This window comes from Bradyrhizobium sp. DN3 (assembly GCF_041357655.1).
Classification (GTDB): Bacteria; Pseudomonadota; Alphaproteobacteria; order Rhizobiales; family Xanthobacteraceae; genus Bradyrhizobium.
The window spans coordinates 1-115,343 of sequence record NZ_JAULLN010000024.1 but is presented as its reverse complement, the minus strand read 5'-3'; the positions used below and the strand labels follow the sequence as shown (position 1 = coordinate 115,343).

Genomic DNA, 115,343 nt, shown 5'->3' with positions numbered 1-115,343 from the left:
GCGGATGGCCGATGATCTCGACCAGGCGACGAGCGAGCTTTTCAGCTGCTTGCGGCTGCGGTCCGCGCTGGAGTACGGCAAACTCGTCGCCGCCGAGCCGCGCGACGGTATCATGCTCGCCGACATTCTCCTTCAGTCGCGCCGCAACCCAGCGCAGCAGGCGATCGCCTGCGGCGTGGCCGAGGCGATCGTTGACGGTCTTAAAATTATCGAGGTCGAAGCACAGCACGGCCATCGCGCCGCCGGCGATCGCGACCTGGTTCAGCCCCTCGCTCATCTTCTCGCGGAACAGCGTGCGGTTGGGCAGGTCGGTCAGCGAATCGTGGCGCGCCATGTGCGCGACGCGGGCCTGGGCCTTGTGGCGCTCGGTGACGTCCTCATAGGTGACGACCCAGCCGCCAAGCTCCATCCGCTTGTGATTGAGCTTGATGATGCGGCCATCGTTCAAATGGCGGTGCAGCGTGTGCTCGCCCTCGCGCAGCCTCTCGACATAGTCGGCATAGAGCCGCGCGCCTGTGGTGTTCGGATGAATGCCCAGTTCGCAGCTATGCTCCATGATCTCGCGCATCGAGACGCCCGGTTTCACGATCTCGGGCGACAGCCCGTACATCTCGATATAGCGGCGGTTGCAGACGATGATGCGCAGGCTCGAATCGAGCATGCACAGCCCCTGGCTCATGTTGTTCAGTGCGGCGTCGAAACGTCGATACTGCTCGCTCAGCTCCTCAACCGCGCGTTCGCGTTCGGTGATGTCCTCGTAGGTGGCGGCGAAGCCGCCGTCTGGCTGCGCGCAGTAACGCACCGAGATCACGGAGCCATTGGACATGCGCCGTCGCATCGACGAGGAATCGCGGTTCGCGATTCTCGCGCTGGCGGCTTCCAGGAGCTGCTGCGGGCTGTATTCGGAAGCGAACGCGCCGTTCGCCATCGAACGCTCGATCAGCTCGGAAAGATGCGTGCCGGGCCGGGTCTCCTCGGGCGACAGCCGGTAGATCTTGCGGTAGTTCGTGTTGCAGACGCGGAGCCGCATGTCGCTGTCGTAGAAGGCGAGTCCGTGCGCCATGTTCTCCAGCGCTGCATCGAGGATGAAGTTCTGCTTCCTCAGCGTCTCCTCGTATTGCAGCCGCTCGGTGACGTCTTCGTGCACCGTCACCCAGCCGCCGTCGGGCAGGAAGCGGGAGACCGCCTGCACCATCCGCCCGTCATAGCGCATCACCAGCAGGGTTTTCGCCTTCCTGGCGCGCACGTCGTCCAGCCTGGTGTCATGGAATTCATCGGCCGACATGCCCGGCAGGTTGCCGCGCGAAAGCCAGTGGTCGATGGCCGCGCTGTGCGTGACGCCCGGCTTCATGATCTCGGGGTCGAGGTTGTAGAGCTTCAGGAAACGTTCGTTGCAGACGACGACGCGGCTGTCGGCATCGTACATGATGAGGCCGTGCGACATGTTTGCGAGCGCGTGCTGGCTGCGCTCCGTCTGCACGCGCAATTCCGCCTCGAGCCGTGCGAGACGAGTGACGTCGTCGCAGATCGTCATCCAGCCGCCGCCGGGAAGAGGCTTCAACTCGAGCGCCATGACGAGGCCGCTTGCAAGCCGCTGTTCGGTGCGGAACGGTTTGCCCGCTGCGATTTGCGCAATCCGCGCCGAATACAACGCATCAAGCTCGTCCTGGGGGAAGTTTCCGCGTGTCGCGCTGTGGGCAAGCACCTCGCGATAGCTCGTGCCCACCCGCACGATATCGGCCGACATGTCGAACAGCGTGAGATAGCGCTGATTGACCAGCACGATCCGGTTGTCGGCATCGTAGACGCAGACGCCCTGCTCCATGTGGTCGAGCGCAAGCTGGCCGAGCGCGATCAGGGCCGCGGGGGCCTGTTCGCGGTGTGCACCATGCTCATTGTCGCAGGTCGACGTCATGGGAGTCGCGGATCTCGGCGGGCAATAGACTTAACGCAACGTAATTCAGCTGCCGAGGGTAGCGAAGAGGCCGGAAAATTCCCTTAAGCGCAGTAGTTTACGGAGAGTGACTGGCGATGCGGAGACGCGTGTATCTCGGGGCCGGAATGCGCCCAACATTGCCCGTCGTCCCGGCGAAGGCCGGGACCCATAACCACAGCGAGAAGCTTGGCGGAGATCGGTAGTGAAGAGGTTTGGTACAAACACCGGCGCCTATCGATAGATCACGCGGTATGGGTCCCGGCCCCCCGTGCGCAATTGCGCACTAGGCCGGGACGATAATACGGGATAGATTAGCGCTACGGCCCGTACAGCACGAGCTCCGTATCGGTGAGATCGGCAAGCTGTGGCCGATGCGGGCCCTTGAAATATTTGCGGCCGCGGCGCTCTGTGTAGAGGCCGATGAGGCCGGGAAGCGGGCTGTTGCAATCGACGGCCACCGAGATTTTGCCGAACCGCAGCAGCAGCCGGCCGATCCGGCCGGCGCAGGCGGCATATTCGGCGATGTTGCGGCAGTAGATCAGTTTCATCGCGGGCGGCGCGATGAAGCCGCGGCGGATGCGCACCGGTTGCAGGATGAAGGGGAACGTTCCCTGCGGCGTGCGGCAGACCAGGCTGAGGCAATTGTAGCGTGCATGACGCGTCAAGAGCTCGGTCTCTGTGTCGGAAAGCCCTTCGATCGCCTTGGCGTGCTGCGAGATCACCTCGATCTTGCTCCAGCGCGGGGCGCGCGCCAGCGCGGGCACCGAGAAGAAGATGCCGCGGCAGTAATCACGAAAGCCCTGCGTCTCGATGATGGGCCAGGTCCACGGCGCCGGGCTGATGTTGAGGTAAGTGACGTCCTTGTGCCGCTGCGCAATCTTGGTCAGCAGCGGCGCGTAGTTGCGATAGGTGGGATCGACATACCAGCTCGACAAATTGCACTGGATGGCGGTCTCTTCGCCGTTTTTGCGCGCCGTGTAGATCAGCAGCAGCACGCCGACCGGCGTGCCGTCATCCTCGAGCATGTAGCCGAAGCGCGGATAGCCCTCCGGCACGGTCCGGAAAGCCTGCCGGCGCAGGCCCTGGATCCAATAGTCACGCGAGCGGCCGACGAAGCCGCGCGTCAGCAGGTCCGCGATGGCTTCGACATCGGACTCGGTGATTTCGCGGCATCGGACCTTGGTGTGGATCACGCTCGTCTTGCCCGTGGAAATGATCGGCCTCGTGAGTTCCGTTAGCGCCAGCCTTCGCCATGGGCCTCGGCCGCAACATGCGGCTGTAAGCCCAGGACGTCGCGCACCTTGGCCGGCCAAGCGGCGGTATCAGTGCCGTGGGTGTGGAACATGGCGACCGCGAGCCGGTCCATGCCGAAGGCAACGCAGCCGGTGTGGGCCGGCTCGCCATTGGCGTCCCTAATGCCCCAGGTCGTGCCGAAATGCTCGCGGTGATAGTTGAAGCTCATGCAGGCGGTCGGCTGCTCTTCGGAGCGCAGCGGGATCAGGAGCTCGAACTTCAGCTGCTGCTGTTTCTGGCTCACCGCCTTCATCTGGCCGACGCGGCCGAAGAAGGGATCGCTGGCATAGTCGACGCGGAAGGTGAGACCGAGGTCGCGCGCGATCGCCTGTGCGCGGACCATCCAGCGTTCGCGGAAATCGGCGACGTCATCGGGGCTGCCAATGCAGACATATTCGCGCATCCGGAACGATTGCAGCCGGTCGAGATGCTTCGACGGCTCGCGGCGGAAGCAGTCGGCGGCGACGTCGAAGCGCAGACCGCCCTTCGGCAATTGGCCGCGGCTCGCCGCGATCGGGTAGACGGGATAGCAGGCGGCCGGCGACAGCACGAGGTCGGCCGGCGAGAGCGATGAGGTCCAGTCGCCACCGGCATCGAAGCGGCTCACCGCGGCGTTGATCTCGCGTTCGGTGCCGTGCAGGCCGCAGACGCAGCCGAGCAGGTTCGGAAAGCTCTTGAGGTAGCCGGACTTCTCCAGCTGAGCCCGGCTCATCACCGGCGGAAAGCGCATCACCTCGGTTCCGGCCTCGCGATGGCCAGTGATCAGCGTGGCGAGCTTCTCGACGATGCCTTCATAGAGCGCGGTGCGAGCGTAGACCCCGTCCGAGCCCATGCGGTGGAACAGCTTGTCGGCGAGATGATCGAGCGGATCGATGATCTGCGGTGCGGTGTCGGGCGAATTGGGGAGGACGGCAATATTCATGGGTCGATATCCTGCTATCTCAAAATTGTTCTTGTTGGTTCAGTCGCCAAGGCACGTTAGTCACGAAGGCTCATTGGCACGCCGCTCATCAGCATCGATGTCGCGGCGTTGGCGAGGATACGGTCGTTGTTGATCATGATCGGCGACGACAGCACGTCGCGCAGGTGGCGGCCCATCGTGAATTCGCCGTCGTTGCGGTAGCCGGAAAGACCCGCGGTGCGCATCGCATGCATCACCGTCTCGACCGCGAGCTCGGAAGCCTGCACCTTCAAAAGCGTGATCGAGGACTGGAAGTCGAGCGAGCCGAGCGCGCGCTCGTCATGCTCGGCGCGGTCGAAAGCGTCGATATTGGCTGCTATCAGCGCGCGCAGCTTGGCGAGCGACATCTTGGCGGCGGTGAAATGCGCCGCGGCCGGCGGCATTTGTCCGCCGGAGCTGCGGGCCGCCTTGCGGATGAAGGCCTGCGCGCGGGTCACCGCGGCGGCGGCAATGCCGGCCCAAGCCGACGACCAGCACAAATGCGCGAACGGCGTCATGGTCTGGGCGTGGATCTTGTCGTAGGATTCCGGGAAGACGCGGTCGGCGGGGCAATCGACCTTCAGCTCGAAACCGGTCGAGCAGGTACCGCGCATGCCGAGCGTTTCCCAGCCCAGCGTCCGCTTCAGCGAATAATCGTCCTTGGCGAGCGCCAGCAGCACTTGGTCCGAGGCAGCAGCGTCAGTGGCGCGGCGGGCGATGGTGACGAGGCCGTCGGCCTCGGCGCCGTAGGAGATCACGGTGGCGTCGCGGACCAGCGACACGGTATCGCCGGCGTGATCGACGGCGGCGGCGCTGGCGCGGATGTTGCCGCCGTTCTGGCCTTCGGTGGTGGAGGAGGCGAGCAGCCACTGATCGCGGGCGACCCGGCGCATCATGGTTTCCATCCAGGGGATGCCGTGGCCGTGCCTGACGACGCAGGCGACCTTGGTCTGGTGCATTGCGTAGATCATCGCAGTGGAGGCGCACGCGCGCCCGAGCGTGTAGCAGACATCGGTGACGTCATAGATCGAAGCGCCGAAGCCGCCGAACTCGACCGGGATCATGACGCCGAGCAGCTTTTGCTCACGCGCGACCTCGAAAGCTTTGTGGGGGAAGCGGGCGTCGCGATCGACCCCGTCTGCATCGGCCGCTGCGGCAGCGGCGGTCCGGGCGGCACGCTCGATCAGGGAGGGACCCTGCTCGAGAAAGCTCGTCTGCGTTTCGTCGACAGTGAGGACTGCTTCACGCACGTTCATTCTCGTCCGCCTCCGGTTTGCCGTTCGAGATCGCCGCCATCATTCGCGATGCCGCCAGCGATCCTCCGACCATCTTTGCTTGTAAGACGAGGCTACGGATTTAATTCAAATTCGTCGATGAAATAGAGGGTAAACAAATCCCAATTCCGAACGAACAGTTAAGGTCCGGTTGTTTGCATCACCGGAATTTCCGCGGTCGCGTTAGTGATCTGGAAGAGGTCTGAATTTTAGTCAATCTGAGTCATCGTTTACTAAGAAAAGCGAAGTAACCCTCGCGCCCATTGCGGGATCGACTGGCCGTGCCCATCGTAGCCGGCAGTCCGGTCCGCCTCCGATAGACAGATGGGAATTTGCCGATGCAGGCCTTCGATACCGACGTGCGCGATCGCATCATCAAGCTGGTGAAGGGCATCCTCGAACAGAACTCGCTCACCGCGGACATCACGCCACAGGCGAAGCTCGTGGACGTTGGCCTGACTTCGATGGACATGGTCAATCTGATGCTCGGCGTCGAGGCCGAGTTCGACTTCACCATCCCGCAAGCCGAGATCACGCCGGAGAACTTCCAGTCCGTCGAAACGCTGGAGCGGATGGTCGCGACCCAGCTGCAGCCGGCAACGGCGGCTTAGTTAAACGCGCCAATCTCACAGCGTCGTCCCGGCGCAGGCCGGGACCCATACCGCGTGATCTATCGGTTGCGAACGGTCGTTGTACCGAGCGACGAGTCTTAGCCAAACTACTCCCTGGGGTTATGGGTCCCGGCCCCCGTGCGCAATTGCGCACTAGGCCGGGACGACTTCGAGTGTGAGGCGCGCTCCTCACAGTCCCTCCATCCCCTCTCCACCCCCCGTTTCAAATCCGCTGCAAAACTGGCATAGCTTAACCATGTCGCACGTGGCGGACGGGATGGAGCAGGCATGACGCAGGCGGTATTGGGCATCATCGGCGGCTCCGGCATCTATGATCTGCCGGGCCTGGAGGGCGCGCGCGAAGAGGTGATCAAGAGCCCCTGGGGAGAGCCGTCCGCGCCCGTGCGGCGCGGCACCATGGCGGGCCTGCCGGTCGTGTTCCTGCCGCGGCACGACAAGGGCCATCGGCTGTCGCCCTCCGACATCAACTATCGCGCCAATATCGACGTTCTGAAGCGGGCCGGCGTCACCGACCTGATCTCGCTGTCGGCCTGCGGTTCCTTTAGGGAGGAACTGCCGCCCGGCACCTTCGTTCTCATCGATCAGTTCGTCGATCGCACCCACAAGCGCGAGAGCTCGTTCTTCGGCAAGGGTTGCGTCGCGCATGTGTCGATGGCGCATCCGGTCTCGCCGCGGCTGCGCATTCACCTGGCCGCAGCCGCCGAGGCCGAGGGCATCGCAATCGCGCGGACCGGTACCTATGTCTGCATGGAAGGGCCGCAATTCTCTACCTATGCGGAAAGCATGACGTACAAGACGCTGGGCTACTCCGTGATCGGCATGACCAACATGCCCGAGGCGAAGCTCGCGCGTGAGGCGGAGCTCTGTTACGCCACCGTCGCGATGGTGACGGATTTCGATTGCTGGCATCCCGACCACGATGCGGTCACCGTGCAGGATATCATCCGTGTGCTGAACTCGAATGCCGACAAGGCGAAAGCGCTGGTGGCGCGGCTGGCGAGGGATTTTCCGCGCGAGCACGAGTCGTGCCCAATCGGTTCGGATCGTGCGCTCGACACTGCGCTGATCACGGCGCCCGAGGCGCGTGATCCCGAGCTTTTGAAGAAGCTCGATGCGGTGGCAGGGCGCATCCTGCGTGGTTGAGACGAAAGGCAGAATGCCATGAAGGTCGACGGCAAGCATTTTCGCAGCATCTGGCGTGAGCGTGACGGCTGGTCGGTCGGCGCGATCGACCAGCGCAGGCTGCCCCACGAGTTCGTCATTGCGAAGCTGACGTCATGCGAAGACGCGGCAGTCGCCATCCACGACATGCTGGTGCGCGGCGCGCCGCTGATCGGCGCCACCGCGGCTTATGGCATGGCGCTCGCGATGCGCGAGGACGCCTCCGACGCCGGCCTGAAGCGTGCCTATGAGACGCTCGTCGTGGCGCGGCCGACCGCGATCAATCTGAAATGGGCGCTAGACGAGATGCGCGCGGCACTGGCGCCGATCGATCCGGTCGAACGGGCGGAGGCGGCCTACGCGCGTGCCGACGAGATCGTCGAACAGGACGTCGAGATCAACCGCGGCATCGCCGGCAATGGCCTGAAGCTGATCGAGGCGATTGCAGCAAAGAAGCCCGGCGAGGTGGTCAATGTCCTGACTCATTGCAACGCCGGCTGGCTTGCGACGGTCGACTGGGGCACGGCGACGGCGCCGATCTATCTCGCGCATGAGCGCGGCATCAAGGTCCATGTTTGGGTCGACGAGACCCGTCCGCGCAACCAGGGCGCCTCGCTGACCGCCTGGGAACTGGGCCATCACGGCGTGCCGCACACGGTGATCCCGGACAATACTGGCGGCCATCTGATGCAGCACGGCATGGTCGATCTCGCCATCGTCGGCACCGACCGCGTCGCCGCCAATGGCGATGTCTGCAACAAGATCGGCACCTATCTGAAGGCGCTCGCCGCGCATGACAATAGTGTGCCGTTCTACGTTGCGCTGCCGTCGCCGACGATCGATTTCGCCGTTCATGATGGCATCCGCGACATCCCGATCGAGCAGCGCAGCGGCGTGGAGGTCACCGACATGACCGGCCGCACCGCCGACGGCCGGCTGGAGACGGTCCGCATCGTGCCGGAGGGTTCGCCGGTCGCGAATTATGCGTTCGATGTCACACCGGCGCGTCTCGTCACTGGCCTGATCACGGAGCGCGGCGTGCTGAAGGCGGATCGTGAATCGCTCGCGGCCGCCTTTCCCGAGCGGATCGCCGCCGCGGCGGAATAGTTCTATCCCGTAGGGTGGGCAAAGGCGCATCGCGCCGTGTCCACCATCTTCATTCCGCGCCGCGCGAGCTTGGTGGGCACGCTTTCGCTTTGCCCACCCTACGGCTGCGCTCGCAATGACGGAGAATGACGCGCTAGCTCAGCTTCAGCCCCGTCGCGGCCTCGAGCTCGGCGATGGCCTGGGCTCCGCTCGTCACCTTGATCGTGGTCATGCCCATCTCGCGCGCGGGTTTGAGATTGACGCCGAGATCGTCGAGATAGACGCAATTCTTCGGATCGACCTTCAGCGTCTCAACCATCAGCTTGTAGATGCGTGGATCGGGCTTGCGCAGGCCGATCTTGGCGGATTCGATGACGTGATCGAACAGCACCATCACCTCGGCGATGTAGAGGGAACGTCCCGTCATGCTGCCGATGGCGTTGGCCGGCAAATTGTTGGTGATGCAGCCGGTTCTGAATTGCGCCTTGATGCGCTTCAACGCCCCGACCATCTCGGGACGCAGATCGCCCTGGAGCAGCGGCAGCACGTCGCGGCCGCGCACCTCCGCGCCAAGTGCACGTGATTCCTCGGCGAACAAATGATCGAATGCGTCGATATCCACCTCGGCGCGCTCGAACCTGGCCCAGGCATTTTCCAGATGGTTGGCGGCGTTGGTTCGCCGGATGATGTCGATGGGCAGGCCGCGTTCGGTCTCGAACCGGGCGAACGCCTCGAACGGCGAGCTCGTCAACACGCCGCCAAAATCAAAGATCACAGCTTCGATCGTCAAGGTCCCGCCCTCGTCAATTCAGTGCCAAGATGGCTGACAAGACGGCTAGCACGCGCTATCGGCAAGGACCAGCCTGAAGCACACTCCGCCCCTGACCGAACCGACTGCCAAGACGTTCCCATGAAAACAATTACGACATTCACCACGGCCGCTCTGTTGCTCGCCACGCCCGCTCACGCGATCGTCGGCGGCGGCACGCCGCAGGCGGATGGTGTCGCGCGCGCCATTGTCACGATCGTCGGCTCGCGCGGCAATTTTTGCACCGGCAGCCTGATAGCACCGAGGCTGGTGCTGACGGTCGCTCACTGCGTGCAGCCCGGTGCGGACTACAAGATCGTCGATCGCGGCGCCGACGGCCAGCCGCAATTGCTGAACGTCCGCACCGTCGCGATCCATCCGAACTTCAACATGCAGGCGATGCAGGCGCATCGGGCGACCGCCGACGTGGCACTGTTGCAACTGGAAATTCCACCCAAGGGAAAATCGACGGTGCCAGTCGGTGCACCGAATATTCCGATCCGCGTCGGCAGCCGTTTTACCATCGCCGGCATCGGCGTCACGATTCGCGGCGATGGCAAGAGCGGCGGCATCACGCGTGTCGCTGCGCTTGTCGCCACCGGCCAGCCCGGGACGCTCCAGATCCGGTTGGTCGATCCCGTAACCAACGGTGTTCGCGATGGAATCGGCGCTTGTACCGGCGATTCCGGCGGCCCTGTGTTCGAGGACAAGCCGAATGGTGCCGTGCTCGTCGGCGTTGTCAGCTGGTCGACAGGGCCAAACGGGGCCGACGGTTGCGGCGGGTTGACCGGGGTCACGCCGCTCACGCTCTACCGGGACTGGATCTTGCAGACCGCACGGAGCTGGGGTGCGGCACTGTGATTTGACCGCGACCTGATCTATGTCATCTTGAAGCGGAAGCGCGGCGGGCGACACTGCCTGTCGCGGAGGAAACGCGCCGTCCGATCAAGGCCGGCCACAAAAACAAAGCAAGGCAATAAGCAACAATGAATGTCGCTGTTCGCGGTCACACCGCCACCAAGCAAGCTTCCGAACATTTCGACGTACTGATCGTCGGCGCCGGCATCTCCGGCATCGGCAGCGCCTATCATATCGAACAGCAGCTGCCGGGTACGAGCTACGTCATCCTCGAAACGCAGGCGACGTTCGGCGGCACCTGGAACACGCATCGCTATCCCGGCATCCGCTCGGACAGCGACCTCCACACCTTCGGCTACAGCTTCAAGCCCTGGGTCGGCCCGCCCATCGCGACCGCCGAGGAGATTCTCTCCTACATGAAAGAGGTGATCGACGACAACGATATCGCCCGCCACATCCGCTACAAGCACAAGATCAATTCCGCGAGCTGGTCGAGCGAGCAGAATCTCTGGACAATCGAGGCGACGACCACCGATACGGGCGAGGCAAAGACCTTTACCGCAAACTTCCTCTGGATGTGCCAGGGCTATTACCGCCATTCGGAGGGCTATACGCCGGAATGGAAGGGCATGGACCGCTTCAAGGGTCGCATCGTCCATCCGCAGACCTGGCCGGATGATATCGATCTCGCGGGCAAGAAGGTAGTTGTGATCGGCTCGGGCGCGACGGCGGCGACGCTGGTGCCGAACATCGCGGACAGTTGCGCGCATGTCACCATGCTGCAGCGCTCGCCGACCTATTTCCGCCTCGGCCGCAACGCCATCGAGATCGCGGAAGAGCTGCGCCGGCTTCAGGTTGACGAAACCTGGATCCATGAGATCGTGCGGCGCAAGATCCTGTTCGAACAGGATGCGTTCACAAAGCTCTGCGTGTCCAAGCCCGAGCAGGTCAAGAAGGAGCTGATCGGTCAGATCAGCGCGGTCCTCGGCCCCGACTACGACGTCGAGACGCATTTCACGCCAACCTACCGGCCGTGGCGGCAGCGCATCGCCTTCGTGCCGGACGCCGATCTGTTCAAAGGCATTGCGAGCGGCAAGGCCTCCGTCGTTACCGACGAGATCGAGTGCTTCGTCGAGAACGGCATTCAGCTCAAATCCGGCAAGCTGTTGGAGGCCGATATCATCGTCACCGCGACCGGCTTCAATCTCGCCGCCCTCGGCGACATCGCCTTCGAGATCGACGGCAAGCCGCTCGCCTTCGGCGACACCGTCACCTATCGCGGCATGATGTTCACGGGCGTGCCGAACATGGTCTGGGTGTTCGGCTATTTCCGCGCGAGCTGGACCCTGCGTGTCGACCTCGTCGCCGACTTCGTCTGCCGGCTGCTCGGTCATATGAAGGCCAAGGGCGCCAAGAAGGTCGAAGTGAGCTTGCGCCCCGAAGATCACAACATGCCGATCCTGCCCTGGATCGATCCGGAAAACTTCAACCCCGGCTACATGATGCGCAACATGGACCTGCTGCCGAAGCGCGGCGACAAGCCGGAATGGCAGCACAGCCAGGATTACTGGACCGAGAAGGACGATATCCCGAAGACGGATCTGGACGATGCGGCGTTTGTGTATGGGTGAGTCGTTAGTGCGCAGGTGAGGGACGACAGCGATCGCGCCCTAAACTCCGCCGTCGTCCCGGCCTAGTGCCGGGACGACACTGGTTGTTGGGTTAATGGCGTTGCGACTTACTCGATGTCGTCCTGGCGAAAGCCAGGACCTATTTCCCCAGGGAGGTGTTGTGGCACGAGCAGGTAACTATGAGTCTTCGTCAAACTTTTCCCTGTGGTTATGGGTCCTGGATCAGCGCTACGCTTTGCTGCACTTGTCCAGGACCACACCATTTATTGCGCAAGCGGCGCCTCAACTCATCCGCGATACGCTCACGAATTCCGCCGCGTCGCATTGGTCGCAATCGCTGCCGCGGCCGTCCGGTTCTCCACGCCGAGCTTGGCGTAGATCTGCTCCAGATGCTTGTCGACCGTGCGCGGGCTCAATCCCAAAATCTGCGCGATGTCGCGGTTGGTCTTGCCCTTGCTGAGCCAGGCCAGCACTTCGCCTTCACGGGTGGTGAGGCCGAGTTCGCTGGTGAATTCGGGCGGCGGCGCGGTGCCGGACTCCTTGGACAGCCGCAGCAGGAACTCGTTCGGCGCGGTTTCGCCCATGTAGTAGAACCGGAGTTGCGGATTGTCGGGCAAAGAGGCCGCCTGAGATTTCGAGCTGCCCTTGCTCCTGGCCTGATCCAGCCATTGCAGCATTGATGGCGGCAGGACGAAGTCGTCGGCCTGCGGGCCGTGGTGGTCGGACAGCAGCCTTTGCGCCTGCGGCGTTGCCCAGAGCACGTTGCCCTGCCGGTTGACCGCGAACAGGAAGCGCCCGGAGACGTCGAGTGCGGCGCGCGCGCTCTGTGTCAGCCGGGCATTGCCGAGATGGACGCGGATGCGCGCCAGCATCTCCTCGATCACGATCGGCTTGGTCACGTAGTCGACGCCGCCGGCCTCGAGCCCGCGAACGATGTGCTCGGTTTCGGCAAGCCCCGTCATGAAGATGACCGGGACATTGGCCAGATCCGCATCGCGCTTGAGACGGCGGCAGGTCTCGAAGCCGTCGATGCCGGGCATCACGGCGTCCAGCAGCACGATGTCGGGCGTGATCTGGTCGATGATGCGCATCGCGGCTGCGCCGTCGAGCGCCACCATCACCGTCATCCCGGCACCGTCGAGCGCATCGGTCAGCAGCCGCAGCGTCTCCGGAGAGTCATCGACAACGAGCGCGACGTCGCGCTTCCTCGAATCAATGTTCATGCGCATGCAACGTCTTCAATGTGGCCATGTACTGGTCGAGATCGAAGCGGTCGACCAGCGACCGCATCTGCGCGACGAAGTCGGCATGCTCCGGATGCTCGCTGCCGATCTCGTCCAGCTTCAATTGGATGCCCTTGACGTAGCCGATCTGGCCGAGCCCGATCAGCGCCTCGATGTGCCGCACCGGCGGCTTCGATCCGCTCTCGGGCCGCCAGAACGGTACTGCGATCTCGTCCGAGCCGTATTGCCATTCGATCTTGAGGAGCTGGCGAATCGTCTCCAGCAGCCGCGGGATGTCGATCGGCTTCATCAGATAGCCATCGTGGAAGGGCTGCGCCAGCGGCGTGCCGTGGGCCTCCAACGCACTCGCCGACACCATCAGGATACGCGCTTGGTGATGGCCGCTCGCACGCAAGGCCTCGGCCACGGCCCAGCCGTCCATGGCCGGCATGGAGATGTCGAGCAGGAACAGATCAGGCCGGCAATGCTGCGCCAACGCGAGGCACCCCGGGCCGTCGGGGGCGCTGAGCAGGATGAAGCCGAGCGGCGTCAGCACCTCGCGCAGGAGGTCGCGATGCACGGGGTCGTCGTCGGTGATGAGGATGGTCTTGCGCGCGCCGCGATAGCCCGAGACCGGCGCCTCTACCGGCGCGATACGCTGAGGATTGGTCACCTCCGACAGCAGGATCTTGACCTTGAACGTGCTGCCGGCGCCGACCGTGCTCATGACCTTGATGTCGCCGCCCATGACGCCGGCGAGCAGCCGGCTGATGGTGAGGCCCAGGCCAGTTCCGGTCTGTGGCTGCGAGACACCGAGCGCACCGCGCTCGAAGGGCGCGAAGATGCGCTCGAGATCGTCGCTTCGGATGCCGGGACCGGTATCGATCACCTCGAACTCGGCGACGGGGCTGCGATAGTGCACCACGAACTGCACGCTGCCGACCTGGGTGAACTTGATCGCATTGGAGAGCAAATTGATCAGCACCTGGCGCAGCCGCTTCTCGTCGGCATAGACGACGAGCGGCAGCGAGGCGGGCCTCCTGAACACGAAGTCGATACTCTTGGCGGCGGCTTGAAGGCGGAACATGCCGACGAGCTGGTCGAGAAATTCGCTGAGGCGCACCTCGTCGCGTGACAAATACAGCCGCCCCGCCTCGATCTTGGAGATATCCAGGATGCCGTCGATCAGGCCGGAGAGGTGATCGGCACTGCGGCGGACGACACGGACCTGGTCGCGCGGCTTGGTCGCGAGCGTTGCGTCCTGCTCCAGGAGCTGGGCGTAACCGCTGATGGCGTTCAGCGGCGAGCGCAATTCGTGGCTCAGGCCGACGACATAGCGGCTCTTGGCGAGGTTGGCGGATTCGGCGACTTCCTTGGCGCGCTGGAGCTCGGCATCGGTGCGCTTGTGCGCGTCGATCTCCTGGATCAGCAGCGCGGTCTGCCGTTTGGTTTCAGCTTCCGCGGCCCGGCGGCTCTGCTGTGCCAGCACGAACAGCCAGGCCACGACGCCGATGATGATGCTAAGCGAGAAGAACACCTTCCAGAGCACGTTGGAAACGAGCATGTTCTCGCCATATACGGTCGCCGAGGTCTGGAGATAGATCAGCCCCAGCACCAGCGCGACCAGACCCGCGGAGACCACGAACACGCCGATATAATGGCCGAACTGCGAATTGATGCGCCGATAGATCGGCTGCGGCAAGATCCTGCTCAGCGCGTCGGAGAACTGCACCTGAGCGCGCGCGTGCGGCTTGCAGAGATCGTGGCAGCGGGCATCGAGCGAGCAGCATAGCGAGCAGATCGGGCCGGCATAGGCCGGACAGGAGGTGGTGTCTTCCGGCTCGAAACTGTGCTCGCAGATACAGCACTGGATCGCCTCGATATTGGCCCAGCTCTTTTTGGGCTTACGCGCGATGTAGTATTTTCCGTCGGTAAGCCAGGCGATGACAGGCGCGGTGACGAAGGCGACGGCCAATGCGACGAACGCCGCGAGCGCCTTCATGACAGGGCCGAACAGGCCATAGAATGCCGCGATCGAGACGATGGTCGCGATCGTCATGGCGCCGACGCCGACCGGGTTGATGTCGTAGAGATGGGCGCGCTTGAACTCCATCTGCGGCGGGCGCAGGCCGAGCGGCTTGTTGATGACGAGATCGGCGACCAGCGCGCCGACCCAGGCGATCGCAACGTTCGAGTAGAGCGCCAGCGTCTGCTCCAGCGCCTTGTAGACGCCGATCTCCATCAAGAGCAGCGCCACCATGACATTGAACACCAGCCACACCACGCGGCCGGGATGACTGTGCGTCAATCGCGAGAAGAAGTTCGACCAGGCAATCGAGCCGGCATAGGCATTGGTCACGTTGATCTTGATCTGCGACAGGATCACGAACGTGCCGGTGAGCGCCAGCGCCATGTCCGGCTGCGACAGCACGTATCGGAATGCTTCGAGATACATGTGCGCTGGCTCGGCCGCCAGCTCGCTGGAGAGGCCGTGGCTCAGTGCAAAGAAGGCGAGAAACGAGCCCAGTAGCAATTTCAGCGCGCCGAAGATGATCCAGCCGGGACCTGCGATCAGCAGGGCGATCCACCATGAGGTGCGCGACGTGCGGCGGTCGCGCGGCAGAAACCGGAGGAAGTCGACCTGCTCGCCAATCTGCGCCACCAATGAAAACACCACGGAAGATGCGACGCCGAACAGCAACAGGTCGAAATGTCCGTTCGCATCGCCGTGCTCGCCGGCGAACTTGCGCCACTCCGCGAACGAATAGGGATTGGCCCAGGCGATCGCGGCAAAGGGCAGGATATGCAGGACGATCCAGATCGGCTGCGTCCAGAGCTGGAAACGGCTGATCAGGGTGATGCCATAGGTGACGAGCGGGATGATCGCGACCGCGCTGATGAGGTAGCCGATCGGGCGCGGAACGCCGAAGCACATCTCAAGCGCGGTGGCCAGAATCACCGCTTCGATGGCGAAGAAGATGAAGGTGAAAGAGGCGTAGATCAGCGAGGTGACGGTCGAGCCGATATAGCCGAAGCCGGCGCCGCGTGTGAGCAGGTCAATGTCGATGCCGCATTTGGCCGCGTAATAGGCAATCGGCACACCGCAGAAGAAGATGATGGCGGAGACGAAGAGGATCGCGGCGCTGGCGTTGGTGACGCCGTAGTTCAGCGTGATAGTACCGCCGATCGCTTCCAGCGCCAGAAAGGAGATCGCGCCGAGCGCCGTGTTGGCGACGCGAGCGGCGGACCAGCGGCGCGCGCTCTTCGCGGTGAAGCGCAGCGCGTAGTCTTCCAGCGTCTGGTTGGCGACCCATTGGTTGTACTGGCGCCTGACGCGGTCTATTCGCTGCCGCCCTGCCACGCTTTACCCCACTCCAGATACGGACCCGGAGCCCCTCGCAATTTCCGTACCAAAAGCCTACGTCGGCATTTTGCGGTGCAGTATACGCGATCTTGCGTATGCTTGAGCTGCACAAATTCGAGCCATCCTCACGACACCAACGCGTGTCCTCGAACAAAAGTGGGGTGCTCATGTCAGACGAAGCAAACAAGGGGCTGTTGTCGCCGCTCCGGCGTAAACTGTTGATGGGAATGGCGGCCGCGCCTGTTATCACGATGCTGCCACGGGCATCTTTTGCGCAGGCTCCGGCGACCTCGGCGGTCAACACCACGGGTCTTGCGGTCACCGACAGCGAGGTGACGGTCGGCATCCTGCACTCGGCGACCGGCACCATGGCCATCTCCGAGACCGGCTCGATCGAAGCCGAGAAGCTCGCCATCGAGCAGATCAATGCCGCCGGCGGCGTGCTCGGGCGCAAGATCAAGTTCATCCAGGAGGACGGCGCCTCGGACTGGCCGACCTTCGCCGAAAAGGCCAAGAAGCTGCTCGTCAACGACAAGGTCGCGGCCATCATGGGCTGCTGGACCTCGGCCTCACGCAAGGCGGTGCTGCCGGTCGTCGAGCAGTATAACGGCATGCTCTACTACCCGACCTTCTACGAAGGCCTCGAGCAGTCCAAGAACGTCATCTACACGGGCCAGGAGGCGACCCAGCAGATTCTCGCCGGCCTAAACTGGATCGCCAAGGAGAAGGGCGCGAAGTCGTTCTTCTTCATCGGCTCCGACTACATCTGGCCGCGCACCTCGAACAAGATCGCGCGCAAGCATGTAGAGAACGTGCTAAAGGGCAAGGTCGTCGGCGAAGAGTACTATGCGCTCGGCAGCACCCAGTTCAACTCGGTCATCAACAAGATCAAGCTCACCAAGCCCGACGTGATCTTCACCGACGTCGTCGGCGGCTCGAACGTCGCCTTCTACAAGCAGCTCAAGGCCGCCGGCATCGATCTCGCCAAGCAGCCGCTGCTGACGATCTCGGTGACCGAGGACGAGATCGACGGCATCGGCGGCGAGAACATTGCGGGCGCCTACGCCTGCATGAAGTACTTCCAGTCGCTCGACAATCCGAACAACAAGGCGTTCGTGCCTGCGTTCAAGAAGGCGTGGGGCGAGAAGACCGTGATCGGAGACGTCACCCAGGCTGCCTATCTCGGCCCGTGGCTGTGGAAGTTGACGGTCGAGAAGGCCGGCTCCTTCGACGTCGACAAGATCGCCGCGGCCTCGCCGGGCGTCGAGTTCAAGGGCGCGCCGGAAGGCTACGTGCGCATCCACGAAAACCATCACCTCTGGTCGAAGACCCGGGTGGGACGCGCCAAGCTCGATGGCCAGTTCGAGCTGATCTACGAGACCGCCGATCTCGTCGAGCCGGATCCGTTCCCGAAGGGTTACCAGTAAGGCCCGCGGCGTCGCTCGCGCTTCCCTCTAGACCAAGCCTCTCCCTGGCGTGGATCGCAAGTCCATGCCCAAGACCCCGCGTCGCGAATCTGCTCGCGACGCGGGACCCTTTCCCCGACGGAGGACATCGATGTTCGGCGACTACTCGCTTGGTGACCTTGGCTCCATCTTCGTCATGCAGGGCTTTGCGGGACTGATCCTGTTCTCGGTCTACGTCCTGATGGCGTTGGGACTGGCGATCATCTTCGGCCAGATGGGCGTCATCAACATGGCCCATGGCGAGTTCATGATCTTGGGGGCCTACGTCACCTGGATGACCTCAAGCTTCTTCCAGGCCTATTTGCCGAGCCTGTTCAGTGGCTACTTCTTCCTCGCGATGATCCTGGCTTTTGTCGCATCCGGCGCGCTGGGCATGCTGGTGGAATGGGTTCTGATCCGGCATCTCTACAAGCGTCCGCTCGACACATTGCTCGCGACCTGGGGCCTCAGCCTGATGCTGCAGCAGGCTTATCGCTCCGTGTTTGGCGCCCGCGAGGTCGGCGTCGAGCTGCCGCAATGGATGCTCGGGTCGCTGCACGTGACTGACAGCATCGAGGTGCCGATCAACGGCGTCTTCGTGATGTGTCTCACGGTGCTGATCACCATCGCAGTGGCCTACGTTCTTTATATGTCGCGCTGGGGCCGCCAGGTCCGTGCCGTGGTGCAGAACCGCATCATGGCCGGTGCAGTCGGCATCAACACCGAGAAGGTCGACCGCTACACGTTCGGGCTTGGTTGCGGCATTGCCGGCGTCGCCGGCAGCGCCTTCACAATGATCGGCTCGACCGGACCGACCTCGGGCCAGCTTTACATCGTGGACACCTTCCTCGTCGTCGTGTTCGGCGGCGCCGCCAGCCTGCTCGGCACCATCGCCTCGGCGTTCTCGATCTCGCAAACGCAATCGACGCTCGAATTCTTCATGTCGGGATCGATGGCCAAGGTGCTCACGCTGCTTGCTGTCGTCGGCATCCTGATGCTGCGACCGCAGGGTCTCTTCGCCCTCAAAGTCCGCAAATAGCGAGAAGCAGGCAAGTCATGATCATCAACTCACGCTTCTTCAATCGATCCGAACTCATGGGCTTCATTGTTCTGGCCGCAATGCTGTTCGTGATCCTGCCGCTCTCGCTGGACGTATTCCGCCTCAATCTGGTCGCGAAATACCTGACCTACGCCTTCGTCGCGCTCGGTCTCGTGCTGTGCTGGGGCTATGGCGGCATCTTAAGCCTGGGACAGGGCGTGTTCTTCGGTCTCGGCGGCTATTGCATGGCGATGTTCCTCAAGCTCGAGGCGTCCAGCGTCGAGAACACGAAAATCCAGTCGACGCCCGGCATCCCTGACTTCATGGACTGGAATCAGATCACGTCACTGCCGCTGTTCTGGCAGCCATTTCACAGCCTCACCTTCACCATCCTCGCCATCATCCTGGTCCCCGGTCTCTTCGCTCTGATCATCGGCACCGCCATGTTCAAGCGTCGCGTCGGCGGCACCTATTTCGCGATCATCACCCAGGCCGTCGCCGCCATCCTGACCATCCTGATCGTCGGGCAGCAGGGCTATACCGGCGGCATCAACGGCATGACCGACCTGCGCACGCTCAAGGGCTGGGACATCCGGCCCGACCATGCCAAGGTCATCCTGTACTTCGTCGAGGTGGTGCTGCTGTTCGCCTGCATCGGCATCGCGCAGTTCATCCGCCTGACCAAGCTCGGCCGCATCCTGGTCGCGATGCGCGAGCAGGAGGACCGCGTCCGCTTCTCCGGCTACAGCGTCGCCAACTTCAAGATCTTTGCCTTCTGCATGGCCGCGGTCTTCGCCGCGATCGGCGGCGCCATGTTCGCGCTCAATGTCGGTTTCATGTCGCCGTCCTTCGTCGGCATCGTGCCGTCGATCGAGATGGTGATCTACACCGCGGTCGGCGGCCGGATGTCGATCTTCGGCGCGATATGGGGCGCTATCCTGGTGAATTTCGCCAAGACCAGCCTGTCGGAATCCTTCCCGCAACTCTGGCTGTTCGGCCTCGGTGCGTTGTTCATCGCCGTCGTGCTCGCCTTCCCGAACGGTCTTTCCGGGCTCTGGGCCGATTACGTTCAACCGCGCATTGATCGTCTGTTCGCCTCGCGCAAGTCGAAGTCGGGCTGGAACGGCAACTCGGTCGCCGGCGGCGCACCGGCAGAGTGAGGAGGCCATCATGCTCATTGGACATCACGATGCCGATGCCACGCGGGCAGTGAGGAGATAGATCATGCTCATTGGACATCAGCCCAAGGAATTCCTGCTCGCGGTCTCCGGACTGACCGTCTCGTTCGACGGGTTCAAGGCGGTCAACGATCTCTCCTTCTACGTCGAGGAGAACGAGATCCGCGTCATCATCGGTCCCAACGGCGCCGGCAAGACCACGGTGCTCGATCTGATCTGCGGCAAGACCAAGGCGACCTCGGGCTTCATTCAGTTTCGTGGCAAGGAGCTCACGAAAATGAAGGAGAACGAGATCGTGCAGACCGGCGTCGGTCGCAAATTCCAGACGCCGTCGGTGTTCGAGGATCTCACCGTTTTTGAGAACCTCGAGATCTCGTTTCCGCGCGGTCGCACCGTGTTCGGCTCGCTGACCTTTCAGCGTGACCAGCCGGTCAAGGAGCGGGTCGAGGAGGTCGCGGAGATGATCTTCCTCAAGGACAAGCTCGACACCTATGCCGACGAACTCAGCCACGGCCAGAAGCAATGGCTCGAGATCGGCATGCTGCTGATCCAGGACCCTGACCTCCTGATGCTCGACGAGCCCGTCGCCGGCATGAGCGTGTCCGAACGCGCCAAGACTGCCGAGCTGCTCAACCGCATCATCAAGAACCGCTCGGTTCTGGTGATTGAGCACGACATGAAGTTCGTCGAGGACATCGCGCACAAGGTCACCGTGCTGCACCAGGGTCAGATCCTCTCGGAGGGGACCATGGAGAAGGTGAAGAACGATCCGAAGGTCATCGAAGTCTATCTGGGGCACTGAGATGGCGAAAACCAGCGAGTCCGCAGCGGCATTGGCGGTGCACCTCTCCCCTTGTGGGAGAGGTCGGATCGCGGAAGCGATCCGGGTGAGGGGTATCTCTCCGCGCATCAAACTGCCTCTCGAATCCGCTGATGCATACCCCTCATCCGTCGCGGGCTTCGCCCGCGCCACCTTCTCCCACAAAGGGAGAAGGAAGGCATACCGAGCTTAGGAGCCAACGATGCTGGCAATCTCAGACCTTCACGTCGCCTACGGCCAGAGCGAGGTGCTGCACGGGCTCAACGTCAAGGTCGCGCCCAACGAGATCGTGGCGATCATGGGCCGCAACGGCATGGGCAAGACCACGCTGATGAAGTCGTTGATGGGTATCCTGCCGGCGAAAAGCGGTTCGGTGACCATGGACGGTGCCGAGCTCGGCGGCCTCAAGAGCTACGAGCGCGTCGCCAAGGGCCTCGCCTATGTGCCGCAGGGCCGCATGATCTTCTCCACCATGACGGTGAAGGAGAACATCGAGACCGGGCTCGTCGTCTCCGGCGGCGCGGAGGTGCCCGGCGACATCTACGAACTCTTTCCGGTGCTGCTGGAGATGAAAGGCCGCCGCGGCGGCAATCTGTCCGGCGGCCAGCAGCAGCAGCTCGCAATCGCCCGCGCGCTCGCGACCAAGCCGAAAGTTCTGCTGCTGGATGAGCCCACCGAAGGCATCCAGCCGTCGATCATCAAGGACATGGCACGCACCCTCAAGCGGATCCGCGACGAGAAGGGGCTCTCGATCGTCGTGTCCGAGCAGGTCCTGAGCTTCGCGCTCGATATCGCCGATCGGGTGCTGGTGATCGAGAACGGCGAGATCGTGCGCGATGATCCGCGCGACGCCGTCGATGCCGCGCAGGTCTCGAAATATCTGTCCGTCTAACCAACCGTGTAAAAGGGGAGCTTCTCGATGCCAGAGACACTGATCAAGGTCGACCTCACCAAGTCGGCCTATGAAAACGACATGGTGCACAACCGCTGGCACCCCGACATCCCGATCGTGGCCTGGGTCAATCCCGGCGACGATTTCATCATCGAGACCTATGACTGGACCGGCGGCTTCATTAAGAACAATGATTCCGCGGACGACGTGCGCGACATCGATCTGTCGATCGTGCACTTCCTCTCCGGACCGATCGGCGTCAAAGGCGCCGAGCCTGGCGACCTGCTGGTGGTTGACTTACTCGATGTCGGTCCGCTCAAGGAGAGCATGTGGGGCTTCAACGGCTTCTTCTCCAAGCAGAATGGCGGCGGCTTCCTCACCGACCATTTCCCGCTGGCGCAGAAGTCGATCTGGGACATCAAGGGCCTCTACACCTCGTCGCGCCACGTGCCCGGCGTGAACTTCGCCGGCCTCATTCATCCCGGCCTGATCGGCTGTCTGCCCGATCCGAAGATGCTGGATATGTGGAACAAGCGCGAGGCCGAGCTGATCTCGACCAACCCGACCCGTGTGCCCGGCCTCGCCAATCCGCCATTTGCGTCGACCGCTCATGGCGGCCGCGCCAAGGGCGACGTGAAGGCCAAGATCGGTGCGGAAGGCGCGCGCACCGTGCCGCCGCGCGAGCATGGCGGCAATTGCGACATCAAGGATCTCTCGCGCGGCTCGAAGATCTACTTCCCGGTCTACGTGCCCGGGGCCGGTCTCTCGATGGGCGATCTGCACTTCAGCCAGGGCGACGGCGAGATCACCTTCTGCGGCGCCATCGAGATGGCCGGTTGGCTGCATCTGAAGGTCGAGGTGATCAAGGACGGCATGGCGAAATACGGCATCAAGAACCCGATCTTCAAGCCGTCGCCGATCACGCCGAACTACAAGGACTATCTCATTTTCGAAGGCATCTCGGTCGATGAAGCCGGCAAGCAGCATTATCTCGACGTCCACATCGCCTACCGCCAGGCCTGCCTCAACGCGATCGAGTACCTGAAGAAGTTCGGTTACTCCGGCGCGCAGGCCTATTCGATCCTCGGCACCGCGCCGTGCCAGGGCCACATCTCCGGCGTGGTCGACGTGCCCAACGCCTGCGCCACGCTGTGGCTGCCGACGGAGATCTTCGACTTCGACGTGATGCCGTCGGCGGTGGGCCCAATCAAGCATATCACAGGCGATATCCAGATGCCGATCTCGCCGGACAAATGACGCCGCGCTCCCTCTCCCCGTGCTTACGGGGAGAGGGTCGGGGTGAGGGGCTGTCTCCGCATGAGCGGTAGCAGTGAGCTGTGTTGAACACGCATTAGGGATGATGCGATGCCGGTCTACGAATATCTCTGTGATGACTGCGGTCCGTTCAAGGATTTGCGCCCGATGGCGGAATGCGACGATCCGCAAAACTGTCCGCATTGCGAGACGCCGGCGCCGCGCGTGATCCTGACCGCGCCGAATTTCTTCTGCATGCCGGCGGAGAAGCGCAAGGCGCATGCCGTCAACGAGCGCAGCGCGCATGCGCCGCAGACGCTGGCGCAATACAAGGCTACGCATGGTCCCGGCTGCGGCTGCTGCTCCACGGGTAAGACCACGTCAGACAAGAAAAAGCCAGCGCGTCTGATGACCAAGACCAAGAGCGGCGCCAAGGGCTTTCCCACCGCACGGCCCTGGATGATCAGCCACTAACTCACGCGCCAATCTCCAACAGAGCAGAGGACCAATTCAAATGCTTCACGGTGATATTTCCAGCAGCAACGACACCGTCGGCGTCGCAGTGGTCAACTACAAGATGCCCCGCCTGCACACCAAGGCGGAGGTGCTCGACAATGCCCGCAAGATCGCCGACATGATCGTCGGCATGAAGCTCGGTCTGCCCGGCATGGACCTCGTGATCTTCCCCGAATACTCCACCCAGGGCATCATGTACGACTCCAAGGAGATGTATGAGACTGCCTCCGTGGTGCCCGGTGAGGAGACCGCGATCTTCGCCGCAGCCTGCCGCAAGGCCAAGGTCTGGGGCGTGTTCTCACTGACCGGCGAGCGCCACGAGGAGCATCCGCACAAGGCGCCCTACAACACCTTGATCCTGATGAACGACAAGGGCGAGATCGTGCAGAAATATCGCAAGATCATGCCGTGGGTGCCGATCGAGGGCTGGTACCCCGGCAATTGCACCTATGTCTCCGACGGCCCGAAGGGCCTGAAGGTCAGCCTGATCATCTGCGACGACGGCAACTATCCGGAGATCTGGCGCGACTGCGCCATGAAGGGCGCCGAACTGATCGTGCGTTGCCAGGGCTACATGTATCCAGCCAAGGAGCAGCAGGTCATGATCTCCAAGGCGATGGCCTGGGCCAACAATGTCTATGTCGCGGTCGCCAACGCGGCCGGCTTCGACGGTGTGTATTCCTATTTCGGTCATTCCGCGATCATCGGCTTTGACGGGCGTACACTCGGCGAGTGCGGCGAGGAGGAATACGGCATCCAGTATGCCCAGCTCTCGAAACATTTGATCCGCGATGCGCGCCGCAACGGTCAATCGCAGAACCATCTCTACAAGCTGGTCCACCGCGGCTACACCGGCATGATCAACTCCGGCGACAGCCCACGCGGCGTTGCGGCCTGTCCTTATGATTTCTACAAGAATTGGATCGCCGATCCCGAAGGCACGCGCGACATGGTCGAGGCGATGACACGCTCGACGCCGGGGACCGAGGAGTGCCCGATCGACGGCATCCCGAATGAAGCTGCGGCGTCCAACTACTAGCCGTTGGCGGCATACAGGTTGAGCGGAGCTTGACGCCGGGATGATCAGCCATTGATGTGAATGGCCATCCATATGCGTCGACGTTCTGACATGTCTGCGCATGCGCGGAATGGGAATAGCGCCCGGCAAAACCGTGGCGCGGTTGCCACATGGACCGTTGAATCGGCCCAAGTTGCGATCCCGTTGGCGGATTCTCGATGCCCCTTAGTTCTACCGGCCATCCTCATGGCCTAAGTTCCACGCGGCGCCGCTGGGGAGCGCCGCGGGTGCGGGGAAGAGCGTGGGGGCTTGGTTGCCATCGAGTGGGCAGGGTTGCTCGCGCCGGAGCACCATTCGCGCGGTGTTCTGGGTGAGCCTTGCCTTGGGCGCGACTGTCGCGACGAGCCCCGCCGGCGCCCAGCAATTCTTCAACGGATCGCAGACCACGCCGAACGGTGCCGTCAATGGCGGCGGCGGCGTCTGGGACGCAACCACCACCAATTGGACGGACTCGTCCGGTTCGATCAGCACCGCTTACGATCCGTTGTCATCGGCTGGCACCGTGTTCGGCAGCGGCGGTCCCTCGACGCCGGCAACAGGCGGCACGGTGACGGTCACGCCAGGCGGCGTGCAACTCACGACCCAAGTGGTCTTCGACCTCACCGCCGACGGTTCGATCTATACGATTAAGGGTGGCGACCTCAGGCTGGCCCCTGGCGGCACCACGTTCTTCACCAACGATGTCACCGGTTCCGGCGATCCCTCGGCCGCGATCGCGTCTCGCATCACCGGCAGCGGCGGCATCTCCGTGCAGGGACCCGGCTTCCTGGCGTTGCTCGGCGCCAACACCTATACCGGCGGCACTTTCATATGCAACTGCGGCTCATTGCAGCTTGGCGACGCGACTCATACGGCCAGCATTGTCGGCGCCGTCACCAACGAGGGTCTCTTCAAAATCGTCAACGCCGACATGTCGAGCGTCACATCGCTCGTGAACGACTTCTCGGGCCTGACGACGTTCCGCAACGCGACCTCCGCCAGCTCGATGGTGATCAGCAACAGCGGCCAAGTGTATTTCGGCGATCCGGCCGGGGGCGGGACCGACACCGCGACGGCTGGGCGGGCGACCATCGTCAATGATGGCGGCCTGACCGGCTTCTTTGCCCGGAGCAATGCAGGCACGGCCAGCATCACCAACCAGAATGGCGGCGGCGCGGCGTTCCTCGAACAGTCCTCGGCCGGCTCGGCGACCATCGTGAACAATGATCTCAGCGGGACCGTGTTTGGTACGCTGAGTGGATCCGACACCGCGACCGCGGGCAACGCCACGATCACCAACGAGTCCGGCGGCCGAACCAATTTCAGCGCGTTCACCACGGCCGGCAATGCCACCATCGTCACAAAGGACGGCGGCAAGACCGAGTTCTTCGACAACTCCACCGGTGGCAACGCGCGCTTCATCACCACCGGGACAGGCATTGTCGATTTCGGGGTCAGCGTTGGCCCGAACAGCGACGGCCGCATCACGGCTGGTTCGATCGAAGGCAGCGGCTTTTACTACATCGGTGGCGGCAACACCCTCGTCGTCGGAGGCAACAACCGCTCGACCGAGGTCAGCGGTGTCATCGGCGATTTCGATCCTTGTGGTTGCGGTCCCGCCGGCCCGGGTTCGCTGGAGAAGGTCGGCAGCGGAACGCTGATCCTCTCCGGCACGAATACCTACACCGGGACCACCACGGTGAATGGCGGCATCCTGCGGGTCGATGGCGATATCTCCCAATCGAGCCTAACGACAGTGAATGCGGGCGGTGCGCTGTTCGGCGCAGGAATCGTCGGCAACACCACAATCGCTGCCGGTGGCATCTATGCGCCTGGTGATGGTGGCCCGGGCTCGCGCATGCTGGTTCTGGGTGACCTCGCTTTCCAGTCCGGTGCGGTTTACCTCGTGCAGACCGGCAGCGGAGCCAGTGCGAGCTTTGCCAATGCTCTCGGCAACGTCACCCTGAATGGCACCGTTGGCGTCTCGCTGCATGCCGGCAGCACTGTAGTGCCGCAGTATAAGATCATGCAGTTCTCCGGCGGTGCCACCGGCAACTTTGCCGGGGTCGCCGCTCCCGGCGGCCTGATTGGCACAACGACGATCGATCCCGCTGGCGTCGTCTATCTCAATTTCACACTGGACTATGGCGCGAAGTACGCTCTCAACGTCAACCAGAAGAACGTCGCCACGACGCTTCAGAATTTCTTCAACAGCAATGGCTTCCTGCAAGCCGAATTCGCGGGTCTCGGCCCCAATGGCTTGACGCAGGCCTCCGGCGAGCCGGCGACGGGATCGCAGCAGACGACATTCAACGCGATGAACCTGTTCCTCGGTCTGCTGACCGATGTCTACGGCTCGGGACGCAGTGGCACTCCAGGTGCGACGCAATATGTCGATGACGCGAGCGCAAATGCTCATGCCGCGGCCGGCAAGACCCTGCGTGACAGGAGCGCGCGCGACGCGTTCGCGTCGATCTACCGCAAGGCACCGGTCGCGACTTTCGAGCAGCGCTGGGACGTGTGGGCGGCCGGCTACGGCGGCTCGCAGACCACCGACGGCAACGCCGGCCTCGGCTCAAACAACACCACCAGCAGCGTCTACGGCACGGCCGTCGGTCTCGACTACCGTTTCGCGCCGTCGACCGTCGCCGGATTCGCGCTTGCCGGCGGCGGCACCAGCTTCGGCGTCAACGGCCTCGGCTGGGGCCGCTCCGATCTGTTCCAGGCCGGTGCCTTCGTTCGTCACACCTCCGGACCGGCCTATATCACGGCTGCGCTGGCCTATGGCTGGCAGGATGTCATCACCAATCGCGTCGGTACCGCCGCCGGGGTCGACCAGCTGCGCGCCCAGTTCAATGCCAACGCGTTTTCGGGCCGCGTCGAGGGTGGCTATCGCCATGCGATGTCATGGATCGGCCTCACGCCTTATGCGGCGCTCCAGGCCACCATGTTCAGCCTTCCGAGCTATTCAGAGTTCGCTGTGGTCGGCAGCAACCTCTTCGCTCTCAACTATGCCGCCAAGGACGTGACCAGCACCCGCACCGAGCTCGGCCTGCGCGCGGACAAATCCTTTGCCGCAGCCGGCGGTTTGATGACCCTGCGCGGCCGCGTCGCCTGGGCGCATGATTACAATCCGGATCGCACCATCGGCGCGGTGTTCCAGACGCTGCCGGGAACGACGTTTGTCGTGAACGGCGCCGCACAGGCGCGCGATTCCGCGTTGACCACGGCGTCGGTACAGATGAACTGGATGAACGGTTGGTCCGCGTCGGCGACCTTCGAGGGCGAGTTCTCGAACGTCACCCGCTCCTACGCCGGCAAGGGCATCGTCCGTTACGCGTGGTAGGTTCTGCCTATAGGCCACGGTGGGACTGCCATCCTCCCCTGGAGGGGGAGGATCGGTTCGCATGTAGCGGAGCGCAATGCGAACCGAGGTGGGGTGACAGTCTCTCCGTATTTTTCACTGCCCGAGTTGAGAGATCACCCCACCCCGCTCGCGCTGCGCGCGATCGACCCTCCCCCTCCAGGGGAGGGTAAGCATCACCGCTGCTGCTCTGGTCTGCGCGGCGGTCGCGGCGCCACGGGCGTTCCCGCCATCTTGTTGGCGGTCTCGCTGATATCGAGCAGCGAGCGGCGGATGTCCTCGAGGTACCCCGCCGATTTCTTCTTCATGGTGTCGGCGAGCTCGTGCAGCCCCTGTATCTTCTCGAACAGCTCGTCGGCCTTGCCATTGACGAAGCCGGGCACCACACCCTCGATCTTCGTGACCGCCTTGTCGAAGCCAGCGAAGGCGCTGTCGACCTTGGTCATGACCGAGTCGATTTCGCCGCCCTTGCTCCTGAGATCGGCAGTATGGTTCTCGAATGTGCGCAGGCCCTCCTTGATCGCAGGGGCGTTGCTCACGATCGTACGGTCGACACTGTGCAGGGTCTCCACGATGGACTCGGCGTCGCTGAGATCGGCGGTCAGTATGGGAATGCCGTCCGAGTCCAGCGGCACCGGCGGCGCGGAGGGGGCGCCCCCGATCAGCGAGATCGCGGCAACGCCAGTCAGACCCTGGAACTCGATGCCAGCGACGGTGTCCTTGCGGATCGGTGCGGTGTTGTCGAGCATCACGAGCGCCACGATCCTGCGGGGACTGTCCAGCTTGATCGACAGGATCTGGCCTGCAGGCACGCCGTCGAAATTGACCGGCCCGCCGCGACGCAGTCCGCTGGCGGAGCCACCTTCGAACACCACGCGCAACTGGCTGCGGCTTTGGATGGTGCGCCATTTCTGCACGCCGAGCAGGCCGCCGAACGCCACGGCGATCACCGCCAGCGTCGCCGTTCCGATCACAAGATTGCTCGCGCGTGCCATGCAGGGCGATTTTACGGCCAAAGCGGGGAAGTTGGAAGAAGCCGGGATGGGCCTTGGCCGCTATACTAGGGCAGGCGGGTTAACGACTTGTCTGCCGTGGCACGAAGTGCGAAGCGGAAGCATAACCCGCCACTTACGCACTTGCTTCACTCAATGCCCGGCCGCGCGCTTTGCCGCAGCGTTATTCAGGACAATGAGGGCATCGACGGCCACGCCCGTCCTGGTGTTGATCAGGAACGGGTTGATGTCGATCGAGGCGATCCGGTCGCCGGCATCTGCGATCAGGCTGGAGAGGCCGACGAGCGCCTTCACTGCGGAGGTCTCGTGCAGTACCGGCCTGCCGCGATAGCCACGCACCTTGATCCCGGCCTTGGTGCGGCCGATCAGCAGCCGCGCCTCGGCCTCATCAAGCGGCGCGCCGGCGAGTGCGACGTCCTTCATCAGCTCGATATCGATGCCGCCGGTGCCGAACAGCACGACCGGCCCCATCTCGGCATCGAGCGAGGCGCCGACCACGAGCTCGAGTTCGGCCTTGACCTGTTGCGCGATCAGGATGCCGTCGAGCTTCGGCTTGCCCTTCAGTTTCGCCACCCGCGCGGTGATGTCGGCGAACGCCTTCTTCACCTCGGCGGCATTATTGAGGTTCAGCACCACGCCGCCGATGTCGGATTTGTGCAGGATCTCGGCGCTGACGACCTTTGCCACGACCGGGAATCCGATCTGCTTGGCGATCTTCGCGGCTTCCGCCGCCGTCTGCGCAATTGCTTCCTTCGAGATCGGGATGCCATATGCCTTCAGAAGCTTCTTGGAGGCAACCTCGTCGAGCGCCGCGCCGTTCGCCGATTTCAGCGTCTTCTCCAGCACGGCACGTGCGGCCGGCTTCGAGGATAAGGCGATGTCCGGCACTTCCTTGCGCAGCTTCGCATAGTCGAGCAGCGATTTGATCGCGGTCACCGCGCGGTCCATGCCCTGCATGACTGCCAGATGCGGTAGCGATTTGCGCAGGGTCTTGGTGAAGTCGGTGAAGCCGATCGACATCGCGCTGATATAGATCACGGGTTTTGCAGCCCTGCTCGCCATCTCGTTGACGATGCGCAAATTGCGCTCGCGCAGCTCGTGCGGCGCCTTCGGCAGCTCGGCGTCGATGATGACGACGTCGATATCGGGATCGTCGATCATCAGCTTGATCGACTTCATGTAGACGGAGGGATCCACCACGGCGGCAAAACCTGCGTCGAGCGGATTTCCGACGATCGATCCGGGGCCGAGCATCTTTGCCAGCTCCGAGCTGACATGCGGGCTCAGCGGTGCGAAGTTCAGGCCCGCGGCATAGAAAGCGTCGATCAGCATGCCGCGCTTGCCGCCGGAGAGCGTAACTGCGGCGAGCCGGTCGCCTCTGGGTGCCGCGGCATGGACGAAGCACTCGGTGGTCTCGATCAACTCGTCGAGCCCACCGACCCGAATGACGCCTTCGCGCGTTGCAACGGCGTCGAACGTCTCGATCGATCCGGCAAGCGCGCCGGTATGCGCCATTGCCGCGGCGCGGCCGCCCTCGGACGAGCCGAGCTTGAGCGCGATCACGGGCTTGCTCGCGGCGCGCGCCGCCTTGCAGGCATCGCGGAAGGCTTTGGTGTTGCGCACGCCTTCGAGATAGACGACGATCACCTTGATGCTCGGGTCCTCGGCGAAATAGCGCATCAGATCCGGCGTCTCCAGCCCGGCTTCGTTGCCGGTCGTCACCATGTAGCCGACGCCGACACCTCGATCTTCCAGCGCCTGGCGAATCGCCATCACGATGGCGCCGGATTGTCCGGCAATCGCCACCGCCCCCTGCTCCATGGTGACGACACGGTCGTCGATGTTGGTGAAGAGCTTCTCGCCGGCACTCAGATTGCCGAGACAGTTTGGTCCCGTGACCGCAAGTCCGGTCTCGCGCACGGCGGCCTGCAATTCGGCGGCGAGCTTCTGGCTCTCCTCATCCTGCAATTCGCTGAAGCCCGAGGTGACGATGGTGGCCGAACGTGCGCCGGCCGCAGCGGCATCGCGGATCACCTGCACCGCAGAGCGTGCCGGCACCAGCACCAGGACGTGATCGGGCCTTTCGGGGAGGCTGGCAAAGTCCTTGTAGCAGGGGACGCCCCAGATGGTGTCGCGCCTGGCGTTGACGGGATAGAGTCCGCCCTCGTAGCCGTACTTGATCAGATTGTTCCAGATGCGCTCGGCATAGTTGCCGGGCTTGTCGGTCGCGCCCACCAGCACGATGTTGCGCGGGTGCAGCATGGCATGGATGCCCTTGACCACGTCGCTGGCGTCAGGTGGCGGGGACCATGGGCGCGGAGAGAGGGATGCAGCGGATACGCGAGCTTCCATGGCGTGACCTCACCTGTTGTTCTTCTTGGTGGCGCGTCACTCTGTTCTATGGCGAGTTCTTCGCAGTAGCAACCACATGGTATGCCGCGTGATGGAATGAGCGATGCATCGCCGTCATTCATCAGCTCCAATCAGGACGCCATGCAGGACATAACGCTCAGGGCCGGACGTAACGGCGTCGAACGGCCAGCAGGTCGCGAGCACGAGCTCGAAATCCTGCGTAGCGGGATCGATGCCCGATGCGTCGAAACGGACGACGGCCGAAGAATCCGCGCGATAGCGGAAATGCTTGCCGTCGCGGCGGGTGATTTCGATCACGTCTCCGATGGCAATATTCCGCAAGAAGCGGAAATGCGTATCGCGATGGGCGGCATAGACGGCAACGCCGCGTTCGCCGGCATCGGCCGTCCGCTCGACATGGCCCGGTCCGAAAGCGAGCGCCTGACCGCTCGAGCCCTCCAGCACGATCGCGCTGGCGCCGATCCGTTTCACCTCGATCCGTGCGACCGGCCAGGTGTCGGCCCAAGACCATGGTTTGACCAGCTCTCCCGTCGCGACGCTTCGATCGAACGCGCGCTCAAGCAGCACCTGGGCGAGCCAGGCCTTGGCATGAATGTAGGCGCCGTCGCCAAACAGGATGAGGCCGATCAGCGCCAGGGCCAAGGGAGACATAAGGCGGGGCATTGTGTTTCGTTTCCCGTCATTGCGAGCCACCGGGTCCGCGCGAAGCGCCGCCCGATGACAGGCTCCGCGAAGCAATCCAGACCGTCGTCGGAGCGGTAGTCTGGATTGCTTCGTCGCTTCTTCTCCTCGCAATGACGATCCAAAAAAGGCGCGCGCGGCCGTTGGTATGGGACGGGCAGCCGCGCGCGCTAACAGAGGAGTTCGGGGTGGCTCCTCTCTCAAGCGGCGTCAGTGAGCAAGGGCTGACGCCGGTTGAACACGAACAGGATCAGGGCGAGCACGATCAGGGTCAGGCCCGCGATCATCTTCAGCTCGGCCGAGGTTGCGGTCTTGGGCAGACGGATCGTGTCGGGCGCAGCAGGCGTCGGCCGCCTCGCCGCCGGCTGATTGCGCGCGTCGGCATGGCGCTCGCGCAGCTGTGCCGGCAATTGCTGTCGTTCGCCAAACACCTTCTCGAAATCCCAGCCGGCCGGCAGGTTGATCGGCAATTCGCTGAGCTTGAGCGGCTCGCCTTCGGGGCGGCTCGGCGTCTTGTCAACCGCGACCAGGCTGGTCAGCCGCGTGACGATCTGATGGTCGAGCGCCAGCGCCAGGATCGCCTTGTCGGCGTCATCGGGCGTCATCTCGCGCAGGGTGCGCGCGACCTCGACATCGCCGATCTTGCGCCTGGCCCAGAGTTTCGACAGGCCCTTGCCTTCGGCGGCATTTTGCAGCGGCAGCGTCACCGACCACGGGCGATCGCCGACGCGGCCTTTGATCTCGAGCGAGCCCGCGAGCTTGTCGAGTTTTGCCGCCAGCACCAAGGGCTCGTCGCGATAGACGTCGGGAATGATCGCCGGGGTGACATCGGCCTTAGCCTCCGAGAATTTTGCGCTGAGACCGGTCACGGCCGGATTTTCCAGCTTGGCGAACAAGCCGCGCATGCGTTCCTCCACCTGCTCGACGGAGCCGATATGAGTGAAGGCGCCGCGGCCGAGCTCGGAAGCGCGGGTCATCAGATAGGTGTTGGGCGCGGACCCGATGCCGACCATGAAGACGCGCGATCGCCCGCGCATCGCCGTGATGGTTTCGAACAATTGCTGCTCATTGCCGATCGCGCCGTCGGTCAGGAACACGACCTGGCGAACCAAGCTGGTGTCGGCGAGCTTGTCGGTCAGCGCCGCGCGCATCGCCGGCACCATCTCGGTGCCGCCGCGCGCCTGCAAGGCACTGACGAAGGAGGTGGCTTCACCGACATGCGCAGCATCCGCCGGCACGGCAGCCGGAAACAGCACGTCCATTGTGTCGTCGAAGCGGATCACGTTGAAACGATCAGTCGGCTGGAGGCGAGAGAGTGCGTTAGTCAGGCTCGCCTTGGCTTGGACGATCGACGTGCCGCCCATCGATCCCGAATTGTCGATCACGAACACGACCTCGCGCGGCAGCGGTTTCTGCATCGCCTGCTCGGCGGTGGGCGGGGTGACGAAGGCGAGCAGGTAATCGGCATCGCCGACATGCTCACGGAACAGGCCGACCGATGGCGCCTTCACTGCGGCCGGCTTCCAGGTCAGTTCGAAATCGCGATCGGCGGGTACGGCGCCCTCGGTGAGCGTGACGACGCGCGTCCCGTTGTCGGGGCTCTCGACCTTGACGTTATGGTGGTGGCTCTTGACCTCCCCGAGCGCAAAGCCGGCCTTCAGGCGGACCGTGATGCTGGTCGGATTGACCGGCGCATTCCTGGCAGGATCCAGCACGGGAGGCGAGATACGGTCGCGGTCCGGAACCGGGTCAGAATGGGTCGCGCCCCAGCCCGAGCCGTCGTTGCGGAAGTCGACGCTCTGCACGATCGGCGCCGGATTGTAGCGCGGTCCGACCACCAGCGGCAGGCGCAGCGAATATTCGTTGCCGGATTGATGCACCGGCTCCTGATACTCGATCTGCACCAGCACGGTTTCGCCGGGACCGATATTGACAACCGAGTTGGTGAAGATGTTCGGCCGCTCCTGCTCGGTGAGCGCGGCCTTCTGCCCGGTGCGGCGCGCCTCTTCATAGATCACGCGGGCCTGCTGCCGTTCCTTGATGTCGCCGACGATGACACGGTCGCCGACCACCATCTTCAGCGTGTCGACAGCGCCGTCGGTCGCGAGCGGATAAACATAGGTTGCTTCGACCCAATCCTTGGTCGGGTTGCGGAAGACCTGAGTGGCTCGGGCGCGCAGCGTCGGGCCGGACACTGTGACGTCGACGTCGATGCCGAGGCGGATTGCTTCGGTGGTGGCGCCGTCCTGCTTCAGGAGCAGGGTGCCGGAGCGAGCATCGCCGGGCTGGAGCAGGCTCGCCTGCTCCGTCGTTGCCGACCAACTCGTCCCGAAGCTGACGAGCAGGGCCACGAAAGCCATCAGCATCACCGCGATGGCCTGCGCGAGAAGAAACAGTCCGAGTTTGATCAGCCGGTTCAACATGGGGTGATCGTCGTGGTCGGCTGTGCCGTAGGTGTCCATTTGGCCTGCTCCCGGAGGACGTTTGCTGGCTCTCAGCATCCGCCGGGACGGCCTGATTTCGCGAGCAGAATGATCGGCAATGTTCCGCCGCGACCGGCCCGGGTTCACCGCCGCCGGGGCGGTCATGTGCGGTTTTGTGCTGGTTTGTCCGCCCTGCTAGAATGGCACTTCCAAGGCAGGGTCGACGATGCAGACGCAGGATAAATTCACCGACAAGCAGCTTTCGGACGAGCAGAGCCGCGAGATCGCGGAGACAATTCGCGAGGAGCTCGCCAGACGCCGGATCTCCCGCCAGGCGCTGGCCGAGCAAGCCAAGCTCAGCCTGTCGACGCTGGAGAAGGTGCTCGGCGGCCGGCGGCCGTTCACGCTGGCAACGACGGTCCGGCTGGAGCAGGCACTGGGCGTCTCCTTGCGCAAAAGTGCCGTCGTGGTGACGCCACCGGCCGCAAACGACGTCGCGCCCGACAGCCTGGGCTCCTATGCGCATCGCGCGGTGACCTGGCTCGAGGACGTCTACATCACGTTGCGCCCGTCCTTCGGCGACAAGGACGCGATCTTCGCCTATCGCACCGAGATCGTCTGGGAGCCGAAAGTCTCTTCGCTGGTCTTTCGTGAGGGCGATCGGACCGATGCCGCCTATGAACATACCGGCGAGGTCGCCGTTCCCCATCAGTCCGGCTTCATCTACCTCGTCATCATCAAGCACGGCCAGCACCGCGTGATCACGGTGTCGCGGCCGACCGTTGCCGGTGAGATGTACGGCATCATCTCGACGCTCCGCGCCGGCCCTGGCTCGCAGCTCACGCCGATCGCGGCGCCAATTGCCTACGTGCCGCTCAAAAACGTTCCGAAGCCGTCATTGGGGCGGGTCGGGCCCGATGACGCCAGCCATGCTTTGTATCGAAAGCATCTGCGCCGAACGGTGGAGGAGCCCTTCGCGCTCTTCCTGCCGGGATAGCCGCGCTTTGATCTCATCCACGCAAAAAGATAGCGGCCTCTTCGGGCCGCTATCTTGCTTGGGCAGGTTGAGCTGATGCGGGCTAGCCGCCCGTTTCGGCGCTGATGATGTCGCCGAACAGTTCCCACTGACCGGCCTTGAAGCGGATCATCTTGAGTTGCTCGATCGGCGCGAAGTCATTGGCGCCGGTGTTGATCTTGATGCCGGGGATCAGCGTATCCGGCGCAAAGCCCTTCAGGCTGGCAGCCTGCTTCATCACGTTCTCCCGCGTCAGCTGGTCTCCACACTGCTTCAGCGCCTGGACCAGGGTCTGCGCGGCGGCGTAGCCGTAGACGAGATTGGTGTCGGAGACGTTGGCGCCGGGCATGTACTTGTCGATGAAGGCCATGAACTTCTTCATGCCCTCGTCGTCCTTCCATTGCGGGTCGGACGCGTCCTTCAAATAGGTCGCCGACAGCACGCCTTCCGAAGCATCGAGGCCGGCGGGCTTCATCACCGCACCGATCGAGATCGACACGTCGGTCATCACATGCATCGGCTTCCATTCGAGCTCGGCGATCTTCTTGATCGCCTGTGCCGCGAATTTCGGCGTCGAGATGTTGACGAGGACGTTGGCGCCGGTGCCCTTCAGCTTGACGATGTGGGAATCGATCGACGGCTCGGTGGTCTCGTAGCTCTCTTCCGCCACGATCAGCGAAGAGGCTTTCTCGCCAAAGATCTCCTTGATGCCGGCGACGTAGTCTTTGCCGAAATCGTCATTGGCATAGAAGATCGCGATCTTGGCATCGGGCTTCGCCTGCAGAATGTACTTGGCGAAGATCCGCGCCTCGACCCGATAGCTCGGCTGGAAGCCCATGGTCCAGGGAAAACCCTTGGGGTCGTTCCATTTGCTGGCGCCGGTGGCGAGGAAGAGCTGCGGCACCTTCTTGGCATTGTGATATTTCTGCACGGCGGTCTGGGTCGGGGTGCCCAGCGCGTTGAAGACCAGGAACACCTCGTCGCTCTCGATCAGCTTGCGCACCTGCTCCACGGTCTTGGGCGGCGAGTAGCCGTCATCATAGGAGATCCAGTTGATCTTGCGGCCGTTGATGCCGCCCTGGTCGTTGATCATCTTGAAATAGGCTTCCTCGGTCTTGCCGATGATGCCGTAGGCGGAAGCCGGACCGGAATAGGCCTCGACATTGCCGATCTTGATCTCGGTGTCGCTGGCACCCGTGTCGTATTTCTTTTGCGCGTAGGCGCCTTGTGCAGAGAGCAATGTCAGCGCCGTTGCCGCGGCGAGCAGGGCGATTTTCTTGTTGTTCATGGCAATATCCTTGGGGTTTCTTGTGGGTTGGAGCAGGCACTTCGAAAAGAAAAAGCGCCCGCGAGGGCGCTTCGGTCAGGCACTGGCGACTTTGTTGTCGACTTCGGAAGCCACCGAGAACTCCTTGCGCAAGGTCGGCTTGTGGATCTTGCCGGTGGCGTTGCGTGGTAGCGCATCGACGAAGCGGATCTGGCGCGGGCATTTGAAGCGCGCGAGGTTGGCCGCGCAATGCGCGAACACATCAGCCTCGGTCAGCTTCTGGCCCGGCTTGACCGCAACGATGGCAAGGCCGACTTCGCCCCATTGCGGATCGGGAATGCCGATCACGGCGGCTTCCGCGATGGCGTCAAGCTGATGCAGGACGTTCTCGACCTCGGCCGGATAGACATTCTCGCCGCCGGAAATGTACATGTCCTTCCAGCGGTCGACGATGTAGTAAAAACCTTCTTCGTCGACGCGTGTGGCATCGCCCGTATGCAGCCAGCCGTCGGTAAATGAGGTCTTATTGGCCTCGGGCCTGTTCCAGTAGCCCGGCGTGATGTTCGGGCCCTTGACCCAGAGCTCGCCGAGCTCGCCGATATCGGCATCGCTACCGTCGGGCCGCACGATGCGTACCTCCGTATGCAGCACCGGCTTGCCGGCGGAGCCAGCCTTGCGCGCAGCGTCCTCGCGATCGAGCACCAGCACGGCCGGCGAGGTCTCGGTCATGCCGTAGCCCTGCTGAAGCGCGACGCCGCGCGCTTCCCAGACTTTCAGCAGCGGCACCGGCATCGGCGCGCCGCCGACACCGCCGACAATCAGCCGGCTGAGATCGGTAGTTGCGAAGGCGGGGTGCTGCGCCATGAACTGGTAGATCGCGGGCACACCGAAGAACACGTTGATGCCCTGCGCGGGGTCGTTGATCAGGCCGAGCGCGGTGCCGGGATCGAAGGCGCGCATGATCATCACGGTGCCACCGGCATGCAGCACCGGATTGGTGTAGCAATTGAGACCACCGGTATGGAACAGCGGCAGCACGGTGAGCAGCACAGAAGACGGCCCGATGCAGGCGGGGCCGCCGAGATTGACGCAATTCCAGAAGGTCATGCCATGGGTGATGGTCGCGCCCTTCGGATGTCCAGTCGTGCCCGACGTGTACATGATGGTCGAGACGTCATCGAGCGTGACTTCTTCAGCGCGGTCGAGCGGTTTGGCGGCGGCGATGCCGGCCTCATAGGACCCGCCAGGGCCGAGCAGCAGGCTGGTCGCGATACCGCAAAGCTTCGCCACGCTCAGCGCCGTCTCGGCCAGGTCGGCATCGTGGATCATCACCTTCGGCGCGCAATCGCCGGTGATGAACTGCAGCTCGGGAACGGTGAGGCGGGTGTTCAGCGGCACGAAGATGGCACCTAACCGCCCGCAGGCGAACTGCACCTCCAGCGTGTCGGTCGTGTTCAGCGCCAGCACCGCGACGCGGTCCCCGCGCGAGACGTTCAGCGTGTCGCGCAAGAATGAGGCGAGGCGCGAGACGCGGGCATCGAGCTGCGAATAGGTGAAGCGGCGCTCGCTCGCGAGGTCGATGACCGCAACCTTGCCAGGCGTGCGCCGGCCATGATGAGCGATCCAGTCGTAGTAACGAACGGCCAAAAATCCCTCCCTCGGCGGTCTTGCGCCGCTGTATTACTTATTGCCATGCACCAGGCCGGCGTGGCCTTGGTGGGCCAGCCGGAGTTTTGTGCACCATCTTTTTTGATCCGGAGTTGGCCTGCGAGGAGCGAAAATCGTCTTGCGTTCAGTTGCTGGGCTTACGGCTTCACGCGGAACTGGCCTGTCCGGCCAGCCACTTGGCGCAAGTGAAACCAACAAAGTTCCGTCCATGGTGGCCGAGACGAATCCGTACGAGGCGAGAGTGCTATGAAGAGCCCGTTCTATACCGCCGAGCACGATGCCTTCCGCGAAATGATGCGCCGCTTCGTCGAGAAGGAGATCACGCCCTTCGCTCATGAGTGGGACGAGGCTGGTGAATTCCCGCGCGCGCTCTATCGCAAGGCGGCCGCGATCGGCCTGTTGGGGCTGGGATTCCCTGAGGAATATGGCGGTATCGCCGCCGACCAGTTCATGAAAATCGTGGCGAGCCAGGAGCTCGCACAGGCCGGCGCCGGCGGTGTCAGCGCCAGCCTGATGAGCCACACCATCGGCTCGCCGCCGATCGCCCGCGCGGCTCGCCCCGAGGTGAGGGCACGCGTGCTGCCGCAAGTGCTGTCAGGCGAAAAGATTTCCGCCCTCGCCATCACCGAGCCGGGCGGCGGCTCCGATGTCGCGAACCTGCGCACCCGGGCGCGGCGCGACGGCGATCACTACGTCGTGAGCGGCGAGAAGACCTTCATCACCTCAGGGATGCGAGCCGATTATCTGACCGTTGCGGTGCGTACCGGCGGCGAGGGCGCCGGTGGTGTCAGCCTGCTCCTGATCGAAGGCAACACGCCCGGCCTGTCGCGCACGAAGCTGAAGAAGATGGGCTGGTGGGCCTCCGATACCGCAACCTTGCATTTCGACGCGTGCCGCGTGCCCGCCGAGAATCTGATCGGCGAGGAAGGTCAGGGCTTCAAGATCATCATGCAAAACTTCAACAGCGAGCGCATGGGCATGGCCGCGAGCTGCACCGCCTTCGCCCGCGTCTGTCTCGATGAGGCGATCGCCTACGCCAAGGAGCGCAAGACGTTCGGTAAGCCGCTCGCCCAGCATCAGGTGATCCGCCACAAGATCGTCGACATGGCGCAGAAGGTCGCGGCTTCGCAAGCGATGCTGGAGATGCTGGCCTGGCGGCTCGAGCAGGGCGAAAGCCCGGTCGCCGAAATCTGCATGATGAAAAACCAGGCGACGCAGACCATGGCATTCTGCGCCTCGGAAGCCGTGCAGATCTTCGGCGGCGCCGGCTTCATGCGCGGCATCAAGGCCGAGCGCATCTACCGCGAGGTCAAGGTCAACGCCATCGGTGGCGGCACCGAGGAGATCATGAAGGATCTGGCCAGCCGGCAGATGGGGTTGTGATTGAGGCTATCATTCCGGGGCGCAAAGCGCAGCGGAGCGAGCCAGCGAATACCAGAGAGGAATAGATTCCGGGCTCGTCGCTTCGCGATGCCCCGGAATGACGAAGGGAAAGAGATGCTGTTTACAGCCGACCACGACGACATCCGCCGGTCCTTACAAAAATTCATCGCCAATGAGATCAATCCTCATGTCGATGAGTGGGAGAAGGCCGACATCTTCCCGGCGCATGAGCTGTTCAAGAAGATGGGCAGCCTCGGCTTCCTCGGCCTGAACAAGCCCGTGGAGTTCGGCGGCTCCGGCCTCGATTATTCCTACGCGCTGATGATGGCGGAGGAGCTCGGCGCCATCACCTGCGGCGGCGTGCCGATGGCGATCGGCGTGCAGACCGACATGGCGACGCCGGCGCTGGCGCGGTTCGGCTCGGACGAAGTGCGGCACGAGTTTCTGGCGCCGTCGATCGCCGGCGACTATGTCGCCTGCATCGGCGTCTCCGAACCCGGCGCAGGCTCTGACGTCGCCTCGATCAAGACCAATGCGCGTTCCGACGGCGACGATTACGTCATCAATGGCGGCAAGATGTGGATCACCAACGGCACCCAGGCCGACTGGATCTGCCTGCTCGCCAACACCGGCGAAGGGCCCGTCCACCGCAACAAGTCGCTGATTTGCGTGCCCATGAAGAGCAAGGGCGTCACCGTCGCGCGCAAACTCGACAAGATGGGCATGCGCTCGTCAGACACCGCGCAGATCTTCTTCGACAATGTCCGCGTGCCCAAGCGCAACCGGATCGGCGAGGAGGGCAAAGGCTTTACCTACCAGATGATCCAGTTCCAGGAGGAGCGGCTCTGGGGCGCGGCCGCCTGCCTGAAGGCGCACGAATACATCATTGATCAGACCATCGAATACACCCGCAACCGAAAGGCATTCGGGAAGTCGATCCTCGACAATCAGGTCGTGCACTTCAAGCTCGCGGAGATGCAGACCGAGGTCGAGCTGCTGCGCGCGCTGATCTATCGGGCCGCGGAACAGCTGGTCGCTGGCGAGGACGTGACGCGGCTTGCGACCATGGCCAAGCTGAAGGCCGGGCGACTCGGCCGTGAGCTCACCGACGCCTGCTTGCAATATTGGGGTGGAATGGGCTTTACCAACGAGACGCCGGTCAGCCGCGCCTATCGCGACAGCCGCCTGACCTCGATCGGCGGCGGCGCCGACGAGGTCATGCTCATGGTCCTGTGCAAGATGATGGGCACGCTGCCCGGCAGCAAAGGAAGTGCTTGATGATTACGCTCTATCACTGTGACGCCGCGCGCTCATTCCGTCCGCTCTGGATGCTGGAGGAGATGGGGCTGCCGTATGAATTGAAGATGCTGCCATTCCCGCCGCGGGTGTTCGCCAAGGATTATCTCGGGATCAATCCGCTCGGCACTATCCCCTTTTTGATTGATGGCGAGACGCGGATGACGGAGTCATCCGGCATCTGCCACTATCTCGGCATCAAGTACGGACCGACCCCGCTGATGGTCGGATCTGAGGATCCCGCCTATGGCGCGTTCCTGAACTGGATGTACTTCAGCGACGCCACGTTAACCTTCCCGCAGACGCTGGTGCTCAGATACACCCAGCTCGAGCCGGAGGAGCGCCGCAATCCGCAGGTCGCCGGCGACTATGCGAAATGGTTCTTGGGACGCTTGCGCGCCGTCGAGGCAGCCACCGCAAATGGCGAAACCTTGTGCGCCGGCCGCTTCACGGCCGCTGACATTGTCATCGGTTATGCGCTCCGCCTCGCCGACAACATTGGGCTGGCCAAGGATTTTGGGCCAAATGTCGCAGCCTATTGGGCGCGCCTGCAGCAGCGCGACGGCTTCAAGCGCGCCGTTGCTGCGGAGCAAAAGGCCGGCGCCGAGCAGAACGTCGCGCCCAGGGTGCGGGCGTAGTTGTCGTCCCGGCGAAGGCCGGGACCCATACTCCCCGAAACATGTTTTGCGAAGATTGGTCGTTCGGGATTGATATCGCCTACATCGATAGACCTCGCGGTATGGGTCCCGGCCTCCGCCGGGACGACCAAGAGTTCCGGGTCTGTCTTTGCCCTCCGGGAACGCCGATCTTTGCGCGTCAATGACAGCGCTATCTCACCGTGACAGCGCCCAAATTTCCGCTAAGGTGACCTCCGTCCGCAGCGGCCAGAGAGCCGCGCGAGGAGGATCCCCATGGAAGACAAAGGTCGCGAATCCGACCATTTGATGCTGATCACGCCGGAGCGGGTGTTCTATGCCGGCCTGCTCGGACGCCCCCGCAAACGGACCCCCGGCTGCTGCCACGTCTATGTGGCGGTGAAGGGCAATCTGCATCTGACGATCGACGATGTCCTTGCCACCGGCGAGCTGTTCGTCACTCTGCCGAACCAGCGACATTCCATCGCCAGCGACTATCGCACTGCAATCAGCGTGACACTCGAACCCGAGAGCATGCCGGACGGCGTGCTGGAGGGCTTGGCCCAGCGGCTGACCGGACCGGACAGTGCCGTCTATGCCCGCAAGATCCTCGCCGCCTATGCGCTGCTGCGTCAGCGCCGCTACGGTGACATCACCACCGCCGAGTTCGACGAGATGTGTTTTGGCGAGGCGCTGCCGCGCCGCGTGCTCGACCCGCGGGTGACGCGCGCGGTTGCCCGCATCGAACGCTTCTCCGGCGAGCCGGTCACGGCCGATACCTGTGCAGCCGAAGCGGGATTGTCCGCCTCCCGCTTCCTGCATTTGTTCAAGGAAGAGACGGGCATCTCGTTCCGCTCTTTCCGCGCCTGGAAGCGCGCGCGGCATTTGCTGCACTTCGCCAACCAGGACCTCAACCTCGCTCACCTCGCGCAGGACATCGGCTATCCCGATTCCACTCACTTCAGCCACTCGATCCGCCGCTTCTACGGGCTGAAGCCGCGCGCCATCTTCGTCGGCTCGCGCGATCTTGCGATCTATCGCAGCACCGAGACGGTGCGGCTCGCGGAGGCTTCGTAGGGTGGGTTAGCGCCGCTCTCGTAGGGTGGGCAAAGCGAAGCGTGCCCACCATCGTCACCAAACATCGAGATGTGGTGGGCACGGCGCAAAGCGCCTTTGCCCACCCTACGATAGCTCGTCCTTAGCTAGCTTCTCCGCGCAAGAAGCCGCATGCCGCGCGTCACATGATCGCAAGCGTTGAATTCTCAACCTGCGAGACATCCAAGTCATGAGCGTCAAGGCATGAGCGACAAGGCCGTCATCACCTGCGCGCTGAACGGCGTGCTTACCGATCCCAAGCAGCACAACGTGCCTGTGACGCCCGAAGAGATGGCGCGCGAGGCCAAGGCTGCGTTCGATGCCGGCGCGTCCATCATGCATATCCATCTGCGCCAGCAGGCGCCGGGTAAGGGGCATCTGCCGTCCTGGGAGGTCAGCGTCAGCCAGGAGATTCAGCAGGCGATCCGCGAGGCCTGTCCGGGCGTGATCATCAACCACACCTCGGGCGTTTCAGGGCCGAACTACTCAGGCGCGCTCGACTGCATCCGTGAGACGAAGCCGGAGATCGCAGCCTGCAATGCCGGCTCGCTGAACTATCTGAAGGTCAAGGCCGACAACACCTGGGCCTGGCCGCCGATGATGTTCGACAATGCGGTCGAGAAGGTGAAGGACTATCTCGATGTCATGAACGCGGTCGGCACCATTCCCGAGTTCGAATGCTTCGACGTCGGCATCGTCCGCTGCGTCGGGATGTATCACCAGGTCGGCATGTACAAGGGGCCACTCGAATATAACTTCGTGATGGGCGTCGCCTCGGGCATGCCTGCTGATCCCGAGCTGCTGCCGATCCTGATCAAGCTGAAGCGGCCCGAAGCGAATTTTCAGGTCACCGCCATCGGCCGCGAAGAGATCTGGCCACTGCACCAGCGTTGCGCCGAGCTCGGCGGTCATTTGCGTACCGGCCTCGAAGACACCTTCTATCTCGCCGACGGCAAGAAGGTGACGTCGAACGGCCAGCTGATCGAAGCCGTCGCCGCCTGCGCCCGCCGCGCCGGCCGCGAGATCGCAAGCCCCGCCGAGGCGCGGAAGATCTTTGGGACGAATCGGTAAGGTATCGCCTCACGGTCATTGCGAGCGCAGCGAAGCAATCCAGAATCTCTCCGCGGATGCAGTCTGGATTGCTTCGTCGCATCAGCGCAAAATTGCTTCGCAATTTTGTCGCGAGCTCCTCGCAATGACGAGCAGGATCAAGTCATGTCTGTCATTGAAAACACCATTTCCTCGGGCAGCGCCGCCTACCACGCCAACCGCGACGGCATGCTTGCGTTGATAGACCGCATGCGCGCTCTGGAAGAGCGTACGCGGGCAGCGTCCGCCGCAGCAAAGGACCGCTTCCACAAGCGCGGCCAGTTGCTGCCGCGCGAGCGCGTCGCGCTGGTGCTTGATCCCGGCGCGCCCTTCATTGAGCTGTCGACGCTCGCCGGTTACATGTTCGACGTTCCGGATCCGGCCAAGAGCGTGCCCGGCGGGGGCGTCATTGCCGGCATCGGCTTTGTTTCGGGCGTCCGCTGCATGGTCAGTGCTAGTGATTCCGGTATCGATGCCGGTGCACTGCAACCCTACGGTCTCGACAAGACGCTGCGGGTGCAGGAGTTGGCACTGGAGAACAAGCTGCCTTACGTCCAGCTCGTCGAAAGCGCCGGCGCCAATCTGTTGCGCTACCGCGTCGAGGATTTTGTCCGCGGCGGCAACATCTTTCGCAATCTCGCGCGGCTCTCGGCTGCGGGATTACCCGTCGTCACCGTGACGCACGGCTCGTCCACCGCCGGCGGCGCCTATCAGACTGGTCTCTCCGACTACATCGTCATGGTCCGCGGCCGCACCCGCGCTTTCCTTGCGGGGCCGCCACTCCTAAAAGCCGCGACCGGTGAGATCGCGACCGAGGAGGAGCTCGGCGGCGCCGAGATGCACACCCAGGTGTCCGGCCTCGGCGACTATCTCGCCGAGGACGATCGCGACGCACTTCGCATCGCGCGCGAGATCATGGCGGCGCTGCAATGGGAGCGGCCGGGCAGGGTGGCTGCGCAGTTCAAGCCGCCGCGCTACGACCAGGACGAGCTGCTCGGCATCATGCCGATGGACCACAAGCGCCCGGTGGACATGAAACAGGTGATCGCGCGCATCGTCGACGATTCCGACTTCACCGAGATGGCGCCGAACTACGGTCCCGCCACGGTCTGCGGTCATGCCCGCATCGAGGGCCAGGCGATCGGCATCATCACCAATAACGGTCCGCTCGATCCCGCCGGCGCCAACAAGGCGACGCATTTCATTCAGGCCTGCTGCCAGACCCGCACGCCGTTGCTCTATCTGAACAACACCACCGGCTACATGGTCGGCAAGGCCTATGAAGAAGCCGGCATGATCAAGCACGGTTCGAAGATGATCCAGGCGGTGACCTCGGCGACGGTGCCGCAGATCACCATCTATTGCGGTGCCTCGTTCGGCGCCGGCAATTACGGCATGTGCGGGCGCGGCTTCCATCCGCGTTTCTGCTTCTCCTGGCCGAACGCCAAGACAGCCGTGATGGGCGGTGAGCAGGCTGCAGAAACCATGGCGATCGTGACCGAGGCCGCTGCCGCGCGCCGCGGCAAACCGGTCGAGAAGGACAAGTTAGAGGCCATGAAGGCGCAGATTATCGGCGTGTTCGACGGCCAGATGGACGTGTTCTCGACCAGCGCGCGCGTGCTCGACGACGGCGTGATCGACCCGCGCGACACCCGCGCGGTGCTGTCCGAGGTGCTCGCGATCTGCCGCGAGGGCGATGCACGCACACCCCAGCGCATGCAATTCTCGGTCGCCCGCCCATGAGGAACGGATCAGTGCAGCACCGGCCGTTCTTCAAGGTCCTGATTGCCAACCGCGGCGAGATCGCGCTCCGCGTGATGCGTAGCGCGCGCCGGCTCGGCCTCGGTGTCGTCGCGGTCTATTCGGATGCCGATCGCGATGCGCTCCACGTGCGGCAGGCGGATCAGGCCGTGCGCATCGGCGAAGCGCTGCCGGCGCGCTCCTATCTCAACATCCCCGCGATCATCGCCGCGGCCAAGGCGAGCGGCGCGGACGCCGTGCATCCCGGCTATGGCTTTCTTGCCGAGAACGAGGAGTTTGCGAGAGGCTGCAAGGATGCTGGCCTCGTCTTCATCGGCCCGTCGCCGCAGGCGATCGAGGCGATGGGCAACAAGGCCGGCGCCAAGGAGATCATGAAGGAGGCCGGCGTGCCCGTCGTGCCCGGCTATCAGGGCGCTGAGCAGGGCGACGAGGTCATGCTCGCGGAGGCCAAGAAGATCGGTTTTCCCGCAATGATCAAGGCGGTGGCCGGCGGTGGCGGACGCGGCATGCGGCTCGTCGCCGACGCGGCCTCTTTTCCCGACGCCCTGCGCAGCGCGCGGTCGGAGGCCAAGGCCGCGTTCGGCGATCCCACCGTCATTCTCGAACGCGCCATCCAGAATCCCCGTCATATCGAGATCCAGGTGTTCGGCGACAGCCACGGCAACGCGATCCATCTGGGCGAGCGCGATTGCTCGGTGCAGCGGCGGCACCAGAAGCTGATCGAGGAGGCGCCGTCGCCCGCCGTCACGCCGGGGCTGCGCGCGAAAATGGGCGAGGTGGCCGTCGCGGCCGTGAAGGCGCTGCGCTATGAGGGCGCCGGCACGCTGGAATTTTTGCTCGATGCGAGCGGCGAGTTCTACTTCATGGAGATGAACACCCGGCTTCAGGTCGAGCATCCCGTGACCGAGGCGATCACCGGGCTCGACCTCGTCGAGCTGCAGCTGCGCGTTGCGCGCGGCGAGCAATTGCCGGTGAAGCAGCAGGATATTCGGTTCTCGGGCCACGCCATCGAGGTGCGACTCTGCTCGGAAGATGCCGCACACGATTTCATGCCGCAGTCCGGCCGCATGGCGCGCTGGCAGGTGCCGGACGGTGTCCGCATCGAGCATGCGCTGCAGTCGGGTACGGAGATCCCGCCGTTCTACGATTCCATGATCGCCAAGGTGATCAGCCATGGCGCCACGCGCGAGGAGGCGAGGGGCCGGTTGATCGTCGGCTTGGAGCAGCTCACGGCCTTTGGCGTGACCACGAACCAGGCGTTCCTGATGTCGTGCCTGCGTCATTCCGGCTTTGCCAGAGGCGAGGCGACGACGGCGTTCATCGACGCGCATCGCGACGAGCTGCTGACACCGCGCGCGAACAGCGTATTCGGCGTCGCACTCGCGGGCCTTCTGCTTTACGTCACCAGCCCGCAGGCGCCGTCATGGCGGGGCGGACGGAGCCTGTCGGCAACGTTCCCGCTGCCGGTGAAAATCGAGATCGCCGGCCAGATACACGAACTCGAAGTCACGCGCGAGCGCGATGGCAGCTACACCGTCGCTGCTGACGGCCGTCAGGACAGGTTCGAGATCGAGCAGCTCGATGCCGATGCGATCCGCTTTCGCCACGACGGCGTGATGGACAGCGCCAAATTCCTGCGCGATGACAACCGGCTCTACCTCCAGCATCGCGGTATCCCGCTCGCGGTTGTCGATCTCACGCTAGCCGCGCCGAAGGCTGCCGCAAGCAACGGCGGTGACGGCAAGGTCCGCGCGGCCCTGAATGGCCGCGTCGTCGCCGTCCTGGTCAAGCCGGGCGATCGCGTCACTGCCGGCCAACCGGTGATGACGCTGGAAGCGATGAAGATGGAGCACGTCCACAAGGCCGGCATTGACGGCGTGGTGGAGGCGATCGAGGTCGCCGAGGGCGAGCAGGTGACCATGGGCAGGATCGTGGCGGAGATCGGGGCGGGTTAGGGCGGCGAAGGGTGGACTAAGGCGCATAGCGCCGTGGCCACCGTCGTGCGGCGGTTGCGTCTGGGATGGTGCGCACGCTTCGCTTTGCCTATCCTACGGGATCTTCGCCGGGACGACATTAGAGAGGTCGCCCCGTCCCCTCATTCAGCAAACACGCCACCCGATGTCCGCCAGCCGCCTCCACCAGCGCCGGCCGCTCCGTCTTGCACCGTTCCATCGCAAACCGGCAGCGGGTATGAAACGCGCAGCCCGAGGGCGGATTGACCGGGCTCGGCACGTCGCCGTCGACCAGCGGTGCAAGTTTCTTCGCGAGCGGATTGGCGACCGGCACCGAGGCGAGCAGCGCCTGCGTGTACGGATGGCGCGGGTTGCGGAACAGCTCGTCCTTGTCGGCGATCTCGACGATGCGCCCGAGATACATCACCGCGACGCGGTGGCTGATATGCGCGACCACGGCGAGATCGTGCGCGATGAAGAGATAGGAGAAGCCGTGCCGGCGTTGCAGGTCTATCAAAAGATTGATCACTTGCGCCTGGATCGAGACGTCGAGCGCGGAGACCGGCTCGTCGCAGACGATCAGCCGCGGCTCCAGTGCCAGCGCGCGCGCGATGCAGATGCGCTGACGCTGGCCGCCGGAGAATTGATGCGGGAAGTTGCGCATCTGGTCTGGTCGCAAGCCGACTTGTTCAAAGAGCTTGGCGACGCGCTCCTCCAGCGCCTTGCCGGTGGCGAGCCCATGCACAGCCAGCGGCTCGCCGACGATGTCGCCCGCGGTCATGCGCGGATTGAGCGAGGCGAATGGGTCCTGGAACACGATCTGCATCGAGCGACGGTGCGGCCGCAGCGCCGTCTTCGAGAGATGGGTGATGTCCTCGCCTTCCAGGCGAATCTGGCCCGAGGTCGGCTCGACCAGCCGCAGCACGCTGCGCGCCACGGTCGACTTGCCGCAGCCGGATTCGCCGACGAGGCCAAGCGTTTCGCCAACGCCAAGCGCGAACGAGACGCCATCGACCGCGTGCACGGTGCCGACCTGCCGGCGCAGCACGCCCGCACGCACGGGATAGTGCTTGATCAAGTCCGTGACCTCGAGCAGCGCCTCGCTCATGCCACCTCCGCCACTTCCTCCGCGCGCCAGCAGGCGGCGAGATGGCCGCCGCCCCAATCGGCGAGCGGCGGATATTCGTCCTGGCAGCGCTTGATCGCGAGCGGGCAGCGCGGCGCGAAGGCGCAGCCTTTCGGCAGCCGCACCAGCGACGGCACCGTGCCGGGAATTTCGTTCAGCCGCGGCGGCGCGGCGACGCCGGACGCCGGCACGGCTGGAATCGAAGCCATCAGCCCCCGCGTATAGGGATGCTTTGGCGATGCAAACAGCGCTTCGACGCTGGCTTCCTCGACCTTGCGGCCCGCATACATCACGATCACGCGCTGCGCGGTCTGCGCGACCACGCCGAGATCATGCGTGATCAGCACGAGCCCAGTGCCGAGCTCCTTCTGAAGGTCGAGGATCAGTGCCAAGATCTGCGCCTGGATTGTGACGTCGAGCGCAGTAGTCGGCTCGTCCGCGATCAGCAGCGCCGGCCGGCATGCCAGCGCCATCGCGATCATCGCGCGCTGGCGCATGCCGCCGGAGAGTTGGTGCGGATATTCGCGTGCGCGCCGCGCCGGCTCGGGGATGCGCACCAGCCGCAGCATCTCGACTGCGATATCCCCGGCCTCCTTGGCCGACAAGTTCCGGTGCAGCCGCACCGCCTCGACGATCTGGTCGCCGATTCGCATCACCGGATTGAGCGAGGTCATCGGCTCCTGAAAGATCATCGAGATGCGGTTGCCCCTGACGGCACGCATCTTCGCTTCATCCAGCGCCAGCAGATCGGTGCCTTCGAGCGTGACGGAGCCGCCGACAATGCGGCCCGGCGGATCAGGCACTAGCCGCATCAGCGATAGCGCCGTGACGCTCTTGCCGCACCCGGATTCGCCGACGATCGCCAGCGTCTCGCCGCGCTTCACGGTGAATGAAACGTCGTCAACCGCCTTGAAGAGTCCCGAATTGGTGAAGAACACCGTCTTCAGGTTCTTCACGTCGAGCACGAGATCGGATTTGTCAGCCATCAGCCGCGCTGCCGGGGATCGAGGATATCACGCAGGGCGTCGCCGAACAGGTTGGCACCGAACACGGCGAGGCTGATGGCGATGCCCGGGAAGATCACCAGCCACGGCGCGGTGCGGACATATTCGGCGGCGGATTCCGAGAGCATACGCCCCCACGACGGATAAGGTTCGGGAATGCCGAGGCCGAGGAAGGACAGCGAAGCCTCGGTCAGGATGGTCGAGCCGAGCTGGGCAGTCGCCAGCACGATCAGCGGCGCCAGCGTATTCGGCAGCACGTGGCGCAGCGCGATCCGCATCTCGCTCATACCGATCGATTTTGCCGCCTCCACGAAGGGCTGCTCGCGCAGTGCCAGCGTGTTGGCGCGGATGACGCGCGCGACGGTCGGAATCAGCGGAATGGCGATGGCGATGATCACGTTCGGCAGCGACGGGCCAAGCGCGGCGGTCATCACCAGCGCCAGCACCAAGAGGGGCAGCGCCTGGAGAACGTCGGAGACGCGCTGGAACACGAGGTCGACCCAGCCGGAGAGATAACCGGAGGTGAGGCCGACGATCACGCCGATCGAGCCGCCGAGCGCCGTGGAGCCAAGCCCGACCGCGAGCGAGATCCGTGCACCGTGGATGATGCGGCTGAACACGTCGCGGCCGAAGGAATCGGTACCCATCCAGTGCGCCAGGCTCGGGCGGGCCAGCGCGCGGGCGGAATCGACCGTCAGCGGATCGTAGCGCGCGATGAAGTCGGCGAAGATTGCGGTGAGCACGAACACCGTCATGATGACGAGCCCGGCCGCGCCAAGCACGTGCCGCTGCGCCATGAACAGCACGCGCCGCCAGCCGCCGGTCGCATGCGCCCCGGCCCGCCTCAGTTCAACGTCGAAGTCGATCGTGGCCATGCTGCTACCTTCCCCCTCGCCCCGCTTGCGGGGAGAGGGTCGGGGTGAGGGGGGCTCTCCGCGGGGGAGGTGAGAGTTGGACTCGCGGAGAGTCCCCCTCACCCGGATCGCATCTAGCGATGCGATCCGGCCTCTCCCCGCAGGCGGGGAGAGGCGAAGAATGCGCATGCGCTGAGCGGGCAAACATCATGTGGCTAATCCGTGTACCTGATCCGCGGGTCGAACACCGCGTAGAGCATGTCGACGGTGAAATTCGCGAACACGACCACGACCGCGATGAACATCACGAGGTTCTGCACGATCGGATAATCGCGCCAGCGGATCGCCTCGACCAGGAAGCGGGCGACGCCGGGGATGTTGAACACGGTCTCGGTCACGATCAGACCGCCGATTAGGAATGCCGCCTCGATGCCGATCACGGTGATCACAGGCAGGATCGCATTCTTCAGTGCGTGGTGATAGTTCACGGCGGCGTCGGATGCGCCCTTGGCGCGGGCGGTGCGGATATAATCCTGCCGCAGCACCTCCAGCATCGAGGAGCGGGTGATGCGCATGGTCAGCGCGGCGCTGCGGAAGCCAACGGCGGCCGCCGGCACGGCATAGGTGGCAAACGCCTCGAGCCACGTCTGCGGATTGGGATTGAAGATCGGCATCTGGCCGAACATCGCCACCGACGCAGTGAGGATCAAAAGGCCGAGCCAGAACGAGGGCAGCGACAATCCGCTGAGGCTGACGACACGCAGCGCATAGTCGAGTCGAGTGCCCTGCTTCACGGCGCTGATGACGCCGAGCGGGATGCCGATGGACGCCGAGAACAACAGCGCGAGGCCAGCAAGCCGCGCCGTGATCGGAATCCGCGGCAGGATCTCCTGAAGCGCCGGCTTCTCCGAGACGTAGGAATAACCAAAGTCGCCGCGCAGAAGACCGCTGATCCAGTGCCAATATTGCACGATCAACGGCTGGTCGATGCCGAGCTCCTTCTCCAGATTGGCCTTGTCGGCGGGATCGACATAGCCGGCCGCGGCGAACAGGATGTCGACGATGTTGCCGGGGACGACGCGCAGCAGGAAGAAGATGACGATCGAGATCCCGAACAGGGTCACGAGCATCAGGAACAGGCGTCGCACCAGATAGGCAAACATGCACCGCCTCCTGTCGAACGCCTCAGCCGCCCGCGTTACTTGTCGAGCCAGACGTCCTCATAGCGAAAGCCGTTATAAGAGCTGTTCGACATGATCGTGATCCCCTTGACATAGGGCTGCCAGCAGGTGCCGGCCCGCGCATGGAAGATGATTGGGCGGGCGACATCCTCCTGCAGCTTCTTGTCGATGTCCCAGACCAGCTGCTTGCGCTTGCCAACGTCGATCTCCTGCGACTGCACGTCGAACAGCTTCTCGATCTCCTTGTTGCAATAATTGGTGTAGTTCCGCTCCGAGCCGCAAGAGTAGTTCTCGTAGAATGACTGGTCGGGATCGTCGACGGAATTTCCGGTCAGGTTCAGGCCGAGCATATAATCCTTGCGTGCGACCTTCGGGAACCAGTTCGCGGTTTCCACGACGTCGAGCTCGCCGTCGATATAGATGCTCTTGAGCTGGTCGATCAGAATCACCGCGGGATCGCGATATTCCGCGAGATTGCGTGTCGAGACCTTCACGGCGAGGTGCTTGTCGGGGCCGTAGCCGGCCTTCTGCATCAGCTTTTTCGCCTCCTCCCGGTTCGCGTTCACGTTCGGGCCATAGCCTGGAATGGTCTCCAGCTTGTCCTTGGGCATGCCCCAGATGCCCTGCGGCGGCGGCAGCATGGTGCCGCCGATATCGGCCTGGCCTTCGAACAGAATGTCGACGAAGGCCTTGCGGTCGAGCGCGAGCGCCATCGCCCGGCGGATGTCGATGTTGTCGAACGGCGCGGAAGTCGAATTGACGATGATGTTGGTCGAAACGTTGGTCGGCTCGACTGCGCAGATCGCGTTTGGCGCCTGTGACTTGATATCCTTGAGGAGCGGGATCGTGATGTGCGTCGGGAAGGTCATGTCGAACTTGCCGGCGACGAAGGCGAGGATCGCGGTCGAGCGGTTCGTGATGATCGTGTACTCGATGCCGTCGAGATGGGGCAGGCCCTTCTTCCAGTAGTCCGGGTTTCGCGTCAGCTTGATCGATTCATTGGCCTTGAACTCGACGAACTTGAACGGGCCGGTTCCGACCGGATGGGTGCGCATGTCGGCCGGCGAGACGTGACAGGGGTAGATCGGCGTATAACCGGATGCGAGCATCGCCAGCAGCGACGGTTGTGGCCGCTTCAGGTCGAAGGAGACCTCGAAATCGCCGTTCGGCGTGACGTTGTTGACCTCATTGTACCAGGCCTTGCGCGGATTCTGCCGCAGCTTCTGCTGCGATTTGCCCATCAGGAGATCGAAAGTGCATTTGACGTCGGCCGAGGTGAACGGCTTGCCGTCATGCCATTTGACGCCCTGGCGCAGTTTGAAGGTCAGCTTCTTGTTGTCGCCGCTCCAGGACCAGCTCTCGGCCAGCTCTGGCCTCAGGGTATCAGGGCTGTTCTGCGCGATGTGCTGGTCATAGATGACCAGATTGTTGAACACCCCCATGAAGGGCACGTTGATCGAATAGGTCGCGCCCTCGAGGATGGACGCATTGGCCGGGCTATCGCGATGATACATCCGCAGGATCCCGCCCTGCTTGGGCTCGCCGGCAAGCGCAATGGTCGAAAACGCCAGCAAAGATAGCGCCGCCGTCGCGGCGAGCGCCCGCACGCTCCGCATCCTCGTCCTCCCTGGACATCGGCCTTTTGGCCTGTTTGAGGGGACGATAGCGATGGGCGTGGAGGGAGGCAACCGGCAAGGCCGTCCACGCTCTCGACAATTCGGATGACGGAAGGCCGCAGGGTTCATTCTCTCACGATGTGAGAGTGCAGGTGCGAAAGGACGGTTCCTGTATCGATGTTGGGGCGCAAGCCACATCAACAAACTCCGGTGTCGTCCCGGACAAGCGCGCCCGAAGCGCGCGCCGATCCCGGACCCATAGCCACCGGGAGTGGTTTGGCGAAGACTCGGAGTTGCCTGCTCGCGCGACGATTGTTCCCTTTGGCTATGGGTCCCGGCGACCTCGTCGCGCCCCGGGACGACGGCTGAGTGTGGCTGCGCCTCACACGATCCGCGATGCCTTGTTCCCCCAGTACCTATCCCGCAGCAACCGCTTGTACAGCTTCCCCGTCGGTAGCCGCGGCAATTCCTTTTCGAAATCGACCGAGCGCGGCACCTTCTGCCGCGACAGCGATTTTGCGCAGAACGCGATCAGCTCTTCCGCCAGCGCAGGGCCCGGCACCACGCCCGGTATCGGCTGCACCACCGCCTTCACCTCTTCGCCGAGATCGGCATTGGGCACGCCGAACACCGCGGCGTCGGCGACCCTTGGGTGGGTGATCAGCAGATTCTCGCATTCCTGCGGGTAGATGTTCACGCCACCGGAGATGATCATGAAGGTCGCGCGATCGGTGAGGTAGAGAAAGCGGTCCTTGTCGACATAGCCGACGTCGCCGACCGTGCTCATGCTGCCGTCGGCCGAGCGCGCCTCCCGGGTCTTCTCGGGGTCGTTGAAATATTCGAACGGCGAGGCGGTCTTGAACCAGACCTGGCCCGGCGTGCCGGTCGGGCATTCCCTCATGTTCTCGTCGAGAATGTGGAGGTCGCCGAGCAGCACCTTGCCGACGGTGCCGCGATGGGCGAGCCACTCCTCGCTGTTACAGGCAGTGAAGCCGAGGCCCTCGGTGGCGCCGTAATATTCATGGATGATCGGGCCCCACCATTTGATCATGTCGTCCTTGACCAGGGCCGGGCAGGGCGCCGCGGCGTGGATCGCGATCTCCAGCGACGACAGGTCGTAGCGGTTGCGCATCGCCTCCGGCAACTTCAGCATGCGCGAGAACATCGTCGGCACCAGCTGGGTGTGGGTGATGCCCCATTGCTCGACGAGCTCAAGGTAACGCTCCGGATCGAAACTCTCCATGATGATCACGGTGCCGCCCATACGGATCGTGAGGTTCACGGCAGCTTGCGGCGCAGAGTGATAGAGCGGCGCCGGCGACAGATAGACCATGCCCTCGCGGTAGTGCCAAAGTTTCGTCAGGAAATCGAACAGCGGCAGATTGTGCCTTGGCGGCTCCTCCGGCAGCGGCCGCAGGATGCCCTTGGGCCGTCCGGTCGTGCCCGACGAATACAGCATGGCGGTGCCGAGCCACTCGTCTGCGATCGGCGTCGTCGGCAGATCGGCGGTCACCTCCGCAAGACCGACGATGCGGTCGCTCTCGCCCGGGCCATCGGCGACGATGCAGAGCTTGACGTCGGGGCAGGCCTGGATCGCCTCGCGCGCGATGTTGAGCTTCGCCACCGACGTGATCAGAATCTTGGATTGGCTGTTGACGAGGAGATAGGCGAGCTCGCCCGGTGTCAGGAAGGAGTTGATGCAGGTGTAGTAGAGGCCAGAGCGCTCGCCCGCGCCGCAGGCCTCGAGATAGCGCGAATTGTTCTCCATGAAGATCGAATAATGATCGAGCCGGTTCAGGCCGTGCCTGCGAAACAGATGCGCGAGGCGGTTGCTGCGCGCCTCCAGCTCGCGATAGGTAACGGTCTCGCCCGTCGCCGCCATGATGAAGGCAGGCTGGAGCGGATGTAGGCGGGCATGCTGACCTGGGTACATCAGTCCTCCGGCTTTTGGATCATGCGGCAAGAAGCAGGATTTCACGCACTTGCGCCGGGCTGTCGATCCTGCGCGGATTGTGCGGGATCCAATTCGTCCGCATCGCCTGTGCGGCGATGGCGTCGAAATGCTCCGGCGACACGCGCACCTCGGCGAGGCTGCGCGGCATGCCGAGCGAGCGAATGAAGGCATCGAGCACGTCGGCGGCATCTCGGCCAGGAAAGCCCATGGTGGCCGCGACGATCATCTGGCGCTCGGCATTGTCGGGCGCATTCCAGCGCATCACCGCCGGCAGCATGACGCAGGAGGTGTAGCCGTGGGGCACGTCGAAGGCCGCGCCCAGCGCGTAGCCGATGCCGTGGCTCGCGCCCATCGGTACGCCCGCTGCGAGTGCGCCCATCGACAGCCAGGTACCGATCTGCGCATCCATCCGCGCGTCGAGATCGGCAGGATCGGCCTTCACCCGCGGCAGCGCGTCGGCGAGCATGGCGAGGCCCTTCACCGATTGCGCGTCGGCATAGGGGTGTGTCTCGGGCGAGCAGATCGCTTCGACGCAATGGTCGACGGCGCGGACGCCGGTGGACAGGAACAGCCATTCCGGCGTGTGCACTGTGATGGCGGGATCGAGGATGGTCGCGCGCGGTACCATGAGCGGATGCCGCAGCATCTGTTTCACATGCGTGCTGCGGTCGGTGACGCCCGCAATCGCGCTGAACTCGCCGCCGGCGATCGTGGTCGGCACGCTGATCTGCCGCACGCTTGGCGCGGTCATCTCGGGCGCAACACCCTTGTGCACGCGGATGCGCTCGATGCCGCCGATATCGTCGATGCCATTGGCGAGGCAAAGCTGCACCGCCTTGGCGCCGTCGGTGATGGAGCCGCCACCGACGGTAACGATCAGGTCGGCATTCACCTCGCGCGCCGCATGGGTGGCGGCGATCACCGCCTCGCGCGGCGTATGCGCCGGCATGGCGTCGAACAGGCCGGCGCAGCGCTCGCCGAGCGCCTCCCTGATCTTCGTGATCTCGTCGGTCTGCCGGTTGAGCGTGCCCGAGACCATCAGGAAGGCGCGGCGCGTTCCCAGCCGGTCCATCTGCGCGACGATGGCTTCTGCTGCAGGATGGCCGAACACGACCTCCTCGATCGCGCCATAAACGACACGTCCCTGGTGCACGCTTGTCCTCCCCGGACAATTCGTCTTGTTTTTGTAGGGGGTAGTCTAGACGAGCAGTTGCGGCCCGTCATGCGCGAAGACGCTGGGCCTCTTCTTAACCCTCCCCTGGAGGGGGAGGGTCGGCTAACATTGAGCGAAGCGAAAATGTGTGCCGGGGTGGGGTGACGGTCTCTCCGCGATGAACAGCGCCCGAGTGGAGAGATCACCCCACCCCGCTCGCGCTGCGCGCGATCGACCCTCCCCCTCCAGGGGAGGGTGAACGCAGCGTGGACCTCGCCTCCTCCATTCATGAGCCCCGCGAATAAGTCCAATCGAATTCCGCCCGCTAATCATCGCGTGCGCGGCCGGCTAATCCCCCTGTCAACCCGCCATCCGGTCAGGGCATGCGGCCGGGCATTGCGCGTGCATTGGTCTTGAAGAGTTCATCATTGCCGCCCATGTTGTGTCCCCCGCGAGTGGGCGCTTATCCCGCATTTTCCGCGGCTTTTATGCGAGGACCTCGGATGACTGGACCGGACGGAAGCGAGCAGTTTGTCAAAAAGCACGATTTCGTTCAGCACAGCGCAATTGCCGGGCTTCTTGCCGCGGCATTCGCCCTGTCCGGCTGCGACAAGCTGGCGTCACAGGCCGCTGCCCCGCCGCCGGCGCCGGTGACGGTCGCCCAACCGGTCAAGCGCACTGTCACTGATTGGGACGAGTTCACCGGTCGCTTCGAGGCGGTCGAGGAGGTGCAGGTGCGCCCCCGCGTCGGCGGCTTCGTTAACTCGGTTGAGTTCCAGGACGGCGCCATCGTGCGTCAGGGCGATCTGCTCTACGTGATCGACTCCCGTCCGTTCGAGGCGGTGGCTACGCAGGCAGAGGGTCAGCTGTCGGACGCGCGGGCCAAAGTGGAGCTTGCCAAGCGCGAGCTCGACCGCGGCCTCAACCTGGTGCAGACCAGCGCGGTCTCGGAGCAGGTCGTCGATCAGCGCCGCCAGGCCTTGCAGGCCGCACATGCCGCCGAGACGCAGGCCGAGGGCGCGCTGAAGGCCGCCAAGCTCAACATCGAGTTCACGCATGTGACGGCGCCGCTGACCGGTCGCGTCAGCCGCCACCTCGTCAGTCCCGGCAATCTCGTGCAGGGCAGCGACAACGGCGCTTCGACGCTGCTGACCTCGATCGTCACGCTGGATCCGATCTACATCTATTTCGACATGGATGAGGCGACTTTCATCAAATACAGCAAGCTGTGGTTCGAGGGGCGGCGCCCAAGCTCGCGCGACACCGCGAACCCGGTGCAGGTGACGCTGGCCGGTGAAACCAAGCCGTCACATGAGGGCACCGTGAACTTCCTCGACAACCGCCTCGATGTCTCGACCGGCACGCTGCGCAGCCGCGCGGTGGTCAAGAACACCGACCTGTCGATCCTGCCCGGCCAGTTCGGGCGTGTCCGCCTGATCGGCAGCGCGCCCTATGAGGCGCTGCTGATTCCGGACGTCGCTATCGCGACCGACCAGTCCCGCAAGATCGTGTTCGTGGTGAAGCCCGATGACACGGTCGAGGCGCGTCCTGTGGTGCTCGGGCCGCTCGATGACGGCCTGCGCGTGATCCGCGAAGGGTTGAAGGCGGAGGACCGCGTCATCGTCAATGGCATCCAGCGCGCCCGCGTCGGCGCCAAGGTCGCCCCGCAGACCGCGCAAGCCCCGGCCGGTGGCAAGTCATGAATCTTGGCCGCCTCTCCATCAACCAGCCCATCCTGGCGATGGTGCTGTCGATCGTGCTGCTGATCGTCGGCGCGATCGCCTACACCACGCTGCCGGTCTCCGAATATCCGCAAGTGGTGCCGCCCACCGTGGTCGTCACCACGCAATATCCCGGCGCCTCCGCGCAGACCGTGTCCGACACGGTCGCAGCTCCCATCGAGCAGGAGATCAACGGCGTCGAGGACATGCTGTACCTCTACAGCCAGGCGACCTCGAACGGCCAGCTCACCATCACCGTCACCTTCAAGCTCGGCACCGATCTCGACAAGGCCCAGGTGCTGGTGCAGAACCGCGTCGCTATCGCGCAGCCGCGTTTGCCGGAGGAAGTGCAGCGCAACGGCGTCACCACGCGCAAGAACTCGCCCGACATCCTGATGGTCGTGTTCATGCTGTCGCCGGACGACACGTTCGACCAGCTCTACATCTCCAATTATGCGCTGCTCCAGGTCCGCGACCAGCTGCTGCGTCTCGACGGCGTCGGCGACATCCAGATCTTTGGCGCACGCGACTATTCGATGCGACTGTGGCTCGATCCTGACCGGATCGCCAATCTCGGCCTGACCTCGGCCGAGGTGCTCGCGGCGATCCGCGCCCAGAACCTGCAGATCGCCGGCGGCCAGATCGCCGAGCCGCCGATCGCCGACCGCGCCTTCCAGCCGAATCTCACCTTCACGGGACGCCTGAAGGATCAGAAGCAGTTCGAGGACATCCTGATCAAGGCCGGCTCCGACGGCCGGGTCGTTCGTTTGCGCGACGTTGCCCGCATCGAGCTAGGGGCGCTGGCGTATTCCACCAACAGCTTCCTGCTGCGCAAATCGGCGGTGGCCATGCTGGTGACCCAGCGGCCCGGATCAAACGCGCTCGCGACGGCGAAAAACATCTCCGACACGATGACGAAGCTCAAGGCGAGCTTCCCTCGCGGACTTGACTACAATATCGGCTACAACCCGACCGAGTTCATCGCGCAGTCGGTCCACGAGCTGATCAAGACTATCTACGAGGCCATGCTGCTCGTGGTCGTCGTCGTGCTGGTGTTCCTGCAGGGATGGCGGCCCGCGATCATCCCGATCATCGCGATACCGGTGTCGCTGGTCGGCACCTTCGCGGTGATGGCGGCGCTGGGCTTCTCCATCAACAATCTCACGCTGTTCGGCCTCGTGCTCGCCGTCGGTATCGTGGTCGACGACGCCATCGTCGTGGTCGAGAATGTCGAGCGGCATCTCGAGCACGGCATGAGCCGGCGCGACGCCGCGCTGAAGACGATGGAAGAGGTCGGTGGCGCGCTGGTCTCGATCGCGCTGGTGCTCTGCGCGGTGTTCGTGCCGACCGCGTTCCTGGGCGGCATTTCCGGCCAATTCTTCCAGCAATTCGCCGTCACCATCGCGGTCGCGACTGCGATCTCCTGCTTCTGCTCGCTGACGCTGTCGCCGGCGCTGGCCTCGCAGATCCTGGTGCCGCACGAAGAGAAGAAGCCGCCGGCCGCCTGGAACGTCATTGCGCGGGGCTGGGATGCCTTCACTGGCGTCTTCAACCGCGTGTTTGAGCGGCTGGCGCATGGTTATGCCGGTCTTGCCAATTTCGTGATCCGCCACTCCGTTGTGATGCTCCTGATCTACGTCGTGCTGATCGGCAGCGCCGGCTGGCTCATCGTGACCACGCCGCAGGGCTTCATTCCGGCGCAGGATCGCGGCTACGTCATCATCTCTGTACAGTTGCCGGGTGCGGCGTCACTGGCACGTACCACCGAGGTCGTGCGCGAGATCGAGCGCATCTCGCTGGATACGCCGGGTATCGTCCGCGTTGCGGCCTTCGCTGGCTTCTCCGGCGCCACCCGCACTCAGGCCGGCAATGCGGCGGCGCTGTTTCCAGTGTTCGACGAACCGGAGGCGCGGCTGAAGAAGGGGCTGTCCGCCAACGCCATCACGGCCGAGCTGCGCAAGCGCCTGTCCGCGATCCAGGGCGCGTTCATCATCGTGATTCCGCCACCGGCCGTGCCCGGCATCGGCACAGGCGGCGGCTTCACCATCCGCGTCCAGGACCGCCAGGGTCGCGGGCCTGAAATGCTGGCAGCCGCGACCGACGAGCTGGTCGCCGCCGCGCGCAAGGCGCCAAGTCTCACCTCGGTGTTCTCGCCGTTCACGGCCAACACGCCGCAGCTCTTCGTCGACATCGACCGCACCAAGGCGCAGAAGCTCGGTGTTCCCATCTCCAACATCAACGACACGATCCAGACCTATTTCGGATCGACCTATGTCAACGACTTCAATCTGTTCGGCCGCACCTACCACGTCACCGCGCAGGCCGATTTCCCCTACCGCAAGGAGCCCAGCGATCTCGCACGCCTGCGCACGCGCAACGCCTCCGGCGACATGGTGATGCTCGGCAGTGTGGTCGAGTTTAGGGATGTGTCGGGTCCCGACCGCGTCGCGCGCTATAATCTTTACGCGGCGTCCGAATTGCAGGGCGAGCCGGCGCCGGGCACCAGCTCGACCACCGCGCTCAACACCATCAAGAAGCTCGCGGACGACACGCTGCCGAGTGGCTTCAGCTTCGAATGGACCGACCTGTCCTATCAGCAGGTCACCGGCGGTAATGCCGGTCTCTACGTGTTTCCGATCTGCGTGCTGTTCGTCTATCTCGTGCTCGCCGCCCAATATGGCAGCTGGACCTTGCCGTTCGCGGTGATCCTGATCGTGCCGATGTGCCTGCTCGCTGCCACCATCGGCGTGCGCATCATGGGGCAGGACGTCAACATCCTCACCCAGATCGGCTTCGTGGTGCTGGTGGGATTGGCGGCAAAGAACGCGATCCTGATCGTCGAGTTTGCGCGCGATATCGAGAACGAAGGCAAGCCGCGGCTCGAGGCCGTCATCGAGGCCTGCCGATTGCGCCTGCGGCCCATCCTGATGACGTCGTTCGCCTTCATCCTGGGCGTCTTGCCGCTGGTGATCTCGAGCGGCTCCGGCTCGGAGATGCGGCAGGCCGTCGGCGTCGCCGTGTTCTTCGGCATGATCGGCGTCACCCTGTTCGGACTTCTGTTCACGCCGATCTTCTACGTGGTGGTACGCAACCTGGCGGAGGGGCGGCGGGATAAGAAGGCGGAGGTCGCGGGCTGACCATCGTCGGGAGTCCATCAGCGTAGCCACAATCACGCTGTCGTCCCGGACAAGCGCAAGCGCAGATCCGGGACCCATAGCCACAGGATCGAGTTTGGCGAAGACTCGCGGTGACCAGCTGCGCGCGATAGCTGCTCCCTGGGGTTATGGGTCCCGGATCTACGCGCGCTTGAAGCGCGCTTGTCCGGGACGACATCATTTCTGTGGAGCGCGCGCCCATACTAACGGCCTACGCCGAAATGGATGGGCACGCGTGGGGTTCTTCACTACTATCCGCGCGATTTCACAACAGAAGACTGTCGGGAGATAACATATGAAATCAGCATTTTTGGTGGCCGCTGCGTCTGCCGTATTGTTGGCGGTGCCTGCCTCGGCGCAGGGCGTCAAGATCGGCATCCTCAACGACCAGTCCGGCGTCTATGCCGACTACGGCGGCAAATGGTCGGTCGAGGCCGCCAAGATGGCGATCGAGGATTTTGGCGGCGAGGTGCTCGGCCACAAGATTGAGCTCGTCACCGCCGACCACCAGAACAAGCCGGATCTCGCCAGCTCGATCGCGCGGCGCTGGTACGACGTCGAGAACGTCGACATGATCACGGAGCTGACGACCTCCTCGGTCGCGCTCGCGATCCATGAGCTCTCGAAGGAAAAGAAGAAGATCGACATCGTGGTCGGCGCCGCGACCTCGCGCCTCACCGGCGATGCCTGCCAGCCCTATGGCTTCCACTGGGCCTACGACACCCGCGCGCTCGGGGTCGGCACCGGCGGTGCGCTGACCAAGGCCGGCGGCGACACCTGGTTCTTCCTCACCGCGGACTATGCCTTCGGCTACGCGCTGGAAAAGGACACCAGCGAGATCGTCACCGCCAACGGCGGCAAGGTGGTCGGCTCGGTGCGCGTGCCGCTCAACTCGTCGGACTTCTCCTCCTTCCTGCTCCAGGCGCAGAGCTCGAAGGCGAAGATCGTCGGCCTCGCCAATGCCGGTCTCGACACCACCAACTCGATCAAGCAGGCGTCTGAGTTCGGCATCGTCGCCAGTGGCCAGAAGCTTGCGGGCCTCCTGATGACGCTCGCCGAGGTGAACGGCCTCGGGCTTCAGGCCGCGCAAGGCCTGGTGCTGACCGAGGGCTATTACTGGGATCTCAACGACAAGACCCGCAATCTCGGCGAACGCTTCTTCAAGCGCACCGGGCGGATGCCGAGCATGATCCACGCCGGCACCTATTCGGCGACGCTGAGCTATCTTAAGGCGGTCAAGGCCGCCGGCACCAAGGATCCGGACGCGGTCGCCAAGAAGCTGAAGGAGCTGCCGGTCAACGACGACTTCGCGCAAGGCGGCAAGGTGCTCGAGAACGGCCGCATGATCCACGACATGTACCTGTTCGAGGTCAAGAAGCCCTCGGAATCGAAGAAGCCCTGGGACTATTACAAGCTGCTCGCCACTGTCCCCGGCGACAAGGCCTTCTTCACCGCCAAGGAAAGCGGCTGCCCGCTGACGAAGTAGGGAGAAGGGTCACAGCGAGCACCACACCCTCGCTGTCGTCCCGGACAAGCGCAGCCCTGGCAACGCGCCAGCGTTGTCGGGAGCGGAGCGCCGATCCGGGACCCATAACCACAGGCAGAAGTGGTTACAGGGACTCGGAGTGATCGACTCGCGCTAAACCACTTTCTGTGGTTATGGGTCCCGGATCGGCGCGCGCTTGGGGCGCGCTTGTCCGGGACGACGGCCGTGGTTGGGCTACACCAGCCGCAACACCACCGCCCCCAACGCGCCCGCCCACAGCGCGATGGCGGCGAGGCTCTGGATCGCAAATCCCGGGCTGCGCTTTGCCGCCGCCTTGGAATAGCCGACGAAATAGACGAAGCGGCCGATGATCCAGACGACGCCGATGCCGGCTGCGATGGCGTCGCTGATATAGGTCGCGAACAGCCACAGCGCCGGCAGGAAGATCGGCATCCATTCCAGCGTGTTCATCTGGATGCGGAAGGCGCGTTCGAAATCCGGATGGCCCGACATCGCCGGCACCTTGACGCCGGTCTTGTCGCGCGACCGCGCGACGTTGATACAGGTGAAGAAATAAAATGCGATCGCCAGCAGCGTGACGAGGGCGGTGAGATGATACATCGTTGGTTCCTTCGCAGAGATCGCGCTTCAATAGCCGGTCAGCTCGAGATAGCCAACGCCGTCATGCGTGCCGGCAAAGCTGATCGGTCCCTCCCAATAGGAGAAGCCGGTCCCCATCCAGGCTCTTGGATTGAGTGGCTTGCACAGGATCGAGAACGATCGCGAGGGAATTGCGATCTGCCATTCCACCGGCAGCTTGCGTCCCGCAACGTCTGCGGTTGCCTTCGGCATCATCTGGATTTCGCTCCCTGCAATCATCTGCGTCTCGCCGGCGGCGTTGATCCAATTGCCGAACGGATAGTTTTGGCCGTCCTTCTGCCGCAGCCGGTACAGCATCAGCTTGTCGCCGGATGCGAGATGCAGCGACAGCCAATCCCAGCCGGTCTGGTCGGCATCGAGCGGCTGACTGCTCCATTCGCGGTCCATCCAGGCCTGGCCTGACACCTCGACCTGCTTGTCATCGATGGTGAGCGTGCCGCGCGCGCGGTAGAACGGCTGGCTGTAATAGTAGGACGCCTGCCCACGCTCGGACTTGCGGCTGTAGCCGCCGTCGCCCTGCAACACCACCGGACGGTCGGCCTCCAGCGTCAGTGCGTAGCTGAAGTCGATGGCGGAGGCCTTCAGCGTCAGCGGCGCCAGCGTGCGATCGTCGGCGCGCTCGAGACCCTTCATCTCCCAATCGTCGATCCAGGCATCGAACGGCTTGGCCGTGACGCCGGCCTGCCCCACGCCACCGCGTGAAAACGTCTCGTTGAAGCGATGGGTGTCGGCGCGCGTCACCGCCGCATGTCCCATCCACACCTGCTGATTGCCCCAGCCCTCGGCTTGCGGGCCCGGCCGCGCCGCCTGGCGGAACAGCGTCCATTGCAGGCCGCAAGCCGCGCCGCTGCTATCGACGAGGTTCGCCGTGAGATACCACCACTCGATGCGAAATTCCGGATGCGGCCCGTGATCGCTCGGAAAGCTGAAGACCTTCCCCGGCGTCACCTTGGCAAAGCCATCAGCGGTTTCGCCGAGCCCGGCATAGCCCTGTGCGCGTGCGCGGCCTGCAAGCGCGAGTGCGGCGATGCCGCCGGCGAACGCACGCCGTGAGATCCGATCAGCGCTCATTGGCGAACACCTTGACGAGGTTCGCTGGCTGCATCCGTGCCAGCCGTAGCATCGGCAGTAGCGCGGCAATCAGCGAGGCGAGCAGCGCGACCGCGACCAGCTCGGCCAGCTGCAGCGGAAACACATGGAACGGCAGCCGCCATCCGAACGCCTTCACATTGACGATCGCGATCAGGCACCACGCCACCAACAAGCCGAGCGGCACCGCCAGCAGCGATGTGAACAGCGCAACCGACAGCGTCTTGGTCAGCTCGATCGCGGCAAGGCGCGGCCGCGTGAGCCCGATCGCCCACAGCGGCGCGAGCTGCGGCAGGCGGGAATTGGCCAGCGTCAGCAGGCTCGTGAGCAGAGCGATGCCGGCGACGCCTAGGGTGAAGGCATTCAGCGCGGAGGTCACCGCAAAGGTGCGGTTGAAGATGCGAATCGATTCCGCCTTCACCGTCGCCTGGTCGGCAACGCTGCGATCGTCGAGCGCAAACTGCGTCTGCAGGGCCGCGATCAGGCCGGAGATATTCTCCTTCGCGACGATGAGCCCGATCCGCGTCTGCGGCGTCTGCGGAAAATGCCGGATCAGCGCCGCGACATTGACGGCGAGCTGTCCCTTGGGGTTGCCGTAATCGGCATAGATGCCGACGATGTCGAGCTCCCAGGTCCCGCCCGGCGCCGGCACCTCTAAGACGTCGCCGACGCGGACGTTCAGCCGGCGGCTTAATTGCTCGCTGATGAAGGCGGCATTGCCCGGCACGAGCCGGGTCCAGGCACGCGGCGCGGCTTCCAAGAGCGGCCAGCGCTCGCGATAGAGCGCGTGATCGGGCAGGCCGAGCAATTCCACCGGCTGGCCCTGAACATGCGCCTCCGCACGTCCGCCCGAGAGGATCGCCTGGACGTCGCTACGCTCGCGCAGCCAGTTCCGGATCGCAACACCTTGCGCATTGTCGGACGCGCTGATGTAGACGTCGGCGGCCAAGCGTCCATTGAGCCAGCCGATGAAGGTCCGGCTGAACGTCTCCACCATGGTGGACACTCCGACATTGACGGCGAGCGCGAGCAGCAGCGCCATCAGCGCCAGCGACAACCCGGAGAGTTGTTGCCGGCTGTCGGCCCAGAACCACAGCGCGAGCGGCTTACGCGCAAAATGCTGGCCGACGAGCAGGATGAGTTCGAGAAAGGCCGGAAGGATCAGCGCCGCGCCGAACATCAGCGCCGCCAGCACGCCAAAGCCGGCGATCAGCGATTGCCCATAGTGAAGCAGCAGCAGCGCGATCGCGAACACCATGCACGCCGCAGCACTTTGCAGGATCAGCCAGCGGCGTTGCTGCTGCTGCCAGGCGCGCGGCTGAGCCGTTGCCAGCACCGGCATCCTGATCGCCTTGATCAGGCTGGTCGCCGCCGCCACCAGCGCGCCGGCAATGCTGATGCCGATACCGGCCAGCCACCATTCGGAACGCAGCGTCAGCTGCCCCGGGATCTGCGCGCCATAGAGCCCGCGCAGCGACGCTGCGACGTCGGGTAACAGCGCGGCCGCGATGAAATAGCCGCAGACGAGCCCGATCAGCCCGGCGACCAGCGCCAATACCACCAGCTCGACCACCAGCACCGTGTTGACCAGCCGCGCCGAGGCGCCGCAGGCGCGCAATGTCCGCAGCATCGGCAGCCGCTGCTCGAAGGCGAGGCCGACGGCCGAGTTGACGATGAAGAGCCCGACGAAGAACGACAGCAGACCGAAGGCGGTGAGATTGAGGTGAAAACTGTCGGTGAGGCGCTCCAGCTCCGTCTCCGCATTCGGCTCGACCCGCTGCAATTGATCGCCAACGATGCTTTGCAGCGGCGCGGGCTTGCCCTTCGCCGTGCCGAGCAGGAGCCGCGACACCTGGTCCGGCTTGTTGAGCAGCCGCTGCGCCACGCCGATATCGACCACGAGCACGTCGGGCACGAGCTGCGGCAGCACGCGCAGTGGCGGCAACTTCGCGCCGCTGCTGATCGCCGGCGCCGCGCCTTCCGGCTCCTGCAAATTGGCCAGCGCCACCAGCGTCTGGCCCGGCGGCGCAACGAAGCGGCTCAAATCAGATGCACCAAGGCGCGGTGCATTGCCGACGTCGGCCGGCAGCGTTACCGGCTCGATGCCGAGCAGCCGCATCGTGTGTCCATTGATCTGGACCCTTCCCTCCAGCACCGGGGAGACCGGCCAGCCCGCGCGTCGGAGTCTTATGAACAGCTCTTGGGAAAAGGTCGCGGTATCAGGCGCCACCAGCATCGCGGTGCGAACGCCGCCAAAGGTTGCGGCGGCGCGGTCATAGGCGCTGCGGGCCTGCTGGTTGATCGCCTGCACGCCGCTCCACAGCGCGGTCGCCGCGATCAGTCCGATCAGCAGCGTTGCGAACTGCATCCTGTGGCGCCGCCAATGGCTCAGCAGTACGGCGAGGACCCACAGCGCGCGCCTCATGCGATGCGCCCCCCATGCAAAGTGAGATGGCGGTCGAGCGTTGCTGCCAGATGCAGGCTGTGCGTCACCATCAGGAAGCCGCAGCCGGTGCGCGCCACGAGATCGCGCGTCAGCGCCAGCACATCCTCGGCGGTGGTTTCGTCCAGATTGCCGGTCGGCTCGTCCGCCAGCAGCAGCGAGGGCTTTGTGGCCAGCGCCCGGCCGATCGCGACCCGCTGCTGCTGTCCGCCCGATAATTGCTCTGGATAACGTTTGAGCAGGCTGCCAAGTCCGAGCCGTTCGATCAGCTCTTTCGTCCAGGCCGCATCATGCCGGCCCGCGATCCGGGCCTGGAAGGCGAGATTGTCTGCGACCGACAGGCTCGGGATCAGGTTGAATTGCTGAAACACAAGGCCGATCCGGTCGCGTCGCAGCTCCGCGCGTCCTGCATCTGACAGCTTGGTGACCTCGATATCCACCAGCCGGATCGAACCGCCATCGGCAGCATCGAGGCCGGCGATGAGGTGCAGCAGCGTGCTCTTGCCGCTGCCTGATTCTCCCGTCAGCGCGACGCGCTCGCCGGCCCGGAGGTCGAGATCGACGCCACGCAGCACGTGGACCGGCTCGCCGGCCGAGAAGAAGGTCTTGGATAGATTCTTGATGCTCAGCACGGGCCTGCCATTTTTTTCACCTCTCCCGTCGGGAGAGGTCGCGCCGAAGGCGCGGGTGAGGGGTTAAGGCCTGTCGTGGGACCTGAACCCCTCACCCGATTTGCTGCGCAAATCGACCTCTCCCCGGTGGGGAGAGGTAAGAATGCTGCGTAGCACACTTGCTGCGGAAATGCCGGGTTGCGTTGGTCTCGAACCCGTTGTTAGCTCCCAAGACGGCCAAATCAAAAAAGTGCCGCAAAGACATAAACGGGGAGATTTATGAGCGCTCAGGGAACGCCGTCCGCGGCGAGCAAGCCGACCGGGACGCCGAAGGGCGCCTGGACCATCACTTTTCTCCTGTTCCTGTTCATGCTGGTGAACTTCGCCGACAAGATCGTCGTCGGCCTCGCCGGCGTGCCGATCATGGCGGACCTCAAGCTCACGCCGGAGCAATTCGGCCTGCTCGGCTCTTCGTTCTTCTTCCTGTTCTCGATCTCGGCCATCGTGGTCGGCTTCATCGTCAACAAGGTGCCGACGCGCTGGGTGCTGTTGGCGCTCGCGGTGGTCTGGGCGCTGGCGCAGTTTCCGATGGTCGGCACCGTCTCCTTCACGACGCTCCTGATCTGCCGCATCGTGCTGGGCGCCGGCGAAGGTCCGGCCTTCTCGGTCGCCGCGCACGCCATCTACAAATGGTTCCCCGACGAGAAGCGCACGCTGCCCACCGCGATCCTGTCGCAAGGCTCGGCCTTCGGCGTGATCATCGCGGTGCCGGCGCTGAACTGGATCATCGTCAACCATTCCTGGCACTACGCCTTCGGCGCGCTCGGCGTCATCGGCCTGATCTGGGTCTGTGCCTGGCTCGCGCTCGCCAAGGAAGGCCCGCTGGAGGACACGCAGGCGCTCGCGGCTGCCGAGACGAAGATTCCCTACATTCAGCTTCTCACCTCGCGCACCTTCCTCGGCTGCGTCGCCGCCACCTTCGGCGCCTATTGGGCGCTGTCGCTCGGACTGACCTGGTTCACGCCGTTCATCATCAAGGGCCTCGGCTTCTCGCAGAGCCAGGCTGGCTGGATCTCGACCCTGCCCTGGATCTTCGGCGCCACCATCGTGATCCTGACCGGCTGGATCTCGCAACTGATGATGGTCCGCGGCTCGACCACGCGCGTCGCTCGTGGTGTGCTCGGCTCCGTGCCGCTGGTCGTCGGCGGCCTGATCCTGGCATCGATGCCGCATGTCCAGGGCGCCGGCCTTCAGCTCGCGCTGCTCGTGGTCGGAACGGGCCTGTGCGGCGCGATCTATGTCGTCTGCCCGCCCATGCTCGGCGAGTTCACGCCGACCTCGCAGCGCGGCGCCATCCTCGCGATCTACGGCGCGCTCTATACGCTCTCGGGCATCATCGCACCCGCCGTGATGGGCACCGTGATCCAGCACGCCGGCAGCATGCTCGACGGCTACATGACCGGCTTCACCATCAACGCCGCGATCATGGTCGGCTCCGGCCTGCTCGGTCTGCTCCTGCTCTGGCCGAACACCGAACGCGCCAGGCTGACGCGCGGTGCCGCCCCGAAGGCGGGCGCGCTGAAGAGCGCGGTATCGCCGACGTAAGGGGGGCTCTCTCTCACCCTCCCCTGGAGGGGGAGGGTCGATCGCGCGAAGCGCGAGCGGGGTGGGGTGATCTCTCCACGAGCAACACTGTTCGACGTGGAGAGACTGTCACCCCACCCCGTCTCACATTTCGCTGCGCTCAATGTGAGCCGACCCTCCCCCTCCAGGGGAGGGTAAGCCAGCAATCACCGTCGCTAATCGACCCCCTGCGCCCCTCGAATCAATTTCCCCGGTCGCCGTCCCGTCGCCTCGCCGTGCCGCCGCGTCACCACGCCCGACACGATCGTCGCCTCGTAGCCGTCGACATCCTGCAACAGCCGCCGGCCGCCGACCGGGAGGTCGTAATGCACCTTCGGCGGATGCAGATGCAGGCGGTCGTAGTCGATCACGTTGACGTCGGCCTTGTAGCCGGGCGCAATCAATCCGCGATCGGTGAGGCCGACCGAGAGCGCGGTCTTGCGCGACTGCGCCGCGACCACGAACGGGATCGACAGTCTCTCGCCGCGCTTGCGGTCCCGCGTCCAGTGCGTCAGCAGATAGGTCGGGAAGCTGGCATCGCAGATGATGCCGCAATGCGCGCCGCCGTCGGACAGGCCGGGCACCGATTGCGGATCGATCAGCATCTCGCGCGTCGCATCTAAGTTGCCGTCCGAATAGTTGAGGAAGGGCACGTACAGCATGCCGCGGCCCTCGTCCGACAGCATCGCATCGTAAGCGAGCTCCTCAGGCTGCCGGCCTTGCTTGCGCGCCTGTGGCCCGAGCGCATTTTCCGGCGGCTGCTCGTAATCAGGGGGATCGCCGAGCAGGAACATCTTGTCGTAGTTGGGCCGGAAGAACAGCGGATCGTCGGTCGCCGTCGCCGTCTCGCTCAGGATCGCCTTGCGCACGTCGCTCTGATGCAGCCGCGCGAGGCGCGCCTGCAGCGGCAGATGCGCGATCGCCTGGTAGCTCGGATGGGTCTGGAACGGGTTGCGCGACAGCTCGAGCCCGAGCAGCAGGCCCACCGGGCGCGCCGCGATCTGCGCGGTGATGGAGAGGCCGCGCTGTGCGGCCGCATTGATCTCGTCCAGCGTCTGGCGCCAGCGCTGCGGCGCCTTGTCGTTCTGGGTGATCGAGAATGAGATCGGGCATTTGGTGGCATCCGCCACCCGCAGCATCATCGGCAGGTCTTCATGGATGGTGGAGAGATCGAGCACGAATTGCAGCACGCTGCGGCCCTGCCGATGCATCGCGCCGGCGATCGCGGTGAGCTCGTCCTCGCCCGCCTTCAGTGTCGGGGTGAAATCGCCGGTCGAAGTGCGATGATTGAGCGTGCGCGAGGTCGAGAAGCCGAGCGCGCCGGAGCGCACCGCCTCGCCCGCGAGCCTCGCCATTGCTGCGTTGTCCTCGGCGGTCGAGGGATCGCGGCGGGCGCCGCGCTCGCCCATGACATAGACGCGCAGCGCCGCATGCGGCAGTTGCGCGCCGACGTCGATGTCGAAATCGCGCTTGGAGAGCCAGTCCATGTAGTCCGGAAAGCTCTCCCAGGCCCAGGGAATCCCGGCGCTCAGCACGGGCTCGGGAATGTCCTCGACACCTTCCATCAGCTGGATCAGGCGGGTGTGGTCATCAAGCCTGCAGGGCGCAAAACCGACGCCGCAATTGCCCATGATCGCGGTGGTGACGCCGTTCTGCGACGACGGCGTGATGTCCTGGCTCCAGGTGACCTGCCCGTCGTAATGGGTATGCACGTCGACGAAACCCGGTGTCACCAGTTTGCCGCGCGCGTCGATCTCCTCCTTGCCCTTGGCCGAAACCTTTCCGACCTCGCTGATCCTGCCGCCGGTGATGGCGACGTCGGCCTCGAACAATTCGCCGCCGCGCCCATCCGCAACGGTGCCGCCGCGGATCACGAGATCAGGGGTGTTCATGGTGTTTCTTCCCGTTTTGTTTTGTTGTTGCTGTCGTCCCGGCGAAGGCCGGGACCCATAACCACGACTTCCAGTTTGGCGATGGCTGGCAATGACCAACCCGCACCATAACTACTTTCGTGCGTATGGGTCCCGGCCTCCGCCGGGACGACAGTTATAGTTGTCGCTACGAATCGCTTTGCCGCTTCCGCTCCGTGAACGGTGACAGCACCACCGTCGCGACCATGAAGATCACGGAGGCGCCGAACACCCAGTGCGGCGCACTCTGGTCCATGATCCAGCCAAACAGCAACGGGCTGATGATGCCGCCGAGATTGAATCCGGTGGAGACGATGCCGAAGGCGCGCCCGGCAGCGCCGGCAGGCGCGGCATTGCGGACCAGCATGTCGCGCGAGGGCGCGATCACGCCGCTGAGGAAGCCCGCGGCCGTCATGGCAGTGGTGAGAGCCCAGCCCGGCAGCGTAGCGAGTGCGATCAGCAGCACGATTGCCGCGTTCGCGGCAAAGCAGGCCGCAGCGACCTGGCCGTGCCGCTCGGTCCGGTCGGCGAGGAAACCGCCTGCGAGCACGCCGATGGCGCTGGCGCCAAGGAACGCCGTCAGCGCAATGTTGGCGGCGGAGTAGGAGGCGCCGTAGCCGCTCATCAGCGCCACCACGCCGAAATTGTTGATGCCGGCGACCGACAGGCTCAGCAGCATGAACAGCGCGGTCAGCGTGATCAGCGCCGGCGTGATGACGGCCTGTTTTGGCGCGTTCGCGTTGCCCGGCTTCTTCTTATGCGCGCCGGCGTCGGGAATGTTCATGGCGATCAGCAGCAACGCCACCGCAACACCGATCGCGCCCGAGGCGATCAGCGCCCCAGTGCCACCGGACAATGTGACGAGCGCCGCCACGATAGCCGGTGCGACGGCGCCGCCGAGAAAGCCGGCAAAGGTGTGGATCGAAAAGGCGCGGCCCATGCGCGCCTCGTCCATGTGTTCGGCCAGGATCGCGTAATCGGCCGGATGATAGACGCTGTTGGCGAGGCCCAGCAGCACGGCGCAGGCGATCAGCGAGGCGTAACTGAGGTGCAGGCCGAGCAGGATCAGCGCGACGCCGCCGAGCGCGAGCCCGGCCAGCAGAATTCGCCGCGCGCCAAAATGATCGACGAGATAGCCGGTCGGCGCCTGCGTCAATCCCGACACCACCGCAAATACGGTGAGGGCGAAGCCGAGCTCGATATAGCCGACGCCGAGCTGGCTCTTGAGGAACGGGAACAGCATCGGCAGCACCAGCAGATGGAAATGGCTGACCCAATGCGCGATCGAAATCCCCGTCAGCGTGCGCAGCGCGCTGTCCGCCTTGCCTTGCTGCGCTGCGGCGAGAACATCGACCATTGCAGTTCCGTCTTGCGTCCGAAAGGGAGGCGCAAACTATCGGGCAGAGCGGTTATTTGTCCATGAACGCAGGCGCATGGCAGGTAGTGCGGGCGGTGGACGTGAGAACGCCTCCCTATCGTCGTCCTGGACAAGCGCAGCTCCTGACAACGCGCAGCGTTGTCTGGAGCGGAGCGCCGATCCAGGACCCATTACCCCAGGGAGCAGTTTGACGAAGATTCGGAGTTGCTTGCTCGCCCTACCATTCCGCGCTGGGGTAATGGGTCCTGGCTTTCGCCAGGACGACGGCGGAGGGTGTGGCGCCAGTGCGCCGTCAAACTCAATCTGCCAGCACCGCCCTCACAACGGTTCGTCGTCTGGCCCGTAGCGGTCGCGCTTCGGCGTTGCGATGTCGCCGTCCTCGTAGTCGTCGTCGATCTCGCGCGGCGGCGGGGGCTTTTTCGCCTTGTCGCTCGGCGTCCTGTCGTCCGCGATTTTGGGCGGCTGGCTCGGCTTGCCGGTCTTGGCCATGACTGGTTCCGGATGGTGATGCTGCACCCGATCCTATCCGGAAAATATGTGCGGTACCTGACCTATCGCAAGAAGGGGCGGCCGTTCAGTGCATCACCGGCCCGCCCGCCTTCTTCCAGGCATCCAGGCCGCCGGCGATATGGGCGGTGTTGGAAAGGCCGGCTTCCTTGGCGGCGGCCACCGCCATCGCCGAACGTTCGCCGAAGGCGCAGAAGAACACGACGCGGCGGCCGGTGGCGGCCGCGACCTCGCGCAGCATGCCGCCGGGCTTGAGGCTCTCCTCCACGGATTGATAGGGCGTGTGCAGCGCGCCTTCGAGCATGCCGTGCTTCATCCGCTCGTTGCTCTCGCGCAGATCGACGAGCAGGACGTCGGGCCGGCCGAGGATGCGGATCGCCTCGATCGCGCTGAGCACGCGGCCCTCTTTCTCGAGCTCCTCCTGATGCAGGCCGACATGCATGTTGGCGGGGACCGCCACATCCATCATCTTCGGATTGGGCAGCTTCAGATTGGCCATCAGCTCGATATATTCGTCGACCGAGCGCACCTGGAGCCGCGGATTGTAGCGCTTCTCCTCGCCGATGGTGGAGACGGTGTCGCCCTTGTAGTCATGCGCCGGGAACACCATCGTCTCGTCCGGCAGCTTGAGCAGGCGGTTGAAGATCGAGTCGTATTGCGCGCGCGATGAGCCGTTCTGGAAATCGGTGCGGCCGGTGCCGCGGATCAGAAGCGTGTCGCCGGTGAAGACGCGGTCGCCCATTAGATAGGAGTAGGAATCGTCGGTGTGACCGGGCGTGTACATCACGTCGAGCGACAGGCCCTCGATCGTCACCTTGTCGCCGTCGGCGACGCGCATGGCGACGACGTCGGCCTTGGTCTGATCGCCCATCACGGTCATGCAATGGGTGCGGTCGCGCAGCTCGCCGAGACCGGTGACGTGGTCGGCGTGCAGATGGGTGTCGACCGCCTTGACAAGCTTGAGGTCGAGCTCGCGCAGCAGCTGGCAGTAGCGATCGACCTTCTCCAGCACGGGATCGAGGATCAGCGCCTCGCCGCCTGGACGGCTCGCAACGAGATAGCTGTAGGTGCCCGAAACGCTGTCGAAGAGCTGGCGGAAGATCATGGCAGGACCCGGCGTGGAACTGATTTCGAGGATTCTACTACGTCAGGGGCCAGGAAGAGAAGCAATTCACTGTGTAGACAAGAAAATTTGGAAGATTTTTATTGTGCGTGAGGTGGGGACAGGCGCCACAAATTCGGTGTCGTCCCGGCGCAGGCCGGGACCCATACTCCCAACGAGGAGTTTGGCGAAGACCAGTCGTTCGGTACTCCCACCGCCCCTCTCGAAAGATCACGCGGTATGGGTCCCGGCCTTCGCCGGGACGACCCCGGAGGGTGTCGGGGGCGCAGCCTACGGCCGCACCACCGTGTACCCGTTCTCCGCCAAAAACAGGATCTGCCCGACTCCGACCTGCACCGGCGTCGCAGCTTGGATGAACTCCGGCCGCTTGCCCGTCTCCCGCTCGAGCGTGTCGACAGTGTTGAGGCAGATGTCGAAGCGCACGCCCTGCGCGATCAGGCTCTCGACCTGCTTGCGGCGCTCGCTGCCGGACAGCAGCAAATCGATGCCGGGACCGAACGCCACCACTTCGATCGCGATCTTGTCGGGATCGTAAGCCTTCAGCAGGTTATTGGCGACGCTCAAGACCAGCGCCTGCTTCCTCGCATCGCCGTCGGAGAGCTGGAGCACGACCTTGTGCTCGGCGAACGGCTTGTCCTGCAGCGGCACCTGCTGGGCAGAAGCCTGTGGGATCGCTGCCCAGACGAGCACTGCCAGCATCATCGCGAATAAGTGTTGCGACCGCATCATCCCTTTGCTGCAATGCCTGGATTGCCCTCGATCCCTTTCAGCGTGACGCCGGAGCCGAGCCGCTCCTGAAACATCCGGCCCGAGCGCAGATATTTGCCGACGACGTCCCACACCGGCGCGCCCTGCTGGCCGTTGATCGAGGCCCAGCCTGCGACCTTGTAGCGATGGCTGGCGCTGAGCGCCTCGCCGCTACTGAGCTTCAGCTCGGAGATGCGGCTGCCGATCGCGGCGTCCAGTGTGCAGGTGTAGCTGAGCCCGCCGGCGCGCACCATGTCGCCACCCTGCTGGTAATAGGGATCCGCGTTGAAGAGGTTGTCGCAGATGTCCTCCAGCACGTCCTTGATCTGTGCGCCGGTCATTTCCTGCACATAGGTCTCGGGATAGCTGATCGCGGTTTCCGCGAGCAGATCCTCCATGGTCAGCGCCTGGCCTGACAGCGCGGTGATGCCCCAGCGGAAGCCCGGCGACAGCGCGATCTCGGCATCGAGCTCGGTGCGCAGCGCCGTGCAGATCAGCTCGTCGACGGGCCCGGAGAAATTGCCGCGGCGGTAGAGCAGGCGATCAGGCGTTGCGATCTTCTCAGACCAGTCGGTCACGTGCGGCGCGCGCAGCCGGCCGATCAGCTCGGCCATCCCAGGATCCGGCTTCAGCAGCTCGGAAAAGACCGGCAGCAGATGATAATGAATGTCGCTGACCTTGCCCTTGCCGATCGCGAGATCGAGCACGGCCAGAAATTTTCCGTTGGAGCCGGCATTGGTGACGAGCGTGGTGCCACTAGCATTTTTCACGGGAATCGGCTGCGGCACGGCGTCATGGGTATGGCCGCCGAGGATGACATCGATGCCGGTGACGCGGCTTGCGAGCTTGAGGTCGACGTCCATGCCGTTGTGCGACAGCAGGATGACGGCATCGACCTTGTCGGTGCCGCGCAAGGCATCGACATGCTTCTGCAACTCCTCCTCGCGGATGCCAAAAGTCCAGTCCGGCGTGAACCGCTTGGGATGCGCGATCGGCACATAGGGGAAAGCCTGGCCGACGATTGCGACGCGATGGCCACCGAGCTCCTTGATGATCGACGGCTTGAACACGCGCCCGCTGGCCTTGTCGAAGGCGGGGGCGTCGTTGAATGCGGCCTCTTCGCTCAGGAACACGTTCTGCGCCAGAAACTCGCCCTTGAAGCGCTCGAGATTGTCGCGCAGCGCCTGCTCGCCATAGGTGAATTCCCAATGCCCGGTCATCGCTTCGATGCCGAGCAGATTGGCGACCTCGACCATGTCGCGGCCCTGCATGACGTTGGCGAGCCCCGTGCCCTGCCAGAGGTCGCCGCCGTCGACGAGCAGCGAATGCTTTTCCCCGGCGTCGGCCCGCAAGCGGTCGACCAGCGTCTTCAGATGGGCAAAGCCGCCGAGCTTGCCGAAGCGGCCCGCGGATTTCTCGAACTCGAAGCAGGTGAAGGCATAGGCATCCGCACTGTCGGACCGGATGCCGAAGCGCTCCAGGAAGGCGCGCCCGACCAGATGCGGCGGCCGCCCTGCCATCTCACCGATGCCGATATTGACGCTGGGCTCGCGAAAAAAGACTGGGTTGAGCTGCGCATGCGTGTCGGTGATGTGCAGAATGCGCGCATTGCCGAAGCGCTCGATGTCATAGATGCTCGCGGTGTCGGCGCCGCGCGCGAGCCGCGGCAGCCCAACAGATGCGACGGCAAGACCTGCGCTCTTCAGGAAATCGCGGCGCCGGATAGCCATCTCAAATTCTCCGCGCCCCCGACGCTGTCGACTGTTCCACAAGCATGATCCGTGTTAGCGCAAAGTGTGGTGCGGCTTTCCGACAAGATCGTGCTCAAAGAATGATCTGGAGCACGATGTTCTCGCGCGCCAGGCCCAGTCTAGCGGATTTCCATCGTCTTCCAGGCCTCTTTTTCGGAATTTGCCTGAAAGATCGACGCCTTCGCCAGCGCCTCGGCCTCTTTCGCTGCGGCGAATGCGCGGTCGAAATCGCCGCCCTCAGCCGCCTTCTTCGCCGCCGCCAGGGTCGAGACCGTCGTGGTCCATTGGTGACGCAGGCTGGCCGCCTCCTTGGCTGCGGCTTCCGCGGCGGCATAGGCGGCCTTGTAGTCCGCTTCCGTTGCCGCGTGCGCCGAGGGCAGCGCAATGGTTAACGCAAGCAATATGGCGAGGAGACCTGTCCGCTTCATGGCCGCGCTCCCGGCCCCGAGATCGGCAGGCCGTTGGCGACGTAGGAGAGAAAATATTCGACGTCGCGATATTCGTCCGATTGCGGCTCCAGCGGAACCGCGCGGGTCTGGCTGTTGCAGGTGACGAAGCGGCGGCTGGTCGTGCCCATGCCGCTCCATTCGGACCGGTAGATCGGCATCGCGTTGAGGATGCCGAGCGCCGGCGCCAGGGTCTCGGCACGGATGCGCTCGCCCGGGCTCTGCACGTGGCAGCTCGCGCAGGAGAAGTTCATCTGGCCGCGGCGGGTGTAGAAATAGCGCTTGCCGTTCTCAAATGCTGCGAGCGCGCGGGGATCGTCGGGGATCTTGATGTCCATCGGCTTGCCGCGCGAGGTGAAGGCCATGTAGGCCGTCAGCGAAGCCATCTCGTCCTTGACGTAGGAATAGGGCGCCTCGCCATTGGCCTCGCGGCAGCGGTTGAGCGCGAGCTCCAGCGTGACGACCTTGCCTTCCTTCGTTTCGAAATAGGGATAGTTCTGACGGATGCCGATGCCGCCATTCGGGAAGCAATCGGCGTAAGTCTTGCCGTTCTTGAACGGGGTGGCGAACATTTCCTTGCCGGCGTCGAGCGCGAACTCATAAGGAGGAAATTCCTCCTTCTCCTGCCACTGCCGCTTCATGTCCTCGTTCATGGAATAAGGACCGTTGACGAAATCCTCGTGCTTCACGTTCGGAAACTTCTGGAAGAAGAAGTTCTGGAACGCCTTGGCATCGGCGACGGGATCGACCTTGTCGGCCGCGACGACGCGCGGAGAGGTGAGGGCGAACGCAACGAGCGCGGCGCTGAGCGAGCCAAGCAGGAGGGCAGATCGGGTCTTCATCAGGAAATCTTCGCGGTGGTCGTATCCGACGCACCCTTGTTGTCGGTCCAGGAGATCTTGAGCTCGTCGCCCTTCTTGGCGCCCTTGAAGCTGAATTTGACGTAAGGATCCTTGGAGACCGCAGTGCCCCAATTGGCGACGAAGACGTCCTTGCCGTTACATTCGAACTTCAGCTCCTGGATGAAGTGCGCCGGGATCAGCTCGCCCTTGGGATCCTTGACCAGGCCGGTATCCATGGGGTGCTGAATCAGCGCCTGCACCTCGGTGAGGTCGCCGTTGGCGGTGGCGCGTACGCGAATGCTGGATGCCATCTCGGTTCTCCTTAGCCGCCGCAGCCGCCGACGGTGACCTTCACTTCCTTGGTCGCGCTGTAGAGCTTGCCGTCGGCCTCGACGATGGCGACCAATTTGGTGGTCTTGGCCATTTTCAGCCGGTTGGCGACGCCAGGAATCGTGCCATCGGCGATCTTGTAGGACGCTGCGAGCGCAAACGGGTTCTCGGCCACGAAGAACGAGATCGAGGTGACCTTGTCGAGCGTCGTCGTCACCGAGACCGGCACCACGCCGCCGTTCTCGGCGATCTCCGGCGCATCCAGCTTGACCTTGTCGGACGGCTCGGCCGCCTTGCCGTAGAGCGCCTTGATCGCGTCGGCCTCGCTCTTCTGCTTGAAGGCCTCTTCCGGATATTTGTCGTTCGCCGCGCGCGCAGGGCTCGCCGCGAACGGCAGGTTGCCAAGCCCGATCAGCGCGACAGAGGCCGCGCCCTGAAGGATCAGGCGTCGCGTCGGGTGAGGGCCGGTGGTCGTGGTCATCAGAGGTCTCCTGGCGTGCCGGCCGTTATAGCGTTTGCAGGAAATCAACGATCGCGTTGATCTCCTGCTCGGTCAAAATCCGGTTCCGGCCGAACGGCGGCATCATGGTTTGCGGATTGCGCTTGGTTTCGTCGAAGATGATCGCGGCCAGTTCGTTGCGGTCGGGGTACTTTGCCTTGATGTCCTTCAGCTCCGGCCCGATCGTTCCCGGCAGGTCGCCGCCCTTGATCACGTGGCAGGTCAGGCAATTGCCCTTACCGCGCTCGAAGGCGAGCTTCCGGCCGTCGGCCACGGCGGACTGCGCCCGCGCCGGGCCAGCGAGGCCGGCGGCAATGGCCAGCAGGAGGAACAAGACGGGGGTCCGGGACAAGGCAGTCAAGGCGGCATTCCGAGGCATTATGGCGATGATCTCGATCGCGGAAATAAAGGCGTTCCAAAGCATAAAGGGCATCGCCTGACAATCGAGACTATGCACGGAGGAAAATGGAGTTAATATCTTCCGCATTGTAATTAAAGAGATTATTGGTTCGGCCGATTTGGCCCCAACAATTAGGACAATGGGCGCGGGCCGGCTTTTCCAGGGCGCTTTGATGCCCATCCTGTTTTCAACGCGTTCTCGTGTTTTCAAGGGGACCTCACTTGGCTGAATATCTCGTCGAATTTGGCAGGGACGGCGGACGGGTCGAATCGGATGGGCGGCTCGATGCGCCGGCGTTCCATCGCAATCACGAGCCGATCTGGGCGTCGCTGGAGAAACATCTCGCCGGCTTGACCGGCAACGTGGTCGAGCTCGGCAGCGGAACCGGGCAGCACGTGGTTCACTTCGCCCGTCACACGCCCGGCCTGATCTGGTGGCCGAGCGACCTCAACCAGCGCCATCTCAAGAGTATCGAGGCTTGGCGCGTTCATTCGGGGCTCGCAAACATTCGCAGCCCGCTGCGGATCGATTTGACCGATCCCGACTGGTGTCCGGAGATGAAAAGCGGGCAGGGGCCGACCAGCCTCGCCGCCGTGTTCTGCGCCAACGTGATTCACATCGCGCCATGGAGCGTCGCCGAGGGCCTCTTCGCCGGCGCCGGCCGCTATCTGCGTGCCGACGGCAGGCTGTTTCTCTACGGCCCGTTCAAGCGCCACGGCAAGCATACCGCGCTCAGCAACGCCGTGTTCGACACGTCCTTGCGCGAGGGCAATCCCGAATGGGGCGTGCGCGACATCGGTGACGTCGAGGCGCTGGCGCAAGGCGCGGGCCTCCGCCTCGTCGATACCATCGAGATGCCGGCGAACAACCTCACGCTGGTGTTTTCGCGGGACTGAGCGCGAGGCCGTCAGGCCTCGCCATCTTTCCACCCGATCTTCTCTTTCAAGAACCGGAAACCCAGCACCTCGAAGCCGGCGCGCTCCTTGTTGTCCTTGCCGTAGCCGTGGCCGCCTGCCGCGGGCTCGTACAACCAGGCCTCATAGCCCATCGCCTGAAGCTTGGCGGCCATCTTGCGCGCGTGGCCGGGATGGACGCGGTCGTCGCGCCGCGTGGTGGCGATCAGGATCGGCGGATAGGCCTGGCCGTCCCTCACATTGTGATAGGCCGAATACGTCTTCAGCCACGCCCATTCCTCCACCTTGTCGGGGTCGCCATATTCCGCGATCCAGCTCGCGCCCGCGAGCAACTTCGTGTAGCGGCGCATATCGATCAGCGGAATGGTGCAGAACAGCGCGCCGAAACGCTCGGGGTAGCGCACCAGCATGTTGGTGATGAGGATGCCGCCGTTCGATCCACCCTGTGCGGCGATGCGCTTTGCTGTCGTCACGCCGCGGCGGACGAGATCGGCGGCGACGGCGGCGAAATCGTCATGCGACAGTTTCTTGCCGGCGAGCCGGCCGGCATCGTGCCAGCGCGTGCCGAACTCGCCGCCGCCGCGCAAATTCGCCTGCACCGTCGTGCCGCCGCGCTCCAGCCACAGCTTGCCGAGCGAAGGGTTGTAATACGGCTTCACCGAATGGGCGAAGCCGCCATAGGCGCTCATATAGACCGGCGCATCGCCGGCCTCGTTGGCGGGGCCGGTTTGCACGTAGGGAATGCGCTCGCCGTCGATCGAGATGGCCTCGTGCTGCGTCACGACGAGACCATCGGCGGTGAACGTCCTCGGCGCTTGCTTCAGCACGGTCGGGCTGGTGACGCCGCGTGCGATCAGCAGCAGCGATGGCGGCGTCAGCGGATCCTGGACATTGGCGAGCAGGTCGCCATTGCTCTCGGACGGATGGCGATCGAGCAGCCAGACGTCGACCACGCCGATCTGCGGCAGGCCGGGAAGCGTGTCGCGGCTCCAGCCGGCAGCGGATGGCGTGCAGATCTCGAAGCATGGGCGCAACTCGTCGAGGATTGACAGCACGAGCTTGCCCGCCGCCCAGAACAGACCTTGCAACGCGCGCCGCGGCGCCGGTTCGAACAGCACCGAAAAATCGCGGCTGCCGGCGAGAAACGCCGACAGCGAAATGCCGAGCACCGTGTCAGCGGTGTAGGTCCGGCCTTCGATGGACCAGTCCCTGCGCAGCTTGATCGCGAACCAGTCGCCATGCGCCTGCATCCAGATGCCGGTCGGCAGGTCGAGCTTCGTCGTCGCACCAGTCGCATCGCGCAGCCAGATGGCGTGATTGAAGAAGTCGATCTGATCGACGAGCCAGACCCGCGGCTCCGCTCCGGTGTCATCGGCGCTGCCATAGATCATCATGTGATCGGCGGCGGTTTCGATGATTGTTTGCGCCTGATCGACAGTCTGGCCGCGACGCCACAGCCGCACGGTCCGTGCATATCCCGAGCTCGTGGCCATGCCCTCGCCATGCGCGCTCGACAGCAGCAGCGTGTCCGCATCGAGCCAATCCACGCCGCCCTTCGCTTCCGGCAGCGTGAACCCGCCGGCCACGAAGCTCCTGGTGTCCATGTCGAACTCGCGCAACGTCACGGCATCACTGCCGCCGCGCGACAGGCTCAGTATCGCCCGCGAGCGTCCCGGCATCGTGACGATCTGGCTCAGCAGCCAGTCCTCGCCTTCGCTCGCCGCAAGCTGGTCGATATCCAGCATGGTCTCCCACGCTGGATTGGCTTTGCGAAACTCCGCCAGCGTCGTCCGTCGCCACAGGCCGCGCGGATTGGTGGCGTCCTTCCAGAGATTGTGCAGATCGCTGCCGCGCCGGCTGACATAGGGAATGTTGTCGGGCCGATCGTAGATCGCCGCGAGGGTGTCGCGGTCGTGCTCGAAGGCTTTGCCGCCGAACGCTTTGAGCGTCAATTCATTCTGCCGCTCGACGAAATCGAGCGCCTGCGTGCCCTCGATCTCCTCCAGCCACAGCCAGGGATCGTCGTCGGGAGCGCTGAGCGTAGGCCTGTCGTCGACGGTCATGAGCAAAACTCCAGGAAGATCGCGGCGGATAGGATTTGATCGAGCGCAAGCCGTCAAGGGCGCGGCCCGCTATCATCCGTCCGATTGCGTCAGAGGCATGGCCCGCGTCCGTTTGCGCCGGTTGTCCGCCCATCAGCGCCCCTCCATAGTGCCGGAAATCAACGAGAGCCCTTTGGGGCGGAAATACCGATGTTAGATGTGACCGCGACTGCCGAAATCGCTGACGACACGCGCGCGCGTGCCAATGTGATGCGCCTTGCCGCCGCGCAGGCGCTGACCGGCGCCAATTCGGCGGTGATCTTCGCCACCGGCTCGATCGTCGGCGCCACGCTCGCACCCGACATGTCGCTCGCGACCGTGCCGCTGTCGATGTACGTGCTGGGGCTCGCCGCCGGCACGCTGCCGACCGGCGCGATCTCGCGCCGCTTCGGTCGACGCGCCGCCTTCGTCATCGGCACGGGCTTCGGCACGCTCACCGGCCTCACCGGCTGTTTCGCGATCCTGCACGCCTCCTTCGCGCTGTTCTGCTTCGCGACCTTCCTCGGCGGCCTCTATGGCGCGGTGGCGCAATCCTATCGCTTCGCCGCCGCCGACGGCGCCAGCGCGGCTTACCGGCCCAAGGCGGTGTCCTGGGTGATGGCGGGCGGCGTGTTCGCCGGCGTGCTCGGTCCGCAGCTCGTGCAGTGGACCATGGACGTCTGGCAGCCTTATCTGTTCGCCTTCAGCTTCCTGGTGCAGGCGGCGGTGGCGCTGGTCGCGATGGGCATCGTCGCCGGCGTCGACATGCCCAAGCCCGCGGCGGCCGATCTGCATAGCGGACGGCCGCTGCTCGACATCGTGACCCAGCCGCGCTTCATCGCGGCCGCTTTGTGCGGCGTCATCGCCTATCCCATGATGAACCTGGTGATGACCTCGGCGCCGCTCGCCATGAAGCTGTGCGGCCTCGGCGTATCCGATTCCAATTTCGGCATTCAATGGCACATCGTCGCCATGTACGGGCCGAGCTTCTTTACGGGTGCGCTGATCGCGCGCTTCGGTGCTCCGAAGGTGGTCGCGGCCGGCCTGCTGCTGGAGGCAGGCGCCGCCGGCATCGGCCTTTCCGGGATCACAGCAATGCATTTCTGGGCGACGCTGATCGTGCTGGGTGTGGGGTGGAATTTCTCCTTCATCGGCGCCTCCGCGCTGGTGCTGGAGACGCACCGTCCGCAGGAGCGCAACAAGGTGCAGGCGTTCAACGATTTCCTGGTGTTCGGGATGATGGCGATTGGCTCGTTCTCCTCCGGCCAGCTGCTCGCCAATTACGGCTGGTCCGCGGTGAACATGGTGGTGTTCCCGCCGGTGGTGCTCGGCCTCGCCGTGCTGTCGCTGGCGTCCTGGGCGCGTCGCCGCAAGGCTCGTCTCGACGCGGCGATGGGCGAGTTCCCGGATGCGATCTGAGTTGGCAGGAGGCTGTCAGCAGCGTTGATGCTTCGATCGCCGTCGAAGTGATTTTCGGAGGCCGGGTTGTTACATGATGCTCGTCATCGATTGGACGAGCGTAGCCAGGCAAGCGCTCGCGGGGGAAACCAAGGAGAAGCGCGAATGCTCGACAACCCCCGTCACGCCGCTCCCGTCGACGAATCCACCCTCCGCTACGAAGGCTGGCGTATCGTCGCGGTCTGCTTCCTGCTCGCGACCTTCGGCTGGGGACTCGGCTTCTACGGCCAGAGCGTCTATGTCGCCGAGCTCCAGCGCGCGCACGGCTGGTCGGCCTCACTGATCTCGTCGGGCACGACCTTCTTCTATCTGTTCGGCGCGCTGCTGGTCGTCTTCGTCGGCGAGGCCGTCCACAAATACGGTCCGCGGCTCTGCCTGATCGCGGGCACGCTGGCGATGGCAGCGGCCGCTATCACGATCGGCGCGGTGCGCGAACCCTGGCAGCTCTATCTCGCCAATGCCGTGCTCGCCTTCGGTTGGGCCGGCACCAGTCTCGCCATGATCACCAACACGATCAGCCTGTGGTTCGATGCCAAGCGCGGCATGGCGATCAGCCTCGCGCTGAACGGTGCCAGTTTTGGCGGCATCGTCGGCGTGCCGCTGCTGGTAGCGTTGATCGGCCATGTCGGCTTCGCCAGCGCGATGTACGCCGCTGCCGGCGCCATGCTGGTGCTGCTCCTGCCGGTCATTCTCGTTCTCGTCGGCCGGCCGCCTGATCTTCACGGCTGGCATGCAGCGGCGAAGCCGAAGCTGCAATCGTCGACGCAGATCCGTGCGCAGGCGCTGCGTGACGTCGGCTTCCTCTCGGTGACGATTGCCTTCGCGCTGGTGCTGTTCGCGCAGGTCGGCTTCATCGTGCACCTGATCTCGTTCCTCGATCCCGTGATCGGCCGCGAGCGCGCGGCGGTCGCGGTCGCCGTGCTGACGGCGATGGCCGTGGTCGGCCGCGTGCTGTTCTCGCTGGTGATCGACCGCCTCAACCAGCGGCTGGCCTCGGCGCTATCGTTCCTCAGCCAGGCCGCGGCGTTGTGTGTCGTCATCAACCTGCACAACGACTATGTGCTGATCGCGGCCTGCGCGGTGTTCGGCTTCTCCGTCGGCAACCTCATCACGCTGCCGTCGCTGATCGTGCAGCAGGAGTTCGACAGTGCCTCCTTCGGCGTGCTGATCAGCCTCAACACCGCGATCAACCAGGTGACCTACGCCTTCGGCCCGGGCGTCGTCGGCTTCCTGCGCGATCTCTCCGGAGGGTACGCGCTGCCGTTCTATCTCTGCATCGCGCTGGAGGTGGCGGCAGCAGCGCTGATCATGGTGCGGGGAGGCCGCAATCGAAGCTCTCGTAGGGTGGGCAAAGGCGCATAGCGCCGTGCCCACCATCTGTCTCTCCACGCGTGCCGCAAGAATCGGTGGGCACGCTCCGCTTTGCCCACCCTACGGGACTACGGGATATTCGTCCCAATAACGCGACGCCGCTTCAACCGACTCCGTCATTGCGAGGAGCTCGCGACAAAATTGCGGAGCAATTTCGCGCTGATGCGACGAAGCAATCCAGACTGCCGCCGCGGCGGGATTCTGTATTGCTTCGCGGAGCCTGTCATCGGGCCGCGCTTCGCGCGGACCCGGTGGCTCGCAATGACGAGGGGAGGGAGCGGTGCTCATGCCTCCCGCTGCTTCAGCAAATCCTCCACGTCCAGCCGTTTCGTGAACATCGCGAGCTTCCCGTCCGGCCCGAACGGCCATTGCTCCCTCGGCTTGTCCCAATACAGCTCGACGCCGTTCTGGTCGGGGTCGCGCAAATACAGCGCCTCGCTGACGCCGTGGTCGCTGGCACCATCCAGCGCAATGCCAGCCGTCAGCACCCGGTGCAGCGCATCCGCCAGCGCCGGCCTGGTCGGATACAGGATCGCGGTGTGATAGAGCCCAGTCGTGCCCGGCGGCGGCGGCGAGCCGCCCTTGCTCTCCCAGGTGTTGAGCCCGATGTGGTGATGATAGCCGCCGGCTGAGATGAAGGCCGCGCCGGAGCCCATGCGTTGCATCAGCTCGAAGCCGAGCACGCCGCAATAGAAGCCGAGCGCACGATCGAGATCGGCGACCTTGAGATGGACGTGGCCGATCCTGGTGCCGGCGGCGACGGCTTGGTTCTGCGACATGTGGCTGCTCCGTTGATGGACTCCACATAAGGCGAGCCTCGGGACAGTGCTACCGGCTCACCCTGAAACTCTTCGTTTCCGAATGGGAAACTAAGCCAGCTCCGAGACCTCGCTCTCCGGCAGGCCAAACTCGAACGTGTTCAGCGTCATCGACACCATGGTGTAATAGCCGCACAGCCCGATGATCTCGACGACGCCGCGTTCGCTGAGCAGCTTGACCGCCGCATCATAGAGGCCCTTCTCGACGCTGTGGCCCTCATGCAGCGATTTCGCGACGTCGTAGATCATCTTGCCCTTGGGATCGTCGAACTCAGGCGTGCGGCGGTCGCGGATCGCCTCGATGATCTCAAGCTTCATGCCGCCCGCAAGCGCCAGGCGCTTATGCGCATACCATTCGTAATGCGCGGTCCAGTGCCGCGCCGTGACCAGGATCGCGATCTCCGAGAGCTTGGCCGGGAAGATCGTGTCGAAGCGCAGCACTTCGCCGAGCCGCGTGGCGTGACGCGCCATCTCCGGGCTGTTGAGCCAGGCCATCATCGGCGCCGGCGGTTTGCCGCGCTTGCCGGCAATCGACTCGTCATAGGTCTGGCGCTGGCTCTCGTTCATTTCGCAAGGCGAAAGAAGCTTTAGGCGCATTGTTGTTTCCTCTTTGTTTTCAAGGCTCGCCGTGGCGGCGACTATAGCCGAATGCGGGCTGCGGAAGTGGTTGAATTCCACGAGGCGATGGCTCAGAGTCGGCGGCAACAAGTCGATTTTGATTGATGGAAACGACCCATGACAGATTCTGAAACCGCCGATCTCGAAACATTCCGCAACGAGACGCGCGCCTGGCTGGAAGCCAATTGCCCGCCGGAGATGCGCAAGCCCGCGACATCCGATACCGACGTGTTCTGGGGCGGGCGCAACGCAAAATTCTCGTCCGAGCCGCAGCGCATCTGGTTCGAACGCATGCGCGACAAGGGCTGGACCGTGCCTGATTGGCCGAAGGAGTATGGCGGCGGTGGCCTGAGCGCTGCCGAGCACAAGGTGCTACGCGCGGAGATGGCGCGGATCGGCGCAAGGCCGCCGCTGTCGAGCTTCGGCATCTGGATGCTCGGGCCGGCGCTCTTGAAATACGGCAACGACGCCCAGAAGAAGGAACATCTGCCGAAGATCGCCGCGGGCGAGATTCGCTGGTGCCAGGGCTATTCCGAGCCGAATGCCGGTTCCGATCTCGCCTCGCTGCAGACCCGTGCCGAGAGCGACGGCGACGACTTCATCATCACCGGCCAGAAGATCTGGACGTCCTATGCCAATTACGCCGACTGGATCTTCTGCCTGGTCCGCACCGATCCCGCTGCCAAGAAGCACGACGGCATCAGTTTCATTCTGTTCGACATGACCTCGAAGGGCGTCTCGACCAAGCCGATCCTGTTGATCTCCGGCTACTCGCCGTTCTGCGAAACCTTTTTCGACGGCGTCCGCGTGCCGAAGTCGCGCGTGGTCGGCACCGTCAACCGCGGCTGGGACGTCGCAAAATATCTGCTCCAGCACGAGCGCGCGATGATCTCGGGCATGGGCGAGCGCGGCGTCGGCCGTCCGCTCGGCCAGATCGCGGCGGATTCCGTCGGCTCCGATGCGCTGGGGCGGCTCGACGATGCCATGCTGCGCGGCCAGATCGCGCGCTTCGACGTGGATGAAGCCGCGCTCGCGGCCTGTGCCGAGCGCGCAGTCGATCTCGCCAAGGCGGGCCAGGCGCACCCGGCATTCTCCTCCGCGATGAAGTACTACGGCACCGAGCTCAACAAGCGCCGCTACGAGATCTTGATGTCGGCCGGCGGCGTCGATGCGCTGGAATGGGAGAGCGAGCGTTCCAAGCAGGGCGCCCGCCCGCGCGCCTGGTTGCGCACCAAGGCCAACTCGATCGAAGGCGGCACGTCCGAGGTCATGCTCGGCATCGTCGCCAAGCGCATCCTGGATCTGCCGGGGGCGTGAGGCACACTGTCACCACGCGTCATTCCGGGGCGCGCAACGCGCGAGCTACGATGGGCAATTGCGCATCTGAGAATCCATCTCACGGCCTACGTGCCGCCTGATGGATTCCGGGCCTGGCCCTTCGGGCCATCCCGGAATGACAAACATAGATAGATTTCGAATTCGGAAACAAGAACATGGCCCTCGTCCTCACTGAAGAACAATCGATGCTCCGCGACAGCGCGCGCGGGCTGATCAGCGACAAGGCGCCGGTGTCGCACCTGCGTCACTTGCGCGACAGCAAGGATCCCACCGGCTTCTCCAAGGAGTTTTGGCATTCCTTCGCCGAGATGGGCTTTGCCGGCCTGCTGGTGCCGGAAGAGTTCGGCGGCTCTGGTCTCGGCCACGTCGAAGCCGGTGTTGTCATGGAGGAGATCGGCCGCTCCTTGATGCCCTCGCCCTTCCTCGCCACCAGCGTGGTCGGGGCCTCCGCGCTGAACCGTGGCGGCAACGCGGCGCAGAAATCGGAATATCTGCCGAAGATCGCGAGCGGCTCGCTGCTTGCGACGCTCGCGATCGACGAGGGCGCAAAGCATCGCCCGCTCCAGACGAACTTGCAGGCCGTGCGCGCCGGCAACGGCTTCAAGCTCTCCGGCGCCAAGGCGCTGGTTATCGACGGCCACGTTGCCGATCTGCTCATCGTCGCCGCGCGCACCGCGGGTGCTCCCGGTGAGCGTGAAGGCCTGACACTGTTCCTGGTCGACCCCAAGGCGAAGGGCATCGCGGTCGAGCGCACCATCATGGTCGATGCGCACAACGCGGCGCGGATCGAATTCGCCAATGTCGAGGTCAATGCCGACAGCGTGCTCGGCGAGCTCGATCAGGGCGCAAGCCTGCTCGATGGCGTGCTCGACGTCGGCCGGGGCGCGGTGGCTGCCGAAATGGTCGGCCTCAGCGACGAGGTGTTCAATCGCACCGTCGAGTACCTGAAGAGCCGAAAGCAATTCGGCAAGCTGATCGGCGAATTCCAGGCGCTGCAGCACCGCGCCGCCGAGCTCTATGTCGACATCGAGATCACCCGCGCCGCCGTGATGAAGGCGCTTCAGGCGCTGGATGCTGATGTCACCAAGGCCGCATCGAGCGTCGCGGTGGCAAAAGCCCGCGCCGGCACCACCGCGACGCACGCAGTGCAGGAAGGCGTGCAGATGCACGGCGGCATGGGCATGACCGACCAGTTTGACATCGGCTTCTTCATGAAGCGCGCGCGCGTGTGCGAGGAGCTGTTCGGCGACGCCAACTACCACACCGAGCAGCTGGCGCGGGCGCGGGGGTATTGAGGCGGGGCAGCCGCCTCGTTCTCCGCTGTCATCGCCCGCGAAGGCGGGCGATCCAGTACGCCGCGGCTTCTCCGCATACGATTGGCGTCTCGGAATACTGGATCGCCCGGTCAAGCCGGGCGATGACAGTTGAGAGTGTGGAGAGCGCCTGCCCCAAGCCCGTCATTGCGAGGAGCCTGCGACAAAATTGCGAAGCAATTTTGCGCTGGCGATGAAGCAATCCAGTCCGTCACCGCGGAGGTAGTCTGGATTGCTTCGCTTCGCTCGCAATGACGGCGGCGAGACCGCCGCCTACCGCATCGGCGGTGCGTACTGCACGCCGCCGGCATTCCACAGCTGGTTCATGCCGCGCGGGATCTTCAGCTTCGACTTCTCGCCGATGTTGCGCTCGTACATCTCGCCGTAATTGCCGACGTGGCGGATGATGCGGACGGCCCAGTCCTTGGTGAGGCCGAGCTGTTCGCCGTAATTGCCCTCGGTGCCGACGAGGCGCATCACTTCCGGCTTCTTCGACTTCAGGGCCTCGTCGATGTTCTCCGAGGTGACGCCGAGCTCCTCGGCGTTGATCATCGCATACAGCGTCCACTTCACGATCATCATCCAGTCGTCGTCGCGCTGGCGCACGACGGGGGCGAGTGGCTCCTTGGAGATCATGTCCGGCAGGATCATTTGGTCGCCGGGTTTTGCGAGGTTCAGCCGCAGCGCATAGAGCTGGGAAACGTCGGCGCTCAGCGTGTCGCACTTGCCGGTGTCGTAGGCTTTCACGACGTCGTCGAGCTTGTCGAACTTCACCTCGTCATACTTCATGTTGTTGGCACGGAAGTAATCGGCGACGTTGAGTGCCGTCGTAGTGCCGGACTGGACGCAGACCTTGCTGCCGGTCAGGTCCAGCGAGGTCTCCTTGTTGCGCGAACGCGGCAGCATGAAACCTGCGCCGTCATAATAGGCGACCGCCGGGAAATAGAGGTCGTAGTCGAGCTCGCGCGCCATGCTCCAGGTCGAGTTGCGCGAGAGGATGTCCACCTTCCGGCTCTGCAATTCCTTGAAGCGCTCGCTGGCGTCGAGTGCGACGAACTTCGCCTTGGCCGGATCGTTGAAGATCGCCGCGGCCACCGCGCGGCAGAAATCGACGTCGAAGCCGGTCCAGTTGCCCTTGTCGTCGGGGATCGAGAAGCCGGGCAGGCCCTTGTTGACGCCGCACAGCACTTCGCCGCGGCGCACGGTGCGCTTCAGCGTGCGGGTGTCGTAGAATTCATAGACGATGGCCAGGACGGCGACCAGCACGGCGGCCGCGAGCCCGATCAGCAGGCCGCCTCGAAAAGTGCGCATCATGTTGCTCTCTCGAAAAATCGGGAAATGGAATATTCGCGAAGGCGAAGAAGATTAGAGCTCGGGCTTCTGCCGGATGACGACCTTGGTCCCGACAGGGACGCGATCGTAGAGATCGGCGACGTCGTTGTTGACGAGACGGAAGCAGCCCGAGGACACCTTGGTGCCGATCGTATCAGGACGGTTGGTGCCGTGGATGCGGTAGACGGTGGTGCCGAGATACATGGCGCGGGCCCCTAGCGGATTGCCGGGGCCGCCGGCCATGAAGCGCGGCAGATAGGGTTGGCGCTGGATCATCTCCGGCGGCGGCGTCCAGTCCGGCCACTCCTTCTTGTTGGTGATGTTCACCAGCCCCTGCCACTGAAAACCGTCGCGGCCGACGCCGATGCCGTAGCGGATCGCGCGCCCGCCCGGCTGCACCAGGTAAAGATGACGCTCGGCAGTCGAGATGATGATGGTGCCGGGCGCCTCGGTGGTGCGGAAGTACACGACCTGCTTCTGCCATTCCGGGTCGAGCTGGTAGGCGTCGTCGGCGATCAGGCCCGGCTCGTCGCCGCGGTCAGGCTGCTGGGCGAAGGCTTGCGGCGTCGACAGGATCAGGCCGATCGCAGCCACAAGCATCCCGGTCAGGCGACGAAAATCCGTCATGTAAAGCTCTCCCCGCTGCCACAGCGCAAATCATTCAGCACCATCAAACCTGAGGGGCAAGTTCATGGCAAGTTGATGGCGCGCCGCCCTGATATGTCACGGCAATGCTTTGGTTTTTTGACGCGCCGGGCAATGCCACAAACAGGGGATGGCGCGAAAAGCAGTGATCGTGGCGCCCTGGCTCGGTGCGCTCCCTCCCCCGCTTGCGGGGGAGGGCTGGGGAGAGGGTGTCGCCGCGGTGGGATTCCCCAAGAGGAGAGAGCCCTCACCCGGCGCGCGGGACGATGCTGCGCATCGCCCTGGGGCGCCGACCTCTCCCGCAAGCGTAGGGCTATCGCATATGGCGTGAATAATGCTTCGGCATCGGCAGTGGGCTCCCTCTCCCGCTTGCGGGGGAGGGCGGGGGTGGGGGTGTCTCCGCGTCGGGATTGTCGAGAATTGCGGAGGCGATCCCAGTGCGGTGAGAGCCCTCACCCGCCGCGCTCGGGACGATGCTTCGCATCGCCCGGGACGCGTCGGCCTCTCCCGCAAGCGGGAGAGGCGGAGCAAACTCGCGGTGAGATCAACTTCGACAATTGGCGCTAGACGCCAATCAGATCCGGTTGCTCTCCGCCGCGATCCCGAGCCGCCGGACGATTTCTGCGCCTACGGCGCGGGCCTCGAGCCGCGATCCGATGCGGGGGCTGCGAAAGCGCCGTCCGGAGTGCAGCCGGATCACCACGATGCAATGCTCGTCCTCGGACCGGCCGCGGCGCTCGACCGTGATCGTCTTCACGTCGTGCCCCTCGATATGGTCGGCGCGCGGCGTGCCGTCGCCCCACAGGCGTTCGACGCGAATGTCCCCTTGCCGGATGATCCAGAAGGCGCCGGTCACGAGATTGGCGTATCTGTGCACGGCGAACGCGGCGATCGCGCCAACCGGCAGCAGCATGATGTCGATCGGGCCGGGCGGCAGGCCGCGCCAGAGCTTGTAGGCGTAGGGAACGGCGCACAGTGCGACGGCGATCAATGCAACGATGCGGATGTCGCGCGTGGGAAACGGCTCGAGAGGTTCGCCGAGATGCATCTCGGGATTGCTGGCATCGAGCGGATTGCTGGGTGCCTCGACATTGGGAACGCCGAATTGCGCGGCGATCCGGGCGACGGTGTCGCGCACATGCGTGACGTCGGAGATCGGCGGAGACGTCAAGCGTTCCCCGGAGGCCAGCGTGAAGGCCAGCTGGAAACGGGCTTTCGCCCGCTTGCTGCCGGGAACCTGCAATTCCCTGACGTCGTCCTTGGCGACGAGCCGCGTGCGGAGCTTTCCGAAGGGACGCTGTTGCCCGATCAGGATCTCGTTCGGGGTGATGATCCACACCACCGCCGGCGCCAGCATGATGCCACAGACGAATGCCGCGCCCAGGAGGAGCGCGGCCACCGAGATGATCACTTCCAGTGTGTCGTGCGTGAACAGGCCGGGCGTGAAGCACAGCGCAACCGCGGCCGCAGAGCCGGCCATGATCAGCCGCTGCGCGATCGAGGAGCCTTCACGAAGGCGGATGTCGTTGCTGGTGGTCGCGTCGTCCATCGCGGGCGGCTGATTTCGTCGATGCGAAACTCCACGGACGGGTCCGTGGAGTCAAGCAACAAGGACGACAGATGAATCCGGCCGCGCGATGTCGGCGCGGCATCAGCTGTTCACGTTCAGGAGCCGCGCCACCGTACCGTCGATCTGGTCGTAGCTGCCTTCACCTTCGTGCTGGAACACGATCTTGCCGGTCTGGTCGATGATGTATTGCGCCGGCCAATATCGGTTGCGGTAGGCGTTCCAGGTTTTGGAATCATTGTCCTGCGCCACCGGATAGGTGATGCCGTGGCGTTTCAGCGCAGCCTGCAAATTGGAGGCGGAACGCTCGAACGGGAATTCCGGCGTATGCACGCCGACCACGACGAGACCTTTGTCCTTGTACTTGGCGTAGAGGTCGGTGACGTGCGGCAGCGTGTTGACGCAGTTGACGCAGCCATAGGTCCAGAAGTCGACCAGCACGACCTTGCCGCGCAGGTCGGCCATGCTCAGAGGTTTCGAGTTGAACCAGTTGTTGATGCCGGTGAAGTCGGGCGCGGTCTGCTGGCTCGCGGCGGCGGTGACGATGGCGGCGGCGCGCGCGGCCTCGTCGCAGATGCCGGGGATGACGGCGCCTGATCCGGCCATGCCGATCAGGGCGGCGGCCACGGTGAGCAATTTGAAAGTCATGGACGAGTCCTCCGGTTGAGATGCGCGATGATCACAGGCCGATCTGGCCGGTGGGATAGAAGCCGGTGAGCCACGCCACGAACAGCGTGTCGTATTGGAAATAGGCGGCGACCGCGAAGGCGATCACAACGATTCCAAAACCCTGCTGCAGCCGCGGCGAGATGCGGGCGAGGCTGCGCACCCGCGTGGTCGCGGCCTGGCCGCCATAGGCGATCGCGAGCATCGGGATCGCCGCGCCGATGGCGTAGGCGACCAGCAGCGTGCCGGCCCAGGCCAAGTTCTTCGAGGTCGCAACCAGCGTCAGGATCGAGCCGAGCACGGGGCCGGCGCAGGGCGTCCAGACCAGGCCGAGCGTGGTGCCGAGCACGAGCCCGCCCAGCGCGCCCTCGCGCTGGGTGGCGCTGGAATTGCCGAGGTCGAGCCAGCCATTGAGCCGGATCGACAGCCATTCGAACGGCGCCGGCCACAGCATCAACAGGCCGAAGCCGAGCAGCAGGATCGACGCCGCCTCGCGCAGCACGTTCGGATCGAAATCGAACAGCCGCGTGATCGCACCGAGCAGCAGCGCGGTCGCCGAGAACGACATGACGAAGCCGAGCGCGATCATCGCCGGCCGCAAGTGCCCCGCGCGCCCGATCGAGGCGCCGAGCAGCATCGGCAGCATCGGCAGCGTGCACGGCGCGGCGATGGTGAGGATGCCGGCAAGCACGGCGAAGAGAAGTTCGAGCATCGGGCACTCGTGGAGGAAGTCACGAGGGCTGTTCGGGATGGATGCGTGGATCGTTACGCGCCGTCACGCGCTCGTGACGAAGCCGCTGTCTTTGTAGGGCAATTGCGTCGGCGACAACGGGGGGAGGGTTGGGGAGAGGGTGTCTCCGCAACGGGACACTCCCCAAGATGGAAAAACCCTCACCCGCCGCACGCGGGACGATGCTTCGCATCGCCCCGGGCGCGTCGGCCTCTCCCGCACGCGGGAGAGGCGGGAGCCTGCCGCCACACCTTCCCGCAAACACAAAACGACCCGGAGGGGGGCATCCCGTCCGGGTCGTTGGAGGTCCTTGGGAGGTTTAACCAAAACCGTATGTGGGCTTTATAGGAGGGAAGTTTTTCCGCCTGATGTTGTGGTTTGTTTCAATTGTTTCGTCGGCGGTAACACTTCCGTGTCCGGGGACAGAGCCAAAGGCGCGGCCCTATCCCATTGAATCCGTTGAGTTTAGGCGGCGAAGCGATCGACGCCGGCGCCCTTAAGCAAATCGGCGAGCTGCTTGCGGGCGTAGAACATCCGCGTCTTCACCGTGCTCTGGGGGATGCCGATGATCCGGCCGACCTCCTCCACCGACTTCTCGTGGTAGTAGACGAGGTTGATGATCTCGCGATGTGCGGGCGACAGCTTCTGCACGCAGGCGCGCAGGATAGCGCTGGTGTCGCTGCGATCGAGCGAGGTCTCCGGCGTGTCGGAATCGTCGGGGATCTGACGCACATCCTCCTGGTCGATGTCCTCGAAACGGCGCTGGCGCATCGCGGTCAGCGCCTTGAAGCGGGCGATCGAGAGCAGCCAGGTCGAGACCTGCGAGCGGCCCTGGAATTGGCCGGCGGTCCGCCACACGTCCAAAAACACCTGGCTGACGAGGTCTTCCGCCGTGGTGGCATCGCGCACGATGCGCAGGATGAAACGGTAAACCCGCACATTGTGCCGGCAATAGAGGATATGCATGGCCGTCCGGTTGCCGCCGGCAATGCTTTCGAGAAGCATGTCGTCCGAAGTCGCCTGAACGGCAATGATGCTTTGGCTGGCCTGGGCGTTGATGGCAATGACGTTCGGCATGAAACTAGCTCCCCGTAGCGCCGCGACCGAGCGGCGTTTCCTTGAGGGAAAGTGTTAATCAGCCAACGTTTCGGGACGTCTGCACGAAAAGCGGAAAATGGTTTCGTGCGCCGCCAAATTGTTTCGTCGAAAGGGGTACGACGAAACATTCGGAGCGAAAAAGTGTGGAATTTCAATGTACGGGAAATACGGGGGTGGAAGTTTGGCGGGCTGAGGAACGGCTTGGAACGTAATTCGGGCTCCTGCGTTCGCTGCCGCCTCAAGCGTCGTCCTGGCGAAAGCCAGGACCCATAGCCACAGGATTGGGTTTGGCGAAGACTCGTGGTTATCAGCCCACGCGCCCAGGGCCTGTTGGGGTAATGGGGCCTGGCTTTCGCCAGGACGACCCCGCGGGGGATGCCGCCCTACGCCTTCTCGCCGGCTGGCGAGAACAGATAGCCGCCGCCGCGGATGGTGCGGATCACGGCGGGCTTGGCGGGATCGGGCTCGATCTTGCGGCGGATGCGCATGATGCGGAGGTCGACGGCGCGATCGAAGGCTTCGGCGTCGCGCGCATTGGCGAGCTCCAGCAGGCGCTCGCGCGACAGCACGCGCTTCGGATTGGCGGCGAACACCTTGAGCAGACCGAACTCGGACGCGGTCAGCGGATGCTCGTTGCCCTCGTCGTCGCGCAACGCCTGCGCTTCGAGATCGAGCCATTTGGTGCCAAAGCGCACCAATTGATCCTTGTCGGATTTCGCAGCGCCGACGTCCGGCGCAGCAGCCTTGGCCGGCCCGCTCCGCCGCAGCACCGAACGAATGCGCGCCATCAGCTCGCGCAGCTCGCAGGGTTTTGCCACGTAATCATCGGCGCCGAGCTCGAGCCCGACGACGCGGTCGATCGGGCTCGCGGTCGCCGTGAGCATGATCACGGGCACGTTGATGCGGCTCTTGAGGTCGCGGATGATCGAGAGCCCATCTTCCTCGGGCATGTTGAGATCGAGCACGACGAGGTCGGGCATGCTGCCCTGGATCGCGGCGCGCAAGGACTTGCCGCCGTCGCACAGCGTCACGGTGAAGCCGTGCATCTTGAGATAATCGCCGACCATCTCCCGGGCCGGGGCCTCGTCGTCGACGATCATGATGTGCTGGCTTTGGGTCATGGTCCTGAGATCACGGCATTTCAGTCGCGGGGAGCGTGATGGTGAAGGTCGAGCCCGTGCCGGGCCCGTCGCTGTCGGCCGTCACCTCGCCGCCATGCATGTCGATAATACGCTTCACGATGGATAACCCAAGCCCCGTCGAGCTCTCGCCGGCGGTCGGCTTTGCTGACAGCCGCTGGAACCGGCCGAACAGGCGGCCGAGATCCTCCGGCGACAGGCCGGCGCCCTCGTCGCTGACGCGGACGATGGTTTCGCTGCCCTCATGGGTCACGGCCACGGCGATCTTGCCGCCGATCGGCGAGTATTTGATGGCGTTGCTGATGAGGTTGTCGATCGCCTCGCGGATGCGGTCGGTGTCGCACATGGTGACGATGTTGGGCGGCGCGGCGACGCTGATCGTTTGCTGCTTGTTGACGGCGAGCGGCTGGTTGGCTTCGGCGACCTCCTTGACCAGGCCCGCGACGTCGACTGGCTCGCGGCGGATGGTGATGTCGAAGGCATCGGCCATCGCGTCCGAGATCAAATGATCGACCATCGTGGTCAACCGCTTGGTGGCGTCGCGGATGTGATCGACCTGGGCGACCACGCCGCTTTGCGAGGCGCCGGTCGAGATCAGCTCCTTCAGCATCTCGGTGCGGCCGAGGATGACGCCGAGCGGATTCTTCAGATCGTGCGCGACGGTGCCCAAAATCTCGTTCTTGAAGCCGTTGGCGCGCTGCAGCCGCAGCCATTGCGCGGAGAGGCGGCGGTTGGCCTGCATCAGCGCGCGGGTGCGCTGGGCGACACGGTCCTCCAGCTGCGTGTTGGCGTCCTGGAGCTGCTGGTAGAGGATCACGTTGTCGAAGGCGATCGAGAGCCGGCTGGAGAAGATCTCGACCAGCGAGCGGTCGGTCTCCGACAGCTCGCGCTCGGCCTGCAGCAGCACCACCACCTCGCGGCCGCTTCCGGTGCGCAAATAGATCACGCTGCGGTGGTCGGCGAATTCGTTCTTGCGGCGCTGGAACGCGGCCTCCACCATCTCGCGCAATTCGGGGTCGAGCGCCTTTGACGAGGTGGTGCCGATGAAGCGGCTGTAGCAGCCGCTGCCGGCGAGCACCGAGAGTTCGGGGTCGACCCCGCCATTGTCGCGCAGGACCAGGATGCCGGCGCAGTCGACGTTGAGCAGTGAGGCGAGCTGGGTCAGCACGCCCTCGGCGAGCCGCTGCATCGACTTGAAGTCGTAAAGCGTCGAGGCGGCGTCGATGATGATCTCGAGCCCGCGGCGTGTCTGCACCATGCGCTCGAGCTGCTGATAGGAGCGCAGCGCGGCGGTCAGCGAGGTGAACAGCTTGTCGGCGGTGAGCTCGGTCTTGGCCTTGTAGTCGTTGATGTCGTACTGCACGATCACGCGCCGCTCCGGCGCTTGGCCGGGCTGGCCGGTGCGCAGGATGATGCGGACGGTCTCGTTCTTGATCTCGTTGCGGATGAATTCGACGAGCTCGAGGCCGGCGACGTCGGTCTCCATGATGACGTCGAGCAGCACGGCGGCGATGTCGCCGTGCTCGGCCATCAGCTTGCGACCTTCCGCCGCCGAATAGGCCGACAGGATCTCCAGGCTCTGGCCGTTGAGGCTGTAGTCGGACAGCGCGAAGCGGGTGCCGTCATGCACGGCCGGATCGTCGTCGATGACGGCGATCTTCCATTTTCGGGCGTTGGCATCCTCCGACGCGGTACCGGTGTCGTCGATCAGGTGGAGGACATCGTCCTGTTCGGCCATTGAGAAGTCCCGTCACTTTCTGTGCTTTGCGCGCCCTTGGCGATGCGGGGCATGATAATGCGAAAAGTAGTGCCTTGTCCCAGCTTGGATTCCAGCATCATACGGCCGCCGAGCTGCTGGGTGACGAGGTTATAGACGATATGCAGGCCAAGTCCCGTGCCACCTTCATTGCGCCGGGTGGTAAAGAAAGGGTCAAAGGCCTGGCGCTGCACGTCCGGGGTCATGCCGGCCCCGTCATCGGCGAAGCTGATCTCAATGTCGTCGGCCCCGCGCGGCCGCGCCGAGATCGCGATCGTGCCGGCGCGGCCGTCGGCGAAGGCGTGGTTGGCGGCGTTGAGGAAGAGATTGGTCAGGATCTGGCCGTAGGAGCCGGGATACCCGTCGAGCAGCAGCCCCTCGGGCACGTCGACCTGAAGCGTGATCGGCGAGCGCTTCAGCACCGGGCGCAGGCTGGCGATAATCTGGTCGGTGGCTTCGCTTAAGCTGAACTGCCGCCGTTCGGCATGGGAGCGGTCGACCGCGACCTGCTTGAACGACTGGATCAGCTCGCCGGCGCGCTGCAGGTTGGCGACGAGCTGCTGCGAGGCGTCGCGCGAGGACTGCACGAATTCCTCGAGCTGCGAGCGGCGCAAGCCCCCGTCGCCCTTGAGCTGGGCCTCGAAGATCTCGCTACGTCTGGCAAAGCTCGATGCAACGGTCAGGCTGATGCCGATCGGGTTGTTGACCTCGTGGGCGACGCCGGCAACGAGGCCGCCGAGCGCGGCGAGCCGCTCGGCGTCGATCAGATTCTGCTGCGCGGTGTTGAGCTCGAGCAGCGCGCTCTCGGCCTTCTCCTTCGACGCGCGCAGCTCGTCCTCGGTCTGGCGCTTGGCGATCGCGTTCTCGCGGAACACTTCCACGGCGCGCGCCATGGCGCCGACCTCGTCGCGTGCCTTGGTACCCTGCACCTCGCGGTCGAGATCGCCGAGCGTGATCGCGCGCATCGCCGCCATCAGCTGCTGGAGCGGCAGGCGGATCGACAATGCGATCATCACGCCCGCGGTGAGGATGACGCCGAGGAAGATCACCGCGATCGACAGCACGCGGCGGGAAATGTCGGCCAGCGTGCGATCAAAAGTCGCCTGCGCCTTCTGCTCGCGCCGGCGCATCTTGGTCGAGAGGTCGTCGATGGCGCCGATCGCTTCGGCCTGACTGGCGTCGATGGTGTTGCGCAACAGATCGGTGCGGCTCGCCAGCTGCTCGGAGAGTTTTGCAAAGCCTTCGCGCAAGGACGCGGTGCGGTCCGCGAGCCGCCGCAAGGCCATGCGTTGGAGGTCGTTGTCGGCGAGGTCGATCATGACCGGGATGGTCTTCTCGATTGTCTCGGTGTTGCGGCGCGCGTCGTCGGCCGCGCCCGGTGACAGCGACAGATAGTAGGAATTGGCCGCGACCAGCATCGCGGTGAAGGCTTCGCGGGATTTTCCAAGCGAAGGCCAGATCAGCGCGTCGCGATGGCCGGTGGCGCCTTCGATGATGGAATAGAGGCCCGCCATGTCCTTGGCCGGGCCCTGCACCTGCTCCTCATAGGTCTTGGCGATGGTGGCCTGCACGCTGCGCAGCTCGCCAAAGCCGTTGAGGAAGCGGTCGGTGGTGCGCTCGAGCTCCTCGACCGAGCCCGACAACATCGGATCCTTGGTGGCGCGGTTGGCCAGCGTCCCCAGCACTGCCTCACGCAGCAGCAGGATCTCGGCGAACAGGTCCGGGCTCGGCTGGTTGATGTAGCGGTGGATCAGGTTTTGCAGCCGCCCGGTCTCGCTTTCGAGCAGCGCCAGGATCCGGTCGGACTCGCGCACCTGGCGCACGTCGTCCCAGGCCGAGCCCAGCACCTGCGCGCCGTTCCAGATCATCGCGACCAGCACCACAACGACGGCGGAGTTCAGCGCCGCGATCGACAGGATGCGCCAGCGGATCGGCACCGCCCGCAGCGCGCCGACCAGGCGCGCGCGCAGCCGCCCGATCGGGCCGGGCGGCCTCTCTGTGGTCTCGCTGTGTCCAAGCCCGGCCAAGAGGCTCTACTCCACCTTGCGAATGCGTTCGATCAGCGCGGCCGCGGCCGGATCGCGCCCGGCCTTGGCATAGATTGGAGCCATCGCCTCCTCGAACGGTTTGCGGTCGATGTCCTTGATGATGGTGACGCCGGCGTCTTGCGCCTTGCGCTGCGACTGCTCCTCGAGGTCGCGCCATTTCTCGCGCATGAATCGGCTGGAGCGCTGCGCGGCCTCCTTGAAGATCGTCTGCTCCTCCGCCGAGAGGCTTTTCCAGGCCTTCAGCGAGATCACCAGCACTTCCGGGCTCATCGTGTGCTCGGTGAGTGCGTAATGGCCGGCAAGTTTGTAATGGTCTGTCGTCACGAAGGATGGCCAGTTGTTTTCGGCGCCGTCGATCAGGTGGTTGGCAAGCCCGGTGAGCACCTGCCCGTAAGGCAGCTCGACCGGTTCGGCGCCGAGCGCGCGCATCATCTGGCTCATCAACTCCGACTGCTGTACCCGGATCCGCATTCCCCTAAGATCCGCGACGCTCCTCACGGGCCGGACGCTGTTGTAGATCGACCGCGCGCCGGAATCGTAGAAGGCGAGCCCGACGAAGCCATAGGGCTCGAAGCTGTTCAAGATCTCGCTGCCGATCGGCCCGTCCAGCACCTTCTGCATGTGCTCGATGGACCGGAACAGGAACGGCATCGCCAGCACGTTCATCGCCGGGACGAAATTGCCGATCAGGGCGACGTTGGTCCGGTTGAGGTCGATGGCGCCGGCCCGGGTCTGCTCGATGGTCTCCTTCTCCTCACCGAGCTGGCGGGAGTGGAACACCTTGATCTCGTGCCGGCCGCCGGTGCGCTCGGCGATCAAGGCGCCCATGTAGCGCAGCGCCTGGACGGTCGGGTAATCCTCGGTCTGGGTGTCGGCGGCGCGAAATTCGCGTGCGACCGCGTCCGTCGTACAGACGGCAAGCAGAAGCGCGACGAAGATCACCCCGGTCCGCGAGAGTTCGGCACGGCTCAACACTGGCACACTCAACCCCTCAGTGGTGGAGTCTATGGCGGAAGGAAAAGGTTCAACGCAATCTAGCAAATGGTAAAGGGAAGGCCATCCCGCTCCGGGCGTCGGGCCGATTGTGCGGCGCGGCCGCCGCTCATTCCCGGTTGAAACTGCCAATGCCGCGCCTTAAGCAGGGCAGCCGACTTTTGTCGTGCGACACGGGAAGAGCCATCGTGATTTCAGCATTGCGCTTTTTGCAGGCCGTCGCCGTCCTTGCGGCTGTCACCATGGCCACGCCAGTGCGCGCCGCCACCGATATCGCGCTGTGGCACGCCATGTCCGGCGAGCTCGGCCGGCAGCTCGACAAGCTCGCCTCCGACTTCAACGCCTCGCAGTCCGACTACCGCATCGTGCCTGCTTACAAGGGCAATTACACCGAGACGGTGACGGCGGCCATCTTCGCCTTCCGCTCGCGCAGCCAGCCTGCCATCGTCCAGGTCAACGAGGTCGCCACCGCCACCATGACCGCGGCCAAGGGTGCGATCTATCCGGTGTTCAGCCTGATGCGGGACCAGGGCGAGCCGTTCTCGCTGGGTGATTACCTTCCCGCCGTCTCCGGCTACTACACCGATGCGGCCGGCAATCTGTTGTCGTTCCCGTTCAATTCCTCGACGCCGATCCTGTATTACAACAAGACCATGTTCCGCGATGCCGGCCTTGATCCGGAGACGCCGCCGAAGACCTGGCCGGAATTGGGACTAGCGGCCAAGCGCCTGCGCGAACGCGGTGCGGTCTGCGGCTTCACCACCTCCTGGCCGTCATGGATCCATGTCGAGAATTTCTCCGCCTTCCACAATTTAGTCCTGGCGACGCGGGCGAATGGCTTTGCCGGGCTGGACGCGGAATTGACCATCAACAATACGGTTCTCGTCAAACACATCGCTCAGCTCAGCGAGTGGCAAAAGACAAAACTGTTCGACTATAGCGGCCGCGGACAAGCGGCCGAGCCGCGTTTTCAGAAAGGCGAATGCGGCATCTTCATCGGCTCCTCGGCGACGCGGGCCGACATCAAGGCGAATTCGAAATTCGAGATCGGCTACGGCATGATGCCGTACTGGCCCGACGTGAAGGGCGCGCCGCAGAATTCGATCATCGGCGGCGCCACGCTGTGGGTGCTGCGCGACCGGCCGCGCGAGGAGTACAAGGGCGTGGCGCGGTTCTTCGCCTATCTGTCGCAGCCCGGGGTGCAGGCCGCCTGGCACCAGAACACCGGCTATCTGCCTGTTACCCGCGCCGCCTTTGAGCTGACGCGGTCGCAGGGATTCTACGAGCGCAATCCTGGTTCGGCGATCTCCTTCGAGGAGATCACGCTGCATCCGCCGACGGAGAACTCCAAGGGCGTCCGGCTCGGCTCCTTCGTGCTGATCCGCGGCGCGATCGAGGACGAGCTGGAGCAGGCCTTCGCCGGCCACAAAAGCGCGCAAGCAGCGCTGGATTCCGCCGTCGAGCGCGGCAACAAGCTCTTGCGCCAGTTCGAGCGGGCCAGTCCCGAGCGGTAGAATGTCGCGATTAGACATCGCTGCGACCGCGCGTGAGGTGCCCTCCCTCCCCCGCGTGCGGGGGAGGGTTGGGGAGAGGGTGCCTCCGCATCGGGACAATCAACTAGAGGAGAAAGCCCTCACCCGGCACTACGTGCCGACCTCTCCCGCAAGCGGGAGAGGTGCACCGCCTCTTTGGCTTGCACAGAGCCAACCAAAGCTGCCCCTGCTTTCGATACGCGAATGCAGATGACCATCACGCCGTCGCAACAACTGCCTCACTTCGCCGACGCGAAAAGCTTCCGCGCCTGGCGCTCCGACCCGGCGCAATGGCTGGGAATCGCGCTCGACATCGCGCGCGGCCATGGCCTCGATATCAGCTCACCGCATGTGTTTGCGACCGGCACCAATGTCGTCGTGGGGCTCGGCGAGCGCCTCATCCTGAAAATCTTCCCGCCGCTCTTGCGCGCGCAATTCGTGTCCGAGCGTGGGTCGCTCGCGCAACTGAAAGGCCATCTCGATCTAGCGACTCCCGAGATTGTCGCCGAAGGGGGGCGCGACGGCTGGCCCTATCTGATCATCACCCGCCTTGCCGGCACGCTCGGCTCGGAGGTGTGGCCGCAATTGGCGGAAGACCAGAAGGAGCGCGTGCTGCGCCAGATCGGCGAGACCATCGCCGCCGTGCAGCGCGCGCCGCTCGGAGAGCTCGCGCACATCGAGCCGCGCTGGGATGGCTTCATGCTTCAGCAGATGCAGGGGTGCCGTGCCAGGCACGAGCGTCTCGGCCTTGCGCCGAAATTCCTGAGAGGTCTCGATGATCTCCTGCGGGACGCGGCAAAGCTCATTCCGTTGGATGCGCCGCCGGTGATCCTGATCGGCGAATACATTCCGGAAAACTTCCTGCTCGCCTGCCGGAACGATCAATGGTCGCTCGCCGGCCTGTTCGATTTCGGCGACGTCCTCGCAGGATGGCGCGATTACGATCTGCTCGGCCCCAGCGCCTTCATGGCGGCGGGCCGGCCGGGCCGGGTGCGCAGCCTGCTCGAAGGCTTCGGCTATGCGAAGCCGGATTTCGAGTTGAAGCGCCGCCTGATGGCCCTGATGCTGCTGCACCGCGCCAGCGACCTCAACAGCCACATCTGCATCGAGGGCTGGCAGGATATGGCGGCGGATCTGGTCGAGCTGCAGGAGCTGATCTGGGCGGAGTGAACACGAGCGCTCCAACCTCCGCCGTCGTCCTGGACCAGCGCAGCGAAGCGGAGCGCCGATCCAGGACCCATTACCCCAGGGAGAAGTTTGGCGAAGACTCGTTGTTACCAGCTTCGCGCTGCAACTCCTCCCTTGGGTAATGGGTCCTGGCTTTCGCCAGGACGACAGCGGAGAGGGAGGCGTGCCCGCCAAATGAGCCGCTATATCGAATAGCCTACATAATAAGCAAAATGCCCCGCTTTGTATGCAATGACAATGATTTGGGCTTTCGTCCTTCAGGCCGCAAATCCGGCCTTTCGCCCGCGATTTCAGCGGATTAGCGCGCTGGGCAACGCTCCACCAACCCTTGGCACGAACCTTGCGAATCCGGTTCCAACCAAAAACCTTTGCGTTGGAGCGATTTCATGAAGCGCCGCGATTTCCTTAAGTCCGTTTCCGGATTGGCCGCTGGCGCGGCGCTTCCGGCCATGCCGCAGGTCGTTTCCTCCGCCAAGGCCGATGCGCGCTCGGAGACGCTCCTGATCGTCTCCGAAGGCGGCCCGAACAATCTCGACATCCATGGCGTCGGCACCAACGTGCCGGGCTACGAGGTGTCGTGGAATTGCTACGACCGCCTGATCAGCCACGAGATGAAGAGCGGTCCCGGCGGCGTGCCCTATTACGACCGCGACAAGTTCAAGGGCGAGCTCGCCGAGGACTTTAGGATCGACGACATGTCGGTCACCTTCAAGCTGAAGAAGAACGCCAAATTCCACGACGGTGCGCCGGTCACGGCGAAGGATGTGAAGTGGTCGCTCGACCGCGCCGTCAGCGTCGGCGGCTTTCCGACCTTCCAGATGAGTGCGGGTTCACTGACCAAGCCCGAGCAGTTCGTCGTGATCGACGACCACACCGTGCGCGTCGATTTCCTGAAGAAGGACAGGCTGACGATCCCCGATCTCGCGGTCATCGTGCCCTGCATCGTCAATTCCGAGCTGGTGAAGAAGAACGCCAGCGAGAAGGATCCATGGGGCCTCGAATTCACCAAGCAGCAGACCGCGGGCTCCGGCGCCTACAAGGTGACGAAGTGGACCGCCGGCACCGAAGTCGTCATGGAGCGCAACGAGGATTGGGTCGGCGGTCCCCTGCCCAAGATCAAGCGCGTGATCTGGCGCATGGTGCCGCAGGCCGGCAACCGCCGCGCGCTCCTGGAGCGCGGCGATGCCGACATCTCCTATGAGCTGCCGTTCAGGGATTTCCAGGAGATGAAGGCGAACGGCAAGCTCAACGTGGTGTCGCTGCCGTTCTCCAACGGCATCCAGTATATCGGCATGAATGTGACCAAGCCGCCGTTCGACAATCCGAAGGTGCGGCAGGCCATCGCCTATGCGATGCCGTACCAGAAGATCATGGACGCCGTGCTGTTCGGCCTCGGCAATCCCATGTTCGGCGCTGCCAAAGACAAGCCGACCGAAATCGCCTGGCCACAGCCGCACAAATACAACACCGACATGGAGAAGGCGAAGGCGCTGCTCACTGAAGCCGGCTATGCCAACGGTTTCGAGACCACGATTTCGTTCGACCTCAATTTTGCCGGCGTCAACGAGCCGCTCTGCGTGCTGGTGCAGGAGAGCCTCGCGCAGCTCGGCATCAAGACCACCATCAACAAGGTGCCCGGCGCCAACTGGCGCACCGAATTGAACAAGAAGGAGATGCCGCTCTTCACCAACGTGTTCTCGGGCTGGCTCGATTACCCCGAATACTTCTTCTACTGGTGCTATCACGGCAACAATTCCGTCTTCAACACCATGAGCTACAAGTCGGCGGAGATGGACAAGCTCATCGACGGCGCGCGCACAGCCGCCGCGACCGGCGACAAGGCGGCGTACGATGCCGACGTCAAGGGTTTCGTCGATCTCGCCTACAGCGACATCCCGCGCATCCCGCTGTACCAGCCCTTCGTCAACGTCGCGATGCAGAAGAACATCAGCGGCTACCAATACTGGTTCCACCGCCGCCTGGATTATCGCGCGATGGCGAAGGGGTGAGTCATGATTGGCGCGAGCGACATGTCCGCGTCTTTCGATATCGCCTGCTCAAGTGAGATGGGCACTACTCTCTCATTCCCTCTCCCCTTGTGGGAGAGGGGCAGGGTGAGGGGTAGCCGCGAACTCCGACCTCGCTTGTGGCGTCCCCTCACCCCAACCCTCTCCCACAAGGGGAGAGGGGGCGCAGCGGGGTGCGTGGGCAGAGCGTGCCCGCACGCGACCAATGCGAGGAGCACCCCATGCTGACCATGATCGGCAAGCGCCTGATGTTCGCGATTCCCTCGCTGATAGGTGTCGTCATCGTCACCTTCCTGCTGACGCGGGCGCTGCCCGGTGATCCCGCCGCATACTTCGCCGGCCCCGCCGCAACCAAGGAAGCCGTCGAGCAGATCCGGAAAAAGCTCGGGCTCGACAGGCCGCTCATCGAGCAGTTCTTCCGCTACGCGGGCGATCTCGCCCATGGCGATTTCGGCAACTCGCTCACCACGGGCCAGCCGGTCGCGGCCGAAATCCGCAACCGCCTGCCGGCCTCCGCCGAGCTGACGCTGCTCGGCCTCATCGTCTCGGTCGTGATCGCCATCCCGCTCGGCGTGCTGGCGGCGACGCGGCCGGGATCATGGGTCGACCATCTCTGCCGCGTCACGACCACGGCCGGCGTGTCGTTGCCAGTGTTCTTCACCGGCCTCGTGCTGGTCTATGTCTTCTATTTCCGGCTCGGCTGGTCTCCGGCACCGCTCGGCCGGCTCGACGTGTTCTACAGCGCGCCGCCGACGGTGACCGGTTTCTATCTGGTCGACACGCTGCTCGCGCGGGACGTCGAGGCGTTCCGCTCGGCGCTGAGCCAGCTCATATTGCCAGCGACGACGCTTGCGATCTTCTCGCTGGCGCCGATCGCGCGCATGACGCGCGCCTCGATGCTGGCGGTGCTCGCCTCCGAGTTCGTCCGCACCGCTCGCGCCAGCGGGCTGTCGCCGTCGACCGTCATCGTCACCTACGCCTTCCGCAATGCCATGCTACCCGTCATCACCACGCTCAGCATGGTGTTCTCGTTCCTCCTGGGCGCCAACGTGCTGGTGGAAAAAGTGTTCGCCTGGCCCGGCATCGGCTCCTATGCGGTGGAAGCGCTGATCTCGTCCGACTTCGCGCCGGTGCAGGGCTTCGTGCTGACCATGGCTGTCATGTACGTGCTGCTCAATCTGATCATCGACATTCTCTACGGCGTGATCGATCCGCGCGTCAGGCTGGAGGGCTAACCCGATGAGCACGGTCGCGCCCACAATTGAGCCCGTCGGTCCCGCGCGTACCTCGGGGCTATCGGCAATCCTCGAACAGACGCGCTATGTCCTCAGCGAAAACAAGGTCACGGGCTTTGCCTTTGCGCTGCTGATCCTGATCCTGGCCGCCGCGGTCTTCGGTCCCTATGTGGTGCCCTACGATCCACTGGCCTCCGACACCGCGGCGACGTTGCAGCCGCCGTCGGCGGCGCACTGGTTCGGCACCGATCAGCTCGGACGCGACATTTTTAGCCGCGTCATCGTCGCGACCCGGCTCGACACCTTCATCGCGATCGCCTCCGTCGCGCTGGTGTTTTTGATGGGCGGCCTCGCCGGCATCGCGGCCGGCTATTTCAGCGGCTGGACCGACCGCATCGTCGGCCGCATCGCCGACACCATCATGGCCTTCCCGCTGTTCGTGCTGGCGATGGGCATCGTCGCCGCGCTCGGCAACACCGTGCAGAACATCATCTTGGCCACGGCCATCGTGAACTTCCCGCTCTATGCCCGCGTCGCGCGCGCCGAGGCCAATGTCCGCCGCAACGCCGGCTTTGTCCAGGCGGCGCGTCTGTCCGGCAACGGCGAATTCCGCATCCTCTTGGTGCATATCCTGCCCAACATCATGCCGATCATGATCGTGCAGATGTCGCTGACCATGGGCTACGCCATCCTCAACGCCGCGGGCCTGTCCTTCATCGGCCTCGGCGTCCGCCCGCCGACCGCCGAATGGGGCATCATGGTCGCGGAAGGCGCGGGCTTCATGGTCTCAGGCGAATGGTGGATCGCGCTATTCCCCGGCCTCGCGCTGATGACCGCCGTGTTCTGCTTCAACCTTCTCGGCGACGGCCTGCGCGATATCGTCGATCCCCAGCGGAGGACGTGATGGTTTTTCTCGGGTCGAGCGTCTTCCTTCGCCTCTCCCCGCTTGCGGGGAGAGGCCGGGCCGCGTTAGCGGACCGGGTGAGGGGGACTCTCCGCGAACTCCTCTGTCAGTTGCTTGCGCGGAGAGAGGCCCCTCACCCCAACCCTCTCCCCGTAAGAACGGGGAGAGGGGGCGATGGAGCGCTGCCCGCCTCACGCGTAAATTCAGCGTCAAAATTCCCCAACGAAATCAATCCCGTTCTACTGTGCATGGGGTTGTTTTTGCCATTTTTGTTTGGGAGGCCTGCATGACCGCCCAGCCCCTGCTCGACGTCCAGGACCTCACCGTCGAATTCACCACCCGCCGCGGCATCGTGAAAGCGGTGCAGCACGTCGACATCGCCGTCGCCAAGGGCGAGACGCTGGCGATCGTCGGCGAGTCCGGCTCCGGCAAATCGGTGACCTCCTATGCGGTGATGCGCATCCTCGACCGCGCGGGGCGGATCGCCGAGGGCTCGGTGATGTTCTCCGGCATCGACGTCAAGGCCGCGACCGAGGACCAGATGCGCGATCTGCGCGGGCGCGAAGTCTCGATGATCTTCCAGAACCCGCGCGCCGCGCTCAATCCGATCCGCAAGGTCGGCGACCAGATCGAGGACGTCTTGCGCACCCATGTGCAGCAGGCTCAGGTCGCCGATCACGGCGAGAAGGCGATCGAGGCGCTGGAGCAGGTCAAGATCGCCCGCCCGCGCGAGCGCTACCACGCCTATCCGTTCGAGCTGTCAGGCGGCATGTGCCAGCGCGTCGTCATCGCGCTGGCACTGGCCTGCAACCCGCAGCTGCTGATCGCGGACGAGCCGACGACCGGATTGGACGTCACCACGCAGAAGGCGGTGATGGATCTGATCGTCGAGCTTACAAAACGCCGCGCGATGTCGACCATCCTGATCACGCACGACCTCGGCCTCGCCGCCGCCTATTGTGATCGCGTCGTGGTGATGGAGAAGGGAAGGGTGGTCGAGACCGCCAAGGCCGCCGAGATCTTTGCGAACCCGCAGCACCCCTACACGAAGAAGCTGATGCGCGCGACGCCGCGGCTCGGCGTGTCGCTGCGGGACCTGTTGCCGGAAGAAGAGGGCGTGTCCTTCGCCTCTCCCCGCGTGCGGGGAGAGGCCGACGCACAAAGTGCGGCGGGTGAGGGGAACTCTCCCAGCACCGCGGTCGTGGAAGCAGCCCCTCACCCCAACGCTCTCAGCGCGAGCGAAGCTCGTCGCGACCTCGTGAAGAACGGGGAGAGGGAGAAGAAGCCCCTCCTCCTCGTCGAAAAGCTCGTCAAGGAATATCCCCGCCAGGGCGCGACCGCCGTGCTCGGAAAACTGTTCGGTCGCAAGCCGCCGGTGGAGCCGGACGTGTTCCGCGCCGTCGACGGCATCAGCTTCTCGATTGGCGTCGGCGAGAGCGTTGGCCTGGTCGGCGAGTCCGGCTGCGGCAAATCGACGACGTCGATGATGGTGATGCGCCTGCTGGACCACACCTCCGGCCTGATCCAGTTCGACGGCGAGGCGATCTCCGGCATCGCGCCTGCCGCCTTCGCCCGGCTGCCGCAGCGTAGCCGGATACAGATGGTGTTCCAGGACCCGACCGACAGCCTCAACCCGCGCTTCACCGCCGCGCGCGCCATCGTCGATCCCATTCTGCAGCTCGACGACATCAGGGGCCGCGACGCGCTCCGCGCCCGCTGCGAGGAGCTGGCGACCATGGTCGGCCTGCCGCACGACCTGCTCGATCGCTTCCCGCATCAATTGTCCGGTGGCCAGAAAGCCCGAATCGGCATCGCGCGCGCCATCGCGCTGCATCCCAAGCTCGTCATCCTCGACGAGCCGACGGCGGCGCTGGACGTCTCGGTGCAGGCGGTCGTGCTGAACCTGCTTCAGGACCTCAAGGCGCGGCTAGGTATGAGCTATCTGTTCGTCTCGCATGATTTGAATGTGGTGCGCTTGTTGTGCGATCGTGTCATTGTGATGCGGACGGGGCGGATCGTCGAAGAGGGCTCTTCCGAGAAGGTCTTGAGCGATCCGCAGGACGACTACACCAAAGAGCTGCTGACGGCGATCCCGCATCCGCCGTTGCAGATACACTAAGAGTGCACTGATTGTTCGAGAGAGCGATGGCCGAACCGCTGGACGACTATATCGACGCCATATCGAAAGCGCTGGCACTGCCGGTCGAGGAGGCCTGGAGGCCGGCGGTGCGCGCCAACCTCGAAGTCTCGCTGCGGCTTGGCCGCCTCGTCGACGAATTCGCGCTGCCGGACGAGACCGAGCCGGCGCCGATTTTCACGGCCTGACGTCGCCATGACCATCAAGCCAGAGATGACGGCCTCGGGAATCGCGAGCGCGGTTGCGGGCGGCAGGATGTCGGCGCTCGATGCCATTGAAGCGGCGCTTGCGCGCATCAAGCAGCACGATCCCATCCTCAATTCGTTCACCGATGTCACCGCCGATCGCGCCCGTGCCAAGGCGCGCGCGATCGATGCCGACATCGCCGCGGGCAAGAAAGTCGGCCCGCTCGCCGGCGTGCCCTTCGCGGTGAAGAACCTGTTCGATGTCGTAGGTCTCGTCACGCGCGCCGGCTCGAAGATCAACCGCGACCTCGCGCCGGCCACACGCGACGCCACCCTGATCGAGCGGATGGAAGCGGCCGGCGCCGTGCTGGTCGGCGCGCTCAACATGGGCGAATACGCCTATGACTTCACCGGCGAGAACATCCATGACGGTCCCTCGCGCAATCCGCATGACACCACGCGGATGACCGGCGGCTCGTCGGGCGGCTCCGGCAGCGCCGTTGGCGGCGCGCTGGTGCCGATCGCGCTCGGCTCCGACACCAACGGCTCGATCCGCGTGCCGTCCTCGTTCTGCGGCATTTTTGGCTTGAAGCCGACCTATGGTCGTTTGTCACGGGCGCGTTCGTTCCCGTTCGTGGCGAGTCTCGATCATCTCGGTCCACTCGCGCGCTCGGTCACCGACCTCGCACTCGCCTACGACGTCATGCAGGGCCCGGATGCCGATGATGGCGCCTGCACCACCCGTGGTGTCGAACAGGTGGCGCCGCTGCTCGGCGAGTCCATCGCTGGCTTGCGCATCGCGATCGCCGGCGGTCACTTTCAGAAGAACGTATTTCCGGAAGCGGTCGAAGCCGTCAGCCGCGTTGCCAAGGCGCTCGGCGCGACTGCGGTCGTTGACATCCCCGAAGCCTCGCGCGCCCGTGCGGCGGCCTATGTCATCACCACCACCGAGGGCGCTTCGCTGCATCTCGACCGCCTGCGCAAGCGCCCGAGCGATTTCGATCCGGCCGTGCGCGACCGCTTGATCGCCGGCGCCATGGTGCCGGCGCCGCTGGTCGATCGCGCGCAAAAATTCCGCCGCTGGTATCGCGCTCAGCTCGCCGAGATTTTCAAGTCGGTCGACGTGCTGCTTGCGCCGGCAACGCCGTGCACCGCGCCGAAGCTTGGCCAGGTGAATTTCACGCTTGACGGCGTCGAGCTGCCGGTGCGCGCCAATATCGGCATCCACACCCAGCCGATCTCTTTCATCGGCCTGCCGGTGGTCGCCGTGCCGGTGCCGCTCGAGCCGCTGCCGATCGGCGTGCAGATCATCGCCGCGCCCTGGCGCGAGGACATCGCGTTGCGCGTCGCGCACGCATTGGAGAAGATGGGCGTGGTATCGGCGCCGTCGCCAAGGGGACTTTAAGAGGAATTTGAGATGGAGATCGATCTTCCCGACGTGATCGCGGAAGTCAAAGCCGCGTTCGAGCGCTACGAGCGGGCCCTCGTCAGCAACGACGTCGCCGTGCTCGGCGAGCTCTTCCGCAATGATCCCCGCACGCTGCGCTACGGCATCGGCGAGAACCTCTATGGCTATGAGGCGATCTCGGGCTTCCGCGCCGGCCGCTCGCCGGTCGGTCTGAACCGGCGGACTGCGAAGACCGTAATTACGAGCTATGGCCGCGACACGGCCGTGGCCTCCACCTTGTTCTATCGCGACACGGCGCCCGGCAAGGTCGGCCGGCAGATGCAGACGTGGATTCGTTTCCCCGAGGGCTGGCGCGTCGTCGCCGCTCATGTCAGCATCATCGACGAGCCGAAAGAGACCGTATGACGCTTGACGACTTTCCGCAGGGCACGCTGCCGGCCGAGCCGGTGGTGCCGCGCGTCGACCGTCCTTCGCCGTCGGTGCAGAAGGTCACGCGCGCCGAGGAGCTGCGCCTTCAGCTCGCCGACGAGATCGTGCGCGGAACCCTGGCTCCCGGGGCACCGTTGGACGAGACCGACATTGCGCGGCGCTTCAGCGTCTCGCGCACGCCGGTTCGCGAGGCGTTGCGCCAGCTGGTGGCGAGCGGCCTCGTCGAGGCGCGCGCCCATCGCGGCGCGGTGGTGGCGCAGCCCTCGATCGAGCGGCTCAAGAGCATGTTCGAGGCGATGGCGGAGCTCGAGGCGCTGTGCGCGGGCCTTGCCGCCGAGCGCATGTCCGCCGCCGAGCGACATGGATTGGAGTCCATTCACGAAGAGCTGCGGGTGCTGAGCTATGCCGGCAATCCCGAGCGTTTCCACGAGGTCAACGAGCGCTTCCACAACGCGATCTATGCGGGATCGCAGAATGGCTACATCGCCGAGATCACGCTCGCCACGCGCGTGCGTGTGCAGCCGTTCCGCCGCGCCCAGTTCCGCAATCTTGGCCGATTGGCAAAGTCGCAAGCCGAGCACGACCGCGTCGTCGTCGCCATCATGCGCGGCGACAAGCAGGGGGCAGCGGCAGCCATGCGCGCGCACATCGAACTGGTGCGCGGCGAGTATGAGATCTATGCGGTGTCGGTATAGGGCGGCGCGCGCGGTGCCGTAGGGTGGGCAAAGGCGCAAAGCGCCGTGCCCACCGTCTTTCCTATTTGATGGTGATGGTGGGCACGCTTCGCTTTGCCCACCCTACGGCACCTAAGCCGTCGCGGCTTCCTTCATATACGCGCGCCAGCCACCATACGCGGTGATATCGCGCGCCTCGCCCAGCACCTCAGGCTCGACGAGAAAGCCCTTCACGCTGCGGCCATCGGCGAGCCGGATTGTGCCGATCGCCATCGGCGCGGGAATCGCGTTGACGAACTTGCCGAAGGCAGACGACGACAGCGACCAGATCTCCAGCTCGATCGCGGCGCCGTTGCCGGCTTCGACGCGCAGCATGCCCGGCTTCGGCGGCGTGGTCTTGAGTGCGTAGAGCTTGTAGTCGGGCGCTGTCTTCGTCGCCTCGATCAGGCGCCCGTTCAGGGTCTTCAATTCGCCGTTCAGCGCCATGCCGGACAGATGGGCGCCGACGACTGCGATCGGAATCTCGTCGCCGCTGCTTGCGGGAAGCGGCGCGAGTGGTGCTTGCGCCACGCGCTGTGCGCCGAGACTCAGCTTCGTATCCGTATGGAACTCACGGCCGATGCTCGCGAGCAGCGCGTCGCATCCTGCGGGGGCGAGCAGCGTGATGCCGAATGGAATGCCGTCCGCGCGCATCGAAGCCGGCACGGCGAGGCCACAGAGATCGAGCAGATTGACAAAATTGGTGTAGGTGCCGAGCCGGCTGTTGAGCTCGATCGGATTGGCCAGCACCTGCGCGGTCGTATAAGCGGTCGGCGCCGTCGGCAGCACCAGCGCGTCGATACGCGCAAAAGTGCGCTCGGCGACCTTGCGCAGGCCCTGCAGGCGATAGAGCGCGGAGAAGGTCTCCGCCGCCGTCAGCCGCGCGCCGGCCGCCGTGATCTCGCGCGTCACCGGATGGATTGCATCGGGTGCGGACGCGAGCAGATTCTTGATCACGAGGTAGCGCTCGGCGACCCATGGCCCTTCATAGAGCAGCCGCGCGGTCTCGTAGAACGGCTCGAGGTCGAACTCAGTCAGTGTCGCGCCAAGTGCGGTCCAGCGCTTCAGCGCATCGCTGTAAGCGGCTTCCGCTTTCTTGTCGCCGAAGAAGATCAGCTGTCCGTTGCGCGGCACGCCGAGGCGCAAATTCGCCGGGAACGGCGTGATCGGCCCCAGCGGCCGGTCGCGCGAGAACGGGTCGGCCTGGTCCGGCCCCGCCATCACGGAGAGCGCCAGCGCTGCGTCGTCGACGGTCAAGGCGAATACTGAGATGCAGTCGAGCGTGCGGCAGGCGGGCACCAGGCCCGCGGTCGAGATCATGCCGAGGCTCGGCTTCAGGCCGACGATGTTGTTGAGCATCGCCGGCACACGCCCGCTGCCGGCGGTGTCGGTGCCGAGCGACAGCGGCACCAGCCCGGCGCCGACGGCGACCGCCGATCCCGAGCTCGACCCGCCGGGAACGAGATCGTCGCGGATCGCATTCTTGGGAATGCCGTAGGGCGAGCGCACGCCGACGAGGCCGGTCGCGAACTGGTCGAGATTGGTCTTGCCGATGATGATGGCGCCGGCGGCGCGCAGGCGCTCCACCGCGGTGGAGTCGCGCGTCGGCGTGTAGGAGAAGGCCGGGCAGGCCGCCGTGGTCGGAAAGCCCAGCGCGTCGATATTGTCCTTCACCGCAACCGGCACGCCATAGAGCGGCAGGCTCGCGGCATCCTTCGGGGCAAGTCTCTCGGCCTCCGCGATCGCATCCTTTTCGTCGCGCAGGCTGATGAACACCGCGGGATCGTTGTGGTCGCGGATGCGCTGATAAGTCCGTGCGACCGTCTGCGCCGGCGTCAGCGTGCCCGCGCGATGCGCGGCCACAATCGCGGCGATCGTTTCAGGCTGCTCAGCCCCCATGGCGACAAAACTCCGGCAACTGGTTCACCCGGCTTGAAGCAAGCGATGTGCCATTGTGTACAGTATTGGGGCTGAGCAGGTGCTCCGGATATTATCGTGAGATCAGTGGCTTGTGGAGTTCTGGTGGTCGAGCGCAGTCGCGCGGCTACAGGCATCTGCTTAAATTGTGGGCAGTCGAGCGTCAGGTGAAGTCGGCGAGGATCCGGAGCAGGTGCTGCCGGTTCTCCCTGCCGAGCTTCGCCTCGACATGCCGCTCGTGTTCGGCTGCGAGGCGCTTGAACTTGGCCAGCGCCGCCGCGCCCGGCGCGGTGAGGTGCAGCGCGTGCGAGCGCCGGTCCGTCTTCGACTTGATCCGCTTCACGTATCTGCGCCGTTCGAGGCTGTCGAGCAGATGCACCAGCCGGGCGCGCTCGATGCCGAGGCGCTTGGCCACCGCCATCTGCGACAGGCCCGGATTGGCGCCGATCACCGTCAGCACCGAATATTGCGTCGGCCGGATATCGACCTCGCCGAGCGTCTTGATGAAGTCCTGGAAGATCCAGATCTGGAAGCGCCGCACCGCATAGCCGGCGTGGCCGACCAGCGCGTCGAGGCCGACCTCGTCGGCGTCGTTCCGCTGCGCAGCGCCGTTGCCGGCGCGTTTGCGTGCCGGAATTCCAGTCTCCCGCGACCTCGTTCTCACCGGCATGCTCTCTTCTTTGCAATGGCCCCCTTCGCCTCTCCCCGCTTGCGGGGAGAGGCCGGATCGCATCGCGAGATGCGATCCGGGT

At 64.3% G+C, this 115,343-nt stretch carries 91 protein-coding genes (1 of these 91 running past the window's edge); 41 read left to right on the top strand and 50 right to left on the bottom strand.

Annotation, left to right across the window (positions count from 1 at the left end):
- The 4 genes from AAE027_RS30095 to AAE027_RS30080 all read right to left on the bottom strand — a co-directional run.
- On the bottom strand, positions 1–1,915 hold the 5' portion of the coding sequence (locus AAE027_RS30095) for a PAS-domain containing protein (RefSeq protein ID WP_370990716.1). The gene continues 953 nt to the left of window position 1, outside the view; only the first 1,915 of its 2,868 coding nucleotides appear in the window; the start codon lies at positions 1,913–1,915; its stop codon lies beyond the left edge, outside the window.
- A gap of 338 nt (positions 1,916–2,253) precedes the next feature.
- Positions 2,254–3,129 (bottom strand): acyl-CoA acyltransferase, encoded by an 876-nt coding sequence (locus AAE027_RS30090; protein WP_370990715.1) that lies wholly within the window; start codon positions 3,127–3,129, stop codon positions 2,254–2,256.
- A gap of 41 nt (positions 3,130–3,170) precedes the next feature.
- Positions 3,171–4,151 (bottom strand): amino acid--[acyl-carrier-protein] ligase, encoded by a 981-nt coding sequence (locus AAE027_RS30085; protein ID WP_370990714.1) that lies wholly within the window; start codon positions 4,149–4,151, stop codon positions 3,171–3,173.
- 56 nt (positions 4,152–4,207) lie between these two features.
- On the bottom strand, positions 4,208–5,425 hold the full coding sequence (locus AAE027_RS30080) for an acyl-CoA dehydrogenase family protein (RefSeq protein WP_370990713.1): 1,218 nt from the start codon (positions 5,423–5,425) through the stop codon (positions 4,208–4,210).
- Positions 5,426–5,781: 356 nt separating this feature from the next.
- On the opposite strand from AAE027_RS30080, the gene AAE027_RS30075 reads away from it, so the two are divergent.
- From AAE027_RS30075 to mtnA, 3 genes are all read left to right on the top strand, one after another.
- On the top strand, positions 5,782–6,054 hold the full coding sequence (locus AAE027_RS30075) for a phosphopantetheine-binding protein (RefSeq protein ID WP_370990712.1): 273 nt from the start codon (positions 5,782–5,784) through the stop codon (positions 6,052–6,054).
- Positions 6,055–6,342: 288 nt separating this feature from the next.
- Positions 6,343–7,218: an S-methyl-5'-thioadenosine phosphorylase gene (locus AAE027_RS30070; RefSeq protein ID WP_370990711.1), complete on the top strand. Its 876-nt coding sequence runs from the start codon at positions 6,343–6,345 to the stop codon at positions 7,216–7,218.
- 18 nt (positions 7,219–7,236) lie between these two features.
- The gene (gene mtnA, locus AAE027_RS30065; RefSeq protein WP_370990710.1) at positions 7,237–8,343 is read left to right on the top strand and encodes an S-methyl-5-thioribose-1-phosphate isomerase; all 1,107 of its coding nucleotides are present in this window, start codon (positions 7,237–7,239) and stop codon (positions 8,341–8,343) included.
- 133 nt (positions 8,344–8,476) lie between these two features.
- Here the strand turns inward: mtnA and AAE027_RS30060 are convergent, their stop codons facing one another.
- Positions 8,477–9,112: an HAD-IA family hydrolase gene (locus AAE027_RS30060; RefSeq protein WP_370990709.1), complete on the bottom strand. Its 636-nt coding sequence runs from the start codon at positions 9,110–9,112 to the stop codon at positions 8,477–8,479.
- A gap of 120 nt (positions 9,113–9,232) precedes the next feature.
- Between AAE027_RS30060 and AAE027_RS30055 the strand changes: the two genes are divergently transcribed.
- Positions 9,233–9,991 carry a S1 family peptidase gene (locus tag AAE027_RS30055; RefSeq protein ID WP_370990708.1) on the top strand — a complete coding sequence of 253 codons (759 nt, stop codon included), beginning with the start codon at positions 9,233–9,235 and terminating at the stop codon, positions 9,989–9,991.
- A gap of 125 nt (positions 9,992–10,116) precedes the next feature.
- Positions 10,117–11,619, top strand: a complete 1,503-nt coding sequence (locus AAE027_RS30050; RefSeq protein WP_370990707.1) for a flavin-containing monooxygenase — start codon at positions 10,117–10,119, stop codon at positions 11,617–11,619.
- Positions 11,620–11,921: 302 nt separating this feature from the next.
- Here the strand turns inward: AAE027_RS30050 and AAE027_RS30045 are convergent, their stop codons facing one another.
- Entirely contained in the window at positions 11,922–12,842 is a 921-nt protein-coding gene (locus AAE027_RS30045; RefSeq protein WP_370990723.1) for a response regulator, read from the bottom strand.
- Entirely contained in the window at positions 12,832–16,203 is a 3,372-nt protein-coding gene (locus tag AAE027_RS30040) for a hybrid sensor histidine kinase/response regulator (protein WP_370990706.1), read from the bottom strand. The genes AAE027_RS30045 and AAE027_RS30040 overlap by 11 nt, the downstream gene beginning before the upstream one ends.
- Positions 16,204–16,373: 170 nt before the next feature.
- Between AAE027_RS30040 and urtA the strand changes: the two genes are divergently transcribed.
- From urtA to AAE027_RS29995, 9 genes are all read left to right on the top strand, one after another.
- Positions 16,374–17,633, top strand: coding sequence for an urea ABC transporter substrate-binding protein (urtA, locus tag AAE027_RS30035; protein ID WP_370990705.1), 1,260 nt, complete (start codon positions 16,374–16,376; stop codon positions 17,631–17,633).
- A 130-nt stretch (positions 17,634–17,763) separates the two neighbouring features.
- Positions 17,764–18,690 carry an urea ABC transporter permease subunit UrtB gene (gene urtB / locus AAE027_RS30030; protein WP_091887114.1) on the top strand — a complete coding sequence of 309 codons (927 nt, stop codon included), beginning with the start codon at positions 17,764–17,766 and terminating at the stop codon, positions 18,688–18,690.
- Between the two features lie 17 nt (positions 18,691–18,707).
- Positions 18,708–19,850, top strand: a complete 1,143-nt coding sequence (urtC, locus tag AAE027_RS30025; protein WP_370990704.1) for an urea ABC transporter permease subunit UrtC — start codon at positions 18,708–18,710, stop codon at positions 19,848–19,850.
- Positions 19,851–19,914: 64 nt separating this feature from the next.
- Positions 19,915–20,670, top strand: coding sequence for an urea ABC transporter ATP-binding protein UrtD (gene urtD / locus AAE027_RS30020; RefSeq protein ID WP_370990703.1), 756 nt, complete (start codon positions 19,915–19,917; stop codon positions 20,668–20,670).
- A gap of 220 nt (positions 20,671–20,890) precedes the next feature.
- A complete protein-coding gene (gene urtE, locus AAE027_RS30015) occupies positions 20,891–21,580 on the top strand; it encodes an urea ABC transporter ATP-binding subunit UrtE (protein WP_128940917.1) in 690 nt (229 codons plus the stop codon).
- A 27-nt stretch (positions 21,581–21,607) separates the two neighbouring features.
- Entirely contained in the window at positions 21,608–22,837 is a 1,230-nt protein-coding gene (gene fmdA / locus AAE027_RS30010; RefSeq protein WP_370990702.1) for a formamidase, read from the top strand.
- A 108-nt stretch (positions 22,838–22,945) separates the two neighbouring features.
- On the top strand, positions 22,946–23,308 hold the full coding sequence (locus AAE027_RS30005; RefSeq protein ID WP_370990701.1) for an FmdB family zinc ribbon protein: 363 nt from the start codon (positions 22,946–22,948) through the stop codon (positions 23,306–23,308).
- A gap of 40 nt (positions 23,309–23,348) precedes the next feature.
- Positions 23,349–24,389, top strand: coding sequence for an aliphatic amidase (locus AAE027_RS30000; protein ID WP_370990700.1), 1,041 nt, complete (start codon positions 23,349–23,351; stop codon positions 24,387–24,389).
- A gap of 361 nt (positions 24,390–24,750) precedes the next feature.
- Complete coding sequence (locus AAE027_RS29995) at positions 24,751–27,753, top strand: autotransporter outer membrane beta-barrel domain-containing protein (RefSeq protein ID WP_370990699.1); 3,003 nt, start codon at positions 24,751–24,753, stop codon at positions 27,751–27,753.
- 194 nt (positions 27,754–27,947) lie between these two features.
- On the opposite strand, the gene AAE027_RS29990 is transcribed toward AAE027_RS29995, so the two are convergent.
- The 4 genes from AAE027_RS29990 to AAE027_RS29975 all read right to left on the bottom strand — a co-directional run bounded on the left by AAE027_RS29990 (position 27,948) and on the right by AAE027_RS29975 (position 34,300).
- The gene (locus AAE027_RS29990) at positions 27,948–28,766 is read right to left on the bottom strand and encodes an MlaD family protein (RefSeq protein ID WP_370987516.1); all 819 of its coding nucleotides are present in this window, start codon (positions 28,764–28,766) and stop codon (positions 27,948–27,950) included.
- A gap of 150 nt (positions 28,767–28,916) precedes the next feature.
- Entirely contained in the window at positions 28,917–31,136 is a 2,220-nt protein-coding gene (locus AAE027_RS29985; protein ID WP_370987515.1) for an acetate--CoA ligase family protein, read from the bottom strand.
- Positions 31,137–31,250: 114 nt separating this feature from the next.
- Complete coding sequence (locus AAE027_RS29980) at positions 31,251–31,820, bottom strand: class GN sortase (protein ID WP_370987514.1); 570 nt, start codon at positions 31,818–31,820, stop codon at positions 31,251–31,253.
- Positions 31,821–32,038: 218 nt separating this feature from the next.
- Entirely contained in the window at positions 32,039–34,300 is a 2,262-nt protein-coding gene (locus AAE027_RS29975; protein WP_370987513.1) for a marine proteobacterial sortase target protein, read from the bottom strand.
- A gap of 187 nt (positions 34,301–34,487) precedes the next feature.
- On the opposite strand from AAE027_RS29975, the gene AAE027_RS29970 reads away from it, so the two are divergent.
- Entirely contained in the window at positions 34,488–35,258 is a 771-nt protein-coding gene (locus AAE027_RS29970; RefSeq protein ID WP_370987512.1) for a helix-turn-helix transcriptional regulator, read from the top strand.
- Between the two features lie 82 nt (positions 35,259–35,340).
- On the opposite strand, the gene AAE027_RS29965 is transcribed toward AAE027_RS29970, so the two are convergent.
- On the bottom strand, positions 35,341–36,564 hold the full coding sequence (locus tag AAE027_RS29965; protein WP_370987511.1) for an ABC transporter substrate-binding protein: 1,224 nt from the start codon (positions 36,562–36,564) through the stop codon (positions 35,341–35,343).
- Between the two features lie 75 nt (positions 36,565–36,639).
- Positions 36,640–38,190 (bottom strand): acyl-CoA synthetase, encoded by a 1,551-nt coding sequence (locus AAE027_RS29960; RefSeq protein WP_370987510.1) that lies wholly within the window; start codon positions 38,188–38,190, stop codon positions 36,640–36,642.
- Positions 38,191–38,457: 267 nt separating this feature from the next.
- On the opposite strand from AAE027_RS29960, the gene AAE027_RS29955 reads away from it, so the two are divergent.
- The 7 genes from AAE027_RS29955 to AAE027_RS29925 all read left to right on the top strand — a co-directional run bounded on the left by AAE027_RS29955 (position 38,458) and on the right by AAE027_RS29925 (position 47,425).
- Positions 38,458–39,594, top strand: a complete 1,137-nt coding sequence (locus tag AAE027_RS29955) for an acyl-CoA dehydrogenase family protein (protein WP_091887140.1) — start codon at positions 38,458–38,460, stop codon at positions 39,592–39,594.
- A 114-nt stretch (positions 39,595–39,708) separates the two neighbouring features.
- Positions 39,709–40,872, top strand: a complete 1,164-nt coding sequence (locus tag AAE027_RS29950; protein ID WP_370987509.1) for an acyl-CoA dehydrogenase family protein — start codon at positions 39,709–39,711, stop codon at positions 40,870–40,872.
- Positions 40,872–41,528: a glutathione S-transferase family protein gene (locus tag AAE027_RS29945; protein ID WP_370987508.1), complete on the top strand. Its 657-nt coding sequence runs from the start codon at positions 40,872–40,874 to the stop codon at positions 41,526–41,528. The genes AAE027_RS29950 and AAE027_RS29945 overlap by 1 nt, the downstream gene beginning before the upstream one ends.
- Positions 41,529–41,801: 273 nt before the next feature.
- Positions 41,802–42,602: a helix-turn-helix domain-containing protein gene (locus tag AAE027_RS29940; protein ID WP_370987507.1), complete on the top strand. Its 801-nt coding sequence runs from the start codon at positions 41,802–41,804 to the stop codon at positions 42,600–42,602.
- 222 nt (positions 42,603–42,824) lie between these two features.
- On the top strand, positions 42,825–43,691 hold the full coding sequence (locus AAE027_RS29935; protein ID WP_370987506.1) for a beta-keto acid cleavage family enzyme: 867 nt from the start codon (positions 42,825–42,827) through the stop codon (positions 43,689–43,691).
- A 144-nt stretch (positions 43,692–43,835) separates the two neighbouring features.
- On the top strand, positions 43,836–45,452 hold the full coding sequence (locus tag AAE027_RS29930; RefSeq protein WP_370987505.1) for an acyl-CoA carboxylase subunit beta: 1,617 nt from the start codon (positions 43,836–43,838) through the stop codon (positions 45,450–45,452).
- Positions 45,449–47,425 (top strand): acetyl-CoA carboxylase biotin carboxylase subunit, encoded by a 1,977-nt coding sequence (locus AAE027_RS29925; RefSeq protein ID WP_370987504.1) that lies wholly within the window; start codon positions 45,449–45,451, stop codon positions 47,423–47,425. The genes AAE027_RS29930 and AAE027_RS29925 overlap by 4 nt, the downstream gene beginning before the upstream one ends.
- A 118-nt stretch (positions 47,426–47,543) precedes the next feature.
- Here AAE027_RS29925 and AAE027_RS29920 read toward each other — a convergent pair whose 3' ends face one another.
- The 7 genes from AAE027_RS29920 to AAE027_RS29890 all read right to left on the bottom strand — a co-directional run bounded on the left by AAE027_RS29920 (position 47,544) and on the right by AAE027_RS29890 (position 56,310).
- The gene (locus tag AAE027_RS29920) at positions 47,544–48,530 is read right to left on the bottom strand and encodes an ABC transporter ATP-binding protein (protein WP_370987503.1); all 987 of its coding nucleotides are present in this window, start codon (positions 48,528–48,530) and stop codon (positions 47,544–47,546) included.
- On the bottom strand, positions 48,527–49,534 hold the full coding sequence (locus tag AAE027_RS29915; protein WP_128930818.1) for an ABC transporter ATP-binding protein: 1,008 nt from the start codon (positions 49,532–49,534) through the stop codon (positions 48,527–48,529). The genes AAE027_RS29920 and AAE027_RS29915 overlap by 4 nt, the downstream gene beginning before the upstream one ends.
- The gene (locus AAE027_RS29910; protein WP_370987502.1) at positions 49,534–50,427 is read right to left on the bottom strand and encodes an ABC transporter permease; all 894 of its coding nucleotides are present in this window, start codon (positions 50,425–50,427) and stop codon (positions 49,534–49,536) included. The genes AAE027_RS29915 and AAE027_RS29910 overlap by 1 nt, the downstream gene beginning before the upstream one ends.
- Before the next feature lie 194 nt (positions 50,428–50,621).
- The gene (locus AAE027_RS29905) at positions 50,622–51,569 is read right to left on the bottom strand and encodes an ABC transporter permease (protein ID WP_091887160.1); all 948 of its coding nucleotides are present in this window, start codon (positions 51,567–51,569) and stop codon (positions 50,622–50,624) included.
- A gap of 35 nt (positions 51,570–51,604) precedes the next feature.
- Positions 51,605–53,203, bottom strand: coding sequence for an ABC transporter substrate-binding protein (locus AAE027_RS29900; RefSeq protein WP_370987501.1), 1,599 nt, complete (start codon positions 53,201–53,203; stop codon positions 51,605–51,607).
- A gap of 382 nt (positions 53,204–53,585) precedes the next feature.
- On the bottom strand, positions 53,586–55,136 hold the full coding sequence (locus tag AAE027_RS29895; protein WP_370987500.1) for an AMP-binding protein: 1,551 nt from the start codon (positions 55,134–55,136) through the stop codon (positions 53,586–53,588).
- A gap of 19 nt (positions 55,137–55,155) precedes the next feature.
- On the bottom strand, positions 55,156–56,310 hold the full coding sequence (locus AAE027_RS29890; protein WP_370987499.1) for an iron-containing alcohol dehydrogenase: 1,155 nt from the start codon (positions 56,308–56,310) through the stop codon (positions 55,156–55,158).
- A 503-nt stretch (positions 56,311–56,813) separates the two neighbouring features.
- Between AAE027_RS29890 and AAE027_RS29885 the strand changes: the two genes are divergently transcribed.
- From AAE027_RS29885 to AAE027_RS29875, 3 genes are all read left to right on the top strand, one after another.
- Positions 56,814–58,013, top strand: a complete 1,200-nt coding sequence (locus tag AAE027_RS29885) for an efflux RND transporter periplasmic adaptor subunit (RefSeq protein ID WP_370987498.1) — start codon at positions 56,814–56,816, stop codon at positions 58,011–58,013.
- A complete protein-coding gene (locus tag AAE027_RS29880; protein WP_370987497.1) occupies positions 58,010–61,168 on the top strand; it encodes an efflux RND transporter permease subunit in 3,159 nt (1,052 codons plus the stop codon). The genes AAE027_RS29885 and AAE027_RS29880 overlap by 4 nt, the downstream gene beginning before the upstream one ends.
- 313 nt (positions 61,169–61,481) lie before the next feature.
- The gene (locus tag AAE027_RS29875) at positions 61,482–62,672 is read left to right on the top strand and encodes an ABC transporter substrate-binding protein (protein ID WP_370987496.1); all 1,191 of its coding nucleotides are present in this window, start codon (positions 61,482–61,484) and stop codon (positions 62,670–62,672) included.
- A 234-nt stretch (positions 62,673–62,906) separates the two neighbouring features.
- Here the strand turns inward: AAE027_RS29875 and AAE027_RS29870 are convergent, their stop codons facing one another.
- Genes AAE027_RS29870 through AAE027_RS29855 form a run of 4 tightly spaced genes read right to left on the bottom strand, consistent with a single transcriptional unit; the run spans position 62,907 to position 67,496 of the window.
- Positions 62,907–63,293, bottom strand: coding sequence for an MAPEG family protein (locus AAE027_RS29870; RefSeq protein ID WP_370987495.1), 387 nt, complete (start codon positions 63,291–63,293; stop codon positions 62,907–62,909).
- A gap of 27 nt (positions 63,294–63,320) precedes the next feature.
- Positions 63,321–64,403 (bottom strand): lipocalin-like domain-containing protein, encoded by a 1,083-nt coding sequence (locus AAE027_RS29865; RefSeq protein WP_370987494.1) that lies wholly within the window; start codon positions 64,401–64,403, stop codon positions 63,321–63,323.
- Positions 64,393–66,846, bottom strand: coding sequence for an ABC transporter permease (locus AAE027_RS29860; RefSeq protein ID WP_370987493.1), 2,454 nt, complete (start codon positions 66,844–66,846; stop codon positions 64,393–64,395). Before AAE027_RS29860 ends, AAE027_RS29865 begins: the two co-directional genes overlap by 11 nt.
- Positions 66,843–67,496, bottom strand: a complete 654-nt coding sequence (locus AAE027_RS29855) for an ABC transporter ATP-binding protein (protein WP_091887183.1) — start codon at positions 67,494–67,496, stop codon at positions 66,843–66,845. Before AAE027_RS29855 ends, AAE027_RS29860 begins: the two co-directional genes overlap by 4 nt.
- Before the next feature lie 258 nt (positions 67,497–67,754).
- Between AAE027_RS29855 and AAE027_RS29850 the strand changes: the two genes are divergently transcribed.
- Positions 67,755–69,080 carry an MFS transporter gene (locus AAE027_RS29850; protein ID WP_370987492.1) on the top strand — a complete coding sequence of 442 codons (1,326 nt, stop codon included), beginning with the start codon at positions 67,755–67,757 and terminating at the stop codon, positions 69,078–69,080.
- A 194-nt stretch (positions 69,081–69,274) separates the two neighbouring features.
- Here the strand turns inward: AAE027_RS29850 and AAE027_RS29845 are convergent, their stop codons facing one another.
- From AAE027_RS29845 to soxX, 11 genes are all read right to left on the bottom strand, one after another.
- Complete coding sequence (locus AAE027_RS29845) at positions 69,275–70,990, bottom strand: N-acyl-D-amino-acid deacylase family protein (RefSeq protein WP_370990408.1); 1,716 nt, start codon at positions 70,988–70,990, stop codon at positions 69,275–69,277.
- Positions 70,991–71,156: 166 nt separating this feature from the next.
- Entirely contained in the window at positions 71,157–72,365 is a 1,209-nt protein-coding gene (locus AAE027_RS29840; RefSeq protein WP_370990407.1) for an MFS transporter, read from the bottom strand.
- 339 nt (positions 72,366–72,704) lie between these two features.
- Positions 72,705–72,875, bottom strand: a complete 171-nt coding sequence (locus AAE027_RS29835) for a hypothetical protein (RefSeq protein WP_370990406.1) — start codon at positions 72,873–72,875, stop codon at positions 72,705–72,707.
- 85 nt (positions 72,876–72,960) lie between these two features.
- Positions 72,961–73,998 carry an MBL fold metallo-hydrolase gene (locus tag AAE027_RS29830; protein ID WP_370990405.1) on the bottom strand — a complete coding sequence of 346 codons (1,038 nt, stop codon included), beginning with the start codon at positions 73,996–73,998 and terminating at the stop codon, positions 72,961–72,963.
- A gap of 288 nt (positions 73,999–74,286) precedes the next feature.
- Positions 74,287–74,745, bottom strand: a complete 459-nt coding sequence (locus AAE027_RS29825) for a DsrE family protein (protein ID WP_370990404.1) — start codon at positions 74,743–74,745, stop codon at positions 74,287–74,289.
- Positions 74,742–76,493, bottom strand: coding sequence for a thiosulfohydrolase SoxB (soxB, locus tag AAE027_RS29820; protein WP_370990403.1), 1,752 nt, complete (start codon positions 76,491–76,493; stop codon positions 74,742–74,744). The genes AAE027_RS29825 and soxB overlap by 4 nt, the downstream gene beginning before the upstream one ends.
- Before the next feature lie 140 nt (positions 76,494–76,633).
- The gene (locus tag AAE027_RS29815) at positions 76,634–76,942 is read right to left on the bottom strand and encodes a hypothetical protein (protein ID WP_370990402.1); all 309 of its coding nucleotides are present in this window, start codon (positions 76,940–76,942) and stop codon (positions 76,634–76,636) included.
- Positions 76,939–77,802, bottom strand: a complete 864-nt coding sequence (gene soxA / locus AAE027_RS29810) for a sulfur oxidation c-type cytochrome SoxA (RefSeq protein ID WP_370990401.1) — start codon at positions 77,800–77,802, stop codon at positions 76,939–76,941. Before soxA ends, AAE027_RS29815 begins: the two co-directional genes overlap by 4 nt.
- On the bottom strand, positions 77,802–78,113 hold the full coding sequence (soxZ, locus tag AAE027_RS29805) for a thiosulfate oxidation carrier complex protein SoxZ (protein ID WP_370990400.1): 312 nt from the start codon (positions 78,111–78,113) through the stop codon (positions 77,802–77,804). The genes soxA and soxZ overlap by 1 nt, the downstream gene beginning before the upstream one ends.
- 11 nt (positions 78,114–78,124) lie before the next feature.
- Entirely contained in the window at positions 78,125–78,613 is a 489-nt protein-coding gene (soxY, locus tag AAE027_RS29800) for a thiosulfate oxidation carrier protein SoxY (protein ID WP_370990399.1), read from the bottom strand.
- A gap of 25 nt (positions 78,614–78,638) precedes the next feature.
- On the bottom strand, positions 78,639–78,992 hold the full coding sequence (soxX, locus tag AAE027_RS29795; RefSeq protein ID WP_370990412.1) for a sulfur oxidation c-type cytochrome SoxX: 354 nt from the start codon (positions 78,990–78,992) through the stop codon (positions 78,639–78,641).
- A 260-nt stretch (positions 78,993–79,252) separates the two neighbouring features.
- Between soxX and AAE027_RS29790 the strand changes: the two genes are divergently transcribed.
- On the top strand, positions 79,253–79,927 hold the full coding sequence (locus AAE027_RS29790) for a DUF938 domain-containing protein (protein ID WP_370990398.1): 675 nt from the start codon (positions 79,253–79,255) through the stop codon (positions 79,925–79,927).
- A gap of 11 nt (positions 79,928–79,938) precedes the next feature.
- Here the strand turns inward: AAE027_RS29790 and AAE027_RS29785 are convergent, their stop codons facing one another.
- On the bottom strand, positions 79,939–82,008 hold the full coding sequence (locus AAE027_RS29785) for a prolyl oligopeptidase family serine peptidase (protein WP_370990397.1): 2,070 nt from the start codon (positions 82,006–82,008) through the stop codon (positions 79,939–79,941).
- Between the two features lie 189 nt (positions 82,009–82,197).
- On the opposite strand from AAE027_RS29785, the gene AAE027_RS29780 reads away from it, so the two are divergent.
- A complete protein-coding gene (locus AAE027_RS29780; protein ID WP_370990396.1) occupies positions 82,198–83,445 on the top strand; it encodes an MFS transporter in 1,248 nt (415 codons plus the stop codon).
- Between the two features lie 144 nt (positions 83,446–83,589).
- On the top strand, positions 83,590–84,846 hold the full coding sequence (locus tag AAE027_RS29775; RefSeq protein WP_370990395.1) for an MFS transporter: 1,257 nt from the start codon (positions 83,590–83,592) through the stop codon (positions 84,844–84,846).
- Positions 84,847–85,139: 293 nt separating this feature from the next.
- On the opposite strand, the gene AAE027_RS29770 is transcribed toward AAE027_RS29775, so the two are convergent.
- Positions 85,140–85,634: a VOC family protein gene (locus tag AAE027_RS29770; RefSeq protein ID WP_370990394.1), complete on the bottom strand. Its 495-nt coding sequence runs from the start codon at positions 85,632–85,634 to the stop codon at positions 85,140–85,142.
- 90 nt (positions 85,635–85,724) lie between these two features.
- The gene (locus AAE027_RS29765) at positions 85,725–86,270 is read right to left on the bottom strand and encodes a carboxymuconolactone decarboxylase family protein (protein ID WP_370990393.1); all 546 of its coding nucleotides are present in this window, start codon (positions 86,268–86,270) and stop codon (positions 85,725–85,727) included.
- Positions 86,271–86,408: 138 nt separating this feature from the next.
- On the opposite strand from AAE027_RS29765, the gene AAE027_RS29760 reads away from it, so the two are divergent.
- Together AAE027_RS29760 and AAE027_RS29755 are read left to right on the top strand one after the other, a co-directional pair.
- A complete protein-coding gene (locus AAE027_RS29760) occupies positions 86,409–87,608 on the top strand; it encodes an acyl-CoA dehydrogenase family protein (RefSeq protein WP_370990392.1) in 1,200 nt (399 codons plus the stop codon).
- A gap of 176 nt (positions 87,609–87,784) precedes the next feature.
- Positions 87,785–88,924: an acyl-CoA dehydrogenase family protein gene (locus tag AAE027_RS29755; protein ID WP_370990391.1), complete on the top strand. Its 1,140-nt coding sequence runs from the start codon at positions 87,785–87,787 to the stop codon at positions 88,922–88,924.
- 291 nt (positions 88,925–89,215) lie between these two features.
- Here the strand turns inward: AAE027_RS29755 and AAE027_RS29750 are convergent, their stop codons facing one another.
- The 10 genes from AAE027_RS29750 to AAE027_RS29705 all read right to left on the bottom strand — a co-directional run bounded on the left by AAE027_RS29750 (position 89,216) and on the right by AAE027_RS29705 (position 100,904).
- A complete protein-coding gene (locus AAE027_RS29750; protein ID WP_370990411.1) occupies positions 89,216–90,253 on the bottom strand; it encodes an amino acid ABC transporter substrate-binding protein in 1,038 nt (345 codons plus the stop codon).
- 54 nt (positions 90,254–90,307) lie between these two features.
- Complete coding sequence (locus tag AAE027_RS29745; protein ID WP_370990390.1) at positions 90,308–90,901, bottom strand: L,D-transpeptidase; 594 nt, start codon at positions 90,899–90,901, stop codon at positions 90,308–90,310.
- A gap of 592 nt (positions 90,902–91,493) precedes the next feature.
- Entirely contained in the window at positions 91,494–92,468 is a 975-nt protein-coding gene (locus tag AAE027_RS29740; RefSeq protein ID WP_370990389.1) for a hypothetical protein, read from the bottom strand.
- 102 nt (positions 92,469–92,570) lie between these two features.
- Positions 92,571–93,134 (bottom strand): thioredoxin family protein, encoded by a 564-nt coding sequence (locus AAE027_RS29735; RefSeq protein ID WP_370990388.1) that lies wholly within the window; start codon positions 93,132–93,134, stop codon positions 92,571–92,573.
- A 31-nt stretch (positions 93,135–93,165) separates the two neighbouring features.
- Positions 93,166–93,864 (bottom strand): cytochrome c biogenesis CcdA family protein, encoded by a 699-nt coding sequence (locus tag AAE027_RS29730; RefSeq protein WP_370990387.1) that lies wholly within the window; start codon positions 93,862–93,864, stop codon positions 93,166–93,168.
- Between the two features lie 483 nt (positions 93,865–94,347).
- Positions 94,348–94,959, bottom strand: coding sequence for a sigma-70 family RNA polymerase sigma factor (locus AAE027_RS29725; RefSeq protein WP_370990386.1), 612 nt, complete (start codon positions 94,957–94,959; stop codon positions 94,348–94,350).
- Between the two features lie 404 nt (positions 94,960–95,363).
- Complete coding sequence (locus AAE027_RS29720) at positions 95,364–96,101, bottom strand: response regulator (RefSeq protein ID WP_370990385.1); 738 nt, start codon at positions 96,099–96,101, stop codon at positions 95,364–95,366.
- 10 nt (positions 96,102–96,111) lie between these two features.
- Positions 96,112–97,857 carry an ATP-binding response regulator gene (locus AAE027_RS29715; RefSeq protein WP_128956082.1) on the bottom strand — a complete coding sequence of 582 codons (1,746 nt, stop codon included), beginning with the start codon at positions 97,855–97,857 and terminating at the stop codon, positions 96,112–96,114.
- A complete protein-coding gene (locus tag AAE027_RS29710) occupies positions 97,827–99,902 on the bottom strand; it encodes a sensor histidine kinase (protein ID WP_370990384.1) in 2,076 nt (691 codons plus the stop codon). Before AAE027_RS29710 ends, AAE027_RS29715 begins: the two co-directional genes overlap by 31 nt.
- Before the next feature lie 6 nt (positions 99,903–99,908).
- Positions 99,909–100,904 (bottom strand): TRAP transporter substrate-binding protein, encoded by a 996-nt coding sequence (locus AAE027_RS29705; RefSeq protein ID WP_370990383.1) that lies wholly within the window; start codon positions 100,902–100,904, stop codon positions 99,909–99,911.
- A 143-nt stretch (positions 100,905–101,047) separates the two neighbouring features.
- Between AAE027_RS29705 and ugpB the strand changes: the two genes are divergently transcribed.
- The 10 genes from ugpB to AAE027_RS29655 all read left to right on the top strand — a co-directional run bounded on the left by ugpB (position 101,048) and on the right by AAE027_RS29655 (position 112,656).
- Positions 101,048–102,430 carry a sn-glycerol-3-phosphate ABC transporter substrate-binding protein UgpB gene (ugpB, locus tag AAE027_RS29700; protein ID WP_370990382.1) on the top strand — a complete coding sequence of 461 codons (1,383 nt, stop codon included), beginning with the start codon at positions 101,048–101,050 and terminating at the stop codon, positions 102,428–102,430.
- 228 nt (positions 102,431–102,658) lie between these two features.
- Complete coding sequence (locus tag AAE027_RS29695; protein ID WP_370990410.1) at positions 102,659–103,618, top strand: aminoglycoside phosphotransferase family protein; 960 nt, start codon at positions 102,659–102,661, stop codon at positions 103,616–103,618.
- A gap of 404 nt (positions 103,619–104,022) precedes the next feature.
- On the top strand, positions 104,023–105,645 hold the full coding sequence (locus AAE027_RS29690) for an ABC transporter substrate-binding protein (RefSeq protein ID WP_370990381.1): 1,623 nt from the start codon (positions 104,023–104,025) through the stop codon (positions 105,643–105,645).
- A gap of 239 nt (positions 105,646–105,884) precedes the next feature.
- Entirely contained in the window at positions 105,885–106,898 is a 1,014-nt protein-coding gene (locus tag AAE027_RS29685) for an ABC transporter permease (protein WP_370990380.1), read from the top strand.
- A gap of 4 nt (positions 106,899–106,902) precedes the next feature.
- A complete protein-coding gene (locus AAE027_RS29680) occupies positions 106,903–107,802 on the top strand; it encodes an ABC transporter permease (RefSeq protein ID WP_370990379.1) in 900 nt (299 codons plus the stop codon).
- A 286-nt stretch (positions 107,803–108,088) separates the two neighbouring features.
- Positions 108,089–109,921: a dipeptide ABC transporter ATP-binding protein gene (locus AAE027_RS29675; protein WP_370990378.1), complete on the top strand. Its 1,833-nt coding sequence runs from the start codon at positions 108,089–108,091 to the stop codon at positions 109,919–109,921.
- 26 nt (positions 109,922–109,947) lie between these two features.
- Positions 109,948–110,127: a DUF4089 domain-containing protein gene (locus AAE027_RS29670; RefSeq protein ID WP_370990377.1), complete on the top strand. Its 180-nt coding sequence runs from the start codon at positions 109,948–109,950 to the stop codon at positions 110,125–110,127.
- Positions 110,128–110,134: 7 nt separating this feature from the next.
- Positions 110,135–111,529 carry an AtzE family amidohydrolase gene (locus AAE027_RS29665; protein WP_370990376.1) on the top strand — a complete coding sequence of 465 codons (1,395 nt, stop codon included), beginning with the start codon at positions 110,135–110,137 and terminating at the stop codon, positions 111,527–111,529.
- A gap of 12 nt (positions 111,530–111,541) precedes the next feature.
- Complete coding sequence (gene hpxZ / locus AAE027_RS29660) at positions 111,542–111,937, top strand: oxalurate catabolism protein HpxZ (protein ID WP_130220591.1); 396 nt, start codon at positions 111,542–111,544, stop codon at positions 111,935–111,937.
- Complete coding sequence (locus tag AAE027_RS29655; protein ID WP_091887246.1) at positions 111,934–112,656, top strand: GntR family transcriptional regulator; 723 nt, start codon at positions 111,934–111,936, stop codon at positions 112,654–112,656. Before hpxZ ends, AAE027_RS29655 begins: the two co-directional genes overlap by 4 nt.
- A 111-nt stretch (positions 112,657–112,767) precedes the next feature.
- Here AAE027_RS29655 and atzF read toward each other — a convergent pair whose 3' ends face one another.
- Complete coding sequence (atzF, locus tag AAE027_RS29650; protein WP_370990375.1) at positions 112,768–114,573, bottom strand: allophanate hydrolase; 1,806 nt, start codon at positions 114,571–114,573, stop codon at positions 112,768–112,770.
- A gap of 181 nt (positions 114,574–114,754) precedes the next feature.
- Entirely contained in the window at positions 114,755–115,255 is a 501-nt protein-coding gene (locus AAE027_RS29645; protein WP_370990374.1) for a MarR family winged helix-turn-helix transcriptional regulator, read from the bottom strand.
- Positions 115,256–115,343: the final 88 nt, after the last annotated feature.

Coding starts and splice junctions, on each gene's coding strand:
- AAE027_RS30085 (WP_370990714.1), bottom strand. CDS start 4,151: ATGAATATTGCCGTCCTCCCCAATTCGCCCGACACCGCACCGCAGATC.
- AAE027_RS30080 (WP_370990713.1), bottom strand. CDS start 5,425: ATGAACGTGCGTGAAGCAGTCCTCACTGTCGACGAAACGCAGACGAGC.
- AAE027_RS30075 (WP_370990712.1), top strand. CDS start 5,782: ATGCAGGCCTTCGATACCGACGTGCGCGATCGCATCATCAAGCTGGTG.
- AAE027_RS30070 (WP_370990711.1), top strand. CDS start 6,343: ATGACGCAGGCGGTATTGGGCATCATCGGCGGCTCCGGCATCTATGAT.
- mtnA (WP_370990710.1), top strand. CDS start 7,237: ATGAAGGTCGACGGCAAGCATTTTCGCAGCATCTGGCGTGAGCGTGAC.
- AAE027_RS30055 (WP_370990708.1), top strand. CDS start 9,233: ATGAAAACAATTACGACATTCACCACGGCCGCTCTGTTGCTCGCCACG.
- AAE027_RS30050 (WP_370990707.1), top strand. CDS start 10,117: ATGAATGTCGCTGTTCGCGGTCACACCGCCACCAAGCAAGCTTCCGAA.
- AAE027_RS30045 (WP_370990723.1), bottom strand. CDS start 12,842: ATGAACATTGATTCGAGGAAGCGCGACGTCGCGCTCGTTGTCGATGAC.
- urtA (WP_370990705.1), top strand. CDS start 16,374: ATGTCAGACGAAGCAAACAAGGGGCTGTTGTCGCCGCTCCGGCGTAAA.
- urtB (WP_091887114.1), top strand. CDS start 17,764: ATGTTCGGCGACTACTCGCTTGGTGACCTTGGCTCCATCTTCGTCATG.
- urtC (WP_370990704.1), top strand. CDS start 18,708: ATGATCATCAACTCACGCTTCTTCAATCGATCCGAACTCATGGGCTTC.
- urtD (WP_370990703.1), top strand. CDS start 19,915: ATGCTCATTGGACATCAGCCCAAGGAATTCCTGCTCGCGGTCTCCGGA.
- urtE (WP_128940917.1), top strand. CDS start 20,891: ATGCTGGCAATCTCAGACCTTCACGTCGCCTACGGCCAGAGCGAGGTG.
- fmdA (WP_370990702.1), top strand. CDS start 21,608: ATGCCAGAGACACTGATCAAGGTCGACCTCACCAAGTCGGCCTATGAA.
- AAE027_RS30005 (WP_370990701.1), top strand. CDS start 22,946: ATGCCGGTCTACGAATATCTCTGTGATGACTGCGGTCCGTTCAAGGAT.
- AAE027_RS30000 (WP_370990700.1), top strand. CDS start 23,349: ATGCTTCACGGTGATATTTCCAGCAGCAACGACACCGTCGGCGTCGCA.
- AAE027_RS29990 (WP_370987516.1), bottom strand. CDS start 28,766: ATGGCACGCGCGAGCAATCTTGTGATCGGAACGGCGACGCTGGCGGTG.
- AAE027_RS29985 (WP_370987515.1), bottom strand. CDS start 31,136: ATGGAAGCTCGCGTATCCGCTGCATCCCTCTCTCCGCGCCCATGGTCC.
- AAE027_RS29980 (WP_370987514.1), bottom strand. CDS start 31,820: ATGCCCCGCCTTATGTCTCCCTTGGCCCTGGCGCTGATCGGCCTCATC.
- AAE027_RS29975 (WP_370987513.1), bottom strand. CDS start 34,300: ATGGACACCTACGGCACAGCCGACCACGACGATCACCCCATGTTGAAC.
- AAE027_RS29970 (WP_370987512.1), top strand. CDS start 34,488: ATGCAGACGCAGGATAAATTCACCGACAAGCAGCTTTCGGACGAGCAG.
- AAE027_RS29965 (WP_370987511.1), bottom strand. CDS start 36,564: ATGAACAACAAGAAAATCGCCCTGCTCGCCGCGGCAACGGCGCTGACA.
- AAE027_RS29955 (WP_091887140.1), top strand. CDS start 38,458: ATGAAGAGCCCGTTCTATACCGCCGAGCACGATGCCTTCCGCGAAATG.
- AAE027_RS29950 (WP_370987509.1), top strand. CDS start 39,709: ATGCTGTTTACAGCCGACCACGACGACATCCGCCGGTCCTTACAAAAA.
- AAE027_RS29945 (WP_370987508.1), top strand. CDS start 40,872: ATGATTACGCTCTATCACTGTGACGCCGCGCGCTCATTCCGTCCGCTC.
- AAE027_RS29940 (WP_370987507.1), top strand. CDS start 41,802: ATGGAAGACAAAGGTCGCGAATCCGACCATTTGATGCTGATCACGCCG.
- AAE027_RS29935 (WP_370987506.1), top strand. CDS start 42,825: ATGAGCGACAAGGCCGTCATCACCTGCGCGCTGAACGGCGTGCTTACC.
- AAE027_RS29930 (WP_370987505.1), top strand. CDS start 43,836: ATGTCTGTCATTGAAAACACCATTTCCTCGGGCAGCGCCGCCTACCAC.
- AAE027_RS29925 (WP_370987504.1), top strand. CDS start 45,449: ATGAGGAACGGATCAGTGCAGCACCGGCCGTTCTTCAAGGTCCTGATT.
- AAE027_RS29920 (WP_370987503.1), bottom strand. CDS start 48,530: ATGAGCGAGGCGCTGCTCGAGGTCACGGACTTGATCAAGCACTATCCC.
- AAE027_RS29915 (WP_128930818.1), bottom strand. CDS start 49,534: ATGGCTGACAAATCCGATCTCGTGCTCGACGTGAAGAACCTGAAGACG.
- AAE027_RS29910 (WP_370987502.1), bottom strand. CDS start 50,427: ATGGCCACGATCGACTTCGACGTTGAACTGAGGCGGGCCGGGGCGCAT.
- AAE027_RS29905 (WP_091887160.1), bottom strand. CDS start 51,569: ATGTTTGCCTATCTGGTGCGACGCCTGTTCCTGATGCTCGTGACCCTG.
- AAE027_RS29900 (WP_370987501.1), bottom strand. CDS start 53,203: ATGCGGAGCGTGCGGGCGCTCGCCGCGACGGCGGCGCTATCTTTGCTG.
- AAE027_RS29895 (WP_370987500.1), bottom strand. CDS start 55,136: ATGTACCCAGGTCAGCATGCCCGCCTACATCCGCTCCAGCCTGCCTTC.
- AAE027_RS29885 (WP_370987498.1), top strand. CDS start 56,814: ATGACTGGACCGGACGGAAGCGAGCAGTTTGTCAAAAAGCACGATTTC.
- AAE027_RS29880 (WP_370987497.1), top strand. CDS start 58,010: ATGAATCTTGGCCGCCTCTCCATCAACCAGCCCATCCTGGCGATGGTG.
- AAE027_RS29875 (WP_370987496.1), top strand. CDS start 61,482: ATGAAATCAGCATTTTTGGTGGCCGCTGCGTCTGCCGTATTGTTGGCG.
- AAE027_RS29870 (WP_370987495.1), bottom strand. CDS start 63,293: ATGTATCATCTCACCGCCCTCGTCACGCTGCTGGCGATCGCATTTTAT.
- AAE027_RS29865 (WP_370987494.1), bottom strand. CDS start 64,403: ATGAGCGCTGATCGGATCTCACGGCGTGCGTTCGCCGGCGGCATCGCC.
- AAE027_RS29860 (WP_370987493.1), bottom strand. CDS start 66,846: ATGAGGCGCGCGCTGTGGGTCCTCGCCGTACTGCTGAGCCATTGGCGG.
- AAE027_RS29850 (WP_370987492.1), top strand. CDS start 67,755: ATGAGCGCTCAGGGAACGCCGTCCGCGGCGAGCAAGCCGACCGGGACG.
- AAE027_RS29845 (WP_370990408.1), bottom strand. CDS start 70,990: ATGAACACCCCTGATCTCGTGATCCGCGGCGGCACCGTTGCGGATGGG.
- AAE027_RS29840 (WP_370990407.1), bottom strand. CDS start 72,365: ATGGTCGATGTTCTCGCCGCAGCGCAGCAAGGCAAGGCGGACAGCGCG.
- AAE027_RS29835 (WP_370990406.1), bottom strand. CDS start 72,875: ATGGCCAAGACCGGCAAGCCGAGCCAGCCGCCCAAAATCGCGGACGAC.
- AAE027_RS29830 (WP_370990405.1), bottom strand. CDS start 73,998: ATGATCTTCCGCCAGCTCTTCGACAGCGTTTCGGGCACCTACAGCTAT.
- AAE027_RS29825 (WP_370990404.1), bottom strand. CDS start 74,745: ATGATGCGGTCGCAACACTTATTCGCGATGATGCTGGCAGTGCTCGTC.
- soxB (WP_370990403.1), bottom strand. CDS start 76,493: ATGGCTATCCGGCGCCGCGATTTCCTGAAGAGCGCAGGTCTTGCCGTC.
- AAE027_RS29815 (WP_370990402.1), bottom strand. CDS start 76,942: ATGAAGCGGACAGGTCTCCTCGCCATATTGCTTGCGTTAACCATTGCG.
- soxA (WP_370990401.1), bottom strand. CDS start 77,802: ATGAAGACCCGATCTGCCCTCCTGCTTGGCTCGCTCAGCGCCGCGCTC.
- soxZ (WP_370990400.1), bottom strand. CDS start 78,113: ATGGCATCCAGCATTCGCGTACGCGCCACCGCCAACGGCGACCTCACC.
- soxY (WP_370990399.1), bottom strand. CDS start 78,613: ATGACCACGACCACCGGCCCTCACCCGACGCGACGCCTGATCCTTCAG.
- AAE027_RS29785 (WP_370990397.1), bottom strand. CDS start 82,008: ATGACCGTCGACGACAGGCCTACGCTCAGCGCTCCCGACGACGATCCC.
- AAE027_RS29780 (WP_370990396.1), top strand. CDS start 82,198: ATGTTAGATGTGACCGCGACTGCCGAAATCGCTGACGACACGCGCGCG.
- AAE027_RS29775 (WP_370990395.1), top strand. CDS start 83,590: ATGCTCGACAACCCCCGTCACGCCGCTCCCGTCGACGAATCCACCCTC.
- AAE027_RS29770 (WP_370990394.1), bottom strand. CDS start 85,634: ATGTCGCAGAACCAAGCCGTCGCCGCCGGCACCAGGATCGGCCACGTC.
- AAE027_RS29765 (WP_370990393.1), bottom strand. CDS start 86,270: ATGCGCCTAAAGCTTCTTTCGCCTTGCGAAATGAACGAGAGCCAGCGC.
- AAE027_RS29760 (WP_370990392.1), top strand. CDS start 86,409: ATGACAGATTCTGAAACCGCCGATCTCGAAACATTCCGCAACGAGACG.
- AAE027_RS29755 (WP_370990391.1), top strand. CDS start 87,785: ATGGCCCTCGTCCTCACTGAAGAACAATCGATGCTCCGCGACAGCGCG.
- AAE027_RS29750 (WP_370990411.1), bottom strand. CDS start 90,253: ATGCGCACTTTTCGAGGCGGCCTGCTGATCGGGCTCGCGGCCGCCGTG.
- AAE027_RS29745 (WP_370990390.1), bottom strand. CDS start 90,901: ATGACGGATTTTCGTCGCCTGACCGGGATGCTTGTGGCTGCGATCGGC.
- AAE027_RS29740 (WP_370990389.1), bottom strand. CDS start 92,468: ATGGACGACGCGACCACCAGCAACGACATCCGCCTTCGTGAAGGCTCC.
- AAE027_RS29735 (WP_370990388.1), bottom strand. CDS start 93,134: ATGACTTTCAAATTGCTCACCGTGGCCGCCGCCCTGATCGGCATGGCC.
- AAE027_RS29730 (WP_370990387.1), bottom strand. CDS start 93,864: ATGCTCGAACTTCTCTTCGCCGTGCTTGCCGGCATCCTCACCATCGCC.
- AAE027_RS29725 (WP_370990386.1), bottom strand. CDS start 94,959: ATGCCGAACGTCATTGCCATCAACGCCCAGGCCAGCCAAAGCATCATT.
- AAE027_RS29720 (WP_370990385.1), bottom strand. CDS start 96,101: ATGACCCAAAGCCAGCACATCATGATCGTCGACGACGAGGCCCCGGCC.
- AAE027_RS29715 (WP_128956082.1), bottom strand. CDS start 97,857: ATGGCCGAACAGGACGATGTCCTCCACCTGATCGACGACACCGGTACC.
- ugpB (WP_370990382.1), top strand. CDS start 101,048: ATGCCGCGCCTTAAGCAGGGCAGCCGACTTTTGTCGTGCGACACGGGA.
- AAE027_RS29695 (WP_370990410.1), top strand. CDS start 102,659: ATGACCATCACGCCGTCGCAACAACTGCCTCACTTCGCCGACGCGAAA.
- AAE027_RS29690 (WP_370990381.1), top strand. CDS start 104,023: ATGAAGCGCCGCGATTTCCTTAAGTCCGTTTCCGGATTGGCCGCTGGC.
- AAE027_RS29685 (WP_370990380.1), top strand. CDS start 105,885: ATGCTGACCATGATCGGCAAGCGCCTGATGTTCGCGATTCCCTCGCTG.
- AAE027_RS29680 (WP_370990379.1), top strand. CDS start 106,903: ATGAGCACGGTCGCGCCCACAATTGAGCCCGTCGGTCCCGCGCGTACC.
- AAE027_RS29675 (WP_370990378.1), top strand. CDS start 108,089: ATGACCGCCCAGCCCCTGCTCGACGTCCAGGACCTCACCGTCGAATTC.
- AAE027_RS29670 (WP_370990377.1), top strand. CDS start 109,948: ATGGCCGAACCGCTGGACGACTATATCGACGCCATATCGAAAGCGCTG.
- AAE027_RS29665 (WP_370990376.1), top strand. CDS start 110,135: ATGACCATCAAGCCAGAGATGACGGCCTCGGGAATCGCGAGCGCGGTT.
- hpxZ (WP_130220591.1), top strand. CDS start 111,542: ATGGAGATCGATCTTCCCGACGTGATCGCGGAAGTCAAAGCCGCGTTC.
- AAE027_RS29655 (WP_091887246.1), top strand. CDS start 111,934: ATGACGCTTGACGACTTTCCGCAGGGCACGCTGCCGGCCGAGCCGGTG.
- atzF (WP_370990375.1), bottom strand. CDS start 114,573: ATGGGGGCTGAGCAGCCTGAAACGATCGCCGCGATTGTGGCCGCGCAT.